Raw genomic sequence first — 115343 nt, forward strand, 5'->3', positions numbered from 1 at the left:
CATGCTCGAAAGTTAGCGGCAATCCTCACCACAAGAGAAGGGATAACCGGCCTGGTTCTTAACCGTCATTGCCAATGCGGGAAACAAGTCCAGGCCGGTCAAGGAATACGTGAATATGTCGGGGCAGTAAATCGTGATGCGGTCATTCATTTTCGGTATGAGATCAGGCCCCGCACCGGCTCCCGGGGCGGATGGCGGCCGGTGGGCTCCCACAGCCGTTACGCACATGTCTCCCGCCCGTCGCCCACCCCGGTGGCACGGAGGGGTATACCTTGATCAGGCCGGATGGCGGCCGAAACCGACCGCGTCACCGGGTGGAGATACGAGGCGATGAGCAGAGAACTCTCCATCGACGTCGATCACCACGGGCACGCGGACTGCACCGTGATCACTGTTGCGGGTGACATCGACCGTAATTCCAGCGGACAGCTCAGGGAGACCATCGAACAGCTGGTCTCCGACTACCGCCCGCGGATCGTCATCGACGCCGAAGGCATCACCTTCTGCGACTCCACCGGGCTGCGGATACTTCTGAGTGGCGCGCGGGTCACCTCGGAGGCGGGCGGATGGCTGCGCCTTGCCGGGATATCGGACGTCCTCAAACGCCTCCTGCAGATGACCGGCCTCTCCGCCTGGTTCCCCGTCGACCCCGACGTGGCGACCTCTCTCGACCACGCCGCCCGCCGCAACACGCAGTCCTCCGGCTGAGCCCCGAGCGACCTGGCGCATCCGGGTCTCCGGGCCCCCGAAGCTCGGAACGGTCGCTCTCCCCGGTCCCCGTGAGCCCGCGACGGGCGCGTCCGGACCCGAGCCCAGGGCGCGGTCAGCGCATCCGTCCGACCGCGCCCCGCAGGCGTCGCACGTCCCGCAGGCGCGCCTCGTAGGTCGCGCCGACGACCACGAGCAGCAACCCGCCCAGCGCCATCGGCACCCATCGGGGCACCAGCACGACCACCTCCGCGATCCACGGCGCCAGTTCGTGCAGGGCGACGACGGCCACGGTCAGCCCGCCGAGGACCGCCGGGGCCTGGAGCCGGAACCGGGCACCGGCCAGCAGCACGGCGAGCGAGACCACGCCGAGCAGCAGCGGCCGGAGCCAGCCCGAGCCGGCGAGCAGCGCGAGCACGCTGGGTACCAGGCTGGAGACGAGCCCGGGACCGTAGGCGCCCCAGGACGACATCTTCCCTCCGCGCGCCCGCCACCAGCCGAACCCCAGCAGCACCAGCGAGAACGGAACCGCGTACGCCTCGATCACGCTGATGTCGGAGGCGAGCAGCCGTAGCCAGGAGGCCGGCAGCAGGAGGCCCGTTCCGGCGTATCCGGCCCACCGGCGATCGGGCCGCAGCGCCGTGCCGGCCATCAGCACGCCCGCCACGGCGCAGGCCAGGCTCGCCAGTGGCAGGTCGGCCGAGGCGAGCGGCAGGCCCGCTCCCACGAGGACGTACCCCGCCGCCTCCACACCGACCGCGAACGCCGTCTTCCTGAACCTGCCCGCCACGACCGCCGCCGCGCAGGCCACGGCGAGCGGGCCGAACGCCGCGTGCCGTACCGGCCAGTCCAGCGCCAACCCGGCCGCCAGCGCCTCCCCGCCCGCCAGCAGTGTCGCCAGCCCGGCCGCGACCGATGCCACCGCCCGGTCCCCGAACGCGACCGGCGTCGCCGCCCTCGCTTCCGCCCTCGTCCCGGCCCTCGCCCGGTCACCCAGCACGACCGCCACGGCGATCACCGCCACGGCGGGAAGGACGACCAGGGTCGCGGGCTCGCTCATGAGGGCCCAGGAGATGGCGACGAAGGCGGTCCACAGCGCCGCCACCCCGCCGAAGACCGCGTTCGCGCGGCTCCGCGCCGCCATCCACGCCGTGGGGACGATACCGGCGACGAACAACCCCAGCTCCACCCCGTACGGCAGGGCGACCGACACCGGCAGTGCCACCAGTATCGCGGGCCAGGCGAGCAGCACCGCCCTGGTCGCGCCCCGGCGCCGCGCGACCTGCCAGGAGACCAGCACCGCCGCCGCTGCGACGAGGACGACCACCGCCACGAGCGGCGGATGGCCGCCTGCCGGGCCTGCCACAGCCGTCCACGGCCGTACGAGGGGGCGATGGAAACCGAGGATCGCGGTGGTGGCGGCGTGCGCGGAGACGACCGCGCACGCCGCCAGCACGGCACTCAGCACCAGCCCGGCGGACCTCCGGAGATCACCGTTCTCCCCCGGCGTGCCCTCGGGCAAGGAAGGCCTGGCCGTCGAGCCTTCGCGCGAAGCGAGGAGCGCCGCGAGCACCGCACCGGCGGCCAGGGACAGGGACAGGCCGTCACCCGCGGGAAGCCACCGGGTCCCGGCGGAGACGGCCCACATCAGGCCGGTCGCCGACAGCACACCGGCGACCAGCGAGAACGCCGCCGCCCCACGTACCCGGGCCGCGAACGCCGCCGCGCCCCAGGCGACGAGCAGGACGCCGAGCGTCACGTACGTGCCGGACCGCTCGGCGAGCGCGGTGGCCGTCGCCACCGCGGACACCGCACCGGCGGCGATCGCGAAGGCCCTCGCCCACCGCGACCGCCCGGCCAGGGTCATACCGGCCACGAGGACGACGGCCAGCGCCGGCAGGACCACGAGGTCCACCCGGTGACCCCAGCCGAAGGCGACGGGGGCGACGGCCGTCGCGAGCGTCCCGGTGGCGAGCGCGGCGAACCCCATGGCGGCCCGCCCCCGCGCGGCCGCCAGTGCCGAGGCGACGGCCAGCAGCCCCGACACGACCGGGAACTGCGGGAACGGCGCGATCAGCCCGGCATCGGCGAAGCCCGGAGATCCCGACCACACATCGCCGAGCCGGTTGAACGGGGCGAACAGCGTGAAGATCACATCGTTCGTGAAAGGTAGTGCGGTGGCCACCGCCAGCACCCCGGCGGAGACGGCACCGGCCGAACGGACCCGCGGCTCGTCCAGGCCGGGCGCGTACAGCATGACCGCCACGGTGAGCAGCGCCGCCACCGTGTACGGCACGACCCACCAGGCGGGCGGTATCAGCGGCCAGGCGGGGGCCGCCAGTCCCGCCGTCAGCACGAGCACCGAAACCGCGGTGACGACCCGGAGGCGGTCCGTGTTCCGCACCCCCCGCGCGACCGCGAGCCCGATCACGGCCAGCGTGACCAGCAGCAGGGCCTCCCAGAGCGAGACGATCGCCGGATCGCCGCCGGAGAACGGATTCAGCGTCTTCAGGAGCGATTCCAGAAGCCCGTGGCACACCCCCAGCCCCCACACCACGCCAAAACAGACCGCGACCGTCGTCAGCGGCCCGCGCCCGCCGGGCGCCTCCCCGGGCACGCCAGGCGCCTCCCCGGGCATGCCGGGCGTGTCTTCGGGCATGTCAGGCGCGTCTCCGGACGCGCCAGGCGCCTTCTTGGGCACGCCGGGCGCATCTTCGGGCACGCCGGATGCCTCTTCGGGCACGCCAGACATGTCTCCGGGCACGCCAGACGCCTCTTCGGGCACGCCGCCCCGCCCGTGCTGAGCCGGATCATCGGTCATCCGCTGCGACCCGTCTCCGGACACGCCCTCGACGTCGATCTCGGCTCGGGCCATGACCTCGGCCCCGTCCTTCGCCGAACCCGCGGGCGCCGCCGCTCCTATGCCGGACTCGGAACTCCGGCCCGCCATGTGGAACACCAGGAAGGCGGCGTCGGCGGCGGCCGTCGCGGCGAGCGCGGCGGTGATCCACGACGCCGTCTCGTCGAAAGCGAGCAGCGGGAGCGGGAACTGGGCGAGAACGATCGCGACGGGCAGCGGCAGGCGCAGCGGGAGGAGTCGCGAGTAGCCCGCCATGGCGAGCGCGACCAGGGCGAACAGCAGGGCGGCGTAATGGGGTCCGGCCAGGCCGTCGGCCCCGGCCAGCCCTGTCCGCCGGGCCGCGTAGCCGTCCAGGAAGAGCAGCGCCGCGCCGAGCATCGCGATGGTCTCGGCGGTGGTGACGAGCCCGCGCCTCACCAGGAGTCTCGGCACGGCGAAGGTCAGCCCGGTGACGGCGGCCAGGATCGCCGCCCGGCCGCCGAGGCCCATGCTCCCCCAGCTGACCACCGTGAACACCACGGCCGCGACGACCAGCAGCAGCCCGCCGAGGCCGAGCAGCAGGTTCTGCACCGCCCGGGGCGAGAAGTCCTTCCCCTGCCCTGACACCGCCTCCGGCCGCCCGGCAGGTCCGCCACCGGCCAGGTGCGCCCGCTCCTTTCCGGCCCGTTCCTTTCCGGCCGGCTCCCGTTCGGCCTGCGCCTGCCCGACCTGTTCCTTTCGGGCCCGCTCCCGTTCGGCCTGCGCCTGCCCGGTCCGTTCCTGCCCGGCCGGCTCCCGTTCGGCCCGCTCCCGTTCGGCCCGTTCCTGCCCGAGCAGGCCGAGCAGGTGGCCGCGCCGGATGAGAAGTTCCGCCTCGCGGGCGCGCAGCCCCGCGAGGGCACCGTCGAGCCGCCACAGCTCGGCCGCCACCGGCCCCCTCAGAGGTAGCGCGCAGCGCGGGCAGCGCTCGTGCGCCCCCGCGATGGGGGCCGAGCACTCGGGACAGCCCACCGGCGAGGGGGAGCGGAGGCCCGACGCCGGGTTCTCGTCATGCATGGTCCGAAGGATGGCGCAAGCGGCTTGCCATCCGCTTGCGTCGGATCACTCAACCGCGCCTGAGTATCTCAGCGGGTTCTGCGGGCGATCAGGGCGATGACGCCGGTGGCGCCCGCGGCGATGGCCAGCCAGAGGAGCACGGCCGAGATCGGCACCCCGGTGTCCGCGCCACCGCCGTCCGCACCGGTCTTCACCGCGGCGACCGGCGTGGGCGCCGGATCGCCGGGGGTGCCGGAGGTCGGTGTGGAGGCCGCCTGACGCCGGGCGGACGTGGGTTCGGGAGCCGCCTCGTCGAGGACCTCCCTGGGCAGCGGCACCCGGTAGACCGGGCTGCGGCTTCCCTCGCTGCCGGTCAGCAGGTATCTGCCGTCGCGCGTGTAGGTGATCGACTCGGCCTGCCGCAACTCCGGCATCGTCACCCGGGCGATCTGCTCCCCCGGGGCGCGGTAGACCGTGGCGGAGAAGTAGGTGCGGATCACGAAGCTCGACCCGTCGGGGGCGTAGGCGGCGTCGGTGGCCATGATGGGCGCGGAACCGACCTTGCGGAGCACGTTGACCCTGTCGGTGCGCAACTGCTTCGGGGCCTGGTAGACGGCACCGGCGAACTGCTTGGTCACGATGTGGAGGCGGCCGGTGAGGGGGTGCACCATGATGCCCTCGGCGTTGTGCCCGCCGTCCTCGTAACGGAACCGGTAGCGCACGGCGGGGACGACGGCGTCGTTCAGCGCGGTGGGCTCCGCCACCCGGTATACCGAAATATCAGGCCATGCCCCCTCCAAGTTATCGCCGATGTCGGCGAACCAGAGCACCCCCCGGCCGGTCCGCGGGTCGATGGAGGCCGCCATGCCCTCCCAGTCGCGGGACGCCGCCCCGCGCAGGGTGAAGGTCGCGCGGGTCCGCCCGTCGGGGCCGACCGCGAAGAACACCGGCCCCGCGGAGCTGTCGTTGTGGGTGTAGTAGACGTCCTTGCCGGTCGGCGAGACCGCCAGCCCGCTCGACTCGGTGATCCGGCTGTCCTTGAAGCGGAAGAGGATCCGCTCCCCGCCATCCGCCCGCGCCGTCCGCCCCGCACCCGCCCGTACGCCGCGCTCCGCCTCCTGCCCCGCACCCGCCCGTACGCCGCGCTCCGCCTCCTGCCCCGCACCCGCCCGTACGCCGCGCTCCGCCTCCTGCCCCGCACCCGCCCGTACGCCGCGCTCCGCCTCCTGCCCCGCACCCGTTCCTACGCCGCGCTCCGTCTCCTGCCCCGCACCGGCCCCTACGCCGCGCTCAGCCTCGCGTGCCATGCCCCCCCGCGTGCCGTACTCCGCGTCCCGCGCCATGCCCGCCCGTACGCCGTGCCCCGTGTCCCCCCGTACGCCCTGACCGTCACCCGCCCGCGCGCCCTGTCCCGCGAGGACCGCGGCCGCGGTCAGACCGGCCACCGCGAGCACGCGAACCAAGACTTCCCCCGGCTTACTCAGCATTCAGCCATCATGCCCCGGCGGTACGCACGGGCGTCGCAGACGCGGCGGGTCCGGCCGACACGGATTTCCCGGTCAACCCGCTCGCCTGGAGTGCACTCCAGGTACCTAGTGTGGACGGATGGACTATACGCAGCTTGGCCGTACCGGCCTGAAGGTCAGCCGCCTCTGCCTGGGCACGATGAACTTCGGCCCCGTGACCACGGAGGACGACTCCTTCGCGATCATGGACCACGCCCACGAGCTGGGGATCAACTTTTTCGACACAGCCAATGTCTACGGCTGGAAGAAGGGCGAGGGCGTCACCGAGCAGATCATCGGCCGCTGGTTCGCCAAGGGAGGCGGGCGCCGCGAGAAGACGGTGATCGCCACGAAGCTCTACGGCTCGATGGGGGACTGGCCCAACGAGGGCCAGCTGTCCGCGCTCAACATCCGCCGCGCCGCCGACGCGTCGCTGAAGCGGATGCAGACCGACCACATCGACCTCTACCAGGCGCATCACGTCGACCGGAACACCCCGTTCGACGAGTTCTGGGAGGCCATGGACATCCTCAAGCAGCAGGGCAAGATCCTGTACGTGGGGTCGTCCAACTTCGCGGGCTGGCACATCGCCAAGGCCCAGGAGAGCGCGCGGCGCCGCAACAGCCTCGGTCTGGTCTCCGAGCAGTCCCACTACAACCTGGTCGTCCGCGCGCCGGAGCTTGAGGTGATCCCGGCGGCCGAGGACTACGGCGTGGGCCTGATCCCGTGGAGCCCGCTCGCGGGCGGCCTGCTCGGCGGCATCCTGCGGAAGATCGACAAGGGACGTTCGGCCTCGGAGCAGATCACCGCCCAGCTGGAGAAGCACCGCGACAAGATCGAGCGCTACGAGGAGTTCTGCGACGAGCTGGGCGAGGATCCGGCGAACGTCGGCCTGGCGTGGCTGCTCCACCAGAAGGTCGTCACCGCGCCGATCATCGGGCCGCGCACGCTCGACCAGCTCGACGGCACCACCAGGGCACTGGAGATCGTTCTGGACGAGAAGGCCCTGGCCCGCCTGGACGAGATCTTCCCCGGCTTCAAGACGGCGCCCGAGCACTACGCCTGGTAGCCGGTGCCGGGACGGCACCCGCACGGGGCGGGTGAACCGGTCCTGGACGTGGCCAGTGAACCGGTGCCGGGAACGGGCCGGTGCTGGGAACGGGCCGGTGCCGGGAACGGGCCGGTGAACCGGCGGGCCTGCGCGGGGGCCGGGAACGCCGCCGCGAGGCGGCCGGGACACGGCCGCCGGGCGGCTAGGACACCAGGGCTCCGATCACCACGAGGAGCACGAGCAGTGCGAGCACCGTGGGCAGCAACCAGCGACGGGGACGATCCACGCCCTGGAGCCTAGCTCTGCCCGCGGGGTGCCCGCGCCGTCAGGGGCCATTCCTCGACCGTCTGATAGCGGGCCCCGCCCCCGAAGTCGCTCCGCATCAGGTGCACCGTCCCCGCCTCCCACGCGGTGCCGGAGAACGCCCCGAACGCCTCGACCAGAGGGCTCACGTCCGTGTCGGCGCGGCACCTGGCCAGGCTCAGGTGCGGCGTGAACCTCCGGCGATCCGTCTGCCCGGCTCCGGCACCCAGCGCCTCGGCCCCCACGCGGTCGGCCAGACGGGCGAGCTCCGGGCGGTCGCCCCCCAGACCGGTCAGGAAGACCCGCGCCGCACCGGCCGAGGGAAACGCCCCGGCGCCGGTGAGCGACAGCGTCATCGGTGCGTGGTGCGCGGCGACGTCGGCGAGCCGCGTCCGCAACTCGGGCAGCACCTGTTCGGGCACCTCCCCGAAGAACGACAGCGTCACATGCCAGGTCGCCGGGTCCAGCCATCGAAGCCCCGGCCATCGCGGCCGGTGGGCTTCGAGGGCGAGAATGAGCTCATCGCGCACCGGAGGTGGCGGCAGCAACCCCACGAACAGCCGCATGCGACCTCCTGCCGATCATCTTTGTCAGCATTATGGCCACACCTGAGCCGATCAGGGTGAGCGCCCCTCCCACCATGACCCCAGCGCGAGGGCCGCCCAGCTCGGAGATCCAGCCGAGCATCGGCGCGCCGAGGGGGGCTCCCCCGGTGAACACGAGCACGTAGATCCCCATCACCCGGCCGCGCATCTCCGGCGAGGTGGCGAGCTGCACGCTTGCGTTGGCGGCGGTGTTCACCGAGATCAACGCGATGCCCGCGGGCACGAGAGAGATCAGGTAGAGCGGGTACCACGGGGCCAGGCCGCTGGCGATCTGGAACACGCCGAACGCGACCGCGCCGCCGACCAGCAGCCTCCGGCTGGGCCGTACCCGCCGCGCCGCCATGAGCGCGCCCGCCAGGGCGCCGACCGCGAACATGCTGGAGGCCAGCCCGAACGAGGCCGCGCCCGCCCCGAAGACCTGACGCGCCATGAGCGCGATCGACATCGAGAACGACTGCGTGAACAGCGAGACGAAGGCGATCAGCAGTATCGGCATGAGCAGCTCGGGCCGCACCATCACGTAGCGCAGGCCCTCGCGGAGCTGCCCCTTGGCCCTCGGTACCGGCTCGGGGGTGGTCAGCTCGGAGGTGCGCATGAGCATCAGACCGGCGAGCACGCCCGCGAAGGACAGCGCGTTGATCAGGAAGATCGGGCCGGTGCCGCCGAGCGCGTAGATCAGGACACCCGCGACGGCCGGGCCGACCACACGGGCCAGATTGAAGCTCGACGCGTTCAGCGCGATCGCGTTGGACAGGTCCTTGCGGCCGACCATCTCCACGACGAACGACTGCCGGGTCGGCACCTCGACACAGGCGATGAGGCCCAGCATGAACGCCATCACGAACACCTGCCAGACCTGGGCCGAGCCGGTCACGACGAGCACGCCCATGGTGAGCGCCAGCAGGCCCATGAGCGACTGCGCGACGATCAGCAGCAGCCGCTTGGGATAGCGGTCGGCGAGCATGCCGCCCCAGAGGCCGAAGAGCAGCAACGGCAGGAACTGCAGCATGACGGTCACGCCCAGCGCGAAGGCGCTGCCGTTCGTCAGGTCGAGCACCAGCAGGTCCTGCGCGGTGCGCTGCATCCACGAGCCGACGTTGGAGACCACGCCCCCGGCCGCGAACAGCCGGTAGTTGTAGACGCGCAGGGACCGGAACATCCCGCCCCGCGTCTCGGGCACGGGCTGGGCCGTCCCGCTCTCCGTGGCCTGGAACTCGCTCGCGGTGGCGGCGGCCCTCGCGGCCCGCCGCCGCCGGACCCTCGCCCGCAACCCGATCTTCCGGCCGGGCTTCCTGGCCGGGCTCCCAGCCGGTCGCTCACCGGACTCCAGGTCCGGCTTCGCGCCCGGCTCCCCCTGCGACTCCTCGCCCGGCTCCCCTTGCGGCTTCGCGCCGGGTTCCCCCTGCGGCTTCGCGCCGGGTTCTCCGCCCGGCGCGGCGGATGCCCCGGTGTCGGCCAGGGCCGCCGGGGCCCCGGGTTCCTCGGGGTCGGCTAGATCCGGCTGAGCTTCTCCAGTATTGGAGCCGCCTGCCGGAGCGTCGCCCTCTCCTCGGGTGTCAGCTCCTTCAGCCGCTGCGTCAGCCACGCCTCCTTGAGGCGCCGCTCCTCCCTCAGCAGCGTTGAGCCCTGCTCGGTCACGCCCACGGTCACCTGGCGCCGATCGGTCGGGTGCGGTGTACGTGACACCAGCTCCCGCTCGGCCAGCACGGCGATCACGCGTGTCATCGAGGGCGGCTGGACCTTCTCCAGCTCGGCCAATTCGCCGGGGGTTATCCCGGAATGCCGTTCTACGGCGGCGAGCGTCGCGAGCTGGGTGGGCGTCAGCGAGTGCACCGCGGCCTGCCTGCGCAGGCGTCTGTTCAGTCGTGCCAGTGACACGCGCAGAGCCGAAGCCAGACCGGCGTCGCTGCGCAGGTTCGCGACGGGGTCCTTCCTGGGGTGATTCATTAGCGTAGGTCATTACCTTTGCTAACTATATACGAATGCACGTGATTCCCTCCAGCGGGTTTCCTTCTCGGGCGGGCCGTACAGCGTGCCAGACGGATGGGGGATCGCCAAAACCCCGCCCGGAGCGCCCGGCGCCTCCCTCGAAGTTTCCGCGACCGGCGACCCCGCCGGCCCCGGAAACCTGGGGATCCGCCGCGCGAGGCGATGCCCGCTAGAAGCGCCAGCGGGTCTGGCTGTACTTCCCCTTGCGAAAGCCGAAGGCCTTCGCGGGGGCGACCTCGTACACCAGGGCCGCACCGCCGTCGCCCTCGAAGCAGCCGTCGCGCACCTCGAAACGCCAGTCGGGACCGTACTTCGCCTCGTACGCGTCGGCGATGCGCCGGAGCACGGCGTCGTCACTCACCCGCACGGCGTCGCCCTCCACCACGACGTCGAGCCCCTCGCCGAGAGCGTTGCGCCCGGTGGTGAGGACGCAGTGCTGGTTGCTCTCGAGATTCTTGGCCTTGCGCTCCGCCGGGCCCGTGCAGAAGTGCAGCGAGCCGTCCAGCCAGACCGCGATCACCGGGGTGACGTGCGGGCGCCCGCCGGGACGCACGGTCGCCAACCAGTAAACCTCCGCGCTCTCCAGCTGCTCGCGCCCCTCTTCCCACTCCGCGGGGGTCGCTCCGTCGGCACTGAACCGAGCGTCCAGCTCCGTCACCGGCTGCCTGTCGGCCATTTTATCTCCTTCGTGGCTCTTGCTCCTGCGGGGGATCGGCCATCCCACGCCCCGCGACGGGTCGCGGCCTCCCGACGGCGCGGGCCGCCGGGCGTCCGCCGAACGGCAAGAACCGTGCGGACCCCCCGAACGGCGGATGGGCTCGATCTCATATGACCGACCGTAGAGACAGGGAACGACAGAAACGGCGAGGCACCGCCTGGCTTCTCGCCCCCCGTGTGGCGCCGGATCTCATCGGATTCTCAGCTTGGGATGAGGGGTGTCTCATGTGGTCGCCCGACCATCGGTCCGGTAAGTGCTCCACATCGGACAAGGAGTCACATGAACCGCACCAAGCGCATGATCATCATCGCCGGCGTCGGTACCGCTCTGGCCGGCGGGCTGGCCGTCCCCGTGGCGGCCTGGGCGACCAGCCCCACCCCCGCGCCGTCGTCCTCGGCGACCCCCGGCACCGCCTCCGACGGCACGGAGCACGGCCCGCGCGGTGGCCGTGGTGGCCGTGACGGCCGTGACGGCCACGGGGAGATGGCCGCCAAGCTCGCCGAGATCCTCGGTCTCGACAAGGACAAGGTCACCACGGCCCTGGAGGAGGTCAGAGAGGAGGGCCGGCCGGGCCGGCTCCTCAAGACCCCCGGGCAGGCCGCCCCGCAGGACGAGGCCAGGAAGGCCGCCCTGGGGAAGCAGGCAGAAGCCCTGGCCGCCAAGCTCGGCCTCACGACGGACAAGGTCGCCGCCGCGCTGGAGACGCTCCATCGGCAGCTCGGCGCCAAGGCCGAGGCGGCCCTGGCCGAACGGCTGAAGACGGCCGTCACCGGCGGCACGCTCACCCAGGCCGAATCCGACGCCGTCCTCAAGGCATACCGCGCGGGACTGCTCCCCGGTGATCTCAGGAGGCGCTGAGCACGACGGCACGGGAAGGCACGCACGGCCGTCACGGTGACCGTTTCTCGGACCCCGCCGTGACGGCCGCACCTCGTCCTCGAAGTTTCGGCGACGCCTGGATCGGCCCGAGAACGAAGGAGACGACGAACAACCCGGCGGGCGGGAAAGGCCCAGGGAAAGCGGCGACCACCCGGCCGGAGGACGCGAGAACCCCTCCGCGAAGGGCCTTCCCCGCACGCGATGATCGCCAGATCGGGTGACCGGTCGAGCGCGTACGGATCGTTGCCCCCCACAGGGACCACATGTACGCTATTCCGGAATTACGGAATTATCTCTCGATGGAACCTGAGGGTGCGTGCGAATGGACACGACGGAGCAGCGGCTCGCCGCTCTGGAAGGGCGGGTGGAACGGCTGGAGGCGACGCCGGCCACCCAGCGGAAGGAGCGGGCGGCCGGAAGATCGACCGGCGACGCGCCCCTGCGATTGCTCGACCGGCTACGCGAGCACATCGGCGGCGCCGACGAACAGGCTCCCGGACCGCTGGAGGCGACCGGCGCGATCGCGTACGCGGGAGCCGTCGGCCGCGATGGCCGCGAGTATCTGTGGGCCAAACAGCACCCCGTTCGCGATCTCGTCGGCGCGGAGCGATCGGGTACCGCCGCCGTGCTGGAGTGCCTTGGAAGCCCGGCGCGCCTCGCGCTGCTCACCGCGGTGCTCGGCACGACGCGCACCCGCGCACAGCTCCAGGAGGTCCTCGGCGAGACGACTTCCACTGGGCATCTCTACCACCACCTACGCGGGTTACAGGCGGCTGGCCTGCTCATCCAGCCCCGGCGAGGCGAGTACGAGCTCGCCGCCCACGCGCTGGTCCCGCTGCTCACCATCATCGCGGCCACCCTGGACCTGGGCGCCGGAGGCGATCAAGCGACCGGGGAGGCCGGGGAATGAGCTGGATCCCCCGCCGGTGGCACGCACGAGGAGCGCCCGACCGCGCCGCGTGGCGGGCCTGGGAGCGCGGGGACATCGACGAGGCCGAACGTCTGGCCGCGCACGCCGACGAACGACAGCACGCGCACCTCCGGTTCCTGACCAGCTACGTGCGCGGAGACTACGAGCAGGCGCTGACCCACTACGAGGCCGTTCGCCACCTGCGTCCGGCCTGCACGGAACTGGACGAACCCGTCGCGTACGCCCTGCTGCATCTGGACCGGCCGGCCGAAGCCCACGCGCACGTACAGCGGCGCGGGGGGAAACGACCGATGCCTCCCGACCTCGTGGCGCGGATGGATCACCCGCTGAGCGTCGAGCTCGACCACGTGACCGCCCTTCCCTTCGCCGATCACGCGCTGGCGCCCTACCTGCCCGCCGTGGACGCCACGCTCGACGGCCACCCCGTACGCACCCACATCGACACCGGCGGCACGTTCCTCGTCATGGGAACCCGGCGCGCCGACGCGCTGGGCATCCGGCTGACCCCCGGCGGAAAGAATCACCACGGTACGACCCGTACCGACCTCTACACCGGGACGGCCAGGGAGCTGACGCTCGGCGACGCCGTACTGACCAATGTGCCGGTGGAGGCCATGCCGACGCTGCGCGGCGACCAGGACCTCGTCATCATCGGCACCAACGTGCTGCAGCGGTTTCTCGCCACCATCGACCATCCCCGCGGACGCCTGCTCCTGTCACGACGCCGAGACCCACGGCAGGCGGCCGGCCATCTCGCGCTTCTCAACGACCGCCCGGAGCTCGCCCGGATCCCCTTCTACCTGTGGGCGGACCACTACATGTTCGCCCGCGGCGGCTTCGGCACCCGGCAGGACCTCAATTTCTTCATCGACTCCGGACTGGTCTACGTCATCCAGGAGGACGGCTCAGCGCCCCGCCAGGCATGCCTCTACACGACCGCGCGGCGATACCGCTCCTGGGGTGTGAGCCGGGCTCGCGCGGCCCGCCCGCACTTCCCCGTCGACGAACCGATCCACCTGGGATCGCTTCGCCAGGACGACCAGTTCGTGGCCACGACCCCGACCCGGCGCGTGCCCTGGGCATCATTCGGCGGCGTACGCGTCGACGGCCTGCTGTCCCACTCCTTCCTCGAAAAATACACCTGGACCCTCGACTTCGACCGGCACGAGTACACGTTCCGACACCCCGCCTCCCCCGCGTGACCCGCCCTCTTGAGATGTTGACGAGTTCGGGCTATCTCGACTACTCGACCGACCCACTCTGGGAGCACCGTCCGGTGATCACCATCGCGGATCCCATCATCCGCTTCCACAACCTGATCATTATTCCGAAACGGGACCTGATCGAGACGGGCGGCTCCGCCCAGGCGTGGCGCGAATCTCAGCCCACCTTCATCTCTCGTGTCCTGGGCCCTCATTTCGAGGAATGCTCACGCGAGTGGCTCCGCCGTCACACCGCCCCCTCTCTCCGCGCGGGAACAAGCACGATCGCCTCGACAGTGATCAACGATCAGGGCGGACGGGCCAAACACGAGATCGACGTCATCGCCCTGGACCGAAGTGCCGGCCGCGCCACGGTGGGGCTCATTGGGGAGGCGAAGGCCACTCTCGTGAGGCGGGGCCCCGCAGACCTGGAACGGCTCGACCGGCTGAAAGAGATACTCCGAAGCCAGGGACATGACATCACCTCCACCCGGCTGGCGGTCTTCTCCCTGGAAGGCTTCCACCCCGACCTCGTGACGATCGCACGCCGCCGGGGCGACGTCCTTCTCGTGGAGCTGCCGTCCCTCTTCGGAAAAACGGAACCCACCGTCCTGCCGGCATGATCTGGAACGGCCCCGGGGCGCGGACGGAATGCCTGACGCGTCGACGACCGCCCAGCGACCGCGATCCGTCCATCGCGGTTCCGCTCTCCTGCACGGCGAACGAGAACCGCGAGAAGGCCATCACGATGATCACCTTTTTGGATCACCATGACGGCCTTCGGGGCGTCGCTCAGCCGAGGTTGAGCAGCACCTTGATCGGCCCAAGGGCGAAGTAGACGACGAACAGCCCCGCGACCGTCCACATCAGCGGGTGGACCTCACGAGCCTTGCCCTTGACGCCCTTGATCAGGACGAAGGTGACGAAGCCCGCGCCGATACCGGTGGCTATCGACGTGTCCGACGGCACGTTCGGAACCATCATCGACCTTGATCCGTCTGACAGCAAGTGAAGCTCCTGCCTGGCACGAGAATGTTCGCCCTGGCTCTGTCGCTTGTTCTCGCCGGGGCAGGCGTTGCCTACATGTCACGCCAGTCACCGGAACAGCCCGAGCAGCCTCTCGAAATACCAGCGCTCGCGCCGGTCAGCGACGTGTGGCCGGAAGCACTTCTCACAATGCCCCACAAGCTCAAGAACGGCCGCTCGGTGATTCCCCTCGCAATGCTGGACACGGACACGGCTCTCGTGATGACCACCGATAGGCATCGTCCGGCGTTCCTGAGCCTTGACGTCCACACGGGGCGCCAGGATGTCCTGGCCACGGCACCGAAGCGGGCATCTTGCACTGGATGTTTCGATATCCGTCTCTCGCCCATGACCATCAACGCCACGCACGTGATCTTTCTGGTCAAGCGTTACCAACCGGAGGGAGAACCTCACATGGAGCTTTGGAGCATGCCCCGAGCAGGTGGCTCCATGAAAATGGTGACCCGGCTGCCGACCACCGAACAGGGTGATGTCGGTGGCTTCGAGATCGTCGGCGATTTCGTGGCGTGGTGGAACCTTGTCGACATCTGGCGTGGTCCCCTCACCGGAGGTGAGCCTGAGCAGATCCTTCCCGAACGGAATCTCCGCGTCACCTCCTGGCCCTGGGCCTACGACAGACAGCGGCAGGGCATCGTCAATCTGGTCACTGGCCAGGAGAGCAAGGCGCAGCACGAAGACGACATCGAATATCTGGACTGCGGGTCTGTATGGTGCGTGGGGCAGGTCGCGACCCAGCCCCACGAGGCGGCGAAGGCCGCTCTACAGCGAGTGAACGGCTCCGGGCGCACGACCATCCCAGGAGATCCTCTGACCCTCGTGCCTCCGATCCGAGACAGGCTTGTCATCCTTCGCCCTCCCGCCGCCCCCGACAGCGGCACCAGGTGGGGTGGTGGCTACCTTGGCCCCTCGGCTCAACTGTATGACCGGTGCACCCAGCGGGCCGCGCTGCTCGGGTTCCCCGAGCGGACCAAGGCTCCGGAGGACTGGAACAAGATCCGGTTCGGCGCCGCGACGCCGGATGGGCCGATCATGTTCTGGAAGACCACCCGTGGGCGCTACACGGTGCTGGATCTTTCCCGCATCACTGATCCGCCCTGCATCTGAGATACCAAGCGACGGTGACCGGACAACCTCATAGGTTTGGAACGAATCGAGAGGCATGCAGAAGGCCGTCATGGTGATCGCTTCTCACCATGACGGCCGTGTCTCGTCCTCAGAGGTTGAGCAGAGCCTTGATCGGGCCAAGCGCGAAATAGATCACGAACAGACCGGCGACCGTCCACATCAGCGGGTGGACCTCACGAGCCTTGCCCTTGACCGCCTTGATCAGCACGTACGTCACGAACCCCGCACCGATACCGGTGGCTATCGATTTCACTATCAACTCAGGTAACCATGGACGCATGACATGGACTCCCCGCCGTGTCGGCGGTCGCACCGAACTGGACATCAACCCTGACCTGCTCGTTTGGGCGCTGTACGCCCGCGAGTCCGAGGATGCCGACGGAGAAGCCGAGCAGGTGACGAACCAGCTCGACGACCTACGAGGCTTCGTCGCCGACATCGGCGGACGCATCGGCAAGGAGTACGCGGAGAACGACACGTCCGCGTTCAAGAAGATGCGCGTCCGCCTCGAAGACGGGACGATGGCCTACCGTGTCATCCGGCCCATGTGGGACACCCTGATGCGGGAGCTGCGGCGCGGGACCTACAACGCTCTGGCGCTTCCGAACATCGATCGCGGCATGCGTGACCCCCGTGATCTGGAAGACCTGATCGACCTGGTGGAGCACCGAGGGGTGCTGGTGGTCGGCATGACGGGATACCTCGATCTCACCACCGACGCCGGGATAGCCATGGCGCGCCACGAGGTCAACCAGCGCAACCTCGAATCCCGGAACCTCTCCCGCCGGATCAGCACGGGCAAGCGGCGCGCGGCCCTGAAAGGGAGGAACCTCTCCGGTGCCATGCGCCCGTTCGGCTGGCAGGAAGACAAGATCCACCTCAACCCACAAGAGGCGGACCTGATCAGGAAGACCACCAAGCGGATGATCGCCGGGGTCAAGACGCGCACGATCGCCCGCGAGTGGATCGACCAGGGTGTGCCGACCGTCGCGGGCGGTAGGTGGAGCACGCGGACCATCGAACAGATCTTCACCAACCCCCGGCTCTACGGAATCCGCACCTACAAGGGAGAAGTCCTCAAGGACAGAGAAGGCCAGCCCATACGCGGCGTGTGGGAACCGATCATCACCGAGGAGGAGTTCAACGCCCTGATCCAACTGATCAGGGTCTACAAGCGGATCAGCCCACGCGACGGTCGCGGACAGCCCACCAAGTACCTGCTCTCCCCCTTCGTCCGCTGCGGCAAGTGCAACGCCGCCATGCGCGGCGGGATGCGCCCGGCGGCGCATGGGCTCAAGACCCCCATCTACGCGTGCCGGGACAAGCGCGAAGGAGGCTGTGGGGGCTGCTCGCGGATCGGTACCAAGGTCGACGCGTACATCACGGCTCTGGTGATCGCAGACCATCAGCGCGTACAACTCCGCGAGATCGGAGAGCTTCCGGAGTGGGACAAGGAAGACGAACTCAACGCGCTCCGGGAACAGCTCCAGGAGATCACTGCCGCCTACAAGGCGCGCAAGATCAAGGGCACCCGCTACTTCACCCTGCTTGAGGAGTTGGAAGCCGAGGAACGTCAGCTGGAAGCCGAGCAGCGCAGACATCAGACGGCACGAGTCCAGCGTATGGAGGGGATCGCCGACCTGGCGGAGAAGTGGAAGGACCCCAGCTTCACTCTGGACCAGCGGCAAGCCGCCATCGCCCAGAGCCTCAAGGCCGTGGTGATCTATCCCACGAACCCCGGTCAGCGACAGTTCGACCCGAGCCTGATCGAACCCATCTGGAACGAGGATCGCGGCCCCCGAGAGTGACGGCGACGGACGACATGAGACCCCCGGCTCCAAGAGCCGGGGGTCTCGTCGGTTCCTCAGAGATCGTTGTCATCATCGAGTTCCAGTTGATAGATGCGAGCGACGCGCCGAGCCCACTCCTTCGAACGCGGTGGCGCGTTCTTCATCTGCTCTTGCGCCCACTCTTCCGGTGACGGAGTCCGTACCCTCTCGGGTTTTCCCGTTGGGACCTCACCTCCCCTCATTGGTCACTTTGAGTGATCGTCCACGCGAACGTCCACGGACGGGCATGCCACCCTTACGTGCAGACGCGCGCGTGGACATGGACGTGGACGATTACCGACTGTCAGGAATCAGGGGTGGCGCGCCAGCGTCCCCGGCTGACCTGGGTGACGCGTTCGGAGCGGACGTGCTCTTGCAGCCGGGAGTAGATCCAGGAGCGGCCCATACCGGTGGTGCGTATCAAGTCATCGATCGAGACGCCATCGGCGGGGGCGTCACGCAGAGCGGTCCACAGGGCGTTCTCGGCGTCCTGCGTACCGTCCGAGCGGGCGTGTTTGGGCGGCGGTGGTGATGCGTCGGCGCTGTCCGGCGTGTCCTGTGCTGTTGGGGTGATGGCTTCGAGGGCGGCGGCGGAGATGGGATCGAGCGGCGGGCGCTGGGATGCGTGGTGGGTGGCGGTGCGCTGAACCCCGGCGTCGTCGAGCAGGTAGGTGCGGGCACGGCGCGGGATGTCATGCTCGGGGGCGCTGATGAGGAACTTGCCGGGCGCGTTAAGGGTGTGCGAGTGCCATCCGCTCTTAAGCATGCCTTGTCCGAGGATGAGATCGACGTCGCGGCGCTCCCGAACCCGGAAGGAGAGCCGTACGTCCATCTGGGAGCGCACCGCGCCCTGTCCCATGGCCTTCTGTGACGGGCGTTGGGTGGCGGCGACCAGGGTGACGGCGACCGCGCGTCCGCGTCGGGCGATGGAGTCGGCGTGCCGGACGGCACCGGGCGCCTCGTCGACGAGTTCGGCGTACTCGTCGATCAACACGATCAGGGCGGGCGCGTCCGGGTGCGGCTCCCACACGCGTTTGCCGTGCTGGGCGAGGGCGTCGGCGCGACCGTCGAGGATGGCCACCGCGTCACCCATCAGCGTTTCGGCTTCCTGCGGGGTAGTGGCCAGCCGATCGAGGCAGGAGGCCCAGGGCAGGAGTTCCATGCCGCGCTTGAGGTCGACGCCCCAGATGATGACATCGGGGCAGGCGGACAGGTCACCCAGGATGATGTTGACGCCGCCGCTCTTGCCCGCACCGGCCACCCCGCCGACCAGGGCGTGACGGCGCAGCAGGGAGACGCGCACGGGGCTGCCGTCTTCGAACACGCCCAGCTTGACGGGCTGGGTAATCGAGGTAACCGACGGTCCGGGCCAGGTGATCGCATCGGCGTGCGGGTCGGTCTCGATGACCCGCAACTCCAGGCGGTTGGCGCGCTCGGGGATCGGCTGGATACGAGCCGAGCCGCGTCGGGTACCGAGGGCAGATTCCAGGGCGGGGATTTTGGCGATGGCGTCCTCTACGGTCTGGCCACGCGCCAGGGCGATCCTGGCCCGGTAACCCCACAGGTCGACGATCGCCGATTGGATGCGGGAGCCGGTCAGGCCGACGGCGTGGGCGATGTCGGGCCAGGCGGCCAGGGTGCGTTCCACCCGCACCCTGGCGCGGCGCCGGCGATGCGCCCACCACGGCAGCGCGGTGAGCACCCCGCCGACACCGAGCAGCGCCGGAAGCGGTGCGGTGAACGGGCCGAGCGCGGCGGCCGTGGCGATCCACCCGCCGACCAGCAGCACGACCGCGGCGGCGTAGCCGCGTTCGATGCGGCGCGTGAGGTTGACCCACCGGCCGAAGAAGATCAGCGCCCACGCGAGGACAGCGGTAAGCATCAGGACGGTTGGCCACCACGTCGGATAAGCGGTGTGCAGGATCACCCCGCTCACGAGGGTGAGCAGCGCCGTAGTGAGCGGGGTGAGTTCGGAGCGATAACGCCACAGGGCGCGGGTGATGGCGACGATGGCCAGGGGTGCGAATTCCAGGTCATCGGAGAGGACCATCAGGGGTTCGATGCCGTCGCGGCGGATACGGCGGGCGTTACGGCGCAGGCGGCGCCGGGAGGTTCGGTGCCTGCTCATCCGGCATCACCCGTCGGAGGGTGTTGGGCGGTGAGTTCGTCGCGCAGGTAGAACAGCGGGTCGGCTTCGCCGTCGTAGTGGGCGGCCAGGGTGGCGCGGGCGGCGGCGATCAGGTCGGCGTGCCTGCGGCGGGTCCGGGCCAGATCGGCGCGCAGGCCGGTGAGCTGGGTGGTCAGGGTGAGGGTGTCGTCCAGGGCGGTGAACAGGTACTGCCAGATGTCGGCGAGGGTGAGGGTGGCGCTGGAGAAGGCGGTGAGGATCTGGCGGGCGGTGCGGTTGCGGGCGATGACCTCCTGAAGATCACGGTCGGGATAGGGGTGGGTGTGGGGCACTAGGCATCCCTCCTTCGGTCGAGCAACGGGGGTCAGGAGCCGGTGAGCCAGCTCAGCGCGGCGTCCACCAGGTGGCGGATGTCGGGGCCGAGGGCGGTCGCGGCCAGGAAGAAGCCGAACAGCAGGCACACGGTCGCCTGCCACAGGCGCAGTCCGAGGTAGCGCCAGGCGACGAGCACGACGACGCCCAGCAGCACGACCAGGGGAATCGACACGGTCATGGGGATCTCACCTACTCTCATCTCGCGGGTCAGGGGTTCAGAGGGTGTCGTGGTGGGCCTTACGGCGGTGCCAGCGGGCACGGGCACGGCACTTGCGGCAGCGACCGGTACCGGGGTCGGTCAGGGCGCCGCACGGGCAGCGGCGGCCGAACGGGGTCAGGAAGGTTCGCACGTGTTCACCTCCTCGCGTCGTGGGTGTGGGGTTCGGTGTCGGAGTGGTGGCGGACGCGCACACCCAGCAGGCGCCGTGTCACGGCCTCGATGAGGTTGCGGGGTGGGGCGGTGATGTTCATGCGGCGGTCCTCGGTGCGGATGCCGATGATGAGCAGCACGTACGTCATCAGCACGGCACCGGCCAGGAAGAGGGCGAGGAACACGATGAACAGGGGGATGTCCACGGTTCACGCCCTTCTGGGGGCATGCGGGGCGGTAGCGGTGCCGCTTCGTACGTGGCAGCCGGTGACGCGGCGGGCCAGGCCCGCCGCGCGGGTCGGGGGTACGTCGGCCAACCGCATGTGACGGTCTTCCTGACGCATCCCGATCAGGACGAGCACGTAGCCGACGGCGACGGCCGTACCGAGCGCGATTCCGACGATCAGGGGGATGTCGTTGATCATGTCGATCACTCCTTGGTCGCTCCGGTCTTGCTTGCGTTACCGAGAGTGCGCCAGAGAAGCGGGACGTGATCACTACAGGACGGGACATGTTCAGGACGTCCGGTCTACGATTGCCAGGTCCCTGGACGTCCCCTCTACCGGGCAGGTGAGATGGCGAACGAGCGGTTACGCGTGGCACTCCTCGAACGCGGCACCACCATCGACGCGTTGGCCGAAGCCATCCAGGTGGATGCCAAGACCGTGGAGCGGTGGATCACCCGAGGTCGTACGCCGTATCGCAAGCACCGGTTCGCCGTCGCCAAGTTCCTCGGCGTGGAAGAGGCGTACCTGTGGCCGGACGCGATGACTCCCGCGCAGGCGGCGGCCGTTTCCGAAACCGAGATCGTCACCATCTACCCCCACCGCTGGGCGGTTCCCAAGGACGCGTGGGGACGTCTGTTCTCAACAGCTCAGCAAGAGATCGGCGTGCTGGTCTACAGCGGCATCTTCATCGCCCAGGACACCGGCCTGCTGCGCCTGTTCGCCGACAAGGCGAACGAGGGCGTGCGAGTGAGAATCTTGCTCGGTGATCCAGACTGCCAAGAGGTCGCTCAGCGCGGTGAGGATGAGGGCGTTGGGGATGGGATGGCCGCCCAGATCAGGACCGCGCTCTTTTACTACCGGTCACTGGGACAGCTCGGAGGTGTGGAGATCCGTCTCCACCCCACCGTGCTCTACAACTCCATCTACCGGGCCGATGACCAGTTGTTGGTCAACACTCATGTGTACGGGAGGGTCGCCGCCGACGCGCCGGTCATGCATCTGCGGAAAGTAGAGGGTGGGGGCATGGTGACGACCTACGTCAAGAGTTTCGAGGCCGTCTGGGAGCGCGCCACGCCAGTAGAGTTCTGAGCCATGGCGCGCCGTCTGGACTTCTACGACGATCCCCAAGCCCCCGCACCCAACAGCCTCGTTCCGTCGGTGAACGTGATCGTGACCAACGACGCGGGCGAGATCCTGATGATCCGCCGCTCCGACAACGACAACTGGGCCGTTCCTGGCGGCGCGATCGACCTCGGGGAGTCCCTGCCACAGGCGGCCGTCCGGGAGACTCTGGAAGAGACCGGGATCACCTGTGAAATCACCGGCCTGGTCGGCACCTACACCGATCCACGGCACGTGATCCTCTACACCAGCAACGGCGAAGCCCGGCAAGAGTTCTCCATCGTGCTCACCGCCCGCCCCATCGCCGGGGAACCCACACCGAGCGACGAGTCCAAGGAAGTCCGGTGGGTGCCCCGCGACGAGATCGACTCGCTCACCTCTGACCGGTCGATGCGCCTGCGGATCGGCCACTTCCTAGAGTCCTTAGACGACGCCGCCGGCCCGCACATCGGATAGCGCGGCCAGCACCGCACGCACCGACGAGGTGATGCACGGCGTCGCGTTGGTGATCGAGCGGCTGACCAGGTGATCGGGGCCGTAGCGGAGATGGATCTCGGTAAGTCGGTCGGCGACATCGAAGGGAGACCCGTCGGGGCCGGTCGTCATGTCGCAGTAGGTCAGCGCCTCCACCAGTTCGGGGCGTTCCCTGTCGAACTCGCCGTTCAGCGCGTCGATCAAGCCGCGTTCGGTCGCTTCGTAGATGGCGCAGGAGTGATGTGCCACCAGGCGACACAGCTTGTCGTCGGCCTGGTGGACATCGCGTAGGTAGCGCGCCCCATCGAGGGGATGGAACCCGGTGTCGACCAGCTCGGGCGAGTAACCGATGTCGTGCAGCCACGCCGACGCGGTCAGTAGATCGGATTCCTCGCCGAGGATCGGGGCCAGCGATTCGGCCTGTGCCGCGACACCTTGCGTATGCGCCCAGCGACGCGGCAACGGCTGCTCAAGGAGTTGTCGGGCCAGGTCACGCGCCCACTCAGCTTGTCCCATGCTGCTCACGATAGACACCGTCCCCTAAAGTCGAGCCAGAGTTCAGGGTGAGACGTCCTAGGACGTCTCACCCTGAATCGGTCGAACGAATCGCCCCTTGCCGTGTTCCGTCGTGATCAGCCCTTCGCGTTCCAACTCGGCGAGAGCCTGCCGAACGGTGTTGCGTGATGCCCCGTGCCGTTGTCGTAGCGCGCGTTCGCTGGGCAACGTGGTCCCGGCGGCAAGCGTCCCGGCGCGGATCTGCTCACGAAGATCATGAGCGATCATCTGATAGCGGTACGACGCCCCCAGCGTCGAGCCGTCGTCTCTCACCACGCGCCCCTTGCCGGGCATCACGATGATCAGACCCTCGCTCTCCAGGACCGCCAGGCCCCGGCGAGCGGTGGTCCGAGACACACGGAACTCCGCGACGAGGGCCGACTCCGAGGGCAGGAGGCTCCCCGGCGGGTAGTCGCCCGCCGCGATCCGAGCACGAATCCTCCCGGCGATCTGGGGATAGACCAGCCCACCGGTCAGCCATTTGCTTTCACCAGGTGCCATCGGGTCAGGCGCGGTACGCGTCGACGATCTTGCTGAAGTCCAGGCCAAGCTCTCCCTGCTCACCTTCGCGCCACCCTTTCTGGGCGGCCTCCGCGATGACGTCGGCCGCCTGGAACAGGCGCAGGCAGGAGGTCCGCTCATCGGGCTGGTCACCCCAGTAGAACCACTGGAACGCGATGTGGACGTAGACCCGGCGGCTGATGAACGCGCTGTCGGTGACGTCCAGGCACGGCCGGTCTTTCTGATCAACGACTAGGACCGCGATGATCTCTCGGGAGACGAGTTGCCCGCGCAGTGCGGTGAGTAGGTCGGTCTGGTAGGCGTGCTGGTTCTCTTTCACGGTGCCCATGTGACGGAGCTCCCATCGAGGTTGGAGGGCAGAGCGATGGTTCATCCCGCTCTGTGCCATGAGCCTGTTGGGGAGCATGGAACCTCTCCACCACACTTCGGGGACGTCTAGGGACGTCTCATGTTAGCGTCGCAGGCACGGACCCCGCTGTGGAGGTGTGCCCGATGAACGAGAACCTTCGCCACGCGCTCATACGGGCGCGACTGCAACCCGTCGACATCGCCGCCCGCCTGGCCGTAGACCCCAAGACCGTGGGTCGCTGGCTACGCGGCAGGGTTCCCCATCCTCGTCACCGCTTGGCGGTCGCCGACCTTCTCCAGGTCGACGAGACCGACCTCTGGGCGGAAGACACTCAGCGCGGGCGGGAACTTTCCGGAGAGATTAAGGCCGTCTACTCACACCGCTGGGCCGTACCGGCCGACACCTGGCGCAAGTTCTTCGAGTCCGCAGAACACGAGATCGGCATTCTCGTCTACAGCGGCCTGTTCCTAGCAGAGGACACCGGGCTTCTCCGCGTTCTCGTCGAGCGAGCACAGGCCGGTGTCAGGGTGCGCATCCTCCTCGGCGACCCGGAGAGTTCACAGGTGGCAGACCGAGGGGTCGACGAAGGGGTTGGAGGTGACGTCATGGTCGCCAGGACCAGGAACGCGCTCACCCTGTGCCTGCCACTCCTGGCCACACCAGGAATCGAGATCCGGTTACACGGCACGGTTCTCTACAACTCGATCTACCGCGCAGATGACGAACTCTTGGTCAACCTCCATGCCTATGGCACCCGCGCCTCTGAGGCACCCGTCATCTACCTGGCACACACCGAGAGTCACAGCGCAGCGGCGACCTACCTTGACAGCTTCGAGCGTGTCTGGACGACAGCTCACCTCAAAGATCAAGGGCTTTAATAACACTGCCGTATCGCATAATTCCGTTTTCCCTTGAAACTTCCTCTCCCCTAGGCAGAAGTCACTACCGTGACTCACGGTATGCCCTACAGCCGCGACCTGTCGGGATTCCCTATGTCGTCTGACATCAGCCCCACATACACAAAGCCCGTCAAAGTAAAACGGTCGGGCACATCGCAAGCCGCGCACCCTTCACCACCCCTGGAAGGTCCCCCGAAATCCAGAGGCCCGGATCAGGCATAGAGAGCTATAATGTTCCTCACCCGAGATGGAGCAAGAACAAGATCAGAAGGCAGCACGGTGAAGCTAAAGCTCAAGGACAGAGAGTGGGATCTGGGCGAGCAGGTTGGGAGAGGAGGATATGGACGTGTATACATCGCACACTCCTCATGGGGCGAGGCCGTAGCCAAGCTTATCGACAAAGACCCGGGAGCTCAGAGAGAATTACTCTTTGCCGACCTTAAAGATGCCGTAAACGTCATACCGATCATCGACAGTGGTGAAACCCGAAACTCTTGGGTCATTGTCATGCCGCGCGCCGAAATCTCCCTCGACGACTATCTCCGCAAATTGAATAGCAAGGTAGAAATAAGCGAAGCAATAAATATCCTTTCCAATATCGCGCATGCGCTTGCCAGCTTAGACGGCAGAGTAGTTCACAGAGATATCAAGCCAGCGAATATTTTATTTCATGAAGGGAAGTGGTGTTTAGCGGACTTTGGCATTTCGCGTTACGCAGAAGCCACTACCGCGCCAGACACGAGAAAGCTCGCTCTTTCAAAACCTTATGCAGCACCCGAAAGATGGAAGGAAGAGCGCGCTAGTATCGCAACCGATATTTATTCGTTAGGGATCATCGCCCATAAGCTTCTTACCGGAAATCTGCCATTTAACGGACCAGATTTCCGGGAACAGCATCTACATCAGGACCCTCCTGCCATTAGCGGCGTTCGAGCGGACCTAGCCTCCCTGATTGAAGAGTGCTTGTACAAGCCACCAGGCGCACGTCCTAGCTCAGCGAACCTCGTCGCTCGTCTCCAAAAAATGACTAAAGCGCCACTATCAGGCGGTTTGGCTAGCCTTCAAGAAGCGAACCTAATTGAAGCCGTACGCATCGGTCAGGCGGCACGACGCGAAGCCGAGATGCAGACAGTGTCCGAAAAACGATTTGAGTTAGCGAAAGTCGGCGAAAAAGGACTTATCCGCATCACCGAAGCACTTCGAGAAGCAATTATGGAGGCAGCACCGAACAGTCGTCATCGTCCAGAACGTGATGGTGGATGGACACTAGCAATAAATCAAGCAGAGCTTCGCTTTTCAGGGATTAGAGAAGCCGGAGAACAACCATGGGAAGGTGGGTATCCGCCAGCTCTTGATGTGATCTCGTACTCCTTCTTAACTCTTTCGACCCAGGCGAAGAATTCTCAGTACCAAGGACGAAGCCATTCCCTCTGGTACTGCGACGCCCAAAGCGCAAATCACTATCAGTGGTTTGAAACAGCCTTCATGTGGTCTCCGCTAATCCGAAAATCATCGGACAAAGAACCGTTTTCTCTGATGCCTGGCGAAAAGTCCGCCAAAGCCCTGAGCCCTAGCACGACCGAAGTCCAGGTCGCCTGGCCCTTCACTCCGCTCACCGTTGGGGAGCTGGACGAATTCATAAGCCGTTGGGGGGCCTGGCTTGCTACAGCTTCAAGAGGGGAACTACAAAGACCCTCAGAGATGCCCGAGCGCTCTCCTTATGAAAGCTGGAGACGCAGATAGCGGCGAATGCCGCCTTGCGCGAGGAGGTTCGAAGAGTCAGGAAAAGAAAGAAAACTCCTGATTAACCCTTCGAGCCTCCTCGTTGAAGTTTCGTAAAGCTTCGTCGTTCATCGTCACTTGCATGCTTAAGTCAATATCTGCATGCCCTTGGCCCCTGATCAACGCGGGTAATTTATCAAGCTCAAAAACCATCCTATCGATGTAACCATTAACCTGTTCGAGAGGGTGGAAATTTAACCTAGCACCTAACTCGAAAAGTCTTTTAAGGTGATCCGGAGGTGCCGCTCCTCGGATAACAGCAACCCAGTCAATATGCTCCTCAAAGGTTTTCACCAAGCGGCTAGCTAGATGCCTTATACGGTCTTCGCTTCCTGGATATCCTGGCGCACCAAACGCCCATTCACTGCTTTGATCATTTAGCAGTTTTGATAAGTTCTCAACTATGGAAGAGCATCGTCCGATTGCAAACGATAAAAATCTAAGAGCCTCGGCACTGCCAACAAACCCGTCACGCGCAGGATTAATATATCCTAGTTGATAGTCGTGCCATTTAGCGATCATTTCCTGTCTTGCCAGAAAAGTAGCACTTGAAAAGAGTAGGTACTCCCACCCTGGGGGCCGCGTAGACAGCAGGAGCTTTTGCTCGTCTAAGGTTCGTGGAACACGCTCAATGCGGCTAAGTTGACTTTGGTCAGGCTCGGATTCATCTCGCGAACTTTTATCCTGCATATAAATTTCCTAAGGTTCAGATAAGTGAGTAAGCCATTGGGAAATCATAAAAGTCGTCGATCAGGATTCCAGTAAACCCGCTGTCTGTTCCAAAGAAGTTGCGAGTGATCTAAGCCGAGTAGAGGTAGTAAACGGATGCTCACATGCGAGATAACCGTTCTTCGTTTTTGATATTCCTCGAATTAACGGCGAAGCTAGCAAATCAAGGGCATTCTCAATCTGATCGATACTTGGTTTAACCTCCATCTCATTTCGTAGAAGAGCATAAACGTCTTTAGGTGTCAGAACACCTCCAAAAACGGGATCTGGGTTAGCCGCTTCGCGAACAACCACAGCAAGGACATGAGAAATAAGCGTTCTACTCCGCTCTTCGGCCGTCCAGAACTTTTGAAGGGCTGTCTTAGCATCCGGATGAAACAGTAGACGGACCCCAGACGGAGCCAGAGGCGAATCTTGTTGATTTCGAACCGTAGTGGCAAGAAGATCAATATCTATAAGAGATACTTCGTGCTCCTTAGCGCGCTTGAAAAGCCGGCCTTCTTCAAATGAGGGCCCGACAAGCGCGACAAGCTGAGCATTGTGCTTCTTCTTGTGCTCTCGAAGAGTGTCAAAGTCGACATGATGTTCAGTTACAACGCCAGATGCGGACGATTTGGCATCAACGATGGCTACCTCCGTTTCATTTCCTCCCAGGCCAAGCATGACAACGACGTCTGTACTTCCCGGTAAACCGTGATGCTCAGCAGGTAGTCCGAGTTCATGGAACGCTTTAGCAACAGCCAGCTCTAATCTCCTTGGATTAGTGGAATCCGTTGACGCGCTAATGAGTTCAGCAGCCAGGAGTAGTCGACTACTCGTTATGCGCAACGACTGAGCAGCATCCAACTCTTCCGAAGCATTTTCGCTACTTACTTCTTCTCGCTCTTTCTCTGGCCGGAGCAGCGGTATTGTGTCGCGGAACGATCGCGCAAGAGAAGTGAGGCGATATCGAGCAAACGCAGCTTCTTCTAGAAGGCCACACGCGCGGAGAATTTGAATACGGGTGCGTACTCCCGCTACGTCCTTGCGTGGCATCCCATAAGAGCGGACCAAGTAAGCCGTTAACGCTGGAACCTGATCGGCAACCTCTATAGCGTATAGAATCTCGCCAAAGCATGAAATGTTAGAGTGGATTATGCGGACCAAGTCTAAATTATCGCCAGTTTCAATCCACTCGCATGCTGCGGGTGTCGCGGCAAACTCATCGATGCTAACTTGCTCAGCAAGTCCGGTTCCCCTAAGCATGGAAAGCGTTCCAGCTACAGAAGATTCTTGAATTCCAAATTCCTTGCGACAAAATACATTTAACTCTTGTCGCGTAATGCGCGGAATCATTGAACCGACGAGCAACCGAAAGCTATCAAGCGCGTCATCACGACTTCCCCGAGGCACGTATCCAATGACAGGCTTTCTGTTTTTTAGAGCCCGAGAATCCAGGTTCTCAAGCAGCCCTGTTAACACTTCTCCCGGCGGATTAATATTAAACAGCTCACTAGCTTCTTGCCTCAAGCGGTGGGGTAATTCCTCCGGCTTTTGAATCACTAGATATTTCAAGATGTCTACACCCTCGGGCGTAATAACTATCTTGTGATCAAACGAAATATCTAACAGTCCGAGCGCTCGTAACCATGTAGTTCGTCGCCTAAGCGGGTCGAGGCTACTCCAACCAAAGTCGTAATTCTTATTAGCTACTTGGAGCAGTTCATCATGAGTAAGAGAGTTACTACTAACGTCCGCTAACAACTCGCCCATATATCGTACGTGAGCATGAAAAGCACCAATGAGGAGGTCGTTAGGTTCCCCTGCAAGCCAGCGCTTAGCGACATCCGTTAGAGCGACGGTTCGGCGATCAACTTTTCTAACTAGTCCACATGAGCCGAGCTGACGAAGAGCCTTGCGAACCGTCACGGTGTCTTGCGGCGTAGGCCACTGGATTACCGATTCCATGTAAGGAGAGACAGAAACAGCGGTAAGGAGGGCACGCAGTGTTTCAAGTGACGCTTGTCCTGCTCCAGGCATAACTGACATGGAGGCTGATCGTGATAACCATGGCAGCGGCTCACCTATGAAGCCCTCAGATCGCATGGATCAGAAGGTAGCAGAGCGTCGTGACAGTTTGTCCCAGACTTGGATTATCGCTGCCCATAGTTCAATGAGCACACAAGAGGCAAAAACGTATAAAATTGTAGATAACGTGACATATAGGGAAACGATAACAAACCAACCCACTAGATCCACGGGGTTAGTGACCCCCTTACGTCTACGTAAGGCTTGGGGCCCCACATCGACACCCCGTCCTACCCCTCCGACAGCAAGGGGCCGTCATGGCGAACCGTACGGTTCGCCATGACGGCCCCTTGCTGGTTCTCAGCCGAGGTTGAGCAGCGCCTTGATCGGGCCGAGCGCGAAGTAGATCACGAACAGCCCCGCGACCGTCCACATCAGCGGGTGAACCTCACGGGCCCTACCCTTCACCAGCTTGATCAGCACGTACGTCACGAACCCACTACCTATTCCGGTAGCTATTGAGTACGTGAACGGCATCAGGACGATCGTGAGGAACGCCGGGATGGAGATCTCGTAGTCGGTGAAGTCGATCTCGCGGATGGCGGTCATCATCAGGAAGCCGACCACGACCAGGGCGGGGGCGGCGGCCTCGTAGGGGACGACGGCGACGAGCGGCGAGACGAAGATGGCCAGCAGGAACAGCACACCGGTGACGACGCTGGCGAGGCCGGTGCGGGCACCCTCGCCGACACCCGCGGCCGACTCGATGTAGGTCGTGTTGGAGGAGACGGAGGCCGCGCCTCCGGCCGCCGCGCCGATCGAGTCGACGAGGAGGATCTCGCGGGTCCTGGGCAGGGTGCCGTCCTCCTTGATCAGCCCGGCCTGCCCGCCGACGCCCACGATCGTGCCCATGGTGTCGAAGAAGTCGGTGATCAGCAGGGTGAAAATGAGGAGCAGGGCCAGGATGACCGAGACGGAGCCGAAGGCGCCGAGCGGGTCGAACTCCCTGAACAGCACCAGCGGATTCTCGAAGCCGAAGATCCGCTCGGGCACCTCCGGGACGACGAGCTGGAAGCCCCCGGGGTTGGGATCCTGACCGGGCACCGTCGCGGCACCGACCTTGGTGACGGCCTGAACGATGATCGCGAAGATGGTGGTGACGACGATGCCGATCAGGATGGCGCCCTTGGTCTGGCGCGCCACCAGAAGCACGGTCAGCAGCAGGCCGACCACGAAGACGAGGATCGGCCAGCTGGCCAGCGAGCCCGCGATGCCGAGTTCCAGCGGCGGCCCGGCCGCCACCCGGCGGACGAAGCCGGCGTCCACGAAACCGATCAGGGCGATGAACAGGCCGATGCCGACGCTGATCGCCGTCTTCAGCTGGGGTGGGATGGCGTTGAACACGGCGGTACGGAACCCGGTCAGCACCAGGAGCGCGATGATCAAGCCCTCCAGGAACACCAGGCCCATCGCCGACTCCCAGGACATCTGCGAGGCGATGCCGTAGGTGACGAAGGCGTTCAGGCCGAGGCCCGCGGCCATCGCGAAGGGAACCTTGCCGATGACGCCCATCAGGATGCTGAGCAGTCCGGCCACGAGGGCGGTGCCGGCCGCGACGAGCGGGATGTTGGGCGTGCTCCCGTCGCCGATGAACTGGCCTTCCGCGTCCTTGACGGTGGCAATGATCAAGGGGTTGAGCACGACGATGTAGGCCATCGTGAAGAACGTGGCGAACCCGCCGCGCACCTCCCGGCCCATGGACGAGCCGCGATCGGAGATGGCGAAGAAACGGTCAATTCTGCTTATTCTGGGAGTTTTAACATCGTTCACTCACGCAGAGTGACAGCGGGTCAACCTTCTCGGAAGACCCAGCTGCCGATGGTGATGCTTTCGAGATGGATTCGCGCCTTGACGTAATCCGACGTAACCCGTTTTGCGAGCAGTGAGACGCCGTCGCCTAGTCTGGAGCACGTGAACCAGCCACGACGTCCGGATCTGCAGCCGTTGAGGACCAACGACACGCTCACGATCCTCACGGGTACGGGTCTGTGGGCCATCGCCCTGGTCGTCCTCCTGGTCGCGCGGCCGGAGCCCGAGTACCGCTGGTGGATCTGGACCTGCGTGTCGGGCATCTGCGGCGGCCTCTTCGGCCTCTGGTACGTGCGCCGCCGCAACCGCCGCACACCGCCCTCGCCCGAGGGGCCGGTCGAGCCGACCACCTCGATCCTGTGACTGCCGCGCCCGGCGGACCTCCGGGCGGAATCCTCACCGAGGGTGATCTTCCCCTCGCGTGTCCGTACCGGTGGAGCCACCCTTTCGGGCTGGGCTGAAAGGCGTCGACACCGGCGAACACCCCGCCTCACCATGGTGGAAGCCGCTCTCGGCGGTGGTTCGCCCCCTACGGAGGCGGGGGTGGATGCGGGGCGGACCTGGCGGGCGCCGAAGTGGACGGCCTCTCCCGGCGACGGGGCGGGGGAGGCACTTCGAGCCAGGATCGCGGGAAGTGGGCCGGAGGGCGGGTGGGACCGCTGTTCGAAAAACCCGAGGAAGCACGGGATCCGCGGGGCGCCTCAGCCGGCGGTGTCACCGTGCAGCATCGCCGAGCCCAGCGGGGTCAGCACGTGCAGCACGGAACCGCCCATGCGGGTGGTCGAGATGAGTCCGGCGTTACGCAGCACGGTGGCGTGCTGGCTGGCGGAGGCCAGGGAGACGCCGACCTTCTCCGCCACGGCGGTGGTGGTGGCCGGGGCACGCAGAACGGCCAGGATCTCCGCCCGGGTGCGCCCGACCAGCGGGCCGAGGGCGTCGGCCGCGCCGACCGGTGCGTCTCCCCGATGCATCGGGTACACCAGCACCGCGGACTGGCCCGGCCGGTCCATCAGCGCGCAGCTCCGCGCGAAATACGAGGGGAACAGCAGCAGCCCGTGCCCGCACAGCTCGACGTCGTGGTCTCCGGACATCGGCAGGTGCAGGACGGGCGGCCGCCACTGCCAGCGGGTGCCGAGCGTGGTGAGCAGCGCGTCGACCCCGCCGCGCAGCAGGGTCTCGGCGCGCAGCGCCCGGTCGACGGTGGCGGCGGCCCGCATCCGCGGCCACAGCGGTTCCAGCGAGGAGTCGAAATAACGGTGCAGGTCGCTCGCGAGCCTGCGCCGCGCCTCCGCGGCCCCCGCGGAGAGCTCCCGGCGCCAGCGGTCGACGCCCGGGGACGAGGGCGGGGGAAGCGGGGCCAGGTCGGCCGCCAGTTGCGAGGCGGGCGTCCGCACGGCCAGCTCGACACCCGTGGCGAGGTCCGCCGCGTCCGGCTGGAACAGGAAGTCGGGGAGGAACGCCGCCGCGCCGGCCAGGTCGGAAAGCACCCCGGCCCGGTCGGCCAGGCCGCTGTTCATCCTCCGCCGCCACTCCCGCACGTCCGGCTGCGGAGGGGTGTCGTAGCGTTTGGCGTGCAGGCCGTAAACGCTCAGCAACGATTCCAGCAACGCGTTCGGAACCGGGGCGAACGAGATCTGACGAAGATCGGCGGGAGTGAAGTGCAGGCGCATCACCCGACCGATTCTCGCCCAGCGCGCGAGGGAACGCGCGCCGGGACGATCATCGTCTAGGTCGAGGCGGTCCAGCTGTCCAGGTCGGCCTCGGCGAGCAGCAGCGGCACCGCCGCCGGATCGCGCAGCAGCGCCGCCACCGCGAGCCGGTCGCCCCACTGGCCGGACGCCCAGGCGAGCCCGCGCGCGAGCCCCTCCACCCCCGAGGCGTGCACCGTGCCCTCGAAGAACCGCCAGGCGGCGGGGACACCGTCCACCAGCAGCCTCTCGTGCTCCACGTAGCTCCGGGGCGCGGTCGGCAGCAGCGACCGTACGGCGGGCGGGACGTCGCGCGTCTCGCCCGAGGACGTCACCTCACCCGCGGCCTCCTCACCGGCCAGCGGCAGGTCGAGCAGCTCCGACAGCACCTCGGCCAGGTCGAACGGGGCCAGAATCAGCGGCCGGCCCGCGACGAGCGGCAGCAGGTCCGGCGCCTCGACCACGACCGGCTCACCCGCGCCCTCCGCCTCGTCTCCCCCCTCGGGGTCGGTGCCGGTGGACAGCGTGCGGCCGTCCCCGGCGTCGACGACGACGATCGCGTCACCGAGGACGGCGCGTACGGCGCGCGGGGGCCCGACGCGGGCGGGATCGACACCGGCGAGGGCCACCCACAGGGAGCGGAGCTGGGCGCGGTCGACCTCCACGGAGGGGTCGCCCAGCAGGTCGAGCAGCTCGTCGGGACCGCCGTGGGAGGCGAGCAGGTCGACCAGCGTGCTCCGGACCCCGATCATCGCCAGCGCGGCCTCGTCGACGACGGCCGGGGCGTCGCCGTACAGGCCGAACAGCAGCGGGTCGCCCGCCGGGAGCCGCAGCTCCGTGGGGCGCCTGCCCGCGAGCACCGGGTGCCTGGAGAGCCACCAGGCGGTGTAGGACGGCACCTCCACGACCTCCCCCGCCACCAGGATCCGCAGTGGGTGCAGGACCGAGCGGAGCGGCGGGCGCGACAGCAGGGCGAGGGCGGCGGGCCAGTCGGCGACGTACTCCAGATCGCGGACGGCGGAGAACTCCCGGGCGACCGGCGGTACGTCCACCTCGGGCAGCAGGTCGAGGACGGTCTCCAGCCACTCGTCCTCGCGGTCCAGGTCGTGGTCGCACTCGTCCGGATCGATCATGGCGTCGGAGTCGTTGACCACGGCGAAGCCGTCGAGCACCCCCGCCGCGGCGAGCACCCGGGGGCCGTACCGCTCCACCAGTTCGGGCGCGGCCGTGCCGAAGTGCGTCTCGCTGTCGAGCAGCCCGGCCAGCGCCCCGTCGGCGAGGAGCAGCTCGCCCGCCGGGTACAGCTCGCCGTCGGCGCCGCGCAGCGCCAGCTCGGACAGCCAGGGGGCGTCGCCGGCGGTCAGCCCCGCGGCGTCGACCAGCGCGAGCACCGCCTGGGCCACCGGTTCCGAGTCGGGGCTGTCCAGCGACTCCGAGACGGCGGAGCGGGTCAGCGGGTCCTCCAGGACGGTGCGGGGCGTGGCCTCGCCCGCGCCGAGCCTGAGCAGGAGGGGATGGGCCGCGTCCGGGTGCACCACGCGCAGCCCGAGCGGGGCGAGGACGGCCGGGTCCAGCGCGGAGCCGTCGGTCAGCAGCAGCGTGCCGCGCGGCCCCCTGACCAGGCGGCCGTCGGCCAGCGGCACCGGCAGCGCGCCGAGGGCCTCGGGGTCGTCGGCGGGCAGCACCTCGTACAGCGACCGCCACCAGGCCGGGTCCCTGTCCTTGACGGCGTCGCCGGAGAGCATGTCCACGATGTCGGAGAGCTGCACCCGGCTGACGCCGAGCGCGGTGATCGCCGGATGCCGGGACGGCCACCCCGCGGGCAGCAGCCCGGGGATCATGGGGGCGACCCTCTCCAGCAGCTCGGCCGGGGCCGCGACCACGGAGGCCTGCCGCCCGGAGACGATCAACTCCCCACCGCCGGAGAGCGGGGCCGGGGAGCCGGGACCGGCTCCGGCGGGGCCGTCGGCGGGGTCGGGGAGCAGGAGCGAGGCACCGGAACCGCCCGGCCTGCCCGACGAGGCCGGGTCGGCGGGCGGGGAGAGCGCGGGGAGCAGCGGGGCGTCGGGGAGCCTGCGCAGGATCGCCCGGCGGATGCGGGCGTCCAGCTCGCCCTTGCCCATCATGCCGGGGACGAGGTCGAGGAGCCGGGGGGTGCGGGGCAGCCCGGCGAGCAGCTCCAGATAGGTGTCGGCGGCACGCTCGACCAGGAAGTCGGCGAGCGGGCCCGGCGCGACGTGCCGCCGGTCGGTGGCCATCGGGAACGAGGCGATCAGCAGCGCGGGCAGGTCCAGCGGCTCGTCGCTCGGCGTGGGGGCGTGCACCACGGGCGGTACGAGGGCGGGCAGCGGCCGGGGCTCCCCGGCCTGCGCCGCCTCCCGCGAACCGGCCGGAGCCCCGCCCAGGCCCCCGCTCGCGGAACCGGCGGCGGACGCTGGAGCGGTGCCGGACGCAGGAGCGGTGCCGGACGCGGGAGCGGAAGCGGTGACGGGTACGGCCCAGCGGACCAGCCAGTGCGGCCGAGAGCGCTCCTCGGTCGGGCGGTCGGCGAAGAGCTCGGCCACCTGCTCGGGGGTGAACCGCCCGGAGTCCGAGACGACCTTCCAGCCCTCGGAGGTGACGGTCCGCGTCTCGCCGTCCACGTCGACCTCGATCGACTCCAGGGCGGGCAGGCCGAGCAGCAGGGCGGGACTGGTCTCCCTCAGCATCGCCCGTACGGCCTCCTCGGCCGCCTCGTCACGGAGCGGCAGCCGCACGAGCGTGTCGAACCCGGCGGGGATCTCGACCGGGCCCGCGGGGAAGGGCAGGCGCAGCAGCGGGACGTGCCCGCCGCGCTCGGCCAGCTCCTTGGCCAGCTCGGGCTCCGCGGCCACCAGGGCGGCGGTCTGGTCGCGGGACCAGCGGACGACCCCGGAGCCGAGCGAGCCGATCACCGGCTCGTCACAGACCGAAACCACGGCCGCGAACCCGACGCCGAACCGACCGGCCGCGTGGGCGTCGTCACGCTTGGCGGAGACGCGCAGCGTGGACAGCCCCTCGATCCCGGCCCTGTCGACGGGGGCGCCGGTGTTGGCGGCCGACAGCACGCCCTCGCGCAACGAGAGGCGGAGCCGGCCGGGCACCCCGGCGCGGAGCGCGGCGTCGGCGGCGTTCTGGGCGAGCTCGACGATCAGCCGGTCGCGGTAGCCGCCGAGCGCGAAGTCCTCCTCCGCGTTGGCGTCCTCGCGGAAACGGGCGGGCGAGGCCGTCCAGGCGGCCAGGACGGCGGAGCGCAGTCGTTCGGTGCCGAAGGTGTCAGTCAAGGCGATGCTTCCAAAGGTCGAAGCCCCGCGCGACCGGGCGTCCGGGCCGGAACGGCCAGGACGCCACGGGAGCGGCGCCCGGCCACGACGGCCTGGTGTGCCGCTGGGACGGCGGCGGGGCGGGATGGACCCGGTGCCCCGGGTTGGGAGCGGCCCGGCGGCGCCGGGTCAGGAGTGACCGAGCGGCTCGGAGGCGGTGTCGTCCACCGATCCGGCCAGGTCCGGTTCCAAGGCGTTCTCGGCGGTGTCGTAGGAGAGATCGTCGAGGATCGGCGAGGTCGGCTCGACCTGGTGCGGCAGCACGGCGGCCTCGGAGTGCGCGCCGCAGCCGTGGTCGGCGGCGACGACCCGCCCGTCGTCGGGGGCGTACTCGTTCGCGCAGACCCCGAAGCCGGTGCGCAGCGCGCCCGCGAGCGGCCAGTAGAAGCCGCAGGTGGAGCACTGGGCGGGCGCGGCGTGCGCGAGCGGGGTGTGCGGCCCCGACTCACCGGAGTGCCAGCGCCGCACGGCACGGTCGCGGCCGATCGGAGAGAGGACCCGGGCCCGGCCGAGGCCGTACTCGAAGATCATCTGGTGGTCGGAGTCGTCGTCGGTCTCGGTGAAACCGGGCGCGAGCCTGTCGTCGTCGTCGGAGGTGGGCAGCAGGTCGCCCACGCCGAGGTCGCCCGGGCGGAGCCGCTCGCTCCACGGCACCCACTGCGGCGGCATCAGGGCCCCCGCGCCGGGCAGGAGCACGACCTCGCTCACCGTCACGTTGCGCGCCCGGGAGGCCCGGGCGACCGTGACGGCCCAGCGCCAGCCCCGGTAGGCGCGATCGAGACAGGCGAAGTAATGGGTGACGACGCGGTCGCCCTCGCCCTCGACCCCGAGGTGTTCGCCCACCTCTCCCGGCCTGACGTTCTCCTCGACCGCGGCTCTGGCCAGGTCGACGGCCGCGACGCATGCCTGGTCAAGGACCACGGCACGGGATCGAGTCCGGCTCACGAGTCGTCTCCCGTCAGCCTCGCAGCACGACGGCTGCTGTCCCTACTGGCTCGCTCGCTCACTGCGCTCACAGTTCATTCTCGCCCATGACCGGAGCGAACGGCACCGTGGACATCCAATCACCCGGGGAGTGACCTGGCGCACCGGACAACTCACCCGCCCTTCGGGTATGACTGGATACGTGGCAGCTGGGTGGGAACGGGCGCGGAAGACGGTGGGCGATGCCTCCCGGCGGGTCGGCAGGTCCGCCGCCGCCGCGGGGCGGACCGCCGCGCGCGCGGGCCGTGGGACGGCGAAGGCGGGCAGAGGCGCGGGCCGGGCGACGGCGCGGGCGGGCCGGGGCGCGGTCAGCGGCACCCAGCGGGCGGGCAGGGCCGCGCGACGGCTGACCCACGCGCAGGGCGCGGGCCGCACCGGGCTTGGCCAGCTGATCGAGCTGACCGCCGCGCACAGCGCGGGCGACGCCCTGGTCACCGCGGCCCTCGCCGGGACGCTCTTCAAGCTCCCGGTGAACGAGGCACGCGGCCAGGTCGCGCTCTACCTGCTGATCACGATGATCCCGTTCGTGGTGGTCGCGCCGTTCGTCGGCCCGGTCCTCGACCGGTTCCGCTCCGGGCGGCGTTTCGTGATGGCCGGGACCCTCTTCGGGCGCGGGCTGCTCTGCTTCGCGATGGCGGCGGCGATCGTCCCCGGCGACGTGTTCACGATCTTCCCGGCGGCGCTGGCCGTGCTGGTGCTGTCGAAGGCCTACAACGTCTCCCGCGCGGCGATCATGCCGAGCGTGCTGCCCGCCGACATCGCGCTGGTCACGGCGAACGCGCGGGTCGCCCTGTTCGCGCTGGTCACGGCGGGCGTCGCGGTGCCGATCGGCGCGGGCGCCAGCGCCTGGCTGGGCGCCGAGTGGGTGCTGCGCGGGGCGACGGTGCTCTTCCTGCTCCAGGGCGTGCTGGCCGTACGGCTCCCGCGCCACGTCGACTCCCCCGATCTGGAGGAGCTCGACGACGAGGGCGAGGAACGGCCGCCCCGCTGGCGCACGATGCTGAACGTGGGCCCGGTGGTGGCCGAGGCGATGCACGCCAACGTGGCCATCCGCCTCTACTCCGGGTTTCTGCTCTTCTACCTGCTCTTCCTGGTCCAGGACAAGAACCTGCCCGGCCTGCCGCCGATGGTCGCCATCGGCGTGCTGGCGGTGGCCGCCGGGGTCGGGGGGCTGGCGGGCACGGCCGTGGCCTCGTGGGTGCGCAACCACTCCCCGCAGGTCATCGTGCTGAGCACGCTCGCCCTGACGACCGCGATCACGATACTGGCGGCCGTCGTCTTCCAGCTGTGGAGCGCGGTGGCGGTCGCGCTGGTGGCCGCGTTCGCCCAGGGACTGGGCAAGCTCGCGCTGGACGCGATCGTGCAGCGGGAGATCGGCGAGGAGGTGCGCTCGTCCACGTTCGGGGTGGTGGAGGCCTTCCTGCAGATCGCGTGGGTGCTGGGCGGCCTCGTCGGGCTCTGGCTCTCGCTGTTCGCGGACGGCACGGCGGGGCTGGCCGTGATGGCCGCGGTGCTGGCGGGCTCGCTCGGCTGGCTGCTGGTACGCCGCCGCAGGCGGGTCCGGGAGGTGGACGCCAGGGTCGAGGCCGCCAGGGGCCCGCGCCCCTCCCCGTCCGGACCGCACCCCGCGACGAACGGGGAGCGGCCCTCGCGGGACGGGACGCCGCCGGAGGACCGGGCCGGGCCGCGGCCCGCCGGGACGACCACCGCGGTCGTGCACCACGGGGATCCCCCGACGGAGAAGCGGACCAGACCGCTCACCAACCCCCACGGCTGAACCGCGCGGGCGTTCGATCTCCGAGCGTTCGATCTCCGAGCGTTCGAGGAGAACCCCGGTTCGGGTGACCGGGCCGATCGGCGGGCGGCCGGCCGCCGGTCGACCGGCGGGGGTCAGTCGTCCAGATCGTCGGCGACGGCCCGGAGCACGGCAGCGATCTTCTTCGCGTGCACGGCCTCGGGCTGCTTGCCCTTCTGGTACGACGTGGAGACCGTGTCCAGGAGCTTGATCAGGTCCTCCACGATGACGACCATCTCGTCGGGCTTCTTGCGCTTGCCCTTGGGCTTGGCGGTCTTGGCGAGCGTGGGGGGCTGGTCGATCACTCGGACCGAGAGCGCCTGCTGGCCGCGGCGCCCCTCGGCCACGCCGAATTCGACCTTCTGGCCCGGCTTGAGGGAATCCACGCCGGAAGGCAGCGCGGAAGAATGCACGAAGACCTCACCGCCGTCGTCGCGGGTGAGGAAGCCGAATCCCTTGTCGGCGTCGTACCACTTGACCTTGCCACTCGGCACAGGGGTGACCTCGTTCAGACTGTCGTGAAAAGGAATGGATGTAGGTTATGCCCCGCGGGCGCTGAGGGCGACCGTGTATTGGGAGCCGAATTACCCGAGAGCGGCGAGGGTTCGCCAACCGCCGAACCATTCGGCGAACTCGGTCAGATCACCCAGGATCACATCGGCTCCGTGATCACGCAGTTCTCCCGCCGGATAGACACCTGTCGCCACCGCCACGCTGACGACTCCCCCCGCTCGCGCCGCGTCGATGTCCGCGACATGATCTCCAACATAGGCGGCGGCGCCGAAAGCCGCGAGGGCCGGACCCTTGGCCGCCCCGAAGACCGACCCGGCGACCTCGTCCACGTCCAGGCCGAGGAACTCGACCGTGCTCGCCGCGTCGCGGGCGTTCTTCCCCGTCACCACGGCGACCCTGCCCCCCGCCCGCCGTACGGCCTCGACGGCCTCGCGCGCGCCGGGCATGAGGGTGGTGACCGGGACGGCGATCGACGGGTACAGCTCCCGGTAGACGTCGGCGGCCGCGGGGACCTCCTCGGCGGGCATCCAGTTGGCCAGCTCCCACTCCAGCGGCGGCCCCAGCCTGGCCACCACGGCGACACTGTCGATGAAGACGCCGATACGCAGCGCCACCTCCTCGTAAACGGCGGCGATGCCCGCGCGCGTGTCGGCGAGCGTCAGATCGAGGTCGAATCCCACGGAGTTCATCAGGTCACTCACCGCTCCTTGTCGGCTCCGCGAAGAGGATTCTCCGAGAAGCCCTCAAAGAATGCCAAATCCCCCTAAACATGGCTAATCACAAGCGTTGTGTGTGAGACCCCCCACTACTGAAGCCTTCGCGAAAAGATTTACTTATCCGGAAGATGAGCCGGCACCTCCCCGCCGGTTCTCCAGGCGGCGGGTCTTCGGCCCGGGACGGGGCCGGACGTGGGCGGGCCGGGACAGGCGCGATGCGGTGCGATCCGGCGCGGAGGGCACTGGATAAGGTCACGGAGGAGGTATCGGCAGAGAATGACCAGATCGACGCGCGAGCGGATCATCGACGAGGCCCTGCGCCTGTTCGCCGAACGGGGCTACGCGGCGACCTCGGTGGCCGAGATCGAGGCCGCCTCCGGGCTGTCGCCGGGCGCCGGTGGCCTCTACCGGCACTTCAAGTCCAAGTACGAGGTGCTGGCCGCGGCGATGAACGAGCACGCCACCAGGACGCGAACACAGATCGCCGGGACCCTGACCGAGCTCAGCGTCGTCGACACCTCGACCGGCGTCGAGGAGCGGCTGGCCCACCTGTGCAGGTCGGGGCTGGCCAAGGTCCGCGAGGAGAGGGAGCTGACGCGCGTCTTCTTCCGCGACCTGAGCCAGTTCCCCGAGCTGGTCGCGACCGTGCGCGAAGGTCTGCTGCAGCCCATGTTCGACGCGATCACCACGTGGTTCCGCGCCCAGCCCGAGTACGCCGGGACCGCCGCCGACTGGCCCGCCATCGGTGCCGTGCTCGGCGGCGCGGTGATCCAGTACCAGCTGTTCGAGGAGACCGTGGGCGAGCCTCCCGGCCGGGTGGAGCGCGACCGCTTCGTCGCCTCCTGGGTACGCCTCGCCCTCGGCCTGCTGCCCCGCCCCGCGGTCCAGGCCGTCGGCTGACGGACCCGGCGGCCGGCGAGCCACCGGGTGGGCCACCCCGGGCGAGACCGGAGGCCGTAAGGATCCCAACGTCGTCACCCGGGCCGGCGGACTCCCCTTCCCACGGGGATCGGAGGGTTGAGCAACCGGTAGGCCAGCCAGAAGACGGCCCACGCCGTACCCAGCAGGAACATGAGCCCGCTGATGGTGAAGAACTCGTCCACCACCGTGCCGAGGTCGTTCCTGGCCCGTACGAGGGCGACCAGGCCGCCGCCGAGGGTGTAGCTCACGATCGGAGCGGCCAGCCCCAGCGCCTTGTCGGAGGTGTGCCAGTTCTCGCAGGCGATCACGACGAGCACCGCGACGGCCCAGACCAGCACCGGGATCCTGAAGATCGCGATCGGGGCGAGCGGGAAGGGGACCAGCAGACCGGCCAGGGCGAGCAGGGCCAGGCCGACCATCTCGCGCCGGTGGCTCAGCAGGACCGTCCGGGCGTCCTGGGTGCCGGGGACGACGTCCTCCCTCGACCGGGCCGGACGTCGCCGACGCAGCCAGTCGGGCCGGTCGCGCGCCCGCTTCCTGGCCAGCCGCTCCTCGGCCTCCCGCATGCCCCTGGCCGCCCCGGGTGGAAGCCCCGGACGGGCCTCCGGGCCTCCCGGCCTTTCGCCGGGCACCTCCGGGCGATCCTCCTCAGGCTGCTCCTGTGACTCCCGCGGCCTGTCCGGTGCCTCCCGCTGTGCCACCGGCGGCGGCAGAGGGTCCTGTACGGGTGGGATCTCCTCGGTCGGCGGGTCGCTCTCCACCGCGTCCTCCCACTCGTCCGCGGCGTCTTCCCCGCTCACCGGGCGGCTATCGCCTGAGATGTCAGGACGGTCCCGCTCGGGGTGCTCCGGCTGAGGGTGATCCGCCGCAGGGGGGTCCTGCTCTGGGCGATCCTGCCGGGGTTCACCGGCATCGGGATGAGCTCCCGCCGAGGCGTACGGATGCCCCCGCACGGGCCGGCGGGGAGGCGGCGAGACGGGATTGCCGGGGACGGGCTCCTTCGAGGTGGGAGCGGGGTCTTGGGAAACGACACCCTCTGAGGCGGGAGCGGGGTCCTCGGGAACGGCACCCTCCGGGGCGGGAGCGGGGTTCTCGGGGCCTGGACCCTCCGGGGTGGGGGCGGCGAGAGGCACCGCGGCCACGGGAGGGGCGGCAGGGGTGACGCCCGAGGCGCGGGCGACGCCACCGGGAGTCCCGCTGGGATCCTCCTCCCGGGGCCTGGGAACCGCACCGGAGCCTTCACTCCCGCCCCGGGAGCCCCACAGACCTCGCAGGCCCCGCAACCCCTGAGAGATCCCCTCGGAGGCCCGCGGCTCGGGGCGCCCCGGTGGAATCTCCGCGGAGGGGGAGGGGGAGGGCGCATCCCTGCCCAGGCGGCGCAGCTCGCGGTGGACCAGCACGGCGGGGTCGCCGAACCGGGCCAGGACCCTCGCCACGGCGGCCGGGTCGTCCGTCCCCGCGCGCTCGGCGTCGATCCGCCTGCGCAGCACCGCCACGAAGTCGATCCGCTGCCTCGGCTGCAGCACACCGTGGGCCGCGTCGGCCGCCTTGCTGACGTAGTCCAGGACGAGCTGGTCCGCACGCTCGATCACACTGGCCATCCTCTCTCGACATCGCCTCGCTCGTGAGCTTCTTCCCCCATTCACCGCCCCTCACATGATCGATCGACCCTCTTCGCGCGATCACGGAATTCCCCCAGGCCGCGCGATGTCGGTCAAGCCTCCTACCATTGGCGGAATGAGCACGGAGTTCACCGAGTGGCTGCGCGGCCGGAGCGATGACCGGTTGCGGGCTCTCGTCTCTGTACGACCCGAGCTCATCACCCCCGTGCCCGCGCACCTGGAGGGGCTCGCCGGGCGGGCGAGCAGCCCGTCGGCGGTGGGCAGGGCACTCGACCGGCTCGACCGGTTCACGCTCGCGGTCGTGGAGACACTGGCCGTGCTTCCCGGCCCGGTCGCTTACAGGTCACTGCGCGCCCAGATGGCCCGAGCCCTTCCGGGGACGGCCGATCCGGGGTTCCAGAGCGCTCTCAAGGAGACTGTCGAGCGGCTGCGCACCATGGCCCTGATTTACGGGCCCGACCGCGCCCTGGCTCCGGCGCCCGGGGTGCGGGAGGTGCTCGACGCTCCCGCCGGGCTCGGCCCGCCCGCCGTGGAGGCGTTCAGGCACCACCCCGCCGAGCGGCTGGCCGAGCTGGTCCAGGACGTCGCGGGCGAGGGCGGCGAGATCGAGGGCGCCACCAAGGAGACACTCGCCGCGCTGCTCGGCGACGGGGAAATCGTCGGACGGCTGATCGAGGAGGTCTCGCCGCAGGCGCGGTCCGCGCTCAACGAGCTGGTCTGGGGCCCGGCCAGCGGCCGGGTGCCCAACGCCCGCCGCGAGGTGCGGGCCGCCACCGCCCAGTCGCCGATCGAGCAGCTCCTCTCCCGGGCCCTGCTCGCCGCCACCGGCGAGGAGACCGTGGTGCTGCCCCGCGAGGTCGCCCTGTTCCTGCGCGGCGGCCGCGTTCACCGGGACCTGTCCCCCTTCCCTCCCGCGACCGAGGGCGCCGAACGCGACCGAGGGCTCGCCGAGCGCACCGCGGCCGGGCAGGCGTTCACGTTCACCCGCGCGGTGGAGGAGCTGTGCGAGCGCTGGAGCGCCGACCCGCCCGGCGTGCTCCGCAGCGGCGGCCTGGCCGTGCGCGACCTCAAGCGGACCGCCGGCCTGCTCGACCTGCCCGAGTGGGTGACGGGGCTGATCATCGAGGTGTCGTACGCGGCGGGGCTGGTCGCGGCGAGCGGCACGGTCGACGGCGACTGGATGCCCACCCCCGTCTACGACGGCTGGCGGGTGAAGGCCACGGAGGACCGCTGGGTGATGCTGGCCACGGCCTGGCTCACCATGGACCGGGTGCCGGGGGTCATCGGCGAGCGCGACGAGCGCGACCGGCTGCTCAACGCCCTCCATCCCGACCTGCGCCGACCGGCCGCCGCCGAGGTCCGCGCCACGACCCTGGGCATGCTCGCCTCGACGCCGGGGGTGGCGCCCACCCTCGACGCGGTACGCGCGCGCCTGGCCTGGGAGCAGCCCCGCCGTCGCGGAGGCCACCGCGACCAGCTGGTGGAGTTCACCTTGCGCGAGGCCGAGCAGATCGGCGTCACCGGGCTCGGGGCGCTCGCGGGCCACGGCCGCGCCCTGCTCGCCGACTCCCCCGGCGGCTCCGGCGCCCCGGCCGGTTCCGGTGGCGGCCGTCCGCTGTCCGCCGCCCACCTGCTGCTCCCGCTCCTGCCCGAGCCGCTCGACCACGTGCTCCTCCAGGCCGACCTGACCGCGGTCGCCCCCGGGCCGCTCACCGGCGACCTGAGGCGGTGGCTCGCGGTGGCGGCCGAGGTGGAGTCGACCGGCGGCGCGACGGTCTACCGCTTCGACGAGCGCTCGATCCGGCGGGCCCTGGACGCCGGGCAGGGCGCCGACGAGCTGCTGGCCATGCTGGAGCGCCACTCGACCACACCCGTGCCGCAGCCGCTCAGCTACCTGGTCACCGACGTGGCCAGGCGCCACGGCCGGATGCGCGTCGGCACGGCGAGCGCGTACGTGCGCTGCGACGACTCCTCCCTGCTCGACGAGGTGATGGCCGACAAGCGGGCGATCCCGCTGCGGCTGCGGCGGCTCGCCCCCACGGTGATCGCCTCCAAGTCCTCCCGGCCGGCGCTGGTCGACTCGCTGCGCGCGATGGGCTACGCGCCGGCGGCCGAGTCGCTCGACGGTGACGTGATCATCGCCCAGCTCGACGTCCGCCGGACCGAGGCCACGTCGGCGGGCCGTTCCCCGGTCACGTTCAGCGGTCACGAGGCCGACGTGGTCGCGGCCGCGGTGCGCGCGGTGCGCGCGGGGGACGCCGCGCACCAGGCCCGCCGCGCCCCGGTGGCCGCCCCCGGCGGCCAGGTGCCGCGCTCCCCCGCCACCGCCACGATCACCGCCCTGCGTGAGGCCATCCGGCAGGGGTCACAGGTCTGGATCGGCTACCTCGACTCCCAGGGCAACGCCACCAGCCGGATCCTCGAACCCGCCCGGATGGAGGGCGGTTATCTCACCGCCTACGACGAGACGCGGGCGGCGGTGCACCGCTTCGCCCTGCACCGCATCACCGGCATAGCCGACATCGTCTGAGATGCCTCCTGCCGGTCCCATGGAGATCGGGAAGGCTCGTCCCCGACCCCGGTGTGCCGGAGAAGGCCACGAGGTAGTCTCGGTTCCGGGACGGGCCCGCCGCGAGCTCGGCCGGCGGTCCGGGGTCCGGCGACGGCGCGTCGCCCGCCGCCTCGCTCGCCGGGGCGCGAGGGTCCTTCTCCGGGTCTCCTCCGGGTTCCAGCCGCCGGGACGCGACCGAGTCCATTCGCCTGTGGCGCGCGGCTCACGGCCCATATCGTGATATCAGTTGACGTTCTGAGCTCCATAGAAGCGAGAGATCCCCAGTGAGCAGCGGTCACTCCGAAGGCCCCAGCACCAACCCGGACGACTGGAAGAGCCCCTACACCACGGGGCCGGGCCAGACCCCGGGTCACGACCGGCAGCCGTACGGCTACGAGCAGACCCAGCAGAGTCACCAGCCCGGATACACCCAGCCCGACTACGGCCAGGCCCCGGGCTACGGCCAGACCCCCGGCTACGCCGACCAGGGATACGGGCAGGGATACGGCGAGCAGCCCTACGGGCAGGGCTACGGACAGGGGTACGGGCAGGGGTACGGGCAGGGACAGGGCCACGGGGCCCCGCCGCCTCGCAACGTCGAGGGTGTCAGGACGCACGCGATCGTCGCCCTGGTCATCAGCCTCGTGCTCGCGCTGAGCTGCTTCGTGAGTCTCGGCGGCCTCGTCGGCACCATCCTGTCGGGTCTCGCGCTGGGCAGGGTCGACACCGACCCGCAAGGCGCGAGGAACCTGCTCAGGTGGACCTGGATCAGCATCGCCGTCAACTTCGTGCTGCTCGTCCTGGGCGTGACCTTCTTCATCGTCGCCGGCCTCAACGGCGCCTTCGGTTCCGGCTGACCATACCGGGGACCGCCTGCCGGATTGTGCGCGCGAGCGACGGGCAGGCGATGACCGGACATCCGGCGGACGGGCGGAGGGACGCATGAGATCCGGAGGGCCGGGCGGGACTGCCCTGACGTTTCCGCCTGTTGCACACAGGGAGCGCGGGACGCGGGACGATCCGGCGGGCGTCCACGAGTGCGACCATGAGCTGATCTGCCGTAACCTGCGGTAACCAAGGGAGAAGTCTGTGACTGACGGACCATTGATCGTCCAATCGGACAAAACCCTGCTCCTTGAGGTCGATCACGAGCGGGCCGGGGAGTGCCGCAAGGCGATCGCCCCGTTCGCGGAGCTGGAGCGTGCCCCCGAGCACGTGCACACCTACCGGATCACCCCCCTGGCGCTGTGGAACGCGCGGGCGGCCGGGCACGACGCCGAGCAGGTGATCGACGCGCTGATCGCCCACAGCCGCTACCCCGTGCCGCACGCGCTGCTGGTCGACGTCGCCGAGACGATGTCGCGCTACGGCAGGCTCCGCCTGGAGAAGCACCCCGTCCACGGCCTCGCCCTGACCAGCACCGACAAGGCCGTGCTGGAAGAGGTCCTGCGCGCCAAGAAGATCCAGCCGCTGCTGGGCGAGCGCCTGGGCGACGACGGCGTGGCGGTGCACCCGAGCGAGCGCGGCAACATCAAGCAGCACCTGCTCAAGCTGGGCTGGCCCGCCGAGGACCTGGCCGGATACGTCGACGGCGAGCACCACCCGATCGCGCTCACCGAGGACGGCTGGGAGCTGCGCACCTACCAGCGGGAGGCCGCCGAGGCGTTCTGGCACGGCGGCTCCGGCGTGGTCGTGCTCCCCTGCGGGGCGGGCAAGACGATCGTGGGCGCGGCGGCGATGGCGCAGGCCAAGGCGACGACGCTGATCCTGGTGACCAACACGGTCTCCGCACACCAGTGGAAGCAGGAGCTGCTCAAGCGGACCTCGCTGACCGAGGACGAGATCGGCGAGTACACCGGCACGAAGAAGGAGATCCGGCCCGTCACCATCGCCACGTACCAGGTGATGACGACCCGCAGGCAGGGCGTCTACCGGCACCTGGAGCTGTTCGACGCCCGCGACTGGGGCCTGGTCGTCTACGACGAGGTGCACCTGCTGCCCGCGCCGATCTTCCGGATGACCGCCGACCTGCAGGCCAGGCGGCGGGTAGGCCTGACCGCGACGCTCGTGCGCGAGGACGGCAGGGAGGGCGACGTGTTCTCCCTGATCGGCCCCAAGCGGTACGACGCGCCGTGGAAGGAGATGGAGAACCAGGGCTGGATCGCCCCGGCCGACTGCGTCGAGGTACGGGTGACGCTGACCGACGAGGAGCGGCTGGCCTACGCGATGGCCGAGTCCGAGGAGCGCTACCGGTTCTGCGCGACCACGCCGTCCAAGACACGGGTGACCGAGGCGCTGGTCCGGCGGCACCTGGACGAGCAGGTGCTGGTCATCGGGCAGTACATCGACCAGCTCGACGAGCTCGGCGAGCACCTGAACGCACCGGTGATCAAGGGAGAGACGAAGATCAAGGAGCGGGAGCGGCTCTTCCAGGCGTTCCGCGACAAGGAGATCCAGGTCCTGGTCGTCTCCAAGGTCGCCAACTTCTCCATCGACCTGCCGGAGGCGGCGGTGGCCATCCAGGTGTCGGGCACCTTCGGGTCCCGGCAGGAGGAGGCGCAGCGGCTGGGCCGGGTGCTGCGGCCGAAGGCGGACGGGGGCGGGGCACGGTTCTACTCGGTGGTCAGCCGTGACACCGTGGACCAGGATTTCGCCGCCCACCGGCAGCGCTTCCTGGCCGAGCAGGGGTACGCGTATCAGATCATCGACGCGGACGACGTGCTCGCCGGAGAATGACCCCACATGGCGAACACGTCGTCAATTTGTGTCAGGTCCACGAAATCCCGCGGGCTTTCGACAAACAAACCACCCCCTCGCTAGGCCTAGAGGCCACTGGCGACATACCCCCATGATCTGTGGGAGTCACCATGTTCGCCTCGCTTTTTCGCCATTTCGACGGAGAATTACGGAGGGTGTCAGGGTGATTACCGAACGATCAGGCCGCCGGCGAAGAGAATGCCCTCCGCGATCACCCAGGCGGCCACCCCGGCGGACAGCAGAACGGTAAAACGATTTTTGTCGCCGCGCGTCACCGGCGTCAGCAGAGCGGCCACCGTACAGCAGGCCGCGACGGCCGCGAACAGGGACGACAACCGGACTACCCCGTCCAGCCTGTCCGCGCAGCCGAAATCGGAGCAGAAGGCCTCGAACCCCCAGCCCGCGAACACCGAAAGCCCCCAGAGCGCGGCCAGCAGAAGATTGGCGACGACCGGGATGACCGGAGAGATCCGCACGATCGTTGGGATACCCGCGACCGCCGCGTCCCACTCCGCCGTTAATCCTTTTGAGGCGCGGGAGGAGCACCGCTAGGCTGGTCGATTCGCTGCCCGACGACCACCACCTCCGTTTATCGAATGGGAGGCGCTTCAGCGTGCCCGCACATCAATTGGCCCCTGACATAACCGACGACCCCGCCCGGATCCTCGCCGCCGAGCGCGAGCACCTGGCCACCTCCAGGGCGGCGCTCCGCGCGATGCGCGAGCACGCCCGCTCCCTCTCCTCCGACGCCGCCGGGGACTGGGTCTCCCAGCAGATCCTGCAGGCGCTGCTGGACCAGCGCGTCGAGGCGCTCGCCGACCACTCCGGCACCCCCCTGTTCTTCGGCCGCCTCGACCGCCAGGCGGGAGACGACCTTCCCGGTACGGTCTACGTCGGGCGCAGGCACGTCCACGACGACAGCAGCCGCCCCCTGGTCATCGACTGGCGGGCCCCGGTCTCGCGGGCCTTCTACCAGGCCAGCCCGTCCGACCCGATGCGCGTCGCCCTGCGCCGCAGGTTCGGCTACCGGGGCGGTGACCTCACCGCCTACGAGGACGAGCGCCTCGACCAGGGCGGCGCCGCCCTCGCCCAGAGCAGGATCCTGACCGAGGAGATCGAGCGACCGCGCTCGGGACCGATGCGCGACATCGTCGCGACGATCCAGCCCGACCAGGACGAGATCGTCCGCTCGGACCTGGGGCGGACGGTGTGCGTCCAGGGCGCCCCCGGCACCGGGAAGACCGCCGTCGGCCTGCACCGGGCCGCCTACCTGCTCTTCACCCACCGCGAGCGGCTCGCCAGGTCGGGCGTGATGATCGTCGGCCCGAACCGGGCGTTCCTCTCCTACATCTCCTCCGTGCTCCCCGCCCTGGGCGAGGTCAAGGTCGACCAGACCACGGCGGCCGGGATCCTCGGCGACCACTCCACCCCGGAGGACCCCGCCGTCAGCACCGTCAAGGGTGACGCGAGGATCGTCCCCGTGCTCGGGCGAGCCCTGTGGATGCACGTCGTCAAGCCCACCGAGGGCGTGCTGTTCACCAAGGGGATCAACCGCTACCGGGTGGCCGACCACGAGGTCCGCGAGATCGTCGCCGCGCTGCGCGGCACCACCCGCTACGGCCCGGGGCGCGCCACGCTCGCCCAGCGCCTCGCCCACCTGGTGCTCGTCCGGATGGAGCAGCGCGGCGAGTCGCCCGACGACCGGGTGCAGGACGCGGTGGCCAGGTCCAAGCCGGTCAGGCAGCTGGTGGACCTGGTCTGGCCCAAGCTCACCCCGCAGCAGGTGCTTCATCGGCTGTTCAGCGACCCCGCCTTCCTCGCCGCCGCCGCCAAGGACGACCTCACGGCCGAGGAGCAGTCGCTGCTGCTGTGGGCGAAGCCCGCCAAGTCCTTCCGCTCGGCCAAGTGGTCGGCGGCCGACGGCGCGCTGATGGACGAGCTGGCCGACATGATCGAGCGGACCGTCCCGCTGGGCCACCTGGTCGTGGACGAGGCCCAGGACCTGTCGGCCATGCAGCTGCGGGCCCTGGGGCGGCGCTGCCGCACCGGCTCGGCCACCGTGCTGGGCGACCTCGCGCAGGGCACCACGCCCTGGTCCGCCCGCTCCTGGACGGAGGTCCTGACCCATCTCGGCTTCGAGGACGGTGCGGTCACCGAGCTGACCCTCGGCTTCCGCGTGCCCCGCGAGGTCCTCGACTACGCGGCCAGGCTGCTGCCCTTCGTCGCCCCGGACCTGGCCGCCCCCCGGTCGCTGCGACCCGGCGCGGGCTCCCTGTCGGTGCGCCCGGCGCCCGACCTGGCCGCGTCGCTGGCCCGCGCCGCCGATGAGGCGCTCGCCCGCGAGGGGTCGATCGGCGTCATCGTCCCCGACGCCTCGGTGGGTGCCGTGTCCGAGGCCCTGTCCCACCTGGAGCACCGGGTGCTGGGCCCCGACACGGTCGACGACCACCGCCTCCTGGTCATCCCGGCGTCCCTGGCCAAGGGCCTGGAGTACGACCACGTGATCGTGGCCGAACCCGCCGACATCGTCGACGCGGAACCCCGGGGCCTGGCCCGCCTCTACGTGGTCCTGACCCGCGCGGTCACCTCCCTGACCGTCCTGCACTCCAGGCCGCTCCCCGCACAGCTCGGCTGACCTCGGGGCCGCGTACGGGCCACCGCGCCGGGCGACGGAGGACGGAAAGACAAAAAGAGGCGGCCCCGGCACTTCGGGGTCGCCTCTTTTTCGAAAGCGCGTGGACTTAGAAGTCCATGTCGCCGCCGCCGGGCATGGCGGGGGCGGCTCCGGCCTTCTCGGGCTTCTCGGCGATGACGGCCTCGGTGGTGAGGAACAGCGCCGCGATGGACGCCGCGTTCTGCAGCGCCGAACGCGTCACCTTGGCCGGGTCGATGATGCCCGTCTCGAACAGGTTGACGTACTCGCCGGTGGCGGCGTTGAGGCCCTCACCCGGGGGAAGGTTGCGCACCTTCTCCACGACGACGCCGCCCTCGAGGCCGGCGTTGACGGCGATCTGCTTCAGCGGCTCCTCCAGAGCCTTCCTGACGATCGCGGCACCGGTGGCCTCGTCGCCGAAGAGCTCCAGCTTGTCGAACGCCTTGGCGCCGGCCTGCAGCAGCGCCACGCCGCCGCCGGGGACGATGCCCTCCTCGACGGCCGCCTTCGCGTTGCGAACGGCGTCCTCGATGCGGTGCTTGCGCTCCTTGAGCTCGACCTCGGTCGCCGCGCCGGCCTTGATGACGGCCACGCCGCCGGCCAGCTTGGCCAGACGCTCCTGGAGCTTCTCGCGGTCGTAGTCGGAGTCGGTGTTCTCGATCTCGGCGCGGATCTGGTTGACCCGGCCGGCGATCTGCTCGGGGTCACCGGCACCGTCGACGATGGTGGTCTCGTCCTTGGTGACGATGACCTGGCGGGCCCGGCCGAGCTGGTCCAGGCCGGTCGACTCCAGCTTCAGACCGAGGTCCTCGCTGATGACCTGGGCACCGGTCAGGATGCCGATGTCGCCCAGCATCGCCTTGCGGCGGTCACCGAAGCCCGGCGCCTTGACCGCGACCGAGCGGAACAGGCCACGGATCTTGTTGACGACCAGGGTGGCCAGGGCCTCGCCCTCGACGTCCTCGGCGATGATCAGCAGCGGCTTGCCGGCCTGCACGACCTTGTCGAGGACCGGGAGCAGGTCCTTGTTGGCGGCCACCTTGGAGTTGACGACCAGGATGTACGGGTCGTCGAGGACGGCCTCCATACGCTCCGGGTCGGTGACGAAGTACATCGAGATGAGGCCCTTGTCGAAGCGCATGCCCTCGGTGAGCTCAAGCTCAAGACCGAAGGTGTTGCTCTCCTCGACGGTGATGACGCCTTCCTTGCCGACCTTGTCCATCGCCTCGGCGATCATCTCGCCGATCTGCGGGTCGCCCGCGGAGATGGATGCGGTGGAGGCGATCTGCGCCTTCGTCTCCACGTCCTTGGCGAGCTTGGACAGCTCCTCCGACACGCGCTCGACGGCGGCCTCGATGCCCTTCTTCAGGGACATCGGGTTGGCGCCGGCGGCGACGTTGCGAAGGCCCTCGCGTACGAGAGCCTGAGCGAGCACGGTGGCGGTGGTGGTGCCGTCACCCGCGACGTCGTCGGTCTTCTTGGCGACCTCCTTGACGAGCTCGGCCCCGATCTTCTCCCACGGGTCCTCGAGCTCGATCTCCTTGGCGATGGAGACACCGTCGTTGGTGATCGTGGGAGCGCCCCACTTCTTCTCCAGAACGACGTTACGGCCCTTGGGGCCGAGGGTCACCTTGACGGCGTCCGCGAGCTGGTTCATGCCACGCTCGAGACCGCGCCTGGCGTCCTCGTTAAACGCGATCATCTTGGCTGCCATACGGCTAGACCTCCCAGAGACAGGGTGGCTTACACCGGACCGAGCCGACGCCCGCGACGGCATGTGGGCCCACGACTCCGTTCGGCGGGCCCCATCGCCTCGATCCAGGATTGGCACTCTCTATGCGTGAGTGCCAACAATCTGTTTAGCACTCTACCCCGACGAGTGCAAGCCGCGATCCGCTGACCTGGGCCGCGCGTGGAGGGGACTTCAGCTCCGCGTCACACCGGCGTAGATCCCGCGTCATGTCGGCGTACGCGGCACGTCATCGTCGGCGCATGGCCGGTGGCGTCTCCGCGTCCCCGTGGTCCCGTGTCCCGTGCCGCGCCGGGCGTGTCCCGCACCCGCCTCCACGTGCCCCGCACGACCCCTGTGGACTTCGTACGACCGTGTGGCCCCGCACGACCTCGGCGCACCTCATGACCACGTATCCCGCACGACCTCGGCGCACCCCGTACGACGCGAAGGCCCGGCTCGCCGGTTGGGGGGCAAGCCGGGCCTAGGCGGTGAGGATCCAGCGAACTGCGATGCCGCGGGATCCACCGGCTCTTCCCTGCGAATTCACGAAGCGGCTACGTCAGACCGCCCGGACGGACTCCGCCTGGGGACCCTTCTGACCCTGGGTGATCTCGAACTCGACCCGCTGGCCCTGCTCGAGGGCACGATAGCCATCCATCATGATCGCGGAGTAATGGACGAACACATCCTTACCACCGTCTACCGCGATGAAGCCGTAGCCCTTGTCCGCGTTGAACCATTTGACGGTGCCCTGCGCCACTTGCGACTCCTCTTACTGGTCTTAAGGACGACGCCCATTCCTCTCGCGAAGTCCTCAATCTCCGGGACGGACTTCGCCCCCTCGATCGTTCCGACCATACCTGTGGGAAGCGGTAGGGCAACAGAGTCAAGCACCAAACTACCTCTTTACGAGAGCTTTTAGCCCGAGAACAAAGTTTCACCATCACTATTAGTTAGTTAAGGGTTACGTTATTCATCCGCGCCACAAATATGAGCTTGCGTCATAAAACACGGCACCCGCCCGGCCGGAGCCGGGCGGGTGCCGTGGAGTCGTGGTCGCCACCGGGGGCGGCACGGGCGCGGTCAGGGCCGCGCGAGGGCGGCAGAATCAGCCTCCGGCCACCGCGGGGATGATGGAGATCTGAACGCCGGGGGGCGTGGCCGTGTCGAGGTTGTCGACAAAACGGACGTCCTCATCCCCCACATAGACGTTGACAAAACGTCGGATCTTTCCCGATTCATCAAGAATCCGGGCGCCGATCCCCGGGAAGTCCGCGTCGAGCTTCTGCAGAACATCGCGCAGGGTCTCTCCCTCTCCGTTCACCTCGGCAGCACCATCGGTGTAAGTCCGGAGAATCGTCGGAATCCGCACAGAAACGCTCATAATTCAGTACCTTTCACGATTTCTAGGCGATAGCCGCACGGAATGCGTCAAGAGAAGGCCGAATCACCGCGGTTGGGCGGGCCTCCGCGGCCACCGCGTCAAGGGTCTTGAGACCGTCGCCGGTGTTGAGGATCACGGTCTCGGCGTCGGGGTCGAGCGTGCCCGAGGCGACCAGCTTGCGCAGCACCCCGACGACGACGCCTCCGGCGGTCTCGGCGAAGATGCCCTCGGTCCTGGCCAGCAGCCGGATCGCGTCGACGATCTCGGCGTCGGTGACGTCCTCGACCGCGCCGCCGGTGCGGCGGGCGATGTCCAGGACGTACGGGCCGTCGGCCGGGTTGCCGATCGCCAGCGACTTGGCGATCGTGTTCGGCTTCACCGGGCGGATCACGTCGTGGCCCGCCTTGTAGGCGGCGGAGACCGGGGAGCACCCCTCGGCCTGGGCCGCGAAGATCTTGTAGGGCCTGTCCTCGACCAGACCGAGCCGGATCAGCTCCTTGAATCCCTTGTCGACCTTCGTGAGCTGCGAGCCCGACGCGACCGGGATGACGATCTGGTCGGGGATGCGCCAGCCGAGCTGCTCGGCGATCTCGTAGGCCAGCGTCTTGGACCCCTCCGCGTAGTACGGGCGGAGGTTGACGTTGACGAAGCCCCACTGGTCGCCCAGCTCGTCGCCGATGAGCTCGGAGCAGAAGCGGTTCACGTCGTCGTACGTGCCCTCGATGCCGATGAGCCTGCCGCCGTACACGGAGGCCATGACGATCTTGGCCTGCTCGAGGTCGGAGGGGATGAACACGCAGGCGTCCAGCCCGGCCCGCGCGGCGGCGGCGGTCACGGCGCCGGCCAGGTTGCCGGTGGAGGAGCAGGAGAGGGTGTGGAAACCGAAGTTTCTGGCCGCCTCGACGGCGATGGCAACCACACGGTCCTTGAAGGAGTGCGTGGGGTTGCCGGAGTCGTCCTTCACGTGCAGGGAGCGGATGCCCAGCTCGCGGGCGAGGTTTCCGGCGTTGACGAGCTTGGTCCAGCCGGGCGCCATGTTGGGCTTGGAGGCCACGTCCTCGGGGACGGGCAGCAACGAGCGGTAGCGCCAGATGTTGGTCGGCCCCTCGGCGATCTGCTCCCGGGTCACACGCCCGAAGTCGTACGCGATCTCAAGGGGCCCGAAACACTCGCTACAGGCGAAGTCGGGGCCGAGGTCGTAGCGGGCACCGCACTCCCGGCAGGACAGGGCGACGGCGGGGCCGAAGCGCCGGTCACGCGTGTCGTCGGCACGACCGGAGGAGGAGGTGGTGGTGTTCTCAGTGGTTGCGAGCGCCATGAAGCGAGGCCTTTCCCTCATCTTCGTCTGCGGACCACCCTGGTCACAGACCGGAATTGGCACCTGTCCCGGCCGACCTCGTCAGATCACGAGTCTGGAACCGGGATGGTTGCCGGGGCTTCGCAGGGCCGGTCCCTCCACCCCTCTGGATGAGCAAATATTCAGTTGGAAACCCGACGCGCGGGTCCTAAGCACTCTACCCCGCCCTGCCGCCCTCCTGACCTCATGTCTCACTGGGCGAGACACAGCGTGTTATCCAGCGGACAACCGGAATCGGACGGCCGGTCAGAAGCCGTAGGCGTCGCCCAGGGCTCCCTGGACGTACTTGCGCGCCTGGTGGATGCGCGACTTGGCGGTGCCCAGCGGGATGCGGAGCTGCTCGGCCACCTCGTTGTAGTCGAGCTGGCAGATGTCGCGCAGCACCAGTGCCTGGGCCAGGTCCGGCTTCTCGGCCTCCAGCGCCTCCATCGCGTCGAGCAGATCCAGCCGGGACCCGGCGATCACGCTCACCCGGGCGACGTCCGGCTTCTGCAGCGGCAGCTCGTCCGAGCTCTGCTCGGCGGCGCGGCGCTTCAGCGAGCGGTACGTGGTCCTGGCGCAGTTGGCGGTCACGATGTGCAGCCAGGTGCTGAACCGGGCCCGCCCCTCGAAGCGGCCGATGTTGCGCGCCACCGCGAGCAGGGTGTCCTGGCAGGCCTCCTCGGCGTCCTGCCGGAAGGGAAGGATACGGCCGCAGTGCCTGAGCACGGCGGGCTCGATCCGCTTCAGCAGCTCACCGAGCGCGCGGTGGTCCCCCTGGGCGGCCGATCGGGCCAGGTCCTCGGTCGTCTCGTCCAGCGCCATCACGGGCCCCCATCAGCGGTCACGGTCGCTGGACATCCTACGGTCGGGATCTCGGATGGCGACCCTTCCTGCCTGCCACAAAAAGGGTGATACGGCGGGGCTCATCACTTCACCTGCTGACAAGAGCTGACACAATTCGATGAACGCCGTTCTTTCATTGACCTGAAGAGCAAGGACAGCCTGGCGAAGTGCCGGTTAACCTTCAGGACAGGCGTGTCCCTAGCCAGTGAAGGGATCTCATGAGCGCGATCCTGGTGGCCTCCAACCGCGGCCCCGTCTCCTTCACCCTCTCCGAGGACGGCTCACTGTCCATGCGCAGGGGAGGTGGCGGCCTGGTCTCCGGCCTGTCGGAGGTCGCGAAGGACCTCAACGTCCTGTGGGTCTGCGCGGCGCTGTCCGACGGCGACCGCGGCGCCGTGCGGCTGGCGTCCGGCGGCAGGCTCGACCAGGCGGGCTACGACACCGGGGCGGTGCGGATGCTCGACATCCCCCCGGCGACCTTCCACCGCGCGTACAACGCGGTCGCCAACTCCACCCTCTGGTTCGTCCACCACCTCCTCTACGACACCCCCAACAGGCCGTACTTCGACGCCAGGTTCCGCCGGGAGTGGGAGTCGTACCAGGCCTACAACGAGGCCTTCGCGATGGCGCTGGCCGAGGAGGGCTCGCACGGGGCGCGGGTGATGGTGCAGGACTACCACCTGAGCCTGGTCCCGGCCATGCTCAGGGGGGAGCGCCCCGACCTGCGGGTGGCGCACTTCTCGCACACGCCGTGGGCCCCGCCCGAATACTTCAACCTGCTCCCCGACGACGTGGCGACCGAGCTCCTCGAAGGCATCCTGGGCGCCGACCACGCGGGCTTCCTGACCGACCGCTGGGGCGGGGCGTTCATGGACTGCTGCGAGACGGTGCTCGGCGCGCGGGTCGACCGCGGGGAGCGTACGGTCACGCACGCGGGCAGGACCACCCGGATCGGCACCCACAGCCTGGGCGTGGACGGCAAGGCGCTCTGGACCCGGGCGTCCGAGCCCGACGTGGAGTCGCACATGGCCGCGCTCCGCGCCCAGGTGGGCGACCGCAGGCTGATCGTGCGGATCGACAGGACGGAGCTGTCGAAGAACATCGTGCGGGGCCTGGTCGCCTACAAGCAGTTCCTCGCGGCCCACCCGGAGTGGCACGGCCGGGTCACGCACCTCGCCTTCGCCTACCCGTCCCGGCACGACCTGCCCGAGTACCGCGAGTACACCGCGGCGGTGCAGCGCTGCGCCGAGGAGATCGAGGACGAGTACGCCACCGAGGACTGGGATCCGCTGATCCTCAACGTCAACGACGACTACCCGCGCTCGCTGGCCGCCTACCGGCTGGCCGACGTGCTGCTGGTCAACCCGATCCGCGACGGCATGAACCTGGTGGCCAAGGAGGGGCCGATCCTGTCGCCGCACAGCGCGCTGGTGCTGTCGCGGGAGGCGGGTGCCGCCGCCGAGCTGGGCGAGCACGCGCTGACGGTCAACCCCTACGACGTCTCGGCCACGGCCGCCGCGCTGTACGAGGGCCTGACGATGCCCTCGGACGAGCGCGCCAGGAGGGGCGTCCTGCTGGCCGCCGCGGCGACCGCCCTCCCCCCGCACCGGTGGTTCGCCGAGCAACTCGACGCCCTCGGGTGACGACCCGGGTCGCCAAGCAGCTTTAGACCTATATGAGATAGTTTTTACGGCTATTTCACTTTTTCTGGCGTACGGGGAGACCGAGTTGACCGCGATCGCGCCCGTCCGGCTCATCCGCGACCGCGCGACCTGGCTGATCTACCTTCAGCTCGGCGTCTTCGCCACCTACCTGTACGGTCTCAGCGCCGCGCTCCCGCTGCTCCGCCTCGACCAGGGCGTCTCCCAGGCGGTCGCCGGGCTGCACGGGACCGCGATGGCCGTCGGCGGCATCATCACCGGCCTCGCCCTGCCCTGGCTGACCGGGAGGATCGGCCGCCGCGCCGTCATCTGGACCGGGATGGCCGGGATGAGCGCCGGCATGCTCATGGTCGCGGCGGCCCCCACCACGCTCCCGATCACCCTCCTCGGGTACGGCGTCGCCAGCGGGATGTCCTCGATCACCCTGTACTCGGGCATGTCCGCGCTCGACGACCGGCACGGCCCCGCGGGCCCGGCGGCGATCAGCGAGGCCAACGCCGTCTGCGTGATCGTCGGCATCGGGGTCCCGTTCGTGGTCAGTGCCGCCGCGCAGAGCGCCTTCGGCTGGCGGGCCGCGCTGCTGGTGACCCCCGTGCTGGCCGTGCTGCTCGCGCTGACCATGGGGCGCGTGCGGATCCCCGAGCCCGGGGACGGCGTCGGCGATGCCGCCACGGGGGGCGAGACCCGCTTCGGCTGGCGGTTCTACCTGGCCTCGGCCGTGCTGTTCTGCTGCGTCGCGATGGAGTTCTGCTTCAACCTGTGGGCGGCCAAGCTCTTCTCCGACCAGACCGGGCTGCCCGCGGCGGTGGCCGCGACCGCGGTCGCGGCGTTCACCGCGGGGATGGCGGCCGGACGGCTGGCCGGGGCGTGGCTGGCCCTGCGGGTGCTCCCGACCGTGCTGTTCCTCGGCGCCCTCCTGGTCGCGGCCGCCGGGTGGGCGATCTTCTGGCTGAGCACGAACCCGGTGTTCTCCTACGTGGGCCTGGCCGTGTCGGGGCTGGGGGTGGCGCTGCACTTCCCGATGGCGCTGTCGCGGGTGCTGGCCGCCTCCGGCGGGCGACGGGACCGCGCGTCGGCCATGGCCTCGATCTTCGCCGGGCTGGCGGTGGGAATCGGACCGTTCCTGCTGGGCGCGCTGGCCGACGGGTTCGGCACCCAGCAGGCGTTCCTCATGGTCCCCGCCCTGATCGGGCTGGCCGTGGCGGGGCTGCTGATCACCGCGAGCGGACGCTCCCGGACGAGTGTCGCCGAACCCGCCTGAGCGGACGCTCCCGGACGAGTGTCGCCAAGCCTGCCTGAGCGGGCGTCCCGGGCAGGTGTCGCCGGGCCTTCGGACCCGCCTGAGCGGGCGTTCCCTGGCAGGTCGCCAGGCGTTCGGGCCCGCCCGAGGGGCGTGGGCGAGCCGCCCGAGCGGGTGTCCGCCCTACGCCTCGCTCTCGACGGCGTCGGCGATCGAGGTGAGGAGCTCCAGGACCCCCGGGGGGCCGTCCACCACGATGTCGGCCTCCACCTCGATCTCGGGCGATCCGCTGAACACCGTCACGCCCGGCAGTCCCGAGGCCCGCACCGCCGCGAACGCCGCGAGATCTCCCAGGTCGTCCCCCGCGAACAGCACCGACCTGGCGGCCCGCTCGCGCAGGAAGGCGCTCAGCGCCACTCCCTTGTCCATCCCCGGCGGGCGTAGCTCCAGCACGAACTTGCCCGGCTCCACCGCCAGCCCCGCCTCCGCCGCCAGCGCGGTGACCGGCTCGCGCAGCGCGTCGAGCGTCGCCCACGGGTCGGCCGCCTGCCGGGTGTGCACGGCCACCGACCGCTCCTTGTCCTCGATCCTGACCCCCTCGATCCCCGCGACCAGCGGGACGAGCCCGGCTCTGGCGAAATCCAGGCCCGGGTGGACGGGCGGCGCGGCGAGCGCGCCCGCCTCCCAGCGTTCGAGGCCGTAGTGCCCGAGCACGACCAGCCCCGGCACGCCGGCCAGGGAGCCGTACTCGACGGCCGTGGCGGCCGGGCGGCCGGTCACGATCACCACGGCGCCGACCAGGCGGCCGAGCCTGGCCAGCACCTCGGCGCCACCGGGGTGGATCCTGGCCGCCGCGGGATCGGGGACGATCGGGGACAGCGTGCCGTCGAAGTCGAGCCCGATCACCGCCCCCGCGGGGTCGGCGACGATCGCCTTCAGTCCGTCGGAGGTGTTCGTCGTCATGCCCGCCTCAGCCTGTCGAGTGTGTTCACCGTCATGCTCACTTCAACCCGCGTGGACCCTGCCGGACCGGTCGTACCCGGAGATCAGCGGCGCAAGCCCATTTTTCGGGCGGCACGGTCGCGGCGGCGGGTCTCGCGGAGCCTGCGCAGGCGCTTGACCAGCATCGGATCGTGGGCGAGCGCCGCCGGTAGGTCGATGAGCTCGCTGAGCAACTGGTAGTAGCGCGTCGCGGAGATGTCGAAGGCCTCGCGAACCGCCTGTTCCTTGGCGCCCGCGTAGCGCCACCACTGACGCTCGAAGGCGAGCAGCTCGCGCTCCCTGTCGGTGAGAGCCCTGGGCGCGGGCTCCGGAGCAGCGCCGTCACCGGAACTCGGCGCGGTGTCCATTGCTTCCTCCTCCGTGGGGGCACTCGGCGATCACACCGCGCACGCGCGGCCCAAAGTCAGGATAGTCCGGAATTTCGCGCTGTTCATGACGGATGTGGAGACGTACAGTCACCAGATGTGACCTCTGTCATCAGCCTTCTCACCGACTACGGACTGGAAGACGGCTACATCGCCGCATGTCACGGCGTGATCGTCGGAATCTCTCCGGAGTCGCGGATCATTGACGTGTGCCATCTGGTCCCCTCGGGGGACGTACGGCGCGGGGCGGCGATCCTGGCCCAGACGATCGCCTATCTTCCCCCCGGCGTGCACGTCGCCGTGGTGGATCCCGCCGGCGGCGGCTCGCGCAGGGCCGTGGCGGTCGAGGCCGGCGACCACGTGTTCCTGGGCCCGGACAACGGGCTGCTGTCGTGGGCCGTCCACGCCAGCGGGGGCGCGCGCGCCGCCTACGAGCTGTCCAACTCGGACCTCTTCCTGAAACCGGTCTCGCCGACCTTCCACGGGCGCGACCTCTTCGCCCCCGTGGCGGCGCACCTGGCGATCGGGCGCCACCCGTCCGAGCTGGGACCGCGGCTCCCGCTGGAGCGGCTGGTGTCGCTGCCCTCACCCACCTCCGTGCTGCAGGAGGACTACGTCGAGGGGGAGGTGCTGTCGATCGACCGGCACGGCAACGCCCAGCTGTCGATCGGCTCCGGCGACCTGTTGACGCTGGGCGTGACGTCGGGAGACATGCTGGTGGTCTGGCTGGGCAGGCGGCGGCTCTCGGTGCCGTTCAAGGAGACCTTCGCCGCGGTACCGCCCGGGGAGATCGTGGCCTTCACCGACTCGGCCGGGCTCATCGCGCTGGCGGTCAACTCCGGCGACGCCTCCCAGCGACTGGGCCTGCCGCCCGGGGCCCACGTGCGGCTCTCTCCCTCACCCTGACAAGCACAACAAACGTAACCCAAGAAGAAATCACCCTACACATTATCCCGTTTACTGAATTGTCGTTATAAGCGAAGGGGCGTTTCAGCTGGAAATACGCATGCCGGAATTTCGGTGACGTGTCCGCATTCCCCCTGGACAATAGCGCCCCGTCGTTCTCCCTGCCGGCCCGGACGGGCCTCCACCACGACGGTTACGCCCCGCCATCCCCGAGGGGGCCGCCCCCGCCGGATATACGAGCTGACCTGGCAGTTTAAGGAATTCACGGCGGCACGGCAGGTCGGGCGCGCGGATCGGACCGGCGATCGGCCAATGTTTGTTCGGCCACGATCCCGCGATCATTGCCACAAGCTGACCATTCTTGACCCTCCAGAAAGCATGTCGCTGGATAGTCTCACTCCCGTTACTTTGAGTAGCCGCGCGCAGACGGTCCGTTCCAGAGGCCCCATACACTGCCGCGACGATTTCCTTCCAGGGGGAACCACAATGATTCGTCGTCTTCTCATCACTTCCGCGTGCGTCGGTGTCGCCGTCCTCGCACCGGCCGTGGCCGCGTCCGCGTCCACGTCCTCCACCAGCTCCGCGACCAAGGTCACCGCCGCGTCGGTCGTCAAGGCCGCCGCCAAGGCCAAGGCCGCCAAGAAGGCCGCCGACTGCTGCGGCGTCGGCGTCGTCAGCGCCGCCCCGGCCTTCGTCCCGACCAGCACCGTCACGTACGGCACCACCGTCATTCCCACGGCCGTGACCACCGGCGTCGGCTGCGGCGGCGTGTACGGGGGCGGCGTCTACGGGGGCGGTGTGTACGGCGGCGGCCTCTACGGGGGCGGCGTCTACGGCGCCGGCTGCTACGGCGGCGGCGTGTACGGGGGCGGCGTCTACGGCGGCGGCTTCGGCGGCGGCGTGTACGGGGGCGGCGTCTACGGGGGCGGCTTCGGCGGCGGCGGCTTCGGCGGGGGCATCCTCGGCGGCGGCCTCTTCGGCCGCGGCGGCAACACCATCGGCGGCGGCGGCAACATCATCAGCAGCGGCAGCGGCACCGGCCACGGCGTCGGCATCGGCGGCCTTGTCGGCATCGGCGGCGTCGGCGTCGACATCCTCTAGCAGGACGGACATCCTGCGGTGAAGTGGTAAAGCAGACAGGGCGCGGTCTCCACAACTCCATGTGGAGGCCGCGCCCTCCGCCGTTCCGGGTCTCCGCCCGCGAAAGTCCGCTCTCCGGGCTCCGCGCTCTTCCCGCCTTCGCCTTCCCGCCGTCCCGGGTGCTCTCCTACGCGTGGATCACGTCGTGGGTCTCGGCGAAGTGGCAGGCGCTCGCGTGCGCGGTGCCGGGCCGGATCTGCAGCAGCGGCTCCTCGACGGAACAGATCGGCTGGGCCTTCCAGCACCGCGTACGGAACCGGCAGCCCGACGGCGGGTTGGCGGGGGACGGCGGGTCACCCTGGAGGATGATCCGCTCGCGTCGCTCGCGCCCTTCGGGGTCGGGCACCGGCACGGCCGACAGCAGCGCCTGGGTGTAGGGATGCGCGGGCCGATCGTAGATCTCGGTGTCTTTCCCGATCTCCACCATCTTGCCCAGATACATCACTCCGACACGGTCGGAGATGTGCCGGACCACCGACAGGTCGTGGGCGATGAAGACGTACGCGAGGCCGAACTCGTCCTGCAGCCGCTCCAGCAGGTTCACGACCTGCGCCTGGATCGACACATCCAGCGCGGAGACAGGTTCGTCGCAGACGATGATCTCCGGTTGGAGCGCCAGCCCGCGGGCGATCCCGATGCGCTGGCGCTGGCCGCCGGAGAACTGATGCGGGTAGCGGTTGATGTGGTCGGGGTTGAGGCCCACCACCTCGAGAAGCTCCTGGACCTTGCGGCGCCGGTCGCCCTTGGGGGCGACCTCCTTGTGGATCTCGAACGGCTCGCCGATGATGTCGCCCACGGTCATCCGGGGGTTCAACGAGGTGTACGGATCCTGCATGACCATCTGGATGTTGCGGCGGGCCCGCTTGAGGTCGCCGCGTTTGGCGTCGGCGATCTCCCGGCCGTTGATCCGCACCGAGCCCGAGGTCGGCCGCTCCAGCGCCATCAGGAGCTTGGCCAGCGTGGACTTGCCACAACCGGACTCGCCCACGATGCCGAGCGTCTCGCCCCGGCGCAGGTCGAAGGAGACCCCGTCGACGGCCTTGATCGCGCCGATCTGCCTGCGCAGGACGATGCCCTGGGTCAGCGGGAAGTGCTTGACCAGGTCGCGGACCTCAAGGATCGGCTCACCCGTGGCTGCCATCGAGGACCTCCCTCCAGTAGTGACACGCGCTGCCGCGCGTCGGGCCGATCTCGTACAGCGGGGGGGCGTCGACGACGCAGTTGTCCTGACGGTACGGACAGCGGGGGTGGAAGGAACAGCCCGAGGGCATGTCGAGCAGGTTCGGCGGCATGCCCTTGATGGCGTACAGCTCCTGCCCCTTCTGGTCGACCCGGGGAATCGAGTCGAGCAGGCCCTTGGCGTACGGGTGGGCGGGCCTGCGGTAGATGTCGTGCACGAGGGCGTTCTCCACGATCCGCCCGCCGTACATGACCGCGATCTTGTCGGCGACGTCGGCCACCACACCGAGGTCGTGGGTGATCAGGATCAGGCCCATGTCGCTCTCGCGCCGCAACTCGGCCAGGAGCTCCATGATCTGGGCCTGCACCGTCACGTCGAGGGCGGTGGTCGGCTCGTCGGCGATCAGCACCTCGGGGTCGAGCGCGATCGACATCGCGATCATGATGCGCTGGCGCATCCCCCCGGAGAACTGGTGGGGGTAGTCGTGCACCCGCTGCCTGGCGGCGGGGATGCGGACCCGGTCCATCAGCTCGATCGCCTTCTTCTCGGCGTCGCGCCTGGAGGCGCCCCGGTGCACCCGGAACATCTCCCCGATCTGGGAGCCGACGGTGAACACCGGGTTCAGCGCGGAGAGCGCGTCCTGGAAGATCATCGCGATCCGCCGGCCGCGCACCTGGGTGCGGGCCTCCTCGGACAGGTCGAGCAGGTTCGTGCCCCGGAAGCGGATCTCGCCCCTGGGAACGCGGGCCGGCGGGGAGTCGAGGATGCCCATGATGGCCTGCGCGGTCACCGACTTGCCCGAGCCGGACTCGCCGAGCACCGCGAGCGTCTCCCCGGGGTTCAGCGAGTAGCTGACCCCGTTGACCGCCTTGACCACGCCCTGCCTGGTCACGAACTCCACGTGCAGGTCGTCGACGGCGAGCAGCGGTTCGTTGCCCGGCGCCTCCCTGGACGGCACCACCGGCGTTGAGGTCTTCTTCACGGGTCCCCCTACCGCAGCTTCGGGTCGAGGGCGTCGCGGACGGCGTCGCCCAGCATGATGAAGGCCAGCACCGTCAGGCTCAGGAACAGCGCCGGGAACAGCAGCGCCCACGGAGCCTCCAGGAAGCGCTCCCTCGCGTCGGAGATCATGAGCCCCCAGGAGATGTCGGGCGAGCGCAGGCCCACGCCGAGGAAGGACAGACCGGCCTCGGCGGCGATGAAGTAGCCCAGGTTGATCGTGGCGACCACGATCACCGAGGCGATCGCGTTCGGCACGATGTGCCGGAACATGATCCTCGACGCGGAGGCGCCGAGCGCCCTCGCCGCGAGCACGTAGTCCTGGCTCTTGGCGGTGATCACCGCCGCCCTCATGATCCGGTACGTCATCGGCCAGGTCAGCACGGCCAGCGCGAGCATGACGGTCCACACGTTGCCCGTGCGGAAGACCGCCAGGATGAGCAGGGCGCCGAGGACGGACGGGATCGCGAAGAAGATCTCCGTGATCCGGGAGAGCAGCGTGTCCAGCGTGCCGCCCCTGAACCCGGCGACGAGACCGAGCAGGCCGCCCACGATCGCGGTGATGACGGTGGTGGCCAGGCCGACCACGATCGAGTTGCGGGCGCCGTAGATGGTGCGGGCGTAGATGTCGCAGCCGAGGTTGTCGGTGCCGAACCAGTGGGCCTCGCCCATGCCCAGCCGGGCGTCGCCCAGGTTGCAGCTCTTGGCGTCGAACGGGTCCACCGAGGTGAACAGCGAGGGAATCGCCGCCATGACGACCAGGACGGCGATGAGGACGGATGCCCCGATGAAGAGCGGGCGGCGGCGCAGGTCGTACCAGGCGTCGCCCCAGAGGCTCGCGGCCTTGGGGGCCCTGGCGCCCTTCGCCCCCCTTCGCGGTCTGCCGTGCTTGGGGTTCCCGGTCCGCCCTCCGGCCGGGACAAGGGTGTCACTCATAGCGGATCCTCGGGTCGAGCACGGCGTAGAGCAGGTCGACGACCAGGTTGGCAAGGATGTAGACCAGCACCAGGACGGTCACGATGCCGACCACCACGGGCTGCTCGCGCAGGTGCACGGAGTTGAACAGCTGGTAGCCGATCCCCGGCAGATTGAAGATCGTCTCAGTGATCACCGCGCCGCCCATCAGCACGCCGAGGTCGGCACCCAGGTAGGTGACCAGCGGGATCAGCGCGTTGCGCAGCGCGTGCCGCCCGACGATCCGGTTCCGGGGCAGGCCCTTGGCCACCGCGGTGCGGATGTAGTCGGCGCGCAGGATCTCCACCAGGCTGTTCCTGGCGAGCCGGGTGAGGTAGGCGATCGACGTCCCCGCGAGCACGAAGCCGGGCAGCAGGTAGCTGCGCCAGCCGTCGGCCACGCCCGCGACGGGGAAGAGGTCGATCCCGGCCTGCTTGAGCTTCACGCCCAGCAGCAGCTGGAGCACGAAGCCGGTGACCAGGGTGGGGATGGAGATCAGCACCAGGGTGGAGGCGAGGATCATCGAGTCGCTGGCCCTGCCGTGGCGCAGCGCCGCGTACAGGCCGAGCCCGATGCCGATGACGGCCTCCATCACCAGGGCGGTCATCGCCAGGTTGATGGTCACCTGGAACTTACCGGCCAGAATCTCGTCGACCCCGACGCCGGCGTAGGTGGTACCGAAGTCGCCGCTGAGAAGGCCGACGAGGTAGTACCAGTACTGCACCAGGAACGGGTCGTTCAGGTGATACTGCTCGCGCAGGATGGCGACGATGTTGGGGTCTATGCGCTTCTCGCCCGCCAGCGCCGCGATGGGGTCACCGGGCAGCGCGAAGACGATGGCGTAGATGAGCAGGGTGGCGCCAATCAGGACTGGTATCGCCTGAATCAGGCGCCTGAGGATGTAACGGCCCATTCGTATCTCCCGTACGTGCCCGGGGGTGATCTCGCGGACCGGCGGGTCGCGCGGTGCCGCGAGATCGTTCCGGGCGGCCAGTGGGGCCGGGCTCCCGCCCGGCCCTCAACCGGTCGTCAGCTGGCCTTCTCGACCTCGGTCCACTCGATCTGGTTGAGAAGGTTCATCTTGACGCCCTTGACGTGCTGGGAGAACGCGGCGTTGGTCCGGTAGAAGTACACCGGAATGTACGGCAGTTCCTTGATCAGGATGTCGTCGGCCTGCTGGTAGAACTTCAGGCCCTCCTCCTGCGTCGGGGCGGTGTCGCCCTTGGAGAGGAGCTCGTCGAACTCCTTGTTCGACCAGCCGGCGTAGTTGGAGCCGGTCTTGATCGCGACGGTGGAGAAGATCGGGGTCAGGTAGTTCTCCGCGGACGGGTAGTCGATCGCCCAGCCCATGCGGAACATGCCGCCGTAGGTCTTCTTGTCGAGCTCGTCGAGAATCGAGGCGAACTTCTCGAAGGGCTTGACCGTCACCTCGATGCCCAGGTTGGCGCGGAGGCTGTTCGCGACGGCCTCGATCCACTCCTTGTGCGGGCCGTCGGTGTTGTAGCCCAGCTCCAGCGTCTTGGGGCCGTTGTTCTCGGCGTACTGCGTCTTGGCCTTGGCGGGGTCGTAGCTGCAGACCGCGCAGGCACCGGCGCGGTAGCCGTCGAGGAGGGGGTTGATGAAGTCGTCCGCCGGGGCGCGCGTGCCGGAGAAGACCTTGTCGGCGATGGTCGCGCGGTCGATGGCCATGGAGATGGCCTCGCGGACCTTCACGTTCGCGTACGTCTTGTTGTACTGCATCGGGAAGCCGATGTAGCCGACGCCGGCGTCCGCCTCGTCCATGTAGCGTTCGCCGAGCTCGGACTTGGCCCTGGCGATCGCCGACGGGGGCAGCGAGTCGTGGACGTCGAGGTTGCCCGCGGCCAGGTCGTTGAACGCGGTCTCCGGGCTCGTGTAGAGCTTGAACTGGAGCTTGGTGAACTTCGGCTTCGTCCCGGCGAACTTGTCGTACCGGGTGAGGTCGATCGTCTGGTCGGTGCCCTTGTTGTAGGGCTTGTCGATCTTGAAGTAGCCCTGGCCGATCGGCTGCTTGGCGTACGCCTCGGTGATCTTGCCGTCGGGGCCGAAGGCCGCCTTGGGCAGCGGGTAGAACGCCGTGTAACCCAGCATCGTCTTGAACTGCGAGAACGGCTTGCTGAGGGTGACGCTGAAGGTGCTCTCGTCGATGACCTTCAGGCCCTTCATCTCCTTGGTGGAGACGGTCTGGCCCTCGCCCGGGTTCAGGTCGGCCCAGCCGTCGATCCGGCTGAAGAAGCCGTTGGCGCCCTGGACGTTGTCCTGGTTGGCCGCGTAGTTCCACGCGTCGACGTAGTTCTGCGCGATCAGCTTCTCGTCGTTGTGCCACGTGTAGCCGGGCTTGAGCTTGATCGTCCACACCGTGTTGTCGGTCGACTCGATCGACTCGGCGACCTCGTCCACGACCTGCTTGTTCTCGTCGTAGCCGACCAGCGGGGCGAAGATGGCGGCCAGGACCTCGGAGCCCTCGGACTCGGTGGTGTCACCGGGATAGAAGAGCTTCTGCGGCTCGCCGAGCTCCATGCGCACGGGCTGGTCGGCCGCGGCCGTCCCGCCGTCGGAGGGCGTCGAGCTGCCACACGCGGTCAGCGCGAGGGCGAGCAGGGCAGTGCCGGCTGTGAGCCGCGCACCCTTGGAAACACGCATTGCGGTAAATCCTCCCTTTGCAGGCTTGCGTCGACACTGAGTTCCGTGGCCCGAGCACCGCGAAGGAGGATCTCGTGGTCCCTGCTTCCCGCTGTTCCGGTCCGGGTGCTGACGCCACACCGATCGATCGCGACTATTCCCTACCGCTCCACACCGACTTATATCTGTGATGTTGCAGTTCGGTCACGCATGAACCGATTCGACGTCACATGCCTGCCAACTCGACAAGGCCAAGATCCCGAATGTGTATGAAAACGACATCCAGGCACACGTAGGACATGAACGGTCACGCCAAAATACCCCCGCACCGGGACTGCTCGCATCTGTTGCCCTCAGATGACCCTGACCTGGGCCTGCGCTGACCTGACCGCGAAGGGCCCGGTCTCCCGCAGGAGAACCACACAATTGCCCTGGAACCTGTTGCCCGGAGATCCCGTCCAATGTGTGCGGCGGACCCCCGCCGCAGGCACTTCATCCACTCCCATCCAATAGAGTCCTTGCCATGAGCCAGCCGGAATCCGCGATCGCGGACGCCCAGGCGGGCGGCCCGAGCAACGGCATCCCCGCGCAGGGGCAAGAGCCGCTGGCCAAGCTCGCCGCGCGCCACGGACTTCGGCGTGCCATCGCACGCCCGAGTCTGTTCGTCTACCTGCGACAGCTGTGGGAACGACGGCACTTCGTCATGACGTACGCCACGTCGCGCAACGTCTCGAAGTACAGCAACTCGGCCCTGGGCCAGCTGTGGCAGGTCATCACGCCACTGCTCAACGCCGCGATCTACTGGCTGATGTTCGGCCTGATCCTCGGCGCCAGCAAGGGCATCGAGCATTATCCGGCCTTCCTCATCACCGGGATGTTCGTCTTCACCTACACGCAGCGCTCGGTGAGCGGCGGTGCCAAGGCGATCTCCGGCAACCTCTCGCTGATCCGCGCCCTGCACTTCCCCCGGGCGGCGCTCCCTCTCGCCTACACGATCCAGGAGTTCCAGCAGCTCCTGATCTCCATGGGCGTGCTGTTCGGCCTGGTGCTGCTCATCGGTGAGCCGGTCACCCTCCTGTGGCTGCTGGTCCCGGTCGCCCTGGTGCTGCAGACCATGTTCAACGTCGGCGCGAGCCTGGTGCTCGCCCGGGTCGGCGCCACCGCCCGCGACCTGAACCAGCTGCTCCCCTTCATCATGCGCACCTGGCTCTACGCCTCCGGCGTCTTCTTCTCCATCGAGGACAAGGTCGCGGGCCCCGGTGGCGCCGGCCTCCCCCAGTGGGCCGCCGACGTCATGTACTTCAACCCCGCCGCCGCGTACATCGAGCTCATGCGGGACCTGCTCATGGAAACGCACGAGCCCCGGCCGTACATCTGGGCGGTCTGCGTATTCTGGGCGGTGTTCGCTCTGCTCGGCGGGTTCTGGTACTTCTGGCGAGCCGAGGAGAAGTACGGCCGTGGCTGAGTTGACCGAGGAGCTGTCCCGAGTGAAGGCCGAGGAGCCCGCCGTGCCGAGCACGGACGTCAGGGTGCACCCCAACCCGGAGCCCGCCCCCGCCTCCGCCGATGAGCGCGAGGGCACCCCCACGGTCATCGTGGACGACCTGCACATCATCTACCGGGTGTACGGCGCGGCCAGCGACGTGGAGAAGGGCAACGCCGTCAACGCCCTCATGCGCCTCGTCAAGCGCCAGGGACGGCCGCAGATGAAGGAGGTCCACGCCGTGCGCGGCGTGTCCTTCGTGGCCCGCCACGGCGACGCCATCGGCATCGTCGGCCGCAACGGCTCCGGCAAGTCCACGCTGCTGCGCGCCATCGCCGGGCTCCTGCCGCCGCACTCCGGCGCCGTCTACACCGACGGCCAGCCCTCCCTGCTCGGCGTGAACGCCGCGCTGATGCGCGAGCTCACCGGCGAGCGCAACATCGTGCTCGGCTGCTACGCGATGGGCATGAACCCCAAGCAGGTCAAGGAGAAGTACGACGACATCGTCGACTTCTCCGGCATCGGGGAGTTCGTGCAGTTCCCCATGTCCACTTACTCCTCGGGCATGGGTGCCAGGCTCCGCTTCGCCATCGCCTCGGCCAGGTCCCACGACGTGCTGCTCATCGACGAGGCCCTCGCCACCGGCGACCGCGAGTTCCGGCGCAAGAGCCAGGACCGCATCAAGAAGATGCGCGACGAGGCCGGCACCGTCTTCCTGGTCGCCCACAACCTCGACGTGATCGAGGAGACCTGCAACCGGGTCCTCTGGCTGCACAAGGGCAAGATCAAGATGGACGGCGACCCGAAGACGGTCCTCGCCGCCTACAACAAGGTCTGAGCACCCGGCCTCCGATCATTACGGGGTCCGGCGGCAGGGCAGGATGAGGAGCGACCGACAAGACGCTTCCATCGGAGGTGAATCGTGTCCACGCGGCCACCGATTCCGTATGACTTCCTGCCCCAGGTTCCCGCGCTGACCGTCGAGAGCGACGACGTCCGCGACGGCGAGCGCATGGCCGAGACCCACGTGTTCAACGACTGGGGCTCCACCGGCCAGAACGTCTCCCCCCACCTGCGCTGGTCCGGCGCTCCCGAGGGCACCCTGAGCTACGCCGTGACGTGCTTCGACCCCGACGCCCCCACCGGCAGCGGGTTCTGGCACTGGCTGCTGTTCGACATCCCGGCCGACGTGACCGAGCTGCCCGCCGGCGCGGGTGCGGGCGACGGCGGCGTGGGCGTGCACGGGCGCAACGACTACAGCCACAACGCCTACGGCGGCGCCGCACCGCCGCCCGGGGACCCGCACCGCTACATCTTCGCGGTGCACGCCCTCGACGTGGAGAAACTCGGCCTTGACGCCGACACCCCGCCCGCGGTGGTGGGTTTCAACATCACCGCCCACACCGTGGCCCGCGGATACGTGACGCCCGAGTACCAGAGCTAGCGGCACGGCACGTCCCCGGGTGGGACACGGGAGGCAATGGACTGACAGCGTGTTCGGTGTTCCGGTATGATTCGAACGTTGTTTCGATCCAAGGAAGCCGTCATGGAGTGGGGGCGCGCGATGCGAGAGCTGTCCACCGCGATCGACCACCTGTCCGTCGAGGACCCATCAGAGATTCCGCGTCTCCAGCTGACCGAGCAGCTCATCGAGCTGCACTGGCAGATGGCCAGACTCCAGGCCGAGATCGCCCGTCGCACCTCCGTGCGGGGCCCGGGACGCTGAGGCGGCGGAAACCGGCCGGTGCGCACCGGCCGGTTTCCCCGTGCTCCTCACCGTCGTCATGAGCCTCGGGCGCCGCCAGGGGGGCGGGGCGGGGTCAGGCCGACAGTCGCCGGGGGGCGGCGGTGGCGGGCTCGAAGGGGAAGCGGTCGGCGAAGGCCGGGCGCAGGTCGGTGAGCCACACGGCGTCCGGGTCGTACCTCGCGAAGAAGGGGCGTCCGACCAGCTCCGGATCGCGCGCCTGGATGAGGTGGAGCACGAAGACCTTCTGCCCCGCGACCTCCGCGACGCCGTCCAGGCAGACCTTGCCGGGCGTGGCGGACATCGACGGGCCCCGCACGGTGCGGCACAGCCCGGAAACGCTCGCGTAGGCGTCCCTGAAGATCTCGTAAGCCCTGGCGAGCGGCACCGCGAAGTAGTCCTGCGGACCGGTGTCGCGCTCGACGAACATGTAGTACGGGATCATGCCCATGGTGAGCTGCCTGCGCCACATGGACGACCAGGTCCCGGGGGCGTCGTTGATCGACCGGATCAGCGGAGCCTGCGTCCTGACGACCGCGCCGGTGGCCGTGATCCTCGCGACGGCGGCCTCGACGATCGGAAGGTCCAGCTCCCGGGGGTGCGAGAAGTGCGCCATGAAGGCCAGGTTCTTGCCCGCGTCGACCACGGAGGCGAACAGGCGGAGCGTGTCGTCACTGTCGGGGTCGGAGACGAACCGCTGCGGCCAGTAGGCCAGTGACTTCGTGCCGATGCGGATGGACTCGAGCTGTTCGACGTCGAGCAGCGGCTCCAGATAGCGGCGGAGCACGGGCTCGCTCATGATCATGGGATCGCCGCCGGTGAACAGCACACTGGTCACCTCGGGATGGTCCTTGAGATAGCGGACGAGGGCGTCGACGTCGTCGGAGGCGAACTTCAGGTCGGGCTCCCCGATGAACTGGGCCCACCGGAAGCAGTAGGTGCAGTAGGCGTGGCATGTCTGCCCCTGCTTGGGGAAGAAGAGCACCGTCTCAGGGTATTTGTGCTGCATGCCGGGCATCGGCTCCCTGCCGACGTGCGGGACGTTGAGGTCGAGCTGCCCGGCGGGGTGCGGGTTGAGCCTCATCCTGATCCTGTTCGCGGCCGACTGGATCTCCGCGTTCCCGGCGCCGGCCTCCAGAAGACCCGCCAGCGCGGTGACGTCCGCCTCGGGCAGCATGTCCTCCTGGGGGAAGACCAGTCGATAGATGGGGTCCTCGGGGACGGCGGACCAGTCGATGAGCTGATCCACCACGTAAGCGTTGGTACGGAAGGGCAGCACCGTCGCCACCGCTCTGATCCGGAGCCGCTCGGTGTCACCCAGGCCGCCCCTGCGCAGCAGGTCGTCGAGGTGCTTCGCGGTGTAGGCGCGGAACCCACGCTTGGAGCCTTCGTTCAAGATCACCAGTCCTTTGCCGAGATTTTTTGTCCTTGTCGCGGTAAACCTCACTAGCCTTTCGCGCGTCTCGAACGTGTTACATACCGGACGTAAACCGACCTATGGTCGGTTCCATATCTCGGCAATTTCTTCTCCTGGGAGATATCGCGATATATCTTGAATAGTCGTACACTCACAGTCATGACGTCCCATGACCCCGTTCTGCGCGCCTCAGACGCCGATCGCGACCATGTGGCCGCGGTGCTGAGTGAGGCGCTCGCCACCGGCCGCCTGACCAGCGTCGAGCACGCCGACCGGCTGGAGGCCGCCTACACCGCCGTCACGATGGACGACCTCGTCCCCCTCACCCGCGACCTGCCCGACATCACCGCCCCCGCCCGCGGAACCACCGCCGAGCGGCAGGAGGTCGCCGCCGTCTTCAGCAAGGTCGTGCGCGGCGGACGCTGGATCGCCGGGCGGCACACCGCGCTGAGCGCCACCTTCGGCGCGCTGATCGTCGACCTGTCCGACGCGGTTCTCCCGGGCCGGGAGATCACCCTTGAGGTCAACTCCTACTGCGGCAAGCTGATCGTCAGGGTCCCCCGCGACGCCCACGTCATCGACGAGGTCGGCGCGCTGTTCGCCAAGCGCAGCATCTCCGGCGGCACGGGCGACGGGGACGGCCCGGTCATCAGGGTCGTCGGCCGGGCCACCTTCGGCAAGATCATCGTCTCCCGGGAGAAAAGCGACTGGAATCTCCCCGGCACTCCCTGATCAGCCCGACGGACCGATCAGGTCCCGAGCCCGCCTACGATGCGGACAAACCATCCCGCACGAGGTGACCGCTTGCCTGAGACCGACGCTCCCGGCGTCATGCCGATCGCCCTGGACGCGATGGGCGGCGACAACGCCCCCGACGAGATCGTGGCGGGAGCCGTGCGGGCGGTACGAGAGCACGGGATCTCCATCGTGCTCGTCGGCGCCCCCCGCCCCCTGTCCGAGGCGCTCTCCCGGTACGACGCGACCACCGAGATCCCGATCGTGCGGGCCGAGGAGGCCCTGGCCATGGACGAGGGCGCCCTCGCCAGCCTGCGCCGCCCGCGTTCCAGCATCGCCATCGCCTGCCACCTCGTCCGGCGAGGCGACGCCTGCGCCGTGGTCTCCGCCGGATCCACCGCCGGGATCGTGGCCACCGGGAAGCTCCGGCTCCGCAGCCAGCCCGGGGTGCTCAGGCCCGCCATCGCCGTCGCCCTGCCGACCAGGCCCACCCCGACCGTCCTGCTGGACGCCGGGGCGAACGCCGAGGTCAAGCCGGAGATGCTGGTGCAGTTCGCCCACCTCGGCGCCGCCTACGCGGAAACCGCCCTGGGCATCGAGAGCCCAAGGATCGGCCTGCTGACCATCGGCAGCGAACCGGAGAAGGGCAACAAGCTCGTCAAGCGCGCCCACGAGTTGCTGTCGGCCGCCCCGGGCCTCGACTTCGCGGGCAACATCGAGGGCCACGACCTGCTCGCCCGCACCGTGGACGTCATCGTCACCGACGGCTTCACCGGCAACGTGGCACTCAAGACCATGGAGGGCAGCGTCCGCTACGCCTTCTCCCAACTCCGCGAGACGATCAATGAGAGCCGGACGGCCAGGGTGGGCGGCCTGCTGCAGAAGCGGCGTATCAGGGAGCTCTACCGGCGGCTCGACCCCGAGGTCCACGGCGGGGCCGTACTGCTCGGCCTGAACGGCACCGTGGTCATCGCGCACGGCGCCTCGCAGGCGAAGGGGGTGAGCGCCGCCTGCGTGCTCGCGGCCACGCTGGCCCAGGAGGGCGTGGTGCACCGCATCGGCGAGCGGCTCGCCTCCGCCCCCCGCCCGCACCGCCTCTGGTGACACCGCACCGCCTCCGGGGAGGCTCCGCCTCGGACCTGCTCGTGGCCACCCCCGCCCGCACCGCCTCTGGTGACACCGCCGCCGATGACACCGGCCCCTGCCGCCGACACGCCTTCGATGAGCCGATGACACGCCCGCGGTGACGTATCTTCGGTTACAGGCCTTCGGCGACGTGTTTTCGGTGACGCACCCTCGGTGACACCCGCTGATGACACCCCGCGCACGGGCCGCCCACCTGCGGTGATATTTCCGGCGCATCGGGTGACACCTCCCATCGCGTTCTCCGGCCCCGCGTACCCTGAGTTCCAGTCGATCAAGCGGGGGGCCGCGTGGAGCAGGTGGCGAACCGAGGGCTGACCTCGGCCGAGGTCGCCGAACGGGTGGCCGCGGGACAGGTCAACGACGTCAGGCGCCGGTCGAGCAGATCCGTCTCGGCGATCGTCAGGGCCAACGTCCTCACCCTTTTCAACGGGGTGATCGGCGCGCTCTGGGTGCTGATCATGATCTTCGGGGAGTGGCAGGACGGGCTCTTCGGGCTGGTGATCGTGGCCAACGCGGGCATCGGCATCGTCCAGGAGCTCCGCGCCAAGCGCACCCTCGACCGGCTCGCCATCGTCAACGAGTCCCCGGTCAGGGTCCGCAGGGACGGCTCCGACACCGAGATCCCGCCCCGCCGGGTCGTGCTCGGCGACCTCGTCCTGCTCTCCCCCGGCGACCAGCTGCTGGTCGACGGCGAGGTGGTGGACGCCGACGGACTGGAGGTGGACGAGTCGCTGCTGACCGGCGAGGCCGACCCGGTGTACAAGCGTCCCGGCGACGAGGCTCTGTCAGGCAGCTTCGCGATCGCCGGGAGGGGCTCCTACGTCGCGACCAGGGTCGGCCGCGACGCCTACGCGGCCAGGCTCGCCGAGGAGGCCAGCGCGTTCAGCCTGTCCCACTCGGAGCTGCGCGAAGGCGTCACGCGGTTCATCAAGTACGTGACCTGGCTGGTCATCCCGATCGGCGCCCTGCTCACCTGGAGCCAGGTCAGCAGGCAGACGAGTGTCGGCGAGGCCGTCACCGGCACGGTCGCGGGCATCGTCACCATGATCCCCGAGGGCCTGGTCCTGATGACCAGCATCGCCTTCGCGGTCGGCGTGATCCGGCTGGGCCGGCGCCGCTGCCTGGTTCAGGAACTGCCCGCGATCGAGATCCTGGCCCGGGTCGACACGCTCTGCCTCGACAAGACCGGCACCCTCACCTCGGGTGGCATGGAACTCGACGAGGTCCGCCCGCTCCACGACGACCTGCCCGTGCACGAGGCCCTGGCCGCGCTGGCCAACCTCGACCCCGACCCCAACCCCACCGCCCGCGCCGTCCAGGCCCGCTACCCCGACTCGCCCGGCTGGACCGCCACCACCAAGGTCCCCTTCTCCTCGGCCCGCAAGTGGAGCGGCGCCGAGTTCGCCGATCACGGCGGCTGGGTCCTGGGCGCCCCCGACGTCCTCCTGCCGCCCGGCAGCCCGGCGTACGACGAGGCCGGGGCGCTCGCCGCCACCGGCCTGCGGGTGCTCGCCCTGTGCGGGGTCACCTCGCTGCGCGACCCCGACGACCTCGGCACCGTCGAGGCCGCGGCCGTCATCGTGCTCAGGCAGCGGATCCGCCCCGACGCGGCCGAGACCCTCGCCTACTTCGCCGGACAGCACGTCACCGTCAAGGTCATCTCCGGCGACAACCCCGAGTCGGTGTCGGCCATCGCCACCTCCCTGGGCATCCCCGGCGGGGAGCGCGCGGTGGACGCCCGCACCCTGCCGGAGGACGACCTGGAGAAGCTCGCCGAGATCATGGAGACCAACACCGTCTTCGGCCGGGTCAGCCCGCACCAGAAGCGGCTGTTCGTCGGCGCGCTCCAGTCGCGCGGGCACACGGTCGCGATGACCGGCGACGGTGTGAACGACGTGCTCGCGCTCAAGGACGCCGACCTCGGCGTCGCGATGGGCTCCGGCAGCGGCGCCACCCGGGCGGTCGCCCAGATCGTGCTGATGGACGACGGCTTCGCCGGCCTCCCCTCCGTGGTGGGCGAGGGCCGCCGGGTGCTGGCCAACATCGAGCGGGTCGCCGGGCTCTTCCTGACCAAGACCTTCTACGCGATCGTGCTCTCCCTGCTCACCGGGGTCATCGGGCTCGCGTTCCCGTTCGCTCCCCGGCACTCCACGCTGATCAACGCGCTGACGATCGGCGTCCCCGCCTTCTTCCTCGCGCTCGCGCCGAGCAACGAGCGCGCCAGGAGCGGCTTCGTACCCCGCGTGCTCCGCCTCGCGGTCCCCGCCGGGATCGTCTGCGCCACCGCCGTCTACCTGTCGTACTGGATCGCCCAGAGCGGGTCCTCCACGCTGGGGGAGAGCCGCACCTCGGCGGTGATCACACTGTTCGTCGCCGCCTGGTGGGTGCTGGTCCTGGTCGCCCGCCCGTACGTCTGGTGGCGGGTCGCGCTCGTGGCCTCCATGGCCGGGCTGTTCGCGCTCGCCCTCGCCGTCCCGTTCGCCCGCGAATTCTTCGCGCTCACCCTCGGCGGCCCCGCGGCCGGGCTCACCGCGGCCGGGCTCGGCGTCGCCGCCGGGGTCGTGCTGACGGGCGTCTTCATGATCGCGCGATCCCGCCCTACGGAGCCGATCCAGGGTGATATCCAATCGGTTCGGGACCGGCCAGCCGATACCCTTGGAGCATGACCGACCCGCAGCTCGCACTGACCGAGCGCGTCCAGCAGGCGCTGGCCGCCGCCTTCGGTGCGGAATACTCCGACGCAGACCCGCTGATCCGTCCCTCGCAGTTCGCCGACTACCAGGCGAACGTGGCGATGAGCCTGAGCAAGCGACTGCGAAAGGCCCCGCGGGAGGTCGCCCAGGAGATCGCCGAGCACCTCACCGGCCGGGCCGGGGACGCGTCGGACGACCCGTTCCCCGGCACCGTCGAGGTCAGCGGTCCCGGCTTCCTCAACCTCACCCTCTCCGACGAGTGGATCAGGGCGCAGGCCTCCGAGATCCTGGCCGACCCGCGCACCGGCGTGGGCCTGTCCAGCCCGCCGCAGACCGTCGCGATCGACTACTCCGCGCCCAACGCGGCCAAGGAGATGCACGTCGGCCACCTGCGCACGACGATCGTGGGTGACGCGCTCGCCCGGGTCCACGAGCACCTGGGCAACAAGGTCATCCGGCAGAACCACCTCGGCGACTGGGGCACGCCGTTCGGCATGCTCATCGAGCATCTGCTCGACATCGGCGAGGAGACCGCCGTCGCCCAGCTGGAGGCCGGAGAGGGCAACGCCTACTACCAGGCGGCCCGCGCGAAGTTCGACACCGACCCCGAGTTCAACAGGCGCGCCCGCGCCCGGGTCGTCACCCTGCAGGCCGAGGAGCCCGAGACGATGCGCCTGTGGCGCATCTTCATGGACGCCACGGTCCGTTACTTCAACAAGGTCTACACCCAGCTCGGTGTGACGCTGACCGACGACGACATCGCCGGCGAGAGCATGTACAACCACGTGCTCGCCCAGGTCTGCGACGAGCTGCAGGAGCGTGGCATCGCCGTCCTCAGCGACGGCGCGCTCTGCGTCTTCCCGCCCGGCTACATCGGCCGCGAGGGCCAGCCGCTGCCCCTCATGATCCGCAAGAGCGACGGCGGGTACGGCTACGGCACCACCGACATGGCCACGATCCGCTACCGGGTCCAGGACCTCAAGGTCGACCGCATCCTCTACGTGATCGGCGCGACCCAGTCGCTGCACATGTCGATGGTGTTCGACTCGGCCAGGCTGGCGGGCTGGCTGCCCGACCACGTCAGGGCCGAGCACATCCAGATCGGCAGCGTGCTGGGCTCCGACGGCAAGATGTTCAAGACCAGGAGCGGGAAGTCCATCAAGCTCGTGGAGCTGCTCGACGAGGCCGAGACCAGGGCCGCCGAGGTGCTCAGGGAGAGCGACTACACCGACGCCGAGCGCACGGAGATCGCGCACGCCGTCGGCATGGGCGCGGTCAAGTACGCCGACCTGTCGGTCAGCCACGACAGCGAGTACGTCTTCGACTTCGACCGCATGCTCGCCCTGACCGGCAACACCGGCCCCTACCTGCAGTACGCCCAGGCCCGCATCCGCTCCATCTTCCGCAGGGGCGGGGTGACACCGGCCGAGGCGAACGGTCCGATCGTGCTCGGCCACCCGGCCGAGCGTGCCCTGGCGCTGCAGCTCCTCGGGTTCGGCGCGGTCGTCGAGGAGATGGCGGAGAACTCGGCACCGCACAAGCTGGCCTCCTACCTCTTCGACACCGCGAGCACCTTCACCACGTTCTTCGAGAACTGCCCGGTGCTGAAGGACGACGTCGACGCGGCCACCCGCACCTCGCGACTCGCCCTGTGCGCGCTGACCCTGAAGGTTCTGGAGACCGGCCTGAGCCTTCTCGGCGTCCCGGTGCCCGAGCGCATGTAACCTGTCCACCAGATGATCGTCTTTATTGGGAAAATGAAGGCGATCGTCTGGCAAAGTCATGTTCGGCGCGCCTCCCTGCGGGGATGTCCGAAGCGCAATACGCTGGCGCGGTCATCGGTCACAACTTCGGGGAGCTCTCTGCCTTGAGCACGGACCTGACCGCGAACTTGAGCACGGACACCGCGAATCCGAGCACGGACCTGGCCGCGGACCTGAGCACCGACCTGGTCACGACGTTGGACGCGGATCTGGCAGCGAGGGTTGACACGGAGCCGACCGCGGGCGTGGACACGGACCTGACCACCGAAACCTCACAGGTCACGAACTCACACACCGAAACCTCGCACACCGCGACCTCACACGCAGAAACCTCGCACACCGCGACCTCACACGCAGAAACCTCGCACACCGCGAGCGCACACGCAGAAACCTCGCAGGTCGCGAGCGCACACGCCGAGACAGAGCTGCGCCGCTGTGCCGACGCGCTCCTCACCGATCTGGCCGCCGGCACCGTCCCCACCGGGATGCCGGCGGACTTCGAAGACGTGTCCGATCGCTGGCTGGCTCCGGCCGTCGAGGCGCTCGTGCTGCTCCTGCGCGGCGAGGAGTCACTCGAACCCCTCGCCCGTGCCGCGCAGCGTGACGAGCAGCGGACCGCGCTCTTCCTCTGCCTCGCCCTCGCCGTGGCCGGCCAGGGCGACCGCATCCACGCCTCATGGCTCGGCACCGCCTTCGGAGAGCTGTCCCTGGACCGCCCGGTGACCCACGGCCAGCGGGCGCTCTGGCTCGCCGCCGCGCGCGGGGCGTACGGTCCGGCAGGCAAGATCTTCGTACTCCGCAAGCTCGACGCGGTGGCCGCCTCTCCCGCGTCCGAGCCCGACCGATGGCTGCGCGCGCTGATCCCCGACGAGCCCTCCACGGCCGTGTCACCTGCCCTGGCCGGTTTCGGGGAACTCGCCGAACTCCCCGAGCTGGCCGCCCCCGTACACGCCGCCGCCCGGCTGACCCACCTGCTCGATCGCTGCGCCGAGATCACCTCGGCCCGTGAGAGCAGGGGAGGCGACGGCACCGCCGCCGCCGCAGAGAAGCCCGATTCCGTGAGCGGTTCCGCGGCTCGGGCGAGCGGTGAGACACCCGACCGTACGGAGGGCGCGGCCGTCGGCCTGGGCGATCTCGCGTTCATCACCGCCACGCAGGCGGACCGTTCGGGCGAGGCGACCGTCGTGTGGAGCGAGGACGAGCCGCTGACCGTGCTCCGCCAGCTGACGGGTTCCGGCACCCCCGAGCGACCGATGAGACCGCTCACCGGCCACCTGCTCGGCGACCTGCGCCCCGGCTCCCACCCCTACCTGGCCGCGATCGCGCTGCACGTGGCCGCGCCCATCGTGCGGGCGGCGGGTGAGAGCCTCGCCGAGGCCACCCGTGCCGAGGCGCCCGAGTCGGTCACCATACCGATTCTCGGCCACCGCGTGACGCTCAGGCCCGAGGGCCCGGATCCCGAGTCGCTGGGCGCCGCCGAGGAACGGATCACCACCGAGGGAGCGCCGGCCCGCGGCCGTCCCTGGGCGGCCTACGCGCTGCTCGCCCTGGCCCCGGTGATCCTGGTGGTCGCGCTCGTCCTTCCCGTCCTCCCTCTCGCGCTGCTCGCGCCCCTGCCGGCTGTGGGAGGCGCCTACAGGTTGTGGCGCAGGCGGCAACGTGAGCGAGCGGACGCCGAATACGTCGTCACGCAGCTCGCCGAGCTCAGGGACCTCGCCCAGGGCGCGGTGTGGGCACTGCACGAGTACGCCCACGAGTCCGAGGGCCGGATCAAAACAGCGACCTCCGACCTGGCCGAACTCACCCGCCTGCTCCGCCGGGGCCCCCGAGCCGGCTGACCGGCCGTCGCCGACGTATCCCGTCCGCCGACACGGCCCTGTCGTGGGCGCGCATCGCTGGAGACATCACGGACCTGCGGGCCGGGGTGAACACGCTTCTCTCAGCCCTCTCAGCGCGACTTCGTCCTCGGTACGCGTTGTCCTCGGTACGCGTCGTTGGAGGCGTCACGGATCCGTGGGATGTGGTCGACACGCTTCTCGCCGCGCGGTGCCGCCGTGGGGGCGCATCGTCGGAGACATCACGGATCCGCGGAGCTCATCGACCTGCGGAGCGAGGTGGACCTGCTGCTCGCCGCACGACCTCACCCTCGGTGCGCGGTCCCTCGCCGAGAGCGGCCTCGCACCCGTATCGGGTCCGATCGCGGACGATCACTCAGGACCCGTACCGGCAAGGCCGCTCCGGTGTCAGCCGTTGGTGATCTCCACCTCGGCGGGAGCCAGCAGGAAGACCTTCTCCGCGATCCTCTCGATGCGCCCCTCGCAGCCATACGCCAGCCCCGCGACGAAGTCGACCATGCGAGTGGCCTCGGCGGTGCTCATCCCGCTGACATCCATGATGACGGTCTGACCATCACGGAAGTGCTGGCCGATGACCGGTGCGTCGTTGTACTTCATCGGCGTCAGCATCACGATCCGCGAGGGCTCGTTCATCGCGCGCCAGCGCTTGGCCGCACGCTCCGAGGCGGACTGCCAGTCTTCCTCTTCGCCCTCGACCTCGTCCTCGTAGTCATAGGACTCGTCATAATGCTCGGCCCCGCCCAGGCCAAGGTAGCTCGCCACCTTGCGCACTGCCCCCATCGGCTCGTCCTTTCGCCAGGACCACGCCGTACCCGGCCTGTCCCTACACCTTGGACGGTAACCGACGACGAGAAGTTCGCCATGCGACACGCCCAGCGCTTATTTCCACTTTGTACGGCTACCGCACTGGTTTGCCTGATCCCCGACTTTGCCTGATCTCCTGACCCAACTTCAACCGATATCTTCGGCGCCGCTAGCATCGCGTCATGCTCGTCTACACGGTCGATTCGTTTACCGATGAATTTTTCAAGGGTAACCCCGCCGGGGTCTGCGTACTCGGCAATCCGGCCCCCGACGCCTGGATGCAGTCCGTAGCGGCGGAGATGAGGCACTCCGAGACAGCCTTCCTGCTCGGAGCGGGGGACGGCGGACCGTACCCGCTCCGTTGGTTCACGCCGGTGACCGAGGTGGCCCTGTGCGGGCATGCGACCTTGGCCGCGGCGCATGTGCTGTATTCCACAGGAACGGTCCCAGAAACCCTCGAATTCTCAACGAAGAGCGGAATCCTGTCCGCGACCAGGGATAAATACGGTTTAATCAGCATGGATTTCCCGGCAAAAGTACTCCAAGCGATGAACCCTCCGGAGGGGCTGATCGATGCTCTCGGAGTTAAACCTGTTTGGACAGGAAAAAATGTTTGGGATTATCTCGTGGAGGTCGAGTCCGAGGAGGCCGTACTCGCCACCGCCCCTGACTTCCGGGCTCTGGAGGCCGTCGACGCGCGGGGAGTCATCGTGACGGCTCGAGCCTCGCGCGCCGGCGCCGACTACGTGTCCCGATTCTTCGCTCCCAGGGTCGGAGTCCCCGAGGATCCGGTGACAGGCTCCGCCCACTGTGCGCTCGCGCCGTACTGGTCGGCCAAGCTCGGTTCCGAAAGGCTGGTGGGTGCCCAGCTGTCACAGCGCGGAGGCGTGATCCGCACGGCTGTACGGGGCGACCGGGTCGAACTCGCGGGAAACGCGGTGACCGTCCTTTCCGGCGAGCTCCACGTCTAGGGTCAGGACCGGAGAGGCCCGGGAAAGACGCGAAAAAAGGAGGCCCGGAAAGCACGAAAGCCCCCACCAAAGGTGGGGGCCTACGTGAAACGATTGTCCGGCGGTGACCTACTCTCCCACACCGTCCCCGGTGCAGTACCATCGGCGCTGAAGAGCTTAACTTCCGGGTTCGGAATGTAACCGGGTGTTTCCCCTTCGCCATAACCGCCGTAACCCTATGAAACACACAAACCAATGTTTGTTGTCTCAGAATTGCGTAGTGGACGCGAGCAAGACATGCAAGCATGTTGCTTTGTGGTCAAGTCCTCGGCCTATTAGTACTGGTCAGCTCCACACATTACTGCGCTTCCACTTCCAGCCTATCAACCCGGTCGTCTACCGGGAGCCTTACCCACTCTCATGGTGGGAGACCTCATCTCAAGGCGAGCTTCCCGCTTAGATGCTTTCAGCGGTTATCCCTTCCGAACGTAGCCAACCAGCCGTGCTCCTGGCGGAACAACTGGCACACCAGAGGTTCGTCCGTCCCGGTCCTCTCGTACTAGGGACAGCTCCTTTCAAGTCTCCTGCGCGCGCAGCGGATAGGGACCGAACTGTCTCGCGACGTTCTAAACCCAGCTCGCGTACCGCTTTAATGGGCGAACAGCCCAACCCTTGGGACCTACTCCAGCCCCAGGATGCGACGAGCCGACATCGAGGTGCCAAACCATCCCGTCGATATGGACTCTTGGGGAAGATCAGCCTGTTATCCCCGGGGTACCTTTTAGCCGTTGAGCGACGGCGCTTCCACATGCCACCGCCGGATCACTAGTCCCAGCTTTCGCTCCTGCTCGACCCGTCGGTCTCACAGTCAAGCTCCCTTGTGCACTTACACTCGACACCTGATTGCCAACCAGGCTGAGGGAACCTTTGGGCGCCTCCGTTACTCTTTAGGAGGCAACCGCCCCAGTTAAACTACCCACCAGACACTGTCCCTGATCCGGATCACGGACCGAAGTTAGACGTTCAAAACGACCAGAGTGGTATTTCACCAATGACTCCACCACCACTAGCGTGATAGCTTCACCGTCTCCCACCTATCCTACACAAGACGTTCCAAACGCCAATGTCAAGCTATAGTGAAGGTCCCGGGGTCTTTCCGTCCTGCTGCGCGTAACGAGCATCTTTACTCGTAGTGCAATTTCGCCGGGTCTGCGGTTGAGACAGCGGGGAAGTCGTTACGCCATTCGTGCAGGTCGGAACTTACCCGACAAGGAATTTCGCTACCTTAGGATGGTTATAGTTACCACCGCCGTTTACTGGCGCTTAAGTTCTCAGCTTCGCACACCAAAGTGCACTAACCGGTCCCCTTAACGTTCCAGCACCGGGCAGGCGTCAGTCCGTATACATCGTCTTACGACTTCGCACGGACCTGTGTTTTTAGTAAACAGTCGCTTCCCCCTGGCCTCTGCGACCCCCACCAGCTCAGAGCGCGAAGCTCATCACCAGCGAAGGCCCCCCTTCTCCCGAAGTTACGGGGGCAATTTGCCGAGTTCCTTAACCACAGTTCACCCGATCGCCTTAGTATTCTCTACCTGACCACCTGAGTCGGTTTAGGGTACGGGCCGCCACGACACTCACTAGAGGCTTTTCTCGGCAGCATAGGATCACCCACTTCGCCACAATCGGCTCGGCATCACATCTCAGACTTAATGCGCTGCGGATTTGCCTACAACGCGTCCTACATGCTTACCCCAGGACTACCATCGCCTGGGCTGGGCTACCTTCCTGCGTCACCCCATCGCTTACCTACTACCAGTTCAGGCCAGGCGTTCACCCTCACCCCAAGCCCGAAGGCTCAAGGGGGTTAAGGACCCTTAGTATCACTGGATTCAGTATTGGCGCATCGTAGCGGGTACGGGAATATCAACCCGTTGTCCATCGACTACGCCTGTCGGCCTCGCCTTAGGTCCCGACTTACCCTGGGCGGATTAGCCTGCCCCAGGAACCCTTGGTCATCCGGCGCAGAAGTTTCTCACTTCTGATTCGCTACTCATGCCTGCATTCTCACTCGCACAGCCTCCACAGCTGGATCACTCCGCTGCTTCCCCGGCCGCACGACGCTCCCCTACCCATCCACACACCTAAACCACAAAGGCTCGGTACATGTGTGAATGCCACGACTTCGGCGGTGTACTTGAGCCCCGCTACATTGTCGGCGCAGAATCACTTGACCAGTGAGCTATTACGCACTCTTTCAAGGGTGGCTGCTTCTAAGCCAACCTCCTGGTTGTCACTGCGACTCCACATCCTTTCCCACTTAGCACACGCTTAGGGGCCTTAGTCGGTGGTCTGGGCTGTTTCCCTCTCGACTACGGAGCTTATCCCCCGCAGTCTCACTGCTACGCTCTCACTTACCGGCATTCGGAGTTTGGCTGACGTCAGTAACCTTGTCGGGCCCATTAGCCATCCAGTGCTCTACCTCCGGCAAGAAACACGTAACGCTGCACCTAAATGCATTTCGGGGAGAACCAGCTATCACGGAGTTTGATTGGCCTTTCACCCCTAAACACAGGTCATCCCCCAGGTTTTCAACCCTGGTGGGTTCGGTCCTCCACGCGGTCTTACCCGCGCTTCAACCTGCCCATGCCTAGATCACTCCGCTTCGGGTCTACAGCATGCGACTCAAACGCCCTATTCAGACTCGCTTTCGCTACGGCTCCCCCACACGGGTTAACCTCGCCACACACCATAACTCGCAGGCTCATTCTTCAAAAGGCACGCAGTCACATCACAAACAAGGCGAACCTCGTTTACGCTCCTACGGCTTGTAGGCACACGGTTTCAGGTACTATTTCACGACCCCTCACCGGGGCGCTTTTCACCTTTCCCTCACGGTACTTGTTCACTATCGGTCATCAGGGAGTATTTAGGCTTACCAGGTGGTCCTGGCAGATTCACACAGGATTTCTCGGGCCCCGTGCTACTTGGGATCCCCTCAAACAGTCCAACCAATTTCGCCTACCCGACTCTCACGGTCTACGGCGCAACTTCCCAGAAGCTTCGACTATCGGAAGGATTTCTAACTGTCTGGAGAAACGGCAGCTCCTCCCAGAGGGTCCCACAACCCCGCAAACGCAACGCCTGCCGGCTATCACACGCCTACGGTTTAGCCTGATCCGCTTTCGCTCACCACTACTCACGGAATCACTATTTGTTTTCTCTTCCTACGGGTACTGAGATGTTTCACTTCCCCGCGTTACCACCAACCGCCCTATACATTCAGGCGGAGGCAACACCACATGACTGGTGCTAGGTTTCCCCATTCGGACATCCCCGGATCAAAGTCTGGTTGGCGACTCCCCGGGGCTTAACGCAGCCTCCCACGTCCTTCATCGGCTCCTGATGCCAAGGCATCCACCGTGTGCCCTAAAAAACTTGGCCACAAAGATGCTCGCGTCCACTATGCAAATCTCAAACAACAAACAGCGACCAAACCCACCCCGCCACCAACACCCACCACCACACACAAAACATGCGCAGCTGTGAACTGGTCTGACAGGAGGTCGGCCCCGCACGAGGCAAAACAGACACCCACCCCGAACCCGGGGCAGGCACCAGGGCCACCACCAACCGGCAGCAGCCCCGAACATGGTCCGTTTCCTCAGGACCCAACAGTGTGTTCGAACCAGCCCAACCCCTGAAACCGTCGTTCCCACTCCCTCCGAAGAGGGCGGTACTAGCCGGCCAGCGACCAAGCCGATCCGAGTAGCCAGTGCTCCACTAATGAGCGTGTCACGCAGGGAACATTCGCCCCTGACCGCGACGTAGACCCATCCCACCCAGCCAAGCTGGACGGAAGTGAGCCGGTGCTCCTTAGAAAGGAGGTGATCCAGCCGCACCTTCCGGTACGGCTACCTTGTTACGACTTCGTCCCAATCGCCAGCCCCACCTTCGACCGCTCCCCCCAGACAAGCTGGTTGGGCCACGGGCTTCGGGTGTTGCCGACTTTCGTGACGTGACGGGCGGTGTGTACAAGGCCCGGGAACGTATTCACCGCAGCGTTGCTGATCTGCGATTACTAGCGACTCCGACTTCATGGGGTCGAGTTGCAGACCCCAATCCGAACTGAGACCGGCTTTTAGGGATTCGCTCCACCTTGCGGTATCGCAACCCTCTGTACCGGCCATTGTAGCATGTTTGCAGCCCAAGACATAAGGGGCATGATGACTTGACGTCATCCCCACCTTCCTCCGAGTTGACCCCGGCAGTCTCCAATGAGTCCCCACCACCCCCGAAGGAGCGTGCTGGCAACATTGAACAAGGGTTGCGCTCGTTGCGGGACTTAACCCAACATCTCACGACACGAGCTGACGACAGCCATGCACCACCTGTCACCCAGTCCGAAGAGGCACCCATCTCTGAGTGTTTCCGGGCGATGTCAAGCCTTGGTAAGGTTCTTCGCGTTGCGTCGAATTAAGCAACATGCTCCGCCGCTTGTGCGGCCCCCGTCAATTCCTTTGAGTTTTAGCCTTGCGGCCGTACTCCCCAGGCGGGGCGCTTAATGCGTTAGCTACGGCGCGGAAACCGTGGAAGGTCCCCACACCTAGCGCCCAACGTTTACAGCGTGGACTACCAGGGTATCTAATCCTGTTCGCTCCCCACGCTTTCGCTCCTCAGCGTCAGGTAAGGCCCAGAGAACCGCCTTCGCCACCGGTGTTCCTCCTGATATCTGCGCATTTCACCGCTACACCAGGAATTCCGTTCTCCCCTACCTACCTCTAGCCAGCCCGTATCGAATGCAGACCTGGAGTTAAGCCCCAAGCTTTCACACCCGACGTGACAAGCCACCTACGAGCTCTTTACGCCCAATAATTCCGGACAACGCTTGCGCCCTACGTATTACCGCGGCTGCTGGCACGTAGTTAGCCGGCGCTTCTTCTGCAGGTACACGTCAACTTCGTCCCTGCTGAAAGAGGTTTACAACCCGAAGGCCGTCATCCCCCACGCGGCGTCGCTGCGTCAGGCTTTCGCCCATTGCGCAATATTCCCCACTGCTGCCTCCCGTAGGAGTCTGGGCCGTGTCTCAGTCCCAGTGTGGCCGGTCGCCCTCTCAGGCCGGCTACCCGTCGTCGCCTTGGTAGGCCATTACCCCACCAACAAGCTGATAGGCCGCGAGTCCATCCCCAACCGAAAAACTTTCCACACACCAACGATGCCGTCATGTGTCATATCCGGTATTAGACCCAGTTTCCCGGGCTTATCCCAGAGTCAGGGGCAGGTTACTCACGTGTTACTCACCCGTTCGCCGCTCGAGTACCCCGAAGGGCCTTTCCGCTCGACTTGCATGTGTTAAGCACGCCGCCAGCGTTCGTCCTGAGCCAGGATCAAACTCTCCAAACAATGTCTGAACAGTCCTTACCCAGCTGAAAGCACCCACCACACATGGTGGATGTAATCAACCAAAGGAATCCATCCCCCACCCGAAAAGAGTGGTAGGACGGGGTTGTGCTTCATGCACTGGCTTTTAACACACTGTTGAGTTCTCAAGAAACGGACGCGTACACCATCACCCTGACCCGACCAACCGGCCGACCAGAACTCCGGGGCGTTCGTTTTTATTCTTTTCTGTTCTTTCGTTGTGCCTTTATTCTTTCAGGCCCGCTTTTTCGTGTCAAACCGGCTTGTTTTGATCCGGTTGATTCGATCTAGCTGGTCCTACTGGAATTCAGGCGACTCCGTTTCCAGAGCAACCCCTCAAACTTACCAGCCTCTGAGCGGCTCTGCGAACCGATCTTCGAGACCGTTGGTTTCAAAGGGATTACCGGCAAACACGACACAAGCCATACTGAAGTCACCGGAGTGATTGGAGTGGTTTGCGCCGGACCTTGCCGACATCAAAAGATTAGCAGCCCCCACGGACCGCTCGAGACGTAACGACGAACCCCGCGACCGTATTCCCCAGGCGGAGGAGCTGGGCGGAGGAGCCAGGGGGAACGACAGCCCCGCCCTGCGAGCCGAGCGAAACGACAGGAACCACCGGAGCGGCAGGGGCAGCGGGAACGACAGGGACGGCCGGCCAGGCAGGACAAGCCCGCTGAGCGGGTGGATCCGAACAGGCGTCGGCGGAAACATAGACTCGGCCAGGTGAGCAGCCAGACGCCGCCGACGGCGAAGAAGGTTCCCAGCGAGCGCGTGCACCACGGGGACACCGTGGTCGATGACTACGCGTGGCTGACGGTCAAGGACGACCCGGAGGTGGTCGCCTATCTGGAGGCGGAGAACGCCTACACGCAGGAGGCGACCACCCACCTCAAGCCCCTGCAGGAGACGCTGTTCCAGGAGATCAAGGGACGCACCCTGGAGACCGATCTCTCGGTCCCCACCCGCAAGGGCGGCTGGTGGTACTACTCGCGGACGGAGGAGGGCAAGCAGTACGGCATCCAGTGCCGGGTCGCGGCGGACGGCGAGACGCCGCCCGAACTGAAGGCCGGGGAGTCGCTTCCCGGTGAGGAGGTCCTGCTCGACGGCAACGAGCTCGCCGGAGACTCCGACTTCTTCTCGATCGGTACCAGCTCGGTCAGCCCCGACGGCACCCTGCTGGCCTACTCCACCAACTTCACCGGCGACGAGCGCTTCACCCTGCGGGTGAAGAACCTCACCACCGGCGAGACCCTCCCCGACGAGATTCCCGGCATCTTCTACGGCGGCGCCTGGTCCGCCGACGGCACGACGTTCTTCTACACCACGGTCGACGACGCCTGGCGGCCCAACCAGGTCCACCGGCACGCGATCGGGAGCCCGGCGGAGGACGACGTGCTCGTCCACGAGGAGTCCGACGAGCGGTTCTGGGTCGGCATCGGGCTCAGCCGCAGCGAGCGCTACCTGGTCCTCTCCGCCGGAAGCAAGATCACCAGCGAGGTGCGCCTCCTGGAGGCCGACAACCCCTCCGGTGAGTTCCGCGTCGCCAGGCCCCGGGAGATCGGCGTCGAGTACGGCGTCGACCACGCGGGCGACCACTTCCTGGTCCTGCACAACCGGAACGCGGAGAACTTCGAGCTGGCCACCGCGCCCCTCGACGACCCCGGCAGCTGGACGCCGCTCATCGAGCACCGCGCCGACACCCGGCTGCTCGACGTCGACGCCTTCGAGGGCCACACCGTCGTGCACTTCCGCAGGGACGGCCTCACCGGCATCCGCATCCTGCCCCGCGACGGGGAGGCGTACGAGATCCCCTTCCCCGAGCCGATCTACGACGTGGCCCCGTCGGGCAACCCGGAGTTCGTCACGGGACGGCTGCGGCTCGGCTACACCAGCATGATCACTCCGCCGTCGGTCTACGACTACGACCTGGGCGCGGGCGAGCTGGTCCTGCTGAAGCAGAAGGTCGTGCTGGGTGGCTACGACCCGGCCGACTACGAGCAGTTCCGCGAGTGGGCGACCGCCTCGGACGGCACCCGCGTCCCGATCTCGCTCGTGGCCAGGAAGGGCACGGAGCGGCCCGCCCCCACCGTGCTGTACGGCTACGGAAGCTACGAGATCTCGATCGACCCGTCGTTCTCCATCGCGAGGCTCAGCCTGCTCGACCGGGGCTTCGTCTTCGCCGTCGCGCACGTCAGGGGCGGCGGTGAGATGGGCCGCCGCTGGTACGAGAACGGCAAGTTCCAGCAGAAGAAGAACACGTTCACCGACTTCGTCGCCGCCGCCGAGCACCTCTCCGCCACGAACTGGTCCAGCGCGATCGTCGCCAGGGGCGGCTCCGCGGGCGGGCTGCTGATGGGCGCGGTCGCCAACCTCGCGCCGGAGACCTTCGCGGGCGTGGTGGCGGAGGTGCCGTTCGTGGACGCGCTGAACACGATCCTCGACCCGTCGCTGCCGCTGACCGTGATCGAATGGGACGAGTGGGGCGACCCGCTGCACAATCCCGAGGTGTACGCGTACATGAAGTCGTACACGCCCTACGAGAACGTGGACGGCCGGGTCTATCCGCCGATCCTGGCGATCACCAGCCTGAACGACACCAGGGTTTTCTACCACGAGCCCGCCAAATGGGTCGCGAAGCTTCGCGACGTCGCGAGCGGCGGGCCGTTCCTGCTCAAGACGGAGATGGGCGCCGGGCACGGCGGCCGTAGCGGCAGGTACGACTCCTGGCGCGAAGAGGCCTTCACCCTCTCCTGGATCCTCGACACGACGAAGGTGGCTCAGTGACGTATATCGCGGCGAACGACAGGTACGACGACCGGCAGCCGTACAACAGGGTCGGCAAGAGCGGGCTCAAGCTGCCCGCCGTCTCCCTGGGGCTCTGGCACAACTTCGGCGATGACAAGCCCTTCGAGGTCCAGCGGGACATCCTGCGGAGGGCCTTCGACCTGGGGGTGACCCACTTCGACCTGGCCAACAACTACGGCCCGCCGCCCGGGACCGCGGAGACCAACTTCGGGCGGCACTTCCGCCAGGACTTCGCCCCGTACCGCGACGAGCTGGTCATCTCCACCAAGGCGGGCTACGACATGTGGCCGGGCCCGTACGGCGAGTGGGGGTCGCGCAAGTACCTGCTGTCCAGCCTGGACCGGTCGCTGGAGCGGATGGGGATCGACTACGTCGACATCTTCTACAGCCACCGGTTCGACCCGGACACCCCGCTCGAGGAGACGATGGGCGCGCTGGACCACGCGGTCCGGTCGGGCAAGGCGCTGTACGCGGGCATCTCGTCCTACTCTCCCGAGCACACCAAGGAAGCCGCGCGGATCCTGCGGGAGATGGGCACGCCGCTGCTGATCCACCAGCCTTCGTACTCGATGCTGAACCGGTGGATCGAGGGCGGCCTGCTCGACGTCCTGGAGGAGGAGGGCGTGGGCTGCATCGCGTTCTCGCCGCTGGCGCAGGGCATGCTGACCGACCGCTACCTGAACGGGATCCCGGAGGGGTCGCGGGCCTCGCAGGGGCGCTTCCTCACCCCGGACATGCTCACCGACGAGACGATGCGGCACATCCGCACCCTGAACGAGATCGCGGGCCGGCGCGGCCAGTCGCTGGCGCAGATGGCGCTGGCATGGGCGCTGCGCGACAGGCGCGTCACCTCGGTGCTGATCGGCGCGAGCAGCGTCAAGCAGCTGGAGAACAGCCTCGCGGCGGTGGAGAAGCCGTCGTTCGACGCCGGGGAGCTGGAGGCAATCGACAAGGACGCGGTCGACGCGGGCATCAACATCTGGGCCACGTCCAGCGAGGCCTGACCTCACCCGCCCATCCGTACGGAGGCCGCCGGTCCAGATGACCGGCGGCCTCCGTCCGCGAAAAAGCCCGAGTGCTAGAGCGCCTCGTGCCGCTGCAGGTACGTGAACGAGGCCCAGCCCGGCAGGACCGGCAGCCAGAAGGTGAGCAGCCGGAACAGCAGCACGGCCGAGGGCGCCACCTCGGGTGGCACGCCCGCCAGGGTCAGACCGGCCGTGAGGGACAGCTCGACGGCGCCGAGCCCGCCGGGGGTGGGGGCGGCCGAGCCGATGGCGTTGCCCGCGAGGAAGACGATGGCGACGGCGGCGAAGCTGAGGGACTCGCCGAAGGCGCGAACGCAGGCGTCCAGGCAGACCACGAAGAACAGGGTGAGCAGCAGGGTGCCGCTGAAGCCCTCGACGATCTTCTTGGGCGACTGGAGGATGTCGAGCAGGCGCGGGATGACGCCGGAGAACAGCGAGCGGAGCCGCGCGATGATCATGCGGCGCAGGCGCGGCACGCTCACCGCGACCAGTATCACCACGGCCACGGCGAGCAGCGTGATCACGAGCGTGCGCGACGGGGTGAACGACGAGGCGGTGTTGGAACCGGTGATGTAGGCGAACAGCAGCAGCAGGGTGATGTGGAAGGCCAGCCCGATGAGCTGTGAGGCCCCCACGCTGGCCACCGCCTGCCCCGGGGGAATGCCACGTTTCTGCAGGTAGCGGGTATTGATCGCGACCCCGCTCACCGCGGCGGGCGCGACGAGCTTGACGAACGACCCGGCGAACTGGACGAGCACGGTACGGCCGAGGGGCAGTTTCTCCGGCACGAAGCCCATCAGCATGAGGGCGGCGGCGACATAGCTCAGCATCGCGGCGACCAGCGCCACCCCGGTCCAGCCCCACTTGGCCGACGTGATCATGTTGAGGTTGATCTGGGTCAGGTAGTAGACCAGGAAGTACGCGGCGAACGCGGTGCCGATGATGGTGATCAGGGTCCGGGGACGGAAGCGCTCCAGGCGCACCTCCTCGGCCTCGGCCCTCGGCTTGAGCTCGACGATCCGATCGCGGATCTCGGTGAGCAGCTCCTTGTCCTTGGTGAGCGCGGCCCTGGTCTCGCGGGTCAGCGCGATCCGCTGGAGCAGGGGGAGCGCGTCGGCGAGCACGCCGGACCCAGCCACGGCCGCGGCGGCGTCGACCGCCCGCTGGGCGCCGACGCGCAGGCTGAGGTAGGTGAGCAACTGGGCGATGTCGAGGCGGAGCAGCAGGTCGCCGGCGGCGATCTCGCCGCTGCGGGCGTCCATCAGGATCACCCGGCCCTCGCCGTCGACGTGGATGCTGTCGCCGGTCAGCCGCCGGTGGGCGAGCCGCTGGACCTGCAGCAGCAGGACCTGCTCCCAGATCTGGGCGAGCAGGTTGTCGTCGATCTCCTTGTCGGGGATGTTGTCGAGCGCGCGGGTGGGGGTGTGCTCGTAGGCGAGCAGCGCGGCCTCGGTGCCGATCTCGCTGGTGCCGACGAGCCTGGGGGTGCTCGCTCCGGCCGCCTGCGCGGCGTACGCCATGAGGGCCTCGCGCTCCAGCTCGGCGCGGAGCGAGCGGATGGCCTTGCGGCGGGTCTCGGAGTTGAGGCGGATGCGCCGCCAGAGGCGGTAGAGCACCCCGGCGACCTGGCGGTCACGGTCGAGGACGGTGACGTCGAGGCGGCTGCCGTCCTTGAGGCCGACGGCGTAACGGCGGCTGCTCTGGTGGTCGTCGTCGAGCCTGCGGGCCCTGACGGGGACGAAGCCCAGCTTGCGGAGTGCCATGACGACCGCGCTGCCCGGAGGGCGGGTGTTGGGGCTGCCCACGCCGTACAGGGTGGCGTAGCCGACGGCCAGCCCGACCATGATGGAGACGACGATGCCGAGGATGGTCGCGGCGAGCCCGGCGAACAGGGCGACGGCGTTGAGCGCGACCGCGCTCCACAGGGCCGCCCGCCAGGTGGGGCGGCGGGATATTCGCACCGCGGTGACGTAGGCGATGATCGGGGTGAGCAGGGTGTTGACCGGCTCGACCCCGGCCCGTCCGCCGGTCAGCAGGACCCGCAGATCCTCGGGTCCCGTGTTGAGGATCCACTCGCCGAGCACGAAGGAGAACACCATCGCGGCGATGGCCGCGAAGAGCCCCTCGGCCACCCTGAGGCCGTCGCGGTGGAGCACCCGCTCGATGGCGAAGGCGACGGGCACGCCGAGCATGGCCGACGCGCTCAGCACCCCGGCCAGCCCGCTGAGCAGGAACGGCGCCCGGCTGGTGCCGTCGGCGACGTCGCCCTCCAGGCCGTTCAGGGTCTTCTTGGCGACGAGGGCGAGCAGGACCACGGCCGCGAGCGCGAGCAGGGTCGCCAGAAACCTCAGCAGGTCGGAGGGGCGGCGGATCCGCTGCGGGAGCAGCGGCTCGACGACGTGCACGGCGAGATCGTCGTCTGTCGCCGGCCGTGTGCCGTCGACGGACGCCGTTTCGTCCAGTTCCCCGATTTTCGTCACCGCCTGCGATTCTGCACGTTTCGCATTACAGGTGCGTCACCGATCTTCTCCTTCAGTGTCCACAATCAGAGTCATGCGTATCTCAGTTGCCTCCGACAGTCTTGACGGTGTGGCTTCCATCTTGGTCTCTGAAATCGAAAAACGAGGTCACACGGTGATACCTCACGGTGCCGTGGCCGACGAGCGGGCCGACTGGGCGTGGTGCTGCGCGCGTGCCGCCGGGGATGTGGCCTCGGGATCGGCCGATCAGGCGATCGTGTGCTGCTGGACCGGGACGGGCGCGTCGATCGCGGCGAACAAGGTGCCCGGCGTGCGGGCGGCGCTGTGCGCGGACGCGGCCACGGCGGACGGGGCACGTCGCTGGAACGACGCCAATGTGCTGGCGATCAGCCTCCGGTTGACCTCCGCCCCCCTGCTCGGGGAGATCCTGGACGCCTGGTTCGCGGGAAGCCCCAGCCTCGACGAGGAGGACCGGGCGAACATAGCGTACCTGTCGCAGATGGAGAATTGACCATTCTACCTGCGGAAACAATCAATTTGATGGGGGACGGACTGAAAGGCTGAACATCATGTTCCGTCACCCGCCCGTGTCCCGCCGAGCCACGTCCGAGGGGCGGGAAACCCCCTCCGGTTCCCCCGGGAAGTTGATGGCCGCGATCACCGTGGTCTCGGTCATGTCCCTGGCCTCGGTGTCCGCCGCGTCCACCGTCCCGGCCGGCGCGGCGCCGATTCCGGGAGGCGGCGGCTCCGAACCGGCCGCGGTTTCCATCGTTCCGGCCGGCGTGACACCAACTCCCGGGCGCGGCTCCGAACCTGCCGCGGCGTCCGTCGTTCCGGCCGGCGTGGCGCCGACTCCCGGGGGCGGCGGCTCCGAACCACCGCCCGAGAGTCCTCTGCCGCCGGGCGCGAAGACGTTCGGGTCGTCGGTCAAGCTCGCGGCCCTCAAGCGGCACCTGGGCATGCTCCAGGCCATCGCCGATGCCAACGGCGGCAACCGGGCGGCGGCCGCACCGGGCTACGACGCCTCGTTGGCCTACGTCGCGGGCAAACTCCGCGCCGCCGGATACCGGGTCACCTCGCAGGAGTTCAAGATCTCCTTCTTCCGCGAGACCGCTCCCCCCGTGCTGGAGCGGAAACGGCCCTCGGTCAAGACGTACAGGCCCGGTACCGACTTCAGGACCATGACGTACTCCGGCTCGGGGAAGGTGACGGCCCCGGTGCAGGGGGTCGACCTGGTCCCGCCGTCGGCGGGGGCGCCGGAATCCACCTCGGGGTGTGAGGCGAGCGACTTCTCCACCTTCGTCCGGGGCAACATCGCGCTGATCCAGCGCGGCGCCTGCAGCTTCCAGACCAAGGCGGAACAGGCCGAGACCGCCGGCGCGTCCGGTGTGATCATCTTCAACGACGGCCGGGTGGTCCAGGGAGCCGCCGACCGCAAGGGCCTGCTCGGCGGCTCGCTCAACACCTCCGCCGTGCACATCCCGGTCGTCGGCACCGACTTCGCGACCGGTGAGGAGCTGGCGGCGGCGGGAACGACGGCGACGCTCGCCGTGGACGCCGAGAACGTTCCCGACCGCAGGACGCGCAACCTCATCGCCGAGAGCCCCTGGGGTGACCCGGACAGGGTCGTCATGCTCGGCGCCCATCTGGACAGCGTCGTGGCGGGCCCCGGCATCAACGACAACGGCTCGGGTACCGCGGGCATCCTGGAGACGGCGCTGGCTGCGAAGTCGCTGCGGACGAAGAACAGGCTGCGCTTCGCCTTCTGGGGCGGCGAGGAGCTGGGCCTGCTCGGTTCGAAGTACTACGTGGCCGCCCTGCCCCCCGCGGAGCGGGCGAAGATCAAGGTTTACCTGAACTTCGACATGATCGCCTCACCGAACCACGTTTTCGGGATCTACGACGGCGACTCGTCCGGCACGGCCGTCGGCGCGACTCCGCCCGCCGGATCGGGCCAGATCGAGAAACTCTTCCAGGCGTACTTCACGGCGGTGGGCGAGCCGTACCAGGACGCCGAGTTCAGCGGCCGGTCCGACTACGGCCCCTTCATCGCGATCGGCATCCCCTCGGGCGGGCTGTTCACCGGCGCGGAGAGCATCAAGACCGCCGACGAGGCCCAGAAGTTCGGCGGCACCGCCGGGGTCGCGTACGACAAGTGCTACCACCAGGCGTGCGACACCACCGCCAACATCAACGACAGGGCGCTGGAGGTGAACGGCGGCGCGATCGCGACGGCGGCGTTCGTCTACGCGTACGCCGACAACCTTCCCAGGGATTCCAACAGCCCCGGGGATCCCGGAGGGCCCGAGGGGCCGGGCAAGGGCGCGGTCACCCCCGGTAAGGCGGGAACCGGCGCGGGCGGCCTGGAACCCGGCCACGGCCACGAGCACGAGCACGGCGGCCTGCTCGGGTGAACGGCCGCCGCGCCGCGTACGGTCCGGGTGAGGGCCGGGCGCGCGGGGCGGGAAAGGGGAACGCGCGTGCGCCCCGGCCAGGGGGCGCGGCTACAGTCGGGGCATGTCGTCAGGCGAATTGCGAGTGCTGGGGGCGTGCCCGCTGGACTGCCCCGACACCTGCTCCTGGGTGGTGACCGTCCAGGACGGCGATGCCGTCAAGATGCGCGGCAACCCGGACCATCCGTACACCCGGGGCGCGCTCTGCGTGAAGGTCAACCGCTACCTGGAGCACACCCGGGCGGCCGATCGCATCCTGCACCCGATGCGGCGGGTCGGCCCGAAGGGGTCCGGCCGGTTCGAGCGGATCAGCTGGGACGAGGCCCTGGAGGAGATCTCCGTACGGCTGCGGGACATCGTCGACGAGCACGGCGGCGAGGCGATCTGGCCCTACCTGGGCACCGGCACGCTGGGATACGTCCAGGGGGCGGAGGGGATCGCCGGGAGGCGGTTCTGGAACGTCCTGGGGGCGTCGAGTCACTTCCTGAACATCTGCTCCTCGGCCGGGAACTCCGGGCTGCGGCAGATCTACGGCACGCCGGGCGGCATGGATCCGGAGACGTTCGCCCTGTCCAGGCTCATCCTGCTGTGGGGGACGAACACGCTGACGACCGGGCACCACCTGTGGAGGTTCGTCCAGGACGCCCGCGCGGCCGGGGCGCACGTGGTGGCGATCGACCCGATCCGCACCCGCACCGCCGAGCAGGCCGACGAGCACCTGCCGATCCGGCCGGGCACCGACGCGGCCCTCGCCCTGGGGCTGATGAACGTCGTCCTCGCCGAGGGCGCCGAGGACCGCGACTACCTGGAGAACCACACGAGCGGCTGGGAGAACCTCCGCGAGGAGATCCTGCGCCATCCTCCGGCGCGCGTGGCGGAGATCACCGGGCTGCCCGAGGACGACATCCGGGCCCTGGGGACGCGTCTGGCGCGTACGCGGCCCACCGGCATCCGGGCCACCATGGGCATGCAGCGGCACGCGGGCGGCGGCACCGCGATGCGCACGATCGCCGCCATCCCCGGCGTGACCGGCGACTGGCGCCACCCGGGCGGCGGGATCGCGTACTCCACCAGCGGGCACGTCCACCTGAACATCGACACCCGCGACGACCTGCTCCCCGGCCCTGTCCGCACGCTCACCATGACCCGGCTCGCCGACGAGCTGGACGAGTCGGTCAAGTGCCTGTGGGTGTACGCGGCCAACCCGATGGGCTCCACCTCCGGCCAGAACCGGGTCCGCGAGCGGCTGCTGCGCGAGGACCTGTTCACCGTCGTGATGGAGCAGTTCCCGACCGACACCGTCGACTACGCCGACATCGTCCTTCCCGCCACCATGCAGATCGAGCACGCCGACCTGCACGCGGGGTACGGGCACATGTACCTGCTGTGGAACGAGCCCGCCGTCGAGCCACCGGGCGAGTGCCTGTCCACCACCGAGACGTTCCGCCGCCTGGCGCGGCACATGGGGCTCACCGAGCCGTCCCTGTACGACTCCGACCTGGAGCTGGCCGAACAGCTGCTCACCTCGGGTCATCCCTCCCTGGAGGGGATCACGCTCGACCGGCTGCGCAAGGAGGGCTGGGTCCGCCTCAGCGTCCCCCAGCCGTTCGTGCCGTTCACCGACGGCTTCCCGACGCCCTCGGGCCGGATGGAGTTCGGCTCGGGACCGGCCTACGTCCCGTCGCACACGGCCTCGGCCGCGCCGGGGCCGTACCCGCTGGCGCTCATCACGCCTGCCTCCCACACCTTCCTCAACACCACCTTCGGCAACAACCCCGAGTTGCTGAAGCGCTCGAAGGGCCCGCGGATCCTGGTCAACCCCGAGGACGCCTCGCGGAGGGGGCTGAGCGAGGGACAGCGGGCCCGGGTGTTCAACGACGACGGCGAGTTCGAGGCCGTGGTGGAGATCAGCGAGAAGGTACGGCCCGGCGTGGTCGCGTCCACCAAGGGACACTGGCGCAAGCTCAGCCCGGGGGGCGCGACGGCGAACGCCGTGGTGGCCGCCCGAGACGCCGACATGGGCCGGGGCGCCGTCTACCACGACAACCTCGTCGAACTCGCCCCGCGCGCCACCGAATGACCGTCAGCCCCATCGAACCCGTCGAATCCACCGGACCCGGCGCACCTGCCGCACCTATCGCATTCGTCGGATCCACCGGACCCGACGAACCTGTCGCCCCCGGCGGGTACGCCGCACCTGGCGAACCTGTCGCGTTCGGCGGCCCCGGAAGAGCGAAGCCGCTAAACCCTCCGGCCGCGCCCCTCCCCGGTGAGCACCCCGGCCACGTCGGCGGGCGTGAAACCCGGCCCCTTGGCGGCCTTGCCGTTCTCGGTGCCGGACTTCGTCATGTTGGCCCTGTGCACCTCGGCGAGCACCCGGTCCAGGTCGATCCCGTACGTCAGGGCGGTGCCGTACGCGACGTAGACCACGTCGGCCAGTTCGTGCGCGACACCGGCCAGATCGCCCGCCTCGGCGGCCTGCGCCACCTCGGCCACCTCCTCGTCGAGGAACCTCTGCCGCAGGCGGGCCAGCTCCACGGGAGGCAGGCCGGGGGCGTCGGAGAGGGGAAGCCCGATCTTCTCGTGAAACTCTCGAACCAGGCGCGCCGGTGATCCATCCATGCACGTCACCCTAGAACGACCCCGGGGACAATCAGGGTTGCTCCCCGATGTGGGCAAGGGGGTGTGGGAGGCACTCTGGTGGCATGAACGACGAACTGACTCGACGTGACGAGATGTCCCTCGCCGGAGCGGCGCTGCGCGGTGCTCCCTGGAAGGCCGCGGCGGTGACCGGCGGCGCGGTGGCGGCCACCAGCCTGGGGCTGGGCCTGCTCTCCGGGAGCCTGGATCTTGCGTGGGCGATGATGGTCGGTATCGGCCTGTTCTCGCTCGTCGCGGCCATCGGCTCGATCAGCAAGCCCGCCGTCGGCGACCGGGTGACCCGGCAGGCCCGGCTCTGGGCGCTGCGCCACCCCTGGAGGTTCTCCCTCTATCCCGCTCTCGGCTCCGCGATCCTGCTGTATCCGGTGCAGCTCGTCCTCGACGGCGAGGGCGTCTTCGGGGCGGCGCTGGACGCGCTCCAGGGGGGTGTCGTGGTCTACCTGATCACGGCGATCGTGGCCCTCACCCTCAAGGGACGCGGCCAGACCTCGCTTCCCGGTGGCCACTGAACCTCGCGGTCCGGTGGCCGCCAAGCCTCGCGGCCCGGCCGTCCAGGCCACCGGTGACCGGCCGGTCTCGCGCGGCCGGCCGGTCCCACGCGATCGCCCGGCCTCGCGGCCCGGCCGAGCCCTCTGGCGTAACCGGGCCCATCGGCGTGAACGGGCCGAGGCCGTCCGGGGACGCTAGACCCGCTCGTACTCGGCGCGGCAGACGCAGAACTCGTTGCCCTCGGGGTCGAGCATCGTGACCCAGCCGCTGCCGTCGGGGTTGCGGTGGTCCCCGGAGATCGTGGCGCCGAGTTCGGCGAGGCGTTCGACCTCCTCCTCGCGGGTGGTGCCCGCCGAGCCGGTGAGGTCCAGGTGGACACGGTTCTTGACCGCCTTGTCCTCGGGGACCCTGATGAACAGCAGGTCGACCCGGCCGCCCTGGAGAAGGACCTCGTCGTCGTTCTTCTCCGTGTCCGGGTGGAGCTCCCCGCCGCCGGCGTCGCGCCAGAAGGTCGCCAGCTCGTACGGCCGGGCGCAGTCGAAGGTCACACAGTGAACGTCAATCATGCCCCCACCCAACCCGACACCACCAAAGCCGTCAAGCTGGTTTCGGGCGAGCCGATTCAGAATCCGCGGGTCACGCTACTGGACACGCCCGCACGGCCGCCCTCAGAGGGCGCCGAAACATCCGGACGCGCGACCCTCAGCCGAAACCTCCGGGCGCGCGCGACCCGCAGAGGGCGCCGAAGCGTCCGGGCGCGGTCAGTGGCCGCCGCCGGCGAAGTTGAGCCCGACGACGCCCGCGACGATGAGCAGGATCGAGGCGATCTTGAGGGCCGACGCGTCCTCGCCGAGGGCGACGATGCCCAGCGCGGCGGTGCCGACGGCTCCGATGCCCGTCCAGACTGCGTAGGCCGTACCGACCTCCAGGGTCTTCAGGCCGATGGCGAGCAGGCCGAAACTGAGCACGCCGAAGACGATGAAACCGACGCTCGGCAGCGGCACGGAGAACCCGTCGCTCAGCTTGAGCGAGTACGCCATCGCGACTTCGAACAGGCCGGCGACCACGATGAAAACCCAGGGCATGACAGCTCCTCCTTGATCAGGAGCGTCGTCTTTGCCTACCGGGTACGGCGCGTCTCGTCCGGAAACGCTCTTTTTGAGCGTTCTCCCGGTGGAACGTAGCCGGATCTCACTTTGATTCCCACCAGATGGTGAACCACCGGTCGCGGGGCACCGGCCACATGTCCAGCTCGACCACCGCCGCGATGACCTCGTCGGCCCGCTCCCGCCCGAGGCAGAGCCTCCGGCAGGCGCTCTCGGCGAGGTCCTCGAGCCGGGTGAAGCGGGGCAGCGGGGCCACCCGCCACTCGTGGCGGACCTCGTGGCCGAGCCCCTCCGCGACGGCGATCACATCGTGGGCCGTGGGTCTCCGCGGGCGGGTGATGCCGTGGAAGTGCTGCCACAGGGGGTTGAGCCAGCTCATCGGGTGTCGGCCGGTAAGTTCCAGGACGACCCGGGTGCGGGCGTGACGGGTGAGCTCGGTGAGGAACCCCGACAGTTCGGGCACGTCGTAGACGACGTGGGCGGAGACCGCGACGTCCGCGACCGGTGTCCGGTCCGCGACGTCGGGCCAGCGGCCGTCGACGATCCGGGTGGGAACGCCGAGCGCCGCCGCCCGGGAGGCCAACTCGGCGAGCATGGCGCCGGAGGCGTCGACCGCGATCAGCTCCCCCAGGGCCCGGCCCAGCGGCAGGGAGGCCGCCCCGGTCCCGGCGCCGACGTCCAGCACGCTCCCGCCGGGTGGGAGCGCCTCGGCGATCCGCGCCAGGGTCGGCCCCTCGGGAACCGCGAGGGCGAGATCGGTGCGCTCGGCGAACCGCGCCGGGGAGTGGCCCCAGGGACTGACCGGTGCCCTGGCCGCGATCTCCTCGGGAATGGCCCACATCCCGAGGTCGGCCCGCCACTGCTCGTCCATGTGGAAAGCCTAGAAGAGCTTCCCCCGCCCGTCGATCGGCCCCCTGAGGCACCTCCGGGCAGCGTGACGAACGTCCCAGTCGGGGTTGTTTTTTAGGGGTTACTCGCGGGTAGCATTACAGGTAACGTTACTGGCGAGTATGGACAGTCCCGGACCCCCGGTTTCAAGGAGCAGACCCCATGGGCCACTACAAGAGCAATGTCCGTGACCTGGAGTTCAACCTCTTCGAGGTCTTCGGGCGCCGGGACATCCTGGGTACCGGCCTTTACGCCGATCTGGACGAGGACGTCGTGCGAAGCGTCCTGGAGGAGGTCAACCGGCTCGCCACGGGCGTGCTCGCCGACTCCTTCGAGGAGGGCGACCGCACCCCGCCGGTGTTCGACCCCGCCACCTCGACGGTGACGATGCCGGAGGGCTTCAAGAGGTCCTTCGCCGCCTACCGTGACGCGGGCTGGACCAACCTCGGCCTTCCCGCCGAGATGGGCGGCCCCGGCCTGCCGAGCAGCGTGAGCTGGGCCCTGGCCGAGCTGGTGCTCGGCTCCAACCCGGCCGTGTGGATGTACTCCAGCGGCCCGGCCTTCGCCTACATCCTCCACACGATCGGCACCGAGGACCAGCAGCGCTTCGCCGAGCTGGCCATCGAGAACCAGTGGGGCGCCACCATGGTGCTCACCGAGCCGGACGCCGGCTCCGACGTGGGCGCCGGCCGCGCGAAGGCCGTACGGCAGGACGACGGCACCTGGCACATCGAGGGCGTGAAGCGCTTCATCACCAGCGCCGAGCACGACCTGTCCGACAACATCTTCCACCTGGTGCTGGCCCGCCCCGAGGGGCACGGCGTCGGCACCAAGGGCCTGTCGATGTTCCTGGTCTCGAAGTACCACGTGGACCTGGACACCGGCGAGCTCGGCGAGCGCAACGGCGTCCTCGTCACCAACGTCGAGAAGAAGATGGGCCTCAAGGTCTCCACGACCTGCGAGGTCACCTTCGGCGGCGAGCGCCCGGCCGTGGGCACGCTGATCGGCGAGGTGCACGAGGGCATCAAGCAGATGTTCATGATCATCGAGCACGCCCGGATGATGGTCGGCTCGAAGGCGATCGCCACGCTCTCCACCGGCTACCTCAACGCCCTCGCCTACGCCAAGGAGCGGGTGCAGGGCGCCGACCTCACCCAGATGGCCGACAAGTCGGCCCCGCGCGTGACGATCACCCACCACCCGGACGTGCGCCGGGAGCTGATGCTCCAGAAGTCGTACGCCGAGGGCATGCGGGCCCTGGTCATGCTCACCGCCACCTACCAGGACGACGTGCTGATCGCCGAGCACGAGGGCCGCAGGAACGAGCACGCCGAGGCGATGAACGACCTGCTGCTGCCGCTGGTCAAGGGCGTCGGCTCCGAGCGCTCGTACGAGCTGCTGGCCCGCTCGCTGCAGATCCTGGGCGGGTCCGGCTACCTGCAGGACTACCCGATCGAGCAGTACATCAGGGACGCGAAGATCGACTCCCTCTACGAGGGCACCACCGCGATCCAGGGCCTGGACCTGTTCTTCCGCAAGGTCCTGCGCAACCAGGGGGCCGCCCTCGGCTCGCTGTACGGCGACGTGAAGGCCTTCGCCGCCTCCGAGGCGGGCAACGGGCGGCTGAAGGAGGGGCGCAAGCTCCTCGGTGAGGCCGCGGACGAGGTCAAGGCCATGGCCGACACCATGGCGGGCTGGGCGATCGGCTCGCTGGAGACCCCGCAGGAGGTCTACAAGGTCGGCCTCAACACCACCCGGTTCCTGCTCGCCCTGGGCGACGTGGTGATCGGCTGGCTGCTGCTGCGCCAGGCCGAGGTGGCCCTGGCCGCGCTGGGCTCGGCCACCGAGGGGAGCGACCACGCCTTCTACACCGGCAAGGTCTCCGCGGCCGCGTTCTTCGCCCAGACCGTCCTGCCCCGCGTCGCCGCCGAGCGCCGTACGCTCGACGCCACCGACCAGGACCTGATGGAACTGCCCGAAGAGGCGTTCTGACCCGATCTGACCCGATCTGACCCGGCCGTTTCAGGCCGGTTCAGGCCCGAGGACCACCTGCTCCCGCGGCAGGCACGATGAGGGACCGGCCCCGTTCTCACGGGGCCGGTCCCTCATCCGTTCCCCGGCCTCTCATCTTGCGCCGCGACCTCCCGGACGGCCCCGGCGGGCCGGGCCACCGGCCCATCCCGCCTCGCCCCGGGTCCGGCCGGGGAGGGGGCCTTAGGAAGGGCGAAGAAGGATGGATCACCGCAAAGTCATTGACATCGGCCTCCTGTTATTCTCATACTGAGATTGTCTCAATCTGAGAAGGACATGTGATGGATGAATCCGAGTTCCTGGCCGGCTACGACCCTCGGGCATACCCGGCGGTCGCGGTGACGGTCGACGTGGTGGCGCTGACCATTCGCGGGGGCGGGTTGCGCGTTCTGCTGATCAGGCGGGCCGAGCAACCCCATGCGGGGCTGTGGGCGCTGCCCGGGGGGTTCATCCGGCCGGGAGAGGATCTGCCGCAGGCCGCGGCGCGGGAGCTGGCCGAGGAGACGGGGCTGGCTGGGCCGTCAGGCCGACTCCACATCGAGCAGCTCGCCAGTTACGGGGCGCCCGAGCGTGATCCGCGGATGAGGATCGTGTCGGTCTCCTACCTGGCGTTCGCCCCCGATCTGCCCGATCCCCGGGCGGGTTCGGACGCGGCCGACGCCTCCTGGCACCCGGTCGACAAGCTGCCGGAGCTCGCGTTCGACCACGACCGCATCCTGGCGTACGGGCTGGAGCGGGCGCGCGGCAAGCTGGAGTACACCCCGCTGGCCACCGCGTTCGCCGGCGAGAGGTTCACGATCTCCGAGCTGCGCGGCGTCTACGAGACGGTCTGGGGTGTGTCACTGCACGCGGGCAACTTCCACCGCAAGATCCTGTCGGTGCCCGGTTTCGTGGAGAGCACCGGCGAGACCACCGAGAGCGGCGGGGCCAGGGGCGGGCCGCGCGCCAAGCTCTACCGGGCCGGCGACGCCCGGCTCCTGCACCCCGCCCTGTTGCGGCCCGCCAGGGAGGAGCAGATCAGATGACCACGGCCGAGGCGATCGCGCTGGTGACCGCCGCCCGCACGCCCGACGACCTGTTCGGCGGGGACTCCCCCCACCGGGCGTACCGGAGGCTGGCGAGGCTGCTCCACCCCGACCTCGCGCCGGGAGCGGAGGCCGCCGAGGCGTTCTCCCGGCTGGCGAGGCTGTGGGCGGCCCGCGACGGGGCCCCGGCGGGAGCCTCGGAGCGGGCCAAGGAGACGGTGATCACCACCAGGCGGGGCACCTACCGGATCGGGGGCGTCTTCCGGCGGGGCGCCTCGGCCGTGCTCTACGAGAGCGGCCCCGACACGCTGCTCAAGCTCCCGCGCAGCCACGCGGACAACGACCTCATGCGCCGCGAGGCGGAGTCCCTGGAGACGATCGCGCGCGACGGCGACCCGCTGCTCCTGCCGTACGTGCCCCGCGTGGTGGAGTCGTTCCGGCACCGCTCGGAGGGGATCGAGCGGCAGGCCAACGTGATCAGCCGGGTGCCGGACGGGTTCCTGAGCCTGGAGGAGGTCCAGCGGCGGCGGCCGGTGCTGGACGTGAGGGACGCGGCGTGGATCTGGCGGCGGCTGCTGGTGGTCGTCGGCGCGGCCCACCGGGCGGGGGTCGTGCACGGCGCGGTGTTCGGGCACCACGTCCTCGTCCACCCGCTCGACCACGGCCTGGTGCTCGTCGACTGGAGCCAGTCGGTCCCGCTCGGCACCCCGATCACCGCCCTCGTGGCCAGGCACCGCGACGACTACCCGGCCGGGGTCCTGGCCAAAACGCCCGCGACCCCGGCCACCGACATCCACCTCGCCACCCGCTGCGTGGCCGCCCTCATGGGCGACCGCGTCCCCACCCCGGTCAGGAACTTCGTCCGGGGCAGCCTGCTCAGCCCGCCGAACGACGCCTGGCGGCTGCTGGGAGAGCTCGACGACCTGCTCGACGACCTGTACGGGCCGAGGAAATACCGGCCGCTCCATCTCTAGACCTTCAAAACGACCTCATAGCACGTTCCACCCCTGATCCGAGGAGATCACCCGTGGGAAGCGGAATCTGGTCCACCGACGTCTACTCCGCCGCCGCGAGCTACCGCGCGGCCAAGGGTTCGAGCGCCTTCGCCTACAGCGACAGCGGCGCCCGCTCCGCTCACCCCGACCTCGACCCGCACGAAGTGACGCTCCGCGAGAGCCGTGACTCCGCCGAGCACCCCAACTCCCTGGCCGTGGCCGTCCTGTTCGACGTGACCGGCTCGATGGGCGGGGTGCCCCGCACCCTCCAGACCAAGCTGCCCGACCTGCTCGGGCTGCTGCTCCGCAAGGGGTACGCCACCGACCCGCAGATCCTCTTCGGCGCGATCGGCGACGCCACCTGCGACCGGGCCCCGCTGCAGGTCGGCCAGTTCGAGTCCGACAACCGGATGGACGAGCACCTGGGCAAGATCCTGCTTGAGGGCGGGGGCGGCGGCCAGATGACCGAGTCGTACGAGCTGGCGATGTACTTCATGGCCAGGCACACCTCGATCGACTGTTTCGAGAAGCGGGGCCGCCGGGGCTACCTGTTCATCATCGGCGACGAGCTGCCCTACCCGCAGGTCAGGCGGCGCGAGGTCGAGAAGGTGGTCGGCGAGCGGCTCCAGCGCGACATCCCGACCAAGGACATGGTCGCCGAACTGACCAGGATCTACGACGTCTACTACATCCTCCCCGCCGGGACGAGTTACGCCGGGGACAGCCGGGTGCTGGCCGCCTGGCGCGAGCTGCTCGGACAGAACGTGCTGGAGCTGGACGACCTGGACGCGGTCTGCGAGACCATCGCGCTCACCGTCGGCCTCGGCGAGGACGCCATCGACCTGCGGGAGGGGCTGGACGACCTCGACGAGCTCGGCTCGAACGCCGGAACCGCCGTGAGCAAGGCCCTCGCCAAGCTCGACCGGGGCACCCTCGTGGTGGCCGACGGGCTCGACCTGGGCGGCGACAGCGGCGTGATGCGGCTCTGAAGACCTCCCCGCCGTGCGGCGGCCACCGCGAGAGCGGCGGGGAGTGCCACCACGAAGGGAGACGGCTCCTCCCCGGCGGGAACAACGCCCCGCCGGGGAGGAGCCTCCGGTGGAAGGGACCGGCGGGAAGCCTCCGGTGGATGGCTGGGTGGGAGCCTCCGGTCGAGGGACGGACGGGGCCTCTCGGCGAAGGCACAGACGAGGGCTTCCTGCGGAGGGCCGGCGGGGAGCGACTCGCCGGCGAGAACCGGTGAGAAGAAGAGGAAGGGGAGGAGACGAGGGTGGACGGGTGGCCGTATGCGTGAGCACGTGATCGTGACCGACCTCGGGTACGGCGACGCGGGGAAGGGCACCGTCGTCGACTGGCTCTGCGCCCGCGAGCCCGTCCAGGCGGTCGTCAGGTTCAACGGGGGCGGGCAGGCGGGTCACAACGTCGTCCTGCCCGACGGGAGGCACCACACGTTCGCGCAGTTCGGGGCGGGCACGTTCAGGGGCGTGCCGACCCACCTGTCCAGGTTCATGGTCGTGGATCCGCTGTCACTGGCCGGGGAGGCGGCCCACCTGGAGAGGCTGGGCGTCCCCAACCCGTTCTGCCTGCTCACCGTGGACCGGGACGCCCTGCTCGCCACGCCGTACCACGTGGCGGCGGGGCGGGCCAGGGAGCTGGCGCGCGGTGCGGACCGGCACGGGTCGTGCGGGATGGGCGTCGGCGAGACCATGGCCTACGCCTTGGATCACCCCGATCTCGCGCCGGTCGCGGGCGACTGCGAGGAGCCGGCCCGGCTCGCCCGCAAGCTGCGCGCGCTCCGCGAGGCCCTGGGGGTGACCGGGCCGCCCGTGGAGGACTGCGTCGACGCCTACCGGGCGTTCGCCGAGCGGGTGATCCTGGTCGGTTCCTCGTTCATGACCGCGCTGCTGCGCAGGCGGCCCGTGGTCTTCGAGGGGGCGCAGGGCGTGCTGCTCGACGAGTGGCACGGCTTCCACCCGTACACCACCTGGAGCACGACGACCTTCGCCAACGCGCTGGAGCTGCTCGACGGGGTGCCCGCCATGCGGCTGGGCGTGCTGCGGACCTACACCCCGCGGCACGGCCCCGGACCGCTGGTCACCGAGGACGCGGCGCTCACGCCGCCCGAGGCCCACAACGGGACCGGCCCCTGGCAGGGGCCCTTCCGCACCGGCTACTTCGACGCGGTGGCCCACCGCTACGCGCTGGCGGTCTCCGGCGGGGCCGACGCCCTCGCGCTCACCCACCTGGACGCGCCGGTGTCGCGGATGTGTGTCTCGTACGACATCGGCGAGCTTCCGGTGGGCGCGGCGGGCGACCTCGACGGGCAGGCCGGGCTGACGGAACGGCTGCGCGAAGCCGGGCCGCGCTACGCCGACGGGATCGACGACTGGCCCGCTGCGGTGGCGGAGGCCCTCAAGGTGCCGGTGTGGCTGGGCTCGTCGGGGCCCACCGCCGCGGACAAGGCCATCCTCGGTGGTGTGATCACGCCTGAGAGGGTATGACCAACCCCGGACTGTCTCTTTGCCTGACGTACAGCCTTCCCGGAGGAACCCATGGGTGTCGGGGTCAGCATCTTCTTTCTCACGCTCGGCGCCATCCTCCGCTTCGCCATCGATCCCGACGTCCTCGGTGAGGCCGTGCACATCGACGTGATCGGCCTGATCTTCATGATCGTCGGTGCCGTCGGCGTCGTGCTGAGCATCGTGATGGCTCCCAAGCGCGGGCACACGTCCGAGGAGCGCCTGATGCACCGCGAGAACCACCCGCCGGACGTCTGACCTCCCCGGACCCCGGATCGTGCCGGCCTAGACCTCGAACTGCGCCGCCGCCCGCGAGGCCACGATCGGCTTGATGTGCTCGGCGATCGCGGCCTGGTGCAGCGGGTGGTCACGGTAGACGATGAAGTCGTCGACGCTGTCGAAGTCCGCGACGACGGCGAACTGGTGGTTGCCCGGGTTCACGCCCGCGTCGGGGCCGACGGTGTAGGAGCGGATCTCCGTGATGGCCTCGGGCAGCCTGCCGAGCTCCGTGGCGACCCTGGCCCTCTGCTCCTCGGTGGCCTCTTCCGTCCAGGTGAACAGCACGACGTGCCGGAACATGATCTTCCCTTCGTTCGGGTGCCCCAGGTGCCCTGAGTTGCCCGGCCAGCGTACGGCCAGGCGCGCCGGGACCCGGCGGCGCCCCGGCGACACGGGAGGGTGCCGATCCCGTATGGGAGCCCGTTCTCACGCCGGGCGCGGTGCGGATCCGCGGCGCCTGGCGGACTTGATCCTTATCTGGCTGGAGCGTCTCGGCACGGCTTCGAGCACGATCTTGTGGGCCGCCTCGGGGATGAACCGGAGGTCGTGGGTGATCAGGATGGTCGTGCGCCCGGCCATGAGCCTCTTGAGCGGTTCCATGATCCGCGCCGCGGTGGGCGCGTCGAGGCCCGTCATCGGCTCGTCGAGGACGAGCACGGGCGCGTCCCGCAGGATGGCCCTGGCGATGGCGATCCGCTGGCGCTGCCCGCCCGACATCAACCGGCCGCGCTGCCCGATCGGCGTGTCGTACCCGAGGGGAAGCGTGGTGACGAAGTCGTGGACGTCGGCCATCACGGCGGCCCTGACGACGGCGTCCGGGTCCGCGTCGGGACTTCCGTAGGCGATGTTCTCGCGGACGGTCCCGGAGAAGAGCAGGTTCTCCTGCTGCAGGATGGTGATGTTGTCACGCAGCGACTCGCGCGACAGGTCCCGGAGGTCCATCCCGTCGAAGAGGACGCGTCCGGCGGTGGGGTCGTAGAAGCGCGGCAGGAGTTTCGCGAGCGTGGACTTGCCCACGCCGCTGGGTCCGGTGCACACGACCAGCTCCCCCGGCTCGACGGCGAAGGACAGGTCCTTCAGCGTGGGCCTCCTCCTGTTCGGATAGGTGAAGCCGACCCCCTGGAACTCGATGTGGCCCCGCCCTCGTCCCAGGTGGACGGCGTCGTCGCGATCGGTGACGGTCGGCCGGGTCGTCAGGATCTCGATGATGCGGTCGGAGCCCGCCGCCGCCTCGGAGACGGTGAGGGCGATCTCGCCCAGGCTCTGCACCGCCGGGTAGAGGTAGGCGAGATAGGCGGCGAACGCGAGGAGGCCGCCGATGGTGAGGCGTCCCGAGGAGATCTCCCACGCGCCGAACCCGAGGATGGTGATCAGGCAGACGGTCTCGATGACCTGCACGGCGGGCCCGTACAGGGAGGAGAGCCACGCCTGCGCCACGTTGGCCCGCATCCAGGTGCTTGCCTCTCCGTGCAGCCGCCTGGCCTCGGCGCCCTGGCGGTTGTAGGACTGGACGAGCGACTGGTTGGACAGACCCTCCTCGATGACGCTGTTCATGATCCCGTTGCTGAGCCGCTCGCGCGCCGACACGGTCCTGAACCTGCTCGCGAAGACCTTTGAGACCAGTAGGAAGGCCGGGATGAGCACGAACGTCAGCAGCGCCAGATCCCACCTGATGTAGAAGGCGGCACCGGCGAAGAAGACGACGCTGACGAGCGTGGTGAAGAGTTTGACCAGGCCGGAGCCGATGAGCTCCTCGATGGCCTCGATGTCGTCGGTGAGCCTGGCCATCAGGTCGCCCAGGCGGCGGTTGTCGAAGAAGTCGGGCGTGAGCGTCTGCATGTGCTCGAACACCCTGTCGCGCAACCGCAGCAGGAAGCGCTCACCGCCCAGGGCGGTGAGGTAGGAACCCGCGAAGGAGACCAGTCCCGCGACGGCCGCGAGGCCCAGCCAGCCGATGGCGGGGACCCAGAAGGCCCCCAGGTTCTGCTTGCTGAGAACCTCGTCCGTGATGTACCCGAACAGGGCGATCGCGGCGACCTCGCAGACGGCCGCGACGATGGCGAGCACGCCACCGGTCACGAGCAGATGGCGGATGCCTCGGGTGTACGGCCAGAACTCCCGGAAGGTCCTGCGGATGGAGACCGTCGGCGCCACCGGAGGACGGCGTACGGCGGCTCTCGCGCCGTAGGGCGAGAGCGACTTTGAGAATGAGAGCCGACGGTTGACCCGCCGGCTCTCATTTGTCTCCGCTAGCACCGGATCTGGCTTACCACCACCATCCGCCTCCACCGCATCCACAACGGCGACGGCGACGGCAGCATCCCCAGCCGCCTCCCCAGTCCAGATAACGGCCGGTCGGGAAGAGCTGCTTGAAGGTCATGGCTTCCCCCTTCGTGCTGAGCTTGTCACGCTTACCAACCACGACACTAGCATCCATACCCGGACAAACCACCAAATTCGGCGCGCATTAAAAATGTTTTAACAAGCCATTCATAAAAGCCATAAAACGTATCGAGGGTAAAGCCTGATCCAACTTCGAAGCGCCGCCCCGCAGCCCCGTCCGGGCCAGGAACGCGCACCTTAAAGCTTGATCGACAGGAGGCAAAAAGGGGTTTCCCATTACCGCCCGCGCGACGCCCCGGCGGCCGGACGAGGCGTCTCGAAGTCCTCGCTCTTTTCCCGTCGCGCTAATTACCGGCGAGGCGAGGAAATGTCGGGCACGTACTCCGAGGGATATCGGAAGGCCCACCTTCCCGACGGGTACGAAGGGGAAAGCCGCCCGCACGGGCACGGGAAAGGGTCCTCGGGGACCCTCGGGGACACGGGAAAGGACGCCCACGGACGCTCTTTCCCGGAGAACCTCTCGGCCGCGTCTCCCGGGAAACGCGCGGGGCCCGCCCCCTCCGAGGAGGGGGCGGGCCCGCCGGTGCCGCCGGGTCAGCCCCAGGCGAGCATGCGGAGAGGGTCCTCAAGCATGGCGCCGACGTCGCGGAGGAACAGCGAGCCGAGCTGCCCGTCCACCACCCGGTGGTCGAACGAGAGGGCGAGCGTGCAGACCCTGCGCGGCACGACCTGCCCGTCCACCACCCACGGCATCTCCCTGACCTGGCCGAAGGCGAGGATCGCCGACTCTCCCGGGTTGAGGATCGGGGTGCCCGCGTCCACCCCGAAGACGCCCACGTTGGTGATCGTGATCGTGCCCCCCGCCATGTCGGCGGGCTGGGTGCGACCCGCCCTGGCGGTCTCGGCGAGGGCTCCGAGGGCACCGGCCAGATCGGGCAGCGACAGGCGGTGGGCGTCCTTGACGTTAGGAACGAGCAGGCCGCGCGGGGTGGCCGCGGCGATGCCCAGGTTGACGCGGTGCTTGACCACGATCTCCTGGCGGGCCTCGTCCCAGGCAGAGTTGATCATCGGGTGGCGGCGGGCGGCGACGAGCACCGCCTTCGCGACCATGAGCAGCGGGGAGACCTTGACCTCGGCGAAGTCCGGCAGGCCGCGTAGGCGCTGGACCGCGTCCATGGTCGCCGTCACGTCCACCTGGAGGAACTCCGTCACATGCGGCGCGGTGAACGCGGAGGCCACCATGGCCTGCGCGGTCGCCTTCCGCACTCCCTTGACCGGGATCCGCTCCTCGTCCTCGCCCTCCCACGTCGCGGCCGATACCTGCGACCGGGCGGGCGCGGCCTGGACGTCGTTCCCCGAGGCGAGCGCGGCCTGGACGTCGTCCCTGGTGATCGAGCCGTGCGGGCCGGTCCCCACGAGGGAGGTCAGGTCGACCCCCAGATCCCTGGCGAGCTTCCGCACCGGGGGCTTCGCCAGGACCGCGACGCTCCCCGACGACGGGGCCGGGCCCGCACCGGGCCCGTTCACTCCCGGCCCGTGCACACCTGGTCCGTGCACACCGGACGGCACCGTCTCGGGGGCCCGCGTCACCGGCTCCGTCCCGGCCGGCAGGGTCGGCGGGGTCGGCGGGGTCGGCGCTCCCTCACCGGGCCGCGCCGCCCCGGAAGGCGTACCGGATGTACCGGGCGTGCCACCGGGGGAGACCGGTTTGCGGGGGCGACGCTTGGCGGTACCCGGTTTGACGCCGTAACCCACCAGCACCGGCTGCCGGACCTCGGCCGGCGGAGTCGGCACCATGTCGTCGCCGAGCGCCTCCGCCCGATCCGCGGCCCGATCCGCGGCGGGAGCGGGTGCCGGAGGGGGGCCCGTGCCGTCGTCCACCGAGATGATCGGCCTGCCGACGTCCACGACCTCGCCCTCGTCCGCCATCAGGGCGGCCACCACGCCCTCGAACGGGCAGGGAAGCTCGACGACGGCCTTGGCGGTCTCGATCTCCACGATGATCTGGTTGACCTTGACCGGGTCCCCGGCCTTCACGTGCCAGCGGACGATCTCCGCCTCGGTCAGGCCCTCTCCCACGTCGGGAAGTTTGAACTCCTTCATCTCCGCCCCTCCTCAGAACGCGAACGCACGGTCGACGGCGTGCAGGACCCGGTCCAGGTCGGGCAGGTAGTGGTCCTCGAGCCGCGAGGGCGGGTAGGGGGTGGAGGGTCCTCCGACCCTCAGGACCGGAGCCTCCAGATGGTAGAAGCACTCCTCGGTGACGCGGGCGGCGATCTCAGCGCCGAAGCCGTTGAAGACGGGCGCCTCGTGCACCACGATGCAGCGCCCGGTCCCGCGCACCGACTCCGCGACCCGCTGGATGTCGAGCGGGTTGAGCGAGCGCAGGTCCACGACCTCCAGGGAACGGCCGTCCTCCTCGGCCGCCTTCGCGGCCTCCAGGCAGGTCTTCACCATCGGCCCGTACGCGAGCAGGGTGACGTCCGTCCCCGGCCGCACCACCTTGGCCTCGTCGAAGGGGGTCCAGACGGAGGAGTCGACGTCCACCTCGGCCTTCTCCCAGTAGCGCCGCTTGGGCTCGAAGAAGACCACGGGGTCGTCGCAGCGGATCGCCTGCTGGATCATGGTGTAGGCGTCGGCCGGGTTGGAGCAGGCCACGACGCGCAGGCCCGCGGTGTGGGTGAAGTAGGCCTCGGGCGACTCGCTGTGGTGCTCCACCGCGCCGATGCCTCCGCCGCACGGAATCCGTACGACGACCGGCAGTCTCAGCTTGCCCAGCGAGCGCAGCGGCATCTTGGCGAGCTGCGTGATGATCTGGTCGGCCGCGGGGAAGACGAACCCGTCGAACTGGATCTCGCAGACCGGGCGGTAGCCGCGCAGCGCCAGGCCGATGGCCGTCCCGACGATGCCCGACTCGGCCAGGGGGGTGTCGATGACCCGCTGCTCGCCGAAGTCCTTCTGCAGGCCGTCCGTCACCCGGAACACCCCGCCGAGCTTGCCCACGTCCTCCCCCATGACGAGGACCTTGGGGTCGTCCTCCATGGCCTTGCGCATCCCCTCGTTGAGCGCCTTGGCCAGCGTGAGAATGGTCATGCCTCGAACCCCTCCAGGTAGGTGGCGAACTCGGCACGCTCGGCGTCCATCAGGGAGTGCCGCTCGGCGTAGACGTTGTCGAAGATGGCCAGCGGCTCGGGGTCGGGCAGTTCGAGGCAGCGCTTGCGGATGTCCCGTCCCAGCTCGTCCGCCTCGGCCTCGACCGCGTCGAAGAACTCCTGGTCGGCGATCTGGTTCTTGAACATGTAGGCCCTGACCCGCTCGATCGGGTCCTTGAGCTTCCACGCCTCCAGCTCGGCGGCCACCCGGTAGCGGGTCGGGTCGTCGGAGGTGGTGTGGGCGCCCATCCGGTAGGTGAAGGCCTCGATCAGCATGGGCCCCTGCCCGGATCTGGCGTCGGCCAGCGCCTTGCGGGTGACGGCGAGGCAGGCGAAGACGTCGTTGCCGTCGACCCGGACACCGGGGAACCCGAACCCGCTGGCCCTGCGGTACAGGGGGATGCGCGACTGCTTCTCCAGCGGCTCGGAGATGGCCCACTGGTTGTTCTGGCAGAAGAACACCACCGGCGCGTTGAACACCGACGCCCAGATGAACGACTCGTTCACGTCGCCCTGGGAGGTGGCGCCGTCACCGAAGTAGACGATGGTGGCGGCCTCGGCGCCGTCGCGCTGGACGCCCATGGCGTAGCCCACCGCGTGCAGGGTCTGGCTGCCGATCACGATGGTGTAGAGGTGGAAGTTGTGCTCGGCGGGGTCCCAGCCCCCGTGGTTGACGCCGCGGAACAGGCCGAGCAGGTTGACCGGGTCGACTCCCCGGCACCAGGCCACCCCGTGCTCGCGGTAGGTCGGGAACGCCATGTCGGCCTCGGTCAGCGCCCGGCCGGAGCCGATCTGCGCGGCCTCCTGGCCGAGCAGCGAGGCCCAGAGACCCAGCTCGCCCTGGCGTTGCAGGGCCACGGCCTCCAGGTCGACGCGGCGGACCATGATCAGGTCCCGATAGAGTCCGCGGATCTCCTCGGGCGTCAGGTCTATGTCGTAGTCGGGGTGCTCGACCCTTTCTCCCTCGGGGGTCAGCAGTT

The 115343-nt window shown here is 68.6% G+C and carries 97 protein-coding genes, 3 rRNA genes and 2 riboswitches (2 of these 102 running past the window's edge); of the genes, 45 read left to right on the forward strand and 55 right to left on the reverse strand.

Annotated elements, in window-relative coordinates; translation table 11 throughout:
• Window positions 1-3: the beginning of an NAD-dependent epimerase/dehydratase family protein gene (locus OG587_RS03670; protein ID WP_329086829.1), read on the reverse strand. It extends 1023 nt beyond the left edge of the window; the window shows 3 of its 1026 coding nt (coding positions 1-3); it begins with the start codon at window positions 1-3; its stop codon lies off the left edge, out of view.
• 327 nt (window positions 4-330) lie between these two features.
• On the opposite strand from OG587_RS03670, the gene OG587_RS03675 reads away from it, so the two are divergent.
• Entirely contained in the window at window positions 331-708 is a 378-nt protein-coding gene (locus OG587_RS03675) for an STAS domain-containing protein (RefSeq protein WP_329086831.1), read from the forward strand.
• 115 nt (window positions 709-823) lie between these two features.
• On the opposite strand, the gene OG587_RS03680 is transcribed toward OG587_RS03675, so the two are convergent.
• Both OG587_RS03680 and OG587_RS03685 read right to left on the reverse strand, forming a co-directional pair.
• A complete protein-coding gene (locus OG587_RS03680; RefSeq protein ID WP_329086833.1) occupies window positions 824-4603 on the reverse strand; it encodes an SCO7613 C-terminal domain-containing membrane protein in 3780 nt (1259 codons plus the stop codon).
• Between the two features lie 68 nt (window positions 4604-4671).
• Window positions 4672-6069 carry a hypothetical protein gene (locus OG587_RS03685; RefSeq protein ID WP_329086835.1) on the reverse strand — a complete coding sequence of 466 codons (1398 nt, stop codon included), beginning with the start codon at window positions 6067-6069 and terminating at the stop codon, window positions 4672-4674.
• A 118-nt stretch (window positions 6070-6187) separates the two neighbouring features.
• Between OG587_RS03685 and OG587_RS03690 the strand changes: the two genes are divergently transcribed.
• Window positions 6188-7156, forward strand: coding sequence for an aldo/keto reductase (locus OG587_RS03690; protein WP_329086836.1), 969 nt, complete (start codon window positions 6188-6190; stop codon window positions 7154-7156).
• 278 nt (window positions 7157-7434) lie between these two features.
• Here the strand turns inward: OG587_RS03690 and thpR are convergent, their stop codons facing one another.
• From thpR to OG587_RS03710, 4 genes are all read right to left on the reverse strand, one after another.
• Window positions 7435-8007 (reverse strand): RNA 2',3'-cyclic phosphodiesterase, encoded by a 573-nt coding sequence (thpR, locus tag OG587_RS03695; protein WP_329086839.1) that lies wholly within the window; start codon window positions 8005-8007, stop codon window positions 7435-7437.
• Window positions 7961-9631, reverse strand: a complete 1671-nt coding sequence (locus OG587_RS03700; RefSeq protein ID WP_329086841.1) for an MFS transporter — start codon at window positions 9629-9631, stop codon at window positions 7961-7963. Before OG587_RS03700 ends, thpR begins: the two co-directional genes overlap by 47 nt.
• Window positions 9538-9993, reverse strand: a complete 456-nt coding sequence (locus OG587_RS03705; RefSeq protein WP_329086843.1) for a MarR family winged helix-turn-helix transcriptional regulator — start codon at window positions 9991-9993, stop codon at window positions 9538-9540. Before OG587_RS03705 ends, OG587_RS03700 begins: the two co-directional genes overlap by 94 nt.
• A gap of 211 nt (window positions 9994-10204) precedes the next feature.
• Complete coding sequence (locus OG587_RS03710; RefSeq protein WP_329086845.1) at window positions 10205-10711, reverse strand: pyridoxamine 5'-phosphate oxidase family protein; 507 nt, start codon at window positions 10709-10711, stop codon at window positions 10205-10207.
• Window positions 10712-11032: 321 nt separating this feature from the next.
• On the opposite strand from OG587_RS03710, the gene OG587_RS03715 reads away from it, so the two are divergent.
• The 4 genes from OG587_RS03715 to OG587_RS03730 all read left to right on the forward strand — a co-directional run bounded on the left by OG587_RS03715 (window position 11033) and on the right by OG587_RS03730 (window position 14388).
• Window positions 11033-11611: a hypothetical protein gene (locus tag OG587_RS03715; RefSeq protein ID WP_329086847.1), complete on the forward strand. Its 579-nt coding sequence runs from the start codon at window positions 11033-11035 to the stop codon at window positions 11609-11611.
• A gap of 343 nt (window positions 11612-11954) precedes the next feature.
• Window positions 11955-12542 (forward strand): helix-turn-helix domain-containing protein, encoded by a 588-nt coding sequence (locus OG587_RS03720; RefSeq protein ID WP_329086849.1) that lies wholly within the window; start codon window positions 11955-11957, stop codon window positions 12540-12542.
• On the forward strand, window positions 12539-13765 hold the full coding sequence (locus OG587_RS03725; protein ID WP_329086851.1) for a retropepsin-like aspartic protease: 1227 nt from the start codon (window positions 12539-12541) through the stop codon (window positions 13763-13765). Before OG587_RS03720 ends, OG587_RS03725 begins: the two co-directional genes overlap by 4 nt.
• 14 nt (window positions 13766-13779) lie before the next feature.
• On the forward strand, window positions 13780-14388 hold the full coding sequence (locus tag OG587_RS03730) for a DUF234 domain-containing protein (protein WP_329086852.1): 609 nt from the start codon (window positions 13780-13782) through the stop codon (window positions 14386-14388).
• 169 nt (window positions 14389-14557) lie between these two features.
• On the opposite strand, the gene OG587_RS03735 is transcribed toward OG587_RS03730, so the two are convergent.
• Window positions 14558-14749, reverse strand: a complete 192-nt coding sequence (locus tag OG587_RS03735) for a hypothetical protein (RefSeq protein ID WP_329086855.1) — start codon at window positions 14747-14749, stop codon at window positions 14558-14560.
• A 48-nt stretch (window positions 14750-14797) separates the two neighbouring features.
• On the opposite strand from OG587_RS03735, the gene OG587_RS03740 reads away from it, so the two are divergent.
• Entirely contained in the window at window positions 14798-15916 is a 1119-nt protein-coding gene (locus OG587_RS03740) for a hypothetical protein (RefSeq protein WP_329086856.1), read from the forward strand.
• A 109-nt stretch (window positions 15917-16025) separates the two neighbouring features.
• Here OG587_RS03740 and OG587_RS03745 read toward each other — a convergent pair whose 3' ends face one another.
• Window positions 16026-16154: a hypothetical protein gene (locus tag OG587_RS03745; RefSeq protein ID WP_329086858.1), complete on the reverse strand. Its 129-nt coding sequence runs from the start codon at window positions 16152-16154 to the stop codon at window positions 16026-16028.
• Here OG587_RS03745 and OG587_RS03750 point away from each other — a divergent pair.
• Entirely contained in the window at window positions 16135-17745 is a 1611-nt protein-coding gene (locus tag OG587_RS03750) for a recombinase family protein (RefSeq protein ID WP_329086860.1), read from the forward strand. The genes OG587_RS03745 and OG587_RS03750 overlap by 20 nt on opposite strands.
• 325 nt (window positions 17746-18070) lie before the next feature.
• On the opposite strand, the gene OG587_RS03755 is transcribed toward OG587_RS03750, so the two are convergent.
• The 6 genes from OG587_RS03755 to OG587_RS03780 are packed head-to-tail and all read right to left on the reverse strand — an operon-like array spanning window position 18071 to window position 21064.
• Entirely contained in the window at window positions 18071-19894 is a 1824-nt protein-coding gene (locus OG587_RS03755) for a cell division protein FtsK (protein WP_329086862.1), read from the reverse strand.
• Window positions 19891-20226 carry a hypothetical protein gene (locus tag OG587_RS03760; protein ID WP_329086864.1) on the reverse strand — a complete coding sequence of 112 codons (336 nt, stop codon included), beginning with the start codon at window positions 20224-20226 and terminating at the stop codon, window positions 19891-19893. The genes OG587_RS03755 and OG587_RS03760 overlap by 4 nt, the downstream gene beginning before the upstream one ends.
• A gap of 32 nt (window positions 20227-20258) precedes the next feature.
• Entirely contained in the window at window positions 20259-20447 is a 189-nt protein-coding gene (locus OG587_RS03765; RefSeq protein ID WP_329086867.1) for a hypothetical protein, read from the reverse strand.
• A 37-nt stretch (window positions 20448-20484) separates the two neighbouring features.
• Complete coding sequence (locus OG587_RS03770; RefSeq protein ID WP_329086869.1) at window positions 20485-20619, reverse strand: hypothetical protein; 135 nt, start codon at window positions 20617-20619, stop codon at window positions 20485-20487.
• A gap of 4 nt (window positions 20620-20623) precedes the next feature.
• Window positions 20624-20845, reverse strand: a complete 222-nt coding sequence (locus OG587_RS03775) for a hypothetical protein (RefSeq protein WP_329086871.1) — start codon at window positions 20843-20845, stop codon at window positions 20624-20626.
• 3 nt (window positions 20846-20848) lie between these two features.
• Window positions 20849-21064, reverse strand: a complete 216-nt coding sequence (locus tag OG587_RS03780; RefSeq protein WP_329086873.1) for a hypothetical protein — start codon at window positions 21062-21064, stop codon at window positions 20849-20851.
• Window positions 21065-21214: 150 nt separating this feature from the next.
• Between OG587_RS03780 and OG587_RS03785 the strand changes: the two genes are divergently transcribed.
• A complete protein-coding gene (locus OG587_RS03785) occupies window positions 21215-21955 on the forward strand; it encodes a helix-turn-helix domain-containing protein (RefSeq protein ID WP_329086875.1) in 741 nt (246 codons plus the stop codon).
• 3 nt (window positions 21956-21958) lie between these two features.
• Window positions 21959-22444 carry an NUDIX hydrolase gene (locus tag OG587_RS03790; protein WP_329086877.1) on the forward strand — a complete coding sequence of 162 codons (486 nt, stop codon included), beginning with the start codon at window positions 21959-21961 and terminating at the stop codon, window positions 22442-22444.
• On the opposite strand, the gene OG587_RS03795 is transcribed toward OG587_RS03790, so the two are convergent.
• The 3 genes from OG587_RS03795 to OG587_RS03805 are packed head-to-tail and all read right to left on the reverse strand — an operon-like array spanning window position 22412 to window position 23867.
• Window positions 22412-22978 (reverse strand): HD domain-containing protein, encoded by a 567-nt coding sequence (locus OG587_RS03795; protein ID WP_329086879.1) that lies wholly within the window; start codon window positions 22976-22978, stop codon window positions 22412-22414. The genes OG587_RS03790 and OG587_RS03795 overlap by 33 nt on opposite strands.
• 57 nt (window positions 22979-23035) lie before the next feature.
• Complete coding sequence (locus OG587_RS03800) at window positions 23036-23518, reverse strand: GntR family transcriptional regulator (RefSeq protein WP_329086881.1); 483 nt, start codon at window positions 23516-23518, stop codon at window positions 23036-23038.
• Between the two features lie 4 nt (window positions 23519-23522).
• On the reverse strand, window positions 23523-23867 hold the full coding sequence (locus OG587_RS03805) for a hypothetical protein (RefSeq protein ID WP_329086883.1): 345 nt from the start codon (window positions 23865-23867) through the stop codon (window positions 23523-23525).
• A gap of 164 nt (window positions 23868-24031) precedes the next feature.
• Between OG587_RS03805 and OG587_RS03810 the strand changes: the two genes are divergently transcribed.
• Window positions 24032-24766, forward strand: a complete 735-nt coding sequence (locus OG587_RS03810; RefSeq protein ID WP_329086885.1) for an XRE family transcriptional regulator — start codon at window positions 24032-24034, stop codon at window positions 24764-24766.
• Between the two features lie 300 nt (window positions 24767-25066).
• Window positions 25067-26530, forward strand: coding sequence for a serine/threonine-protein kinase (locus OG587_RS03815; RefSeq protein ID WP_329086888.1), 1464 nt, complete (start codon window positions 25067-25069; stop codon window positions 26528-26530).
• Between the two features lie 36 nt (window positions 26531-26566).
• On the opposite strand, the gene OG587_RS03820 is transcribed toward OG587_RS03815, so the two are convergent.
• The 3 genes from OG587_RS03820 to OG587_RS03830 form a co-directional block, all read right to left on the reverse strand.
• Window positions 26567-27259, reverse strand: a complete 693-nt coding sequence (locus OG587_RS03820; protein WP_329086890.1) for a hypothetical protein — start codon at window positions 27257-27259, stop codon at window positions 26567-26569.
• A 60-nt stretch (window positions 27260-27319) separates the two neighbouring features.
• On the reverse strand, window positions 27320-29326 hold the full coding sequence (locus OG587_RS03825) for a hypothetical protein (RefSeq protein ID WP_329086891.1): 2007 nt from the start codon (window positions 29324-29326) through the stop codon (window positions 27320-27322).
• Between the two features lie 339 nt (window positions 29327-29665).
• Window positions 29666-31135 (reverse strand): NCS2 family permease, encoded by a 1470-nt coding sequence (locus OG587_RS03830; RefSeq protein ID WP_329086893.1) that lies wholly within the window; start codon window positions 31133-31135, stop codon window positions 29666-29668.
• A 141-nt stretch (window positions 31136-31276) separates the two neighbouring features.
• Here OG587_RS03830 and OG587_RS03835 point away from each other — a divergent pair, with 141 nt between their 5' ends.
• A complete protein-coding gene (locus OG587_RS03835) occupies window positions 31277-31537 on the forward strand; it encodes a DUF2530 domain-containing protein (protein WP_329086895.1) in 261 nt (86 codons plus the stop codon).
• Between the two features lie 338 nt (window positions 31538-31875).
• Here OG587_RS03835 and OG587_RS03840 read toward each other — a convergent pair whose 3' ends face one another.
• The 3 genes from OG587_RS03840 to OG587_RS03850 all read right to left on the reverse strand — a co-directional run bounded on the left by OG587_RS03840 (window position 31876) and on the right by OG587_RS03850 (window position 37148).
• A complete protein-coding gene (locus OG587_RS03840) occupies window positions 31876-32844 on the reverse strand; it encodes an ArsR/SmtB family transcription factor (RefSeq protein WP_329093720.1) in 969 nt (322 codons plus the stop codon).
• A gap of 56 nt (window positions 32845-32900) precedes the next feature.
• Window positions 32901-36164 carry a sacsin N-terminal ATP-binding-like domain-containing protein gene (locus tag OG587_RS03845; RefSeq protein ID WP_329086898.1) on the reverse strand — a complete coding sequence of 1088 codons (3264 nt, stop codon included), beginning with the start codon at window positions 36162-36164 and terminating at the stop codon, window positions 32901-32903.
• A 168-nt stretch (window positions 36165-36332) separates the two neighbouring features.
• A complete protein-coding gene (locus tag OG587_RS03850; RefSeq protein ID WP_329086900.1) occupies window positions 36333-37148 on the reverse strand; it encodes a DUF3027 domain-containing protein in 816 nt (271 codons plus the stop codon).
• A gap of 181 nt (window positions 37149-37329) precedes the next feature.
• Here OG587_RS03850 and OG587_RS03855 point away from each other — a divergent pair, with 181 nt between their 5' ends.
• Complete coding sequence (locus OG587_RS03855) at window positions 37330-38964, forward strand: MFS transporter (protein WP_329086902.1); 1635 nt, start codon at window positions 37330-37332, stop codon at window positions 38962-38964.
• 113 nt (window positions 38965-39077) lie between these two features.
• Here OG587_RS03855 and OG587_RS03860 read toward each other — a convergent pair whose 3' ends face one another.
• Window positions 39078-39476: a cold-shock protein gene (locus OG587_RS03860; protein WP_329086904.1), complete on the reverse strand. Its 399-nt coding sequence runs from the start codon at window positions 39474-39476 to the stop codon at window positions 39078-39080.
• 90 nt (window positions 39477-39566) lie between these two features.
• Window positions 39567-40196 carry an HAD family hydrolase gene (locus OG587_RS03865; RefSeq protein WP_329086905.1) on the reverse strand — a complete coding sequence of 210 codons (630 nt, stop codon included), beginning with the start codon at window positions 40194-40196 and terminating at the stop codon, window positions 39567-39569.
• 291 nt (window positions 40197-40487) lie between these two features.
• Here OG587_RS03865 and OG587_RS03870 point away from each other — a divergent pair, with 291 nt between their 5' ends.
• Entirely contained in the window at window positions 40488-41111 is a 624-nt protein-coding gene (locus OG587_RS03870; RefSeq protein ID WP_329086907.1) for a TetR/AcrR family transcriptional regulator, read from the forward strand.
• A 74-nt stretch (window positions 41112-41185) separates the two neighbouring features.
• On the opposite strand, the gene OG587_RS03875 is transcribed toward OG587_RS03870, so the two are convergent.
• Window positions 41186-42724, reverse strand: a complete 1539-nt coding sequence (locus tag OG587_RS03875) for a hypothetical protein (protein ID WP_329086909.1) — start codon at window positions 42722-42724, stop codon at window positions 41186-41188.
• Between the two features lie 145 nt (window positions 42725-42869).
• Here OG587_RS03875 and OG587_RS03880 point away from each other — a divergent pair, with 145 nt between their 5' ends.
• The 3 genes from OG587_RS03880 to OG587_RS03890 all read left to right on the forward strand — a co-directional run bounded on the left by OG587_RS03880 (window position 42870) and on the right by OG587_RS03890 (window position 48041).
• A complete protein-coding gene (locus OG587_RS03880) occupies window positions 42870-45284 on the forward strand; it encodes a helicase C-terminal domain-containing protein (RefSeq protein ID WP_329086911.1) in 2415 nt (804 codons plus the stop codon).
• A 305-nt stretch (window positions 45285-45589) separates the two neighbouring features.
• Window positions 45590-46162, forward strand: a complete 573-nt coding sequence (locus tag OG587_RS03885; RefSeq protein ID WP_329086912.1) for a hypothetical protein — start codon at window positions 45590-45592, stop codon at window positions 46160-46162.
• Between the two features lie 232 nt (window positions 46163-46394).
• A complete protein-coding gene (locus OG587_RS03890; protein WP_329086915.1) occupies window positions 46395-48041 on the forward strand; it encodes a DNA repair helicase XPB in 1647 nt (548 codons plus the stop codon).
• A 188-nt stretch (window positions 48042-48229) separates the two neighbouring features.
• Here OG587_RS03890 and OG587_RS03895 read toward each other — a convergent pair whose 3' ends face one another.
• Window positions 48230-48538, reverse strand: coding sequence for a hypothetical protein (locus tag OG587_RS03895; RefSeq protein ID WP_329086917.1), 309 nt, complete (start codon window positions 48536-48538; stop codon window positions 48230-48232).
• A gap of 137 nt (window positions 48539-48675) precedes the next feature.
• Here OG587_RS03895 and OG587_RS03900 point away from each other — a divergent pair, with 137 nt between their 5' ends.
• A complete protein-coding gene (locus tag OG587_RS03900) occupies window positions 48676-50697 on the forward strand; it encodes a HelD family protein (RefSeq protein ID WP_329086919.1) in 2022 nt (673 codons plus the stop codon).
• 106 nt (window positions 50698-50803) lie between these two features.
• On the opposite strand, the gene groL is transcribed toward OG587_RS03900, so the two are convergent.
• From groL to OG587_RS03925, 5 genes are all read right to left on the reverse strand, one after another.
• Complete coding sequence (gene groL, locus OG587_RS03905; RefSeq protein ID WP_329086921.1) at window positions 50804-52429, reverse strand: chaperonin GroEL; 1626 nt, start codon at window positions 52427-52429, stop codon at window positions 50804-50806.
• Between the two features lie 577 nt (window positions 52430-53006).
• Window positions 53007-53207 carry a cold-shock protein gene (locus OG587_RS03910; protein ID WP_012895270.1) on the reverse strand — a complete coding sequence of 67 codons (201 nt, stop codon included), beginning with the start codon at window positions 53205-53207 and terminating at the stop codon, window positions 53007-53009.
• A 348-nt stretch (window positions 53208-53555) separates the two neighbouring features.
• A complete protein-coding gene (locus OG587_RS03915) occupies window positions 53556-53831 on the reverse strand; it encodes a MoaD/ThiS family protein (RefSeq protein ID WP_329086936.1) in 276 nt (91 codons plus the stop codon).
• Window positions 53832-53853: 22 nt separating this feature from the next.
• Window positions 53854-55149, reverse strand: a complete 1296-nt coding sequence (thrC, locus tag OG587_RS03920) for a threonine synthase (RefSeq protein ID WP_329086938.1) — start codon at window positions 55147-55149, stop codon at window positions 53854-53856.
• 14 nt (window positions 55150-55163) lie between these two features.
• Window positions 55164-55305: riboswitch (SAM riboswitch) on the reverse strand.
• 129 nt (window positions 55306-55434) lie between these two features.
• Complete coding sequence (locus OG587_RS03925) at window positions 55435-55992, reverse strand: RNA polymerase sigma factor (protein WP_329086940.1); 558 nt, start codon at window positions 55990-55992, stop codon at window positions 55435-55437.
• A gap of 239 nt (window positions 55993-56231) precedes the next feature.
• Here OG587_RS03925 and OG587_RS03930 point away from each other — a divergent pair, with 239 nt between their 5' ends.
• Both OG587_RS03930 and OG587_RS03935 read left to right on the forward strand, forming a co-directional pair.
• Window positions 56232-57656, forward strand: coding sequence for an alpha,alpha-trehalose-phosphate synthase (UDP-forming) (locus OG587_RS03930; RefSeq protein WP_329086942.1), 1425 nt, complete (start codon window positions 56232-56234; stop codon window positions 57654-57656).
• Between the two features lie 85 nt (window positions 57657-57741).
• Window positions 57742-58935, forward strand: coding sequence for an MFS transporter (locus tag OG587_RS03935; RefSeq protein ID WP_329086944.1), 1194 nt, complete (start codon window positions 57742-57744; stop codon window positions 58933-58935).
• Window positions 58936-59097: 162 nt separating this feature from the next.
• Here the strand turns inward: OG587_RS03935 and otsB are convergent, their stop codons facing one another.
• Window positions 59098-59877, reverse strand: a complete 780-nt coding sequence (gene otsB / locus OG587_RS03940; RefSeq protein WP_329086946.1) for a trehalose-phosphatase — start codon at window positions 59875-59877, stop codon at window positions 59098-59100.
• Between the two features lie 83 nt (window positions 59878-59960).
• Window positions 59961-60263 (reverse strand): DUF3263 domain-containing protein, encoded by a 303-nt coding sequence (locus OG587_RS03945; RefSeq protein WP_329086948.1) that lies wholly within the window; start codon window positions 60261-60263, stop codon window positions 59961-59963.
• Between the two features lie 117 nt (window positions 60264-60380).
• On the opposite strand from OG587_RS03945, the gene OG587_RS03950 reads away from it, so the two are divergent.
• On the forward strand, window positions 60381-61187 hold the full coding sequence (locus OG587_RS03950) for an SAM hydrolase/SAM-dependent halogenase family protein (RefSeq protein WP_329086950.1): 807 nt from the start codon (window positions 60381-60383) through the stop codon (window positions 61185-61187).
• A 486-nt stretch (window positions 61188-61673) separates the two neighbouring features.
• Entirely contained in the window at window positions 61674-62288 is a 615-nt protein-coding gene (locus OG587_RS03955; protein ID WP_329086951.1) for a hypothetical protein, read from the forward strand.
• Between the two features lie 166 nt (window positions 62289-62454).
• Here the strand turns inward: OG587_RS03955 and OG587_RS03960 are convergent, their stop codons facing one another.
• From OG587_RS03960 to OG587_RS03980, 5 genes are all read right to left on the reverse strand, one after another.
• On the reverse strand, window positions 62455-63468 hold the full coding sequence (locus OG587_RS03960) for an ABC transporter ATP-binding protein (RefSeq protein WP_329086953.1): 1014 nt from the start codon (window positions 63466-63468) through the stop codon (window positions 62455-62457).
• On the reverse strand, window positions 63452-64489 hold the full coding sequence (locus OG587_RS03965; RefSeq protein WP_329086955.1) for an ABC transporter ATP-binding protein: 1038 nt from the start codon (window positions 64487-64489) through the stop codon (window positions 63452-63454). Before OG587_RS03965 ends, OG587_RS03960 begins: the two co-directional genes overlap by 17 nt.
• 8 nt (window positions 64490-64497) lie before the next feature.
• Complete coding sequence (locus OG587_RS03970; RefSeq protein ID WP_329086957.1) at window positions 64498-65442, reverse strand: ABC transporter permease; 945 nt, start codon at window positions 65440-65442, stop codon at window positions 64498-64500.
• Window positions 65435-66373: an ABC transporter permease gene (locus OG587_RS03975; protein ID WP_329086959.1), complete on the reverse strand. Its 939-nt coding sequence runs from the start codon at window positions 66371-66373 to the stop codon at window positions 65435-65437. Before OG587_RS03975 ends, OG587_RS03970 begins: the two co-directional genes overlap by 8 nt.
• A 116-nt stretch (window positions 66374-66489) precedes the next feature.
• A complete protein-coding gene (locus OG587_RS03980) occupies window positions 66490-68121 on the reverse strand; it encodes a peptide ABC transporter substrate-binding protein (protein WP_329086961.1) in 1632 nt (543 codons plus the stop codon).
• Window positions 68122-68623: 502 nt separating this feature from the next.
• Here OG587_RS03980 and OG587_RS03985 point away from each other — a divergent pair.
• The 4 genes from OG587_RS03985 to OG587_RS04000 all read left to right on the forward strand — a co-directional run bounded on the left by OG587_RS03985 (window position 68624) and on the right by OG587_RS04000 (window position 71309).
• Window positions 68624-69565 (forward strand): ABC transporter permease, encoded by a 942-nt coding sequence (locus OG587_RS03985; protein ID WP_329086964.1) that lies wholly within the window; start codon window positions 68624-68626, stop codon window positions 69563-69565.
• Complete coding sequence (locus OG587_RS03990) at window positions 69558-70421, forward strand: ABC transporter ATP-binding protein (RefSeq protein WP_329086965.1); 864 nt, start codon at window positions 69558-69560, stop codon at window positions 70419-70421. Before OG587_RS03985 ends, OG587_RS03990 begins: the two co-directional genes overlap by 8 nt.
• 84 nt (window positions 70422-70505) lie before the next feature.
• Window positions 70506-71027 (forward strand): YbhB/YbcL family Raf kinase inhibitor-like protein, encoded by a 522-nt coding sequence (locus OG587_RS03995; protein ID WP_329086967.1) that lies wholly within the window; start codon window positions 70506-70508, stop codon window positions 71025-71027.
• Window positions 71028-71129: 102 nt separating this feature from the next.
• The gene (locus tag OG587_RS04000; protein ID WP_329086969.1) at window positions 71130-71309 is read left to right on the forward strand and encodes a hypothetical protein; all 180 of its coding nucleotides are present in this window, start codon (window positions 71130-71132) and stop codon (window positions 71307-71309) included.
• Between the two features lie 94 nt (window positions 71310-71403).
• Here OG587_RS04000 and OG587_RS04005 read toward each other — a convergent pair whose 3' ends face one another.
• Window positions 71404-72729, reverse strand: a complete 1326-nt coding sequence (locus OG587_RS04005; protein ID WP_329086971.1) for a KamA family radical SAM protein — start codon at window positions 72727-72729, stop codon at window positions 71404-71406.
• Window positions 72730-72903: 174 nt separating this feature from the next.
• Here OG587_RS04005 and OG587_RS04010 point away from each other — a divergent pair, with 174 nt between their 5' ends.
• The 5 genes from OG587_RS04010 to OG587_RS04030 all read left to right on the forward strand — a co-directional run bounded on the left by OG587_RS04010 (window position 72904) and on the right by OG587_RS04030 (window position 80919).
• Window positions 72904-73476 (forward strand): DUF1707 SHOCT-like domain-containing protein, encoded by a 573-nt coding sequence (locus OG587_RS04010; RefSeq protein WP_329086973.1) that lies wholly within the window; start codon window positions 72904-72906, stop codon window positions 73474-73476.
• A 99-nt stretch (window positions 73477-73575) separates the two neighbouring features.
• Window positions 73576-74583 (forward strand): phosphate acyltransferase PlsX, encoded by a 1008-nt coding sequence (gene plsX / locus OG587_RS04015; RefSeq protein ID WP_329093721.1) that lies wholly within the window; start codon window positions 73576-73578, stop codon window positions 74581-74583.
• A gap of 329 nt (window positions 74584-74912) precedes the next feature.
• Complete coding sequence (locus OG587_RS04020; RefSeq protein ID WP_329086975.1) at window positions 74913-77291, forward strand: HAD-IC family P-type ATPase; 2379 nt, start codon at window positions 74913-74915, stop codon at window positions 77289-77291.
• A complete protein-coding gene (gene argS, locus OG587_RS04025; protein ID WP_329086977.1) occupies window positions 77288-79042 on the forward strand; it encodes an arginine--tRNA ligase in 1755 nt (584 codons plus the stop codon). Before OG587_RS04020 ends, argS begins: the two co-directional genes overlap by 4 nt.
• Before the next feature lie 143 nt (window positions 79043-79185).
• The gene (locus tag OG587_RS04030; RefSeq protein WP_329086979.1) at window positions 79186-80919 is read left to right on the forward strand and encodes a hypothetical protein; all 1734 of its coding nucleotides are present in this window, start codon (window positions 79186-79188) and stop codon (window positions 80917-80919) included.
• 405 nt (window positions 80920-81324) lie between these two features.
• Here the strand turns inward: OG587_RS04030 and OG587_RS04035 are convergent, their stop codons facing one another.
• Complete coding sequence (locus OG587_RS04035; RefSeq protein ID WP_329086981.1) at window positions 81325-81717, reverse strand: cell division protein SepF; 393 nt, start codon at window positions 81715-81717, stop codon at window positions 81325-81327.
• A 206-nt stretch (window positions 81718-81923) separates the two neighbouring features.
• Here OG587_RS04035 and OG587_RS04040 point away from each other — a divergent pair, with 206 nt between their 5' ends.
• A complete protein-coding gene (locus OG587_RS04040) occupies window positions 81924-82712 on the forward strand; it encodes a PhzF family phenazine biosynthesis protein (RefSeq protein WP_329086983.1) in 789 nt (262 codons plus the stop codon).
• Window positions 82713-82807: 95 nt separating this feature from the next.
• Here the strand turns inward: OG587_RS04040 and rrf are convergent.
• From rrf to OG587_RS04055, 3 genes are all read right to left on the reverse strand, one after another.
• Window positions 82808-82924 (reverse strand): 5S ribosomal RNA (gene rrf / locus OG587_RS04045).
• 82 nt (window positions 82925-83006) lie between these two features.
• Window positions 83007-86132, reverse strand: a 23S ribosomal RNA gene (locus OG587_RS04050).
• Window positions 86133-86568: 436 nt separating this feature from the next.
• Window positions 86569-88091 (reverse strand): 16S ribosomal RNA (locus OG587_RS04055).
• The 16S, 23S and 5S rRNA genes sit together here, the layout of an rRNA operon.
• A 744-nt stretch (window positions 88092-88835) precedes the next feature.
• Between OG587_RS04055 and OG587_RS04060 the strand changes: the two genes are divergently transcribed.
• Together OG587_RS04060 and mgrA are read left to right on the forward strand one after the other, a co-directional pair.
• Entirely contained in the window at window positions 88836-90896 is a 2061-nt protein-coding gene (locus OG587_RS04060; protein ID WP_329086985.1) for a S9 family peptidase, read from the forward strand.
• A complete protein-coding gene (gene mgrA, locus OG587_RS04065; protein WP_329086987.1) occupies window positions 90893-91921 on the forward strand; it encodes an L-glyceraldehyde 3-phosphate reductase in 1029 nt (342 codons plus the stop codon). Before OG587_RS04060 ends, mgrA begins: the two co-directional genes overlap by 4 nt.
• A 74-nt stretch (window positions 91922-91995) precedes the next feature.
• On the opposite strand, the gene OG587_RS04070 is transcribed toward mgrA, so the two are convergent.
• Window positions 91996-94422 (reverse strand): lysylphosphatidylglycerol synthase transmembrane domain-containing protein, encoded by a 2427-nt coding sequence (locus OG587_RS04070; RefSeq protein WP_329086989.1) that lies wholly within the window; start codon window positions 94420-94422, stop codon window positions 91996-91998.
• A gap of 73 nt (window positions 94423-94495) precedes the next feature.
• Here OG587_RS04070 and OG587_RS04075 point away from each other — a divergent pair, with 73 nt between their 5' ends.
• The 3 genes from OG587_RS04075 (at window position 94496) to OG587_RS04085 (ending at window position 98955) form a co-directional block, all read left to right on the forward strand.
• Window positions 94496-94933, forward strand: a complete 438-nt coding sequence (locus OG587_RS04075; protein WP_329086991.1) for an RpiB/LacA/LacB family sugar-phosphate isomerase — start codon at window positions 94496-94498, stop codon at window positions 94931-94933.
• A gap of 136 nt (window positions 94934-95069) precedes the next feature.
• Complete coding sequence (locus tag OG587_RS04080; RefSeq protein ID WP_329086993.1) at window positions 95070-96836, forward strand: M28 family metallopeptidase; 1767 nt, start codon at window positions 95070-95072, stop codon at window positions 96834-96836.
• Between the two features lie 103 nt (window positions 96837-96939).
• Window positions 96940-98955 carry a molybdopterin-containing oxidoreductase family protein gene (locus OG587_RS04085; protein ID WP_329086994.1) on the forward strand — a complete coding sequence of 672 codons (2016 nt, stop codon included), beginning with the start codon at window positions 96940-96942 and terminating at the stop codon, window positions 98953-98955.
• Between the two features lie 161 nt (window positions 98956-99116).
• Here OG587_RS04085 and OG587_RS04090 read toward each other — a convergent pair whose 3' ends face one another.
• On the reverse strand, window positions 99117-99497 hold the full coding sequence (locus OG587_RS04090) for a MazG nucleotide pyrophosphohydrolase domain-containing protein (protein ID WP_329086996.1): 381 nt from the start codon (window positions 99495-99497) through the stop codon (window positions 99117-99119).
• 83 nt (window positions 99498-99580) lie between these two features.
• Between OG587_RS04090 and OG587_RS04095 the strand changes: the two genes are divergently transcribed.
• Window positions 99581-100045 carry a hypothetical protein gene (locus OG587_RS04095; protein ID WP_329086998.1) on the forward strand — a complete coding sequence of 155 codons (465 nt, stop codon included), beginning with the start codon at window positions 99581-99583 and terminating at the stop codon, window positions 100043-100045.
• A gap of 174 nt (window positions 100046-100219) precedes the next feature.
• Here the strand turns inward: OG587_RS04095 and OG587_RS04100 are convergent, their stop codons facing one another.
• From OG587_RS04100 to OG587_RS04110, 3 genes are all read right to left on the reverse strand, one after another.
• On the reverse strand, window positions 100220-100591 hold the full coding sequence (locus OG587_RS04100; protein WP_329086999.1) for a VOC family protein: 372 nt from the start codon (window positions 100589-100591) through the stop codon (window positions 100220-100222).
• A 195-nt stretch (window positions 100592-100786) separates the two neighbouring features.
• Window positions 100787-101110, reverse strand: coding sequence for a DMT family transporter (locus OG587_RS04105; RefSeq protein ID WP_329087001.1), 324 nt, complete (start codon window positions 101108-101110; stop codon window positions 100787-100789).
• 19 nt (window positions 101111-101129) lie between these two features.
• Window positions 101130-101195: riboswitch (guanidine-III (ykkC-III) riboswitch) on the reverse strand.
• 21 nt (window positions 101196-101216) lie between these two features.
• Entirely contained in the window at window positions 101217-102002 is a 786-nt protein-coding gene (locus tag OG587_RS04110) for a class I SAM-dependent methyltransferase (RefSeq protein ID WP_329087003.1), read from the reverse strand.
• A gap of 179 nt (window positions 102003-102181) precedes the next feature.
• On the opposite strand from OG587_RS04110, the gene OG587_RS04115 reads away from it, so the two are divergent.
• The 6 genes from OG587_RS04115 to OG587_RS04140 all read left to right on the forward strand — a co-directional run bounded on the left by OG587_RS04115 (window position 102182) and on the right by OG587_RS04140 (window position 108847).
• Window positions 102182-104011 carry an acyl-CoA dehydrogenase gene (locus tag OG587_RS04115; protein ID WP_329087005.1) on the forward strand — a complete coding sequence of 610 codons (1830 nt, stop codon included), beginning with the start codon at window positions 102182-102184 and terminating at the stop codon, window positions 104009-104011.
• Between the two features lie 320 nt (window positions 104012-104331).
• Window positions 104332-105075 carry an NUDIX hydrolase gene (locus OG587_RS04120; protein ID WP_329087007.1) on the forward strand — a complete coding sequence of 248 codons (744 nt, stop codon included), beginning with the start codon at window positions 104332-104334 and terminating at the stop codon, window positions 105073-105075.
• Window positions 105072-106049 carry a lipopolysaccharide kinase InaA family protein gene (locus OG587_RS04125; RefSeq protein WP_329087009.1) on the forward strand — a complete coding sequence of 326 codons (978 nt, stop codon included), beginning with the start codon at window positions 105072-105074 and terminating at the stop codon, window positions 106047-106049. The genes OG587_RS04120 and OG587_RS04125 overlap by 4 nt, the downstream gene beginning before the upstream one ends.
• Window positions 106050-106102: 53 nt before the next feature.
• Window positions 106103-107059 carry a hypothetical protein gene (locus tag OG587_RS04130; protein ID WP_329087012.1) on the forward strand — a complete coding sequence of 319 codons (957 nt, stop codon included), beginning with the start codon at window positions 106103-106105 and terminating at the stop codon, window positions 107057-107059.
• Between the two features lie 297 nt (window positions 107060-107356).
• Window positions 107357-108571, forward strand: a complete 1215-nt coding sequence (locus tag OG587_RS04135) for an adenylosuccinate synthetase (RefSeq protein ID WP_329087013.1) — start codon at window positions 107357-107359, stop codon at window positions 108569-108571.
• 51 nt (window positions 108572-108622) lie between these two features.
• Window positions 108623-108847, forward strand: coding sequence for a DUF6458 family protein (locus tag OG587_RS04140; protein WP_329087014.1), 225 nt, complete (start codon window positions 108623-108625; stop codon window positions 108845-108847).
• Window positions 108848-108874: 27 nt separating this feature from the next.
• Here the strand turns inward: OG587_RS04140 and OG587_RS04145 are convergent, their stop codons facing one another.
• The 5 genes from OG587_RS04145 to pdhA all read right to left on the reverse strand — a co-directional run.
• Window positions 108875-109168, reverse strand: coding sequence for a Dabb family protein (locus OG587_RS04145; protein WP_329087016.1), 294 nt, complete (start codon window positions 109166-109168; stop codon window positions 108875-108877).
• A 126-nt stretch (window positions 109169-109294) separates the two neighbouring features.
• Window positions 109295-111022, reverse strand: coding sequence for an ABC transporter ATP-binding protein (locus OG587_RS04150; RefSeq protein ID WP_329087018.1), 1728 nt, complete (start codon window positions 111020-111022; stop codon window positions 109295-109297).
• Window positions 111023-111805: 783 nt separating this feature from the next.
• A complete protein-coding gene (locus OG587_RS04155) occupies window positions 111806-113314 on the reverse strand; it encodes a dihydrolipoamide acetyltransferase family protein (RefSeq protein WP_329087020.1) in 1509 nt (502 codons plus the stop codon).
• A gap of 12 nt (window positions 113315-113326) precedes the next feature.
• Window positions 113327-114304: an alpha-ketoacid dehydrogenase subunit beta gene (locus tag OG587_RS04160; protein WP_329087021.1), complete on the reverse strand. Its 978-nt coding sequence runs from the start codon at window positions 114302-114304 to the stop codon at window positions 113327-113329.
• Window positions 114301-115343 carry the 3' portion of a pyruvate dehydrogenase (acetyl-transferring) E1 component subunit alpha gene (pdhA, locus tag OG587_RS04165; RefSeq protein ID WP_329087023.1) on the reverse strand. It continues 49 nt past the right edge of the window, so only the last 1043 of its 1092 coding nucleotides appear in the window; its start codon lies beyond the right edge, outside the window — the gene reads right to left on this strand; its stop codon occupies window positions 114301-114303. Before pdhA ends, OG587_RS04160 begins: the two co-directional genes overlap by 4 nt.

Origin of the sequence: Streptosporangium sp. NBC_01469, from assembly GCF_036227305.1 — a bacterium.
Taxonomy (GTDB): domain Bacteria; phylum Actinomycetota; class Actinomycetes; order Streptosporangiales; family Streptosporangiaceae; genus Streptosporangium.

Bases quoted from the DNA above. Each gene is read 5' to 3' on its own strand.
- OG587_RS03790 (WP_329086877.1), top strand. From the start codon at position 21,959: ATGGCGCGCCGTCTGGACTTCTACGACGATCCCCAAGCCCCCGCACCC.
- OG587_RS03780 (WP_329086873.1), bottom strand. From the start codon at position 21,064: ATGATCAACGACATCCCCCTGATCGTCGGAATCGCGCTCGGTACGGCC.
- OG587_RS03970 (WP_329086957.1), bottom strand. From the start codon at position 65,442: ATGAGTGACACCCTTGTCCCGGCCGGAGGGCGGACCGGGAACCCCAAG.
- OG587_RS04100 (WP_329086999.1), bottom strand. From the start codon at position 100,591: ATGATTGACGTTCACTGTGTGACCTTCGACTGCGCCCGGCCGTACGAG.
- OG587_RS03765 (WP_329086867.1), bottom strand. From the start codon at position 20,447: ATGACCGTGTCGATTCCCCTGGTCGTGCTGCTGGGCGTCGTCGTGCTC.
- OG587_RS03960 (WP_329086953.1), bottom strand. From the start codon at position 63,468: ATGGCAGCCACGGGTGAGCCGATCCTTGAGGTCCGCGACCTGGTCAAG.
- OG587_RS03985 (WP_329086964.1), top strand. From the start codon at position 68,624: ATGAGCCAGCCGGAATCCGCGATCGCGGACGCCCAGGCGGGCGGCCCG.
- OG587_RS04110 (WP_329087003.1), bottom strand. From the start codon at position 102,002: ATGGACGAGCAGTGGCGGGCCGACCTCGGGATGTGGGCCATTCCCGAG.
- OG587_RS03840 (WP_329093720.1), bottom strand. From the start codon at position 32,844: ATGCGCCTGCACTTCACTCCCGCCGATCTTCGTCAGATCTCGTTCGCC.
- OG587_RS03975 (WP_329086959.1), bottom strand. From the start codon at position 66,373: ATGGGCCGTTACATCCTCAGGCGCCTGATTCAGGCGATACCAGTCCTG.
- OG587_RS04010 (WP_329086973.1), top strand. From the start codon at position 72,904: ATGACGTCCCATGACCCCGTTCTGCGCGCCTCAGACGCCGATCGCGAC.
- OG587_RS03945 (WP_329086948.1), bottom strand. From the start codon at position 60,263: ATGGACACCGCGCCGAGTTCCGGTGACGGCGCTGCTCCGGAGCCCGCG.
- OG587_RS04075 (WP_329086991.1), top strand. From the start codon at position 94,496: ATGCGTATCTCAGTTGCCTCCGACAGTCTTGACGGTGTGGCTTCCATC.
- OG587_RS03810 (WP_329086885.1), top strand. From the start codon at position 24,032: ATGAACGAGAACCTTCGCCACGCGCTCATACGGGCGCGACTGCAACCC.
- OG587_RS03955 (WP_329086951.1), top strand. From the start codon at position 61,674: ATGATTCGTCGTCTTCTCATCACTTCCGCGTGCGTCGGTGTCGCCGTC.
- OG587_RS03785 (WP_329086875.1), top strand. From the start codon at position 21,215: ATGGCGAACGAGCGGTTACGCGTGGCACTCCTCGAACGCGGCACCACC.
- OG587_RS04125 (WP_329087009.1), top strand. From the start codon at position 105,072: ATGACCACGGCCGAGGCGATCGCGCTGGTGACCGCCGCCCGCACGCCC.
- OG587_RS04115 (WP_329087005.1), top strand. From the start codon at position 102,182: ATGGGCCACTACAAGAGCAATGTCCGTGACCTGGAGTTCAACCTCTTC.
- OG587_RS04140 (WP_329087014.1), top strand. From the start codon at position 108,623: ATGGGTGTCGGGGTCAGCATCTTCTTTCTCACGCTCGGCGCCATCCTC.
- OG587_RS03730 (WP_329086852.1), top strand. From the start codon at position 13,780: ATGTTGACGAGTTCGGGCTATCTCGACTACTCGACCGACCCACTCTGG.
- thpR (WP_329086839.1), bottom strand. From the start codon at position 8,007: ATGCGGCTGTTCGTGGGGTTGCTGCCGCCACCTCCGGTGCGCGATGAG.
- argS (WP_329086977.1), top strand. From the start codon at position 77,288: ATGACCGACCCGCAGCTCGCACTGACCGAGCGCGTCCAGCAGGCGCTG.
- OG587_RS03925 (WP_329086940.1), bottom strand. From the start codon at position 55,992: ATGGCGCTGGACGAGACGACCGAGGACCTGGCCCGATCGGCCGCCCAG.
- OG587_RS03980 (WP_329086961.1), bottom strand. From the start codon at position 68,121: ATGCGTGTTTCCAAGGGTGCGCGGCTCACAGCCGGCACTGCCCTGCTC.
- OG587_RS03795 (WP_329086879.1), bottom strand. From the start codon at position 22,978: ATGGGACAAGCTGAGTGGGCGCGTGACCTGGCCCGACAACTCCTTGAG.
- OG587_RS04120 (WP_329087007.1), top strand. From the start codon at position 104,332: ATGGATGAATCCGAGTTCCTGGCCGGCTACGACCCTCGGGCATACCCG.
- OG587_RS04085 (WP_329086994.1), top strand. From the start codon at position 96,940: ATGTCGTCAGGCGAATTGCGAGTGCTGGGGGCGTGCCCGCTGGACTGC.
- OG587_RS04135 (WP_329087013.1), top strand. From the start codon at position 107,357: ATGCGTGAGCACGTGATCGTGACCGACCTCGGGTACGGCGACGCGGGG.
- OG587_RS03710 (WP_329086845.1), bottom strand. From the start codon at position 10,711: ATGGCCGACAGGCAGCCGGTGACGGAGCTGGACGCTCGGTTCAGTGCC.
- OG587_RS04105 (WP_329087001.1), bottom strand. From the start codon at position 101,110: ATGCCCTGGGTTTTCATCGTGGTCGCCGGCCTGTTCGAAGTCGCGATG.
- OG587_RS03680 (WP_329086833.1), bottom strand. From the start codon at position 4,603: ATGCATGACGAGAACCCGGCGTCGGGCCTCCGCTCCCCCTCGCCGGTG.
- OG587_RS03805 (WP_329086883.1), bottom strand. From the start codon at position 23,867: ATGGGCACCGTGAAAGAGAACCAGCACGCCTACCAGACCGACCTACTC.
- OG587_RS03915 (WP_329086936.1), bottom strand. From the start codon at position 53,831: ATGAGCGTTTCTGTGCGGATTCCGACGATTCTCCGGACTTACACCGAT.
- OG587_RS04035 (WP_329086981.1), bottom strand. From the start codon at position 81,717: ATGGGGGCAGTGCGCAAGGTGGCGAGCTACCTTGGCCTGGGCGGGGCC.
- OG587_RS04080 (WP_329086993.1), top strand. From the start codon at position 95,070: ATGGCCGCGATCACCGTGGTCTCGGTCATGTCCCTGGCCTCGGTGTCC.
- OG587_RS03820 (WP_329086890.1), bottom strand. From the start codon at position 27,259: ATGCAGGATAAAAGTTCGCGAGATGAATCCGAGCCTGACCAAAGTCAA.
- OG587_RS03735 (WP_329086855.1), bottom strand. From the start codon at position 14,749: ATGATGGTTCCGAACGTGCCGTCGGACACGTCGATAGCCACCGGTATC.
- OG587_RS03690 (WP_329086836.1), top strand. From the start codon at position 6,188: ATGGACTATACGCAGCTTGGCCGTACCGGCCTGAAGGTCAGCCGCCTC.
- OG587_RS03705 (WP_329086843.1), bottom strand. From the start codon at position 9,993: ATGAATCACCCCAGGAAGGACCCCGTCGCGAACCTGCGCAGCGACGCC.
- OG587_RS03725 (WP_329086851.1), top strand. From the start codon at position 12,539: ATGAGCTGGATCCCCCGCCGGTGGCACGCACGAGGAGCGCCCGACCGC.
- OG587_RS04095 (WP_329086998.1), top strand. From the start codon at position 99,581: ATGAACGACGAACTGACTCGACGTGACGAGATGTCCCTCGCCGGAGCG.
- OG587_RS04155 (WP_329087020.1), bottom strand. From the start codon at position 113,314: ATGAAGGAGTTCAAACTTCCCGACGTGGGAGAGGGCCTGACCGAGGCG.
- OG587_RS03675 (WP_329086831.1), top strand. From the start codon at position 331: ATGAGCAGAGAACTCTCCATCGACGTCGATCACCACGGGCACGCGGAC.
- OG587_RS03720 (WP_329086849.1), top strand. From the start codon at position 11,955: ATGGACACGACGGAGCAGCGGCTCGCCGCTCTGGAAGGGCGGGTGGAA.
- OG587_RS04090 (WP_329086996.1), bottom strand. From the start codon at position 99,497: ATGGATGGATCACCGGCGCGCCTGGTTCGAGAGTTTCACGAGAAGATC.
- OG587_RS03755 (WP_329086862.1), bottom strand. From the start codon at position 19,894: ATGAGCAGGCACCGAACCTCCCGGCGCCGCCTGCGCCGTAACGCCCGC.
- OG587_RS04040 (WP_329086983.1), top strand. From the start codon at position 81,924: ATGCTCGTCTACACGGTCGATTCGTTTACCGATGAATTTTTCAAGGGT.
- OG587_RS03740 (WP_329086856.1), top strand. From the start codon at position 14,798: ATGTTCGCCCTGGCTCTGTCGCTTGTTCTCGCCGGGGCAGGCGTTGCC.
- OG587_RS03715 (WP_329086847.1), top strand. From the start codon at position 11,033: ATGAACCGCACCAAGCGCATGATCATCATCGCCGGCGTCGGTACCGCT.
- otsB (WP_329086946.1), bottom strand. From the start codon at position 59,877: ATGACGACGAACACCTCCGACGGACTGAAGGCGATCGTCGCCGACCCC.
- OG587_RS04160 (WP_329087021.1), bottom strand. From the start codon at position 114,304: ATGACCATTCTCACGCTGGCCAAGGCGCTCAACGAGGGGATGCGCAAG.
- OG587_RS03800 (WP_329086881.1), bottom strand. From the start codon at position 23,518: ATGGCACCTGGTGAAAGCAAATGGCTGACCGGTGGGCTGGTCTATCCC.
- OG587_RS03930 (WP_329086942.1), top strand. From the start codon at position 56,232: ATGAGCGCGATCCTGGTGGCCTCCAACCGCGGCCCCGTCTCCTTCACC.
- OG587_RS04000 (WP_329086969.1), top strand. From the start codon at position 71,130: ATGGAGTGGGGGCGCGCGATGCGAGAGCTGTCCACCGCGATCGACCAC.
- plsX (WP_329093721.1), top strand. From the start codon at position 73,576: ATGCCGATCGCCCTGGACGCGATGGGCGGCGACAACGCCCCCGACGAG.
- OG587_RS03685 (WP_329086835.1), bottom strand. From the start codon at position 6,069: ATGCTGAGTAAGCCGGGGGAAGTCTTGGTTCGCGTGCTCGCGGTGGCC.
- thrC (WP_329086938.1), bottom strand. From the start codon at position 55,149: ATGGCGCTCGCAACCACTGAGAACACCACCACCTCCTCCTCCGGTCGT.
- OG587_RS03825 (WP_329086891.1), bottom strand. From the start codon at position 29,326: ATGTCAGTTATGCCTGGAGCAGGACAAGCGTCACTTGAAACACTGCGT.
- groL (WP_329086921.1), bottom strand. From the start codon at position 52,429: ATGGCAGCCAAGATGATCGCGTTTAACGAGGACGCCAGGCGCGGTCTC.
- OG587_RS03880 (WP_329086911.1), top strand. From the start codon at position 42,870: ATGAGCACGGAGTTCACCGAGTGGCTGCGCGGCCGGAGCGATGACCGG.
- OG587_RS04145 (WP_329087016.1), bottom strand. From the start codon at position 109,168: ATGTTCCGGCACGTCGTGCTGTTCACCTGGACGGAAGAGGCCACCGAG.
- OG587_RS03870 (WP_329086907.1), top strand. From the start codon at position 40,488: ATGACCAGATCGACGCGCGAGCGGATCATCGACGAGGCCCTGCGCCTG.